Source organism: Escherichia sp. E2748 (genome assembly GCF_005781125.1).
In the GTDB taxonomy this organism is placed as follows: domain Bacteria; phylum Pseudomonadota; class Gammaproteobacteria; order Enterobacterales; family Enterobacteriaceae; genus Escherichia.
Genome location: NZ_VATP01000023.1, coordinates 1 through 97,551 on the forward strand (window position 1 = coordinate 1; position 97,551 = coordinate 97,551).

Annotated in this window: 104 protein-coding genes; 43 read left to right on the forward strand and 61 right to left on the reverse strand. The window is 50.5% G+C overall.

Annotation, left to right across the window (positions count from 1 at the left end):
• Positions 1-246 (forward strand): integrase core domain-containing protein (locus FEK42_RS18085; RefSeq protein ID WP_138211910.1); only part of this gene is annotated, 246 nt, incomplete at its 5' end.
• Positions 247-312: 66 nt separating this feature from the next.
• On the opposite strand, the gene FEK42_RS18090 is transcribed toward FEK42_RS18085, so the two are convergent.
• Positions 313-1,158, reverse strand: a complete 846-nt coding sequence (locus tag FEK42_RS18090; protein ID WP_000892216.1) for a hypothetical protein — start codon at positions 1,156-1,158, stop codon at positions 313-315.
• Positions 1,159-1,288: 130 nt separating this feature from the next.
• Positions 1,289-2,539 carry an NADP-dependent isocitrate dehydrogenase gene (gene icd, locus FEK42_RS18095; protein ID WP_000444485.1) on the reverse strand — a complete coding sequence of 417 codons (1,251 nt, stop codon included), beginning with the start codon at positions 2,537-2,539 and terminating at the stop codon, positions 1,289-1,291.
• A gap of 171 nt (positions 2,540-2,710) precedes the next feature.
• On the opposite strand from icd, the gene rluE reads away from it, so the two are divergent.
• The 8 genes from rluE to roxA all read left to right on the forward strand — a co-directional run bounded on the left by rluE (position 2,711) and on the right by roxA (position 10,537).
• Complete coding sequence (rluE, locus tag FEK42_RS18100) at positions 2,711-3,364, forward strand: 23S rRNA pseudouridine(2457) synthase RluE (protein ID WP_130205595.1); 654 nt, start codon at positions 2,711-2,713, stop codon at positions 3,362-3,364.
• A 9-nt stretch (positions 3,365-3,373) separates the two neighbouring features.
• The gene (gene nudJ / locus FEK42_RS18105) at positions 3,374-3,835 is read left to right on the forward strand and encodes a phosphatase NudJ (protein WP_130205593.1); all 462 of its coding nucleotides are present in this window, start codon (positions 3,374-3,376) and stop codon (positions 3,833-3,835) included.
• A 53-nt stretch (positions 3,836-3,888) separates the two neighbouring features.
• Complete coding sequence (gene mnmA / locus FEK42_RS18110) at positions 3,889-4,995, forward strand: tRNA 2-thiouridine(34) synthase MnmA (protein ID WP_001353282.1); 1,107 nt, start codon at positions 3,889-3,891, stop codon at positions 4,993-4,995.
• 35 nt (positions 4,996-5,030) lie between these two features.
• Positions 5,031-5,672 (forward strand): high frequency lysogenization protein HflD, encoded by a 642-nt coding sequence (hflD, locus tag FEK42_RS18115; RefSeq protein ID WP_001297479.1) that lies wholly within the window; start codon positions 5,031-5,033, stop codon positions 5,670-5,672.
• Positions 5,673-5,675: 3 nt separating this feature from the next.
• Entirely contained in the window at positions 5,676-7,046 is a 1,371-nt protein-coding gene (gene purB / locus FEK42_RS18120; protein ID WP_130259683.1) for an adenylosuccinate lyase, read from the forward strand.
• Between the two features lie 162 nt (positions 7,047-7,208).
• Positions 7,209-7,880 carry a two-component system response regulator PhoP gene (gene phoP, locus FEK42_RS18125; RefSeq protein WP_130205589.1) on the forward strand — a complete coding sequence of 224 codons (672 nt, stop codon included), beginning with the start codon at positions 7,209-7,211 and terminating at the stop codon, positions 7,878-7,880.
• The gene (phoQ, locus tag FEK42_RS18130) at positions 7,880-9,340 is read left to right on the forward strand and encodes a two-component system sensor histidine kinase PhoQ (RefSeq protein ID WP_135492231.1); all 1,461 of its coding nucleotides are present in this window, start codon (positions 7,880-7,882) and stop codon (positions 9,338-9,340) included. Before phoP ends, phoQ begins: the two co-directional genes overlap by 1 nt.
• Positions 9,341-9,415: 75 nt before the next feature.
• Positions 9,416-10,537, forward strand: coding sequence for a [50S ribosomal protein L16]-arginine 3-hydroxylase (roxA, locus tag FEK42_RS18135; protein WP_135492230.1), 1,122 nt, complete (start codon positions 9,416-9,418; stop codon positions 10,535-10,537).
• A 48-nt stretch (positions 10,538-10,585) separates the two neighbouring features.
• Here the strand turns inward: roxA and pepT are convergent, their stop codons facing one another.
• Complete coding sequence (gene pepT, locus FEK42_RS18140; RefSeq protein ID WP_135491158.1) at positions 10,586-11,812, reverse strand: peptidase T; 1,227 nt, start codon at positions 11,810-11,812, stop codon at positions 10,586-10,588.
• A gap of 249 nt (positions 11,813-12,061) precedes the next feature.
• On the opposite strand from pepT, the gene potA reads away from it, so the two are divergent.
• The 4 genes from potA to potD are packed head-to-tail and all read left to right on the forward strand — an operon-like array spanning position 12,062 to position 15,873.
• Positions 12,062-13,198 (forward strand): spermidine/putrescine ABC transporter ATP-binding protein PotA, encoded by a 1,137-nt coding sequence (gene potA / locus FEK42_RS18145; protein ID WP_130205581.1) that lies wholly within the window; start codon positions 12,062-12,064, stop codon positions 13,196-13,198.
• On the forward strand, positions 13,182-14,039 hold the full coding sequence (gene potB, locus FEK42_RS18150; protein ID WP_135492228.1) for a spermidine/putrescine ABC transporter permease PotB: 858 nt from the start codon (positions 13,182-13,184) through the stop codon (positions 14,037-14,039). Before potA ends, potB begins: the two co-directional genes overlap by 17 nt.
• Positions 14,036-14,830 carry a spermidine/putrescine ABC transporter permease PotC gene (potC, locus tag FEK42_RS18155; RefSeq protein ID WP_000580316.1) on the forward strand — a complete coding sequence of 265 codons (795 nt, stop codon included), beginning with the start codon at positions 14,036-14,038 and terminating at the stop codon, positions 14,828-14,830. Before potB ends, potC begins: the two co-directional genes overlap by 4 nt.
• Positions 14,827-15,873: a spermidine/putrescine ABC transporter substrate-binding protein PotD gene (potD, locus tag FEK42_RS18160; protein ID WP_130205579.1), complete on the forward strand. Its 1,047-nt coding sequence runs from the start codon at positions 14,827-14,829 to the stop codon at positions 15,871-15,873. Before potC ends, potD begins: the two co-directional genes overlap by 4 nt.
• Positions 15,874-16,114: 241 nt before the next feature.
• Here the strand turns inward: potD and cobB are convergent, their stop codons facing one another.
• The 5 genes from cobB to lolC are packed head-to-tail and all read right to left on the reverse strand — an operon-like array spanning position 16,115 to position 21,029.
• Positions 16,115-16,936, reverse strand: coding sequence for a Sir2 family NAD+-dependent deacetylase (cobB, locus tag FEK42_RS18165; protein WP_135492226.1), 822 nt, complete (start codon positions 16,934-16,936; stop codon positions 16,115-16,117).
• 15 nt (positions 16,937-16,951) lie between these two features.
• The gene (gene nagK / locus FEK42_RS18170; protein ID WP_130259681.1) at positions 16,952-17,863 is read right to left on the reverse strand and encodes an N-acetylglucosamine kinase; all 912 of its coding nucleotides are present in this window, start codon (positions 17,861-17,863) and stop codon (positions 16,952-16,954) included.
• A 28-nt stretch (positions 17,864-17,891) separates the two neighbouring features.
• Positions 17,892-19,136, reverse strand: a complete 1,245-nt coding sequence (lolE, locus tag FEK42_RS18175; RefSeq protein WP_135489413.1) for a lipoprotein-releasing ABC transporter permease subunit LolE — start codon at positions 19,134-19,136, stop codon at positions 17,892-17,894.
• The gene (lolD, locus tag FEK42_RS18180) at positions 19,136-19,837 is read right to left on the reverse strand and encodes a lipoprotein-releasing ABC transporter ATP-binding protein LolD (protein ID WP_001033695.1); all 702 of its coding nucleotides are present in this window, start codon (positions 19,835-19,837) and stop codon (positions 19,136-19,138) included. Before lolD ends, lolE begins: the two co-directional genes overlap by 1 nt.
• Positions 19,830-21,029 carry a lipoprotein-releasing ABC transporter permease subunit LolC gene (gene lolC, locus FEK42_RS18185; RefSeq protein WP_000284714.1) on the reverse strand — a complete coding sequence of 400 codons (1,200 nt, stop codon included), beginning with the start codon at positions 21,027-21,029 and terminating at the stop codon, positions 19,830-19,832. Before lolC ends, lolD begins: the two co-directional genes overlap by 8 nt.
• A 261-nt stretch (positions 21,030-21,290) precedes the next feature.
• Here lolC and FEK42_RS18190 point away from each other — a divergent pair, with 261 nt between their 5' ends.
• From FEK42_RS18190 to ldtC, 3 genes are all read left to right on the forward strand, one after another.
• The gene (locus tag FEK42_RS18190) at positions 21,291-22,361 is read left to right on the forward strand and encodes an acyltransferase family protein (RefSeq protein WP_135492224.1); all 1,071 of its coding nucleotides are present in this window, start codon (positions 21,291-21,293) and stop codon (positions 22,359-22,361) included.
• A 127-nt stretch (positions 22,362-22,488) separates the two neighbouring features.
• The gene (mfd, locus tag FEK42_RS18195; RefSeq protein WP_135492222.1) at positions 22,489-25,935 is read left to right on the forward strand and encodes a transcription-repair coupling factor; all 3,447 of its coding nucleotides are present in this window, start codon (positions 22,489-22,491) and stop codon (positions 25,933-25,935) included.
• Between the two features lie 144 nt (positions 25,936-26,079).
• On the forward strand, positions 26,080-27,042 hold the full coding sequence (gene ldtC, locus FEK42_RS18200) for a L,D-transpeptidase LdtC (RefSeq protein ID WP_171022639.1): 963 nt from the start codon (positions 26,080-26,082) through the stop codon (positions 27,040-27,042).
• An 81-nt stretch (positions 27,043-27,123) separates the two neighbouring features.
• Here the strand turns inward: ldtC and bhsA are convergent, their stop codons facing one another.
• Entirely contained in the window at positions 27,124-27,381 is a 258-nt protein-coding gene (gene bhsA / locus FEK42_RS18205) for a multiple stress resistance protein BhsA (RefSeq protein ID WP_000800147.1), read from the reverse strand.
• Positions 27,382-27,621: 240 nt separating this feature from the next.
• Here bhsA and comR point away from each other — a divergent pair, with 240 nt between their 5' ends.
• Complete coding sequence (comR, locus tag FEK42_RS18210; protein WP_135492220.1) at positions 27,622-28,254, forward strand: TetR family copper-responsive transcriptional repressor ComR; 633 nt, start codon at positions 27,622-27,624, stop codon at positions 28,252-28,254.
• Between the two features lie 62 nt (positions 28,255-28,316).
• On the opposite strand, the gene FEK42_RS18215 is transcribed toward comR, so the two are convergent.
• The 8 genes from FEK42_RS18215 to hinT all read right to left on the reverse strand — a co-directional run bounded on the left by FEK42_RS18215 (position 28,317) and on the right by hinT (position 34,595).
• A complete protein-coding gene (locus FEK42_RS18215; RefSeq protein ID WP_064528599.1) occupies positions 28,317-28,856 on the reverse strand; it encodes a glycine zipper 2TM domain-containing protein in 540 nt (179 codons plus the stop codon).
• Positions 28,857-29,082: 226 nt separating this feature from the next.
• Positions 29,083-30,387 (reverse strand): NADH-quinone dehydrogenase, encoded by a 1,305-nt coding sequence (ndh, locus tag FEK42_RS18220; protein ID WP_064528597.1) that lies wholly within the window; start codon positions 30,385-30,387, stop codon positions 29,083-29,085.
• Between the two features lie 407 nt (positions 30,388-30,794).
• Entirely contained in the window at positions 30,795-31,337 is a 543-nt protein-coding gene (gene ycfP, locus FEK42_RS18225; protein WP_075331716.1) for an alpha/beta hydrolase YcfP, read from the reverse strand.
• A gap of 22 nt (positions 31,338-31,359) precedes the next feature.
• Positions 31,360-32,385, reverse strand: coding sequence for a beta-N-acetylhexosaminidase (nagZ, locus tag FEK42_RS18230; RefSeq protein WP_130205563.1), 1,026 nt, complete (start codon positions 32,383-32,385; stop codon positions 31,360-31,362).
• A 10-nt stretch (positions 32,386-32,395) separates the two neighbouring features.
• Positions 32,396-33,220: a thiamine kinase gene (gene thiK, locus FEK42_RS18235; RefSeq protein ID WP_135409840.1), complete on the reverse strand. Its 825-nt coding sequence runs from the start codon at positions 33,218-33,220 to the stop codon at positions 32,396-32,398.
• Entirely contained in the window at positions 33,201-33,842 is a 642-nt protein-coding gene (gene lpoB / locus FEK42_RS18240; protein ID WP_130205559.1) for a penicillin-binding protein activator LpoB, read from the reverse strand. The genes thiK and lpoB overlap by 20 nt, the downstream gene beginning before the upstream one ends.
• Positions 33,843-33,855: 13 nt before the next feature.
• A complete protein-coding gene (locus FEK42_RS18245) occupies positions 33,856-34,233 on the reverse strand; it encodes a YcfL family protein (RefSeq protein ID WP_130205557.1) in 378 nt (125 codons plus the stop codon).
• Between the two features lie 2 nt (positions 34,234-34,235).
• Positions 34,236-34,595 carry a purine nucleoside phosphoramidase gene (gene hinT, locus FEK42_RS18250; RefSeq protein WP_054445830.1) on the reverse strand — a complete coding sequence of 120 codons (360 nt, stop codon included), beginning with the start codon at positions 34,593-34,595 and terminating at the stop codon, positions 34,236-34,238.
• A 168-nt stretch (positions 34,596-34,763) separates the two neighbouring features.
• Here hinT and FEK42_RS18255 point away from each other — a divergent pair, with 168 nt between their 5' ends.
• Complete coding sequence (locus FEK42_RS18255; RefSeq protein WP_135492218.1) at positions 34,764-35,018, forward strand: hypothetical protein; 255 nt, start codon at positions 34,764-34,766, stop codon at positions 35,016-35,018.
• 74 nt (positions 35,019-35,092) lie between these two features.
• Here FEK42_RS18255 and ptsG read toward each other — a convergent pair whose 3' ends face one another.
• The 14 genes from ptsG to yceD form a co-directional block, all read right to left on the reverse strand.
• Positions 35,093-36,526, reverse strand: coding sequence for a PTS glucose transporter subunit IIBC (gene ptsG, locus FEK42_RS18260; RefSeq protein WP_000475698.1), 1,434 nt, complete (start codon positions 36,524-36,526; stop codon positions 35,093-35,095).
• A 294-nt stretch (positions 36,527-36,820) separates the two neighbouring features.
• Complete coding sequence (locus FEK42_RS18265) at positions 36,821-37,618, reverse strand: metal-dependent hydrolase (protein ID WP_130205555.1); 798 nt, start codon at positions 37,616-37,618, stop codon at positions 36,821-36,823.
• Between the two features lie 10 nt (positions 37,619-37,628).
• A complete protein-coding gene (holB, locus tag FEK42_RS18270; protein ID WP_135492216.1) occupies positions 37,629-38,633 on the reverse strand; it encodes a DNA polymerase III subunit delta' in 1,005 nt (334 codons plus the stop codon).
• A complete protein-coding gene (tmk, locus tag FEK42_RS18275; RefSeq protein ID WP_130205551.1) occupies positions 38,630-39,271 on the reverse strand; it encodes a dTMP kinase in 642 nt (213 codons plus the stop codon). Before tmk ends, holB begins: the two co-directional genes overlap by 4 nt.
• Entirely contained in the window at positions 39,261-40,283 is a 1,023-nt protein-coding gene (gene yceG / locus FEK42_RS18280; protein WP_130205549.1) for a cell division protein YceG, read from the reverse strand. The genes tmk and yceG overlap by 11 nt, the downstream gene beginning before the upstream one ends.
• Positions 40,284-40,285: 2 nt before the next feature.
• Positions 40,286-41,095: an aminodeoxychorismate lyase gene (gene pabC / locus FEK42_RS18285; protein WP_135492214.1), complete on the reverse strand. Its 810-nt coding sequence runs from the start codon at positions 41,093-41,095 to the stop codon at positions 40,286-40,288.
• Positions 41,096-41,214: 119 nt separating this feature from the next.
• Positions 41,215-42,456, reverse strand: a complete 1,242-nt coding sequence (gene fabF, locus FEK42_RS18290) for a beta-ketoacyl-ACP synthase II (protein WP_130205545.1) — start codon at positions 42,454-42,456, stop codon at positions 41,215-41,217.
• Between the two features lie 89 nt (positions 42,457-42,545).
• A complete protein-coding gene (acpP, locus tag FEK42_RS18295; RefSeq protein ID WP_000103754.1) occupies positions 42,546-42,782 on the reverse strand; it encodes an acyl carrier protein in 237 nt (78 codons plus the stop codon).
• 210 nt (positions 42,783-42,992) lie between these two features.
• The gene (gene fabG / locus FEK42_RS18300; RefSeq protein WP_001008542.1) at positions 42,993-43,727 is read right to left on the reverse strand and encodes a 3-oxoacyl-ACP reductase FabG; all 735 of its coding nucleotides are present in this window, start codon (positions 43,725-43,727) and stop codon (positions 42,993-42,995) included.
• 12 nt (positions 43,728-43,739) lie between these two features.
• Entirely contained in the window at positions 43,740-44,669 is a 930-nt protein-coding gene (gene fabD, locus FEK42_RS18305) for an ACP S-malonyltransferase (protein WP_135492212.1), read from the reverse strand.
• A 15-nt stretch (positions 44,670-44,684) separates the two neighbouring features.
• Positions 44,685-45,638 (reverse strand): beta-ketoacyl-ACP synthase III, encoded by a 954-nt coding sequence (gene fabH, locus FEK42_RS18310; RefSeq protein ID WP_130205541.1) that lies wholly within the window; start codon positions 45,636-45,638, stop codon positions 44,685-44,687.
• Positions 45,639-45,705: 67 nt separating this feature from the next.
• A complete protein-coding gene (gene plsX, locus FEK42_RS18315) occupies positions 45,706-46,776 on the reverse strand; it encodes a phosphate acyltransferase PlsX (RefSeq protein WP_074399521.1) in 1,071 nt (356 codons plus the stop codon).
• Between the two features lie 80 nt (positions 46,777-46,856).
• Complete coding sequence (gene rpmF / locus FEK42_RS18320) at positions 46,857-47,030, reverse strand: 50S ribosomal protein L32 (protein ID WP_000290727.1); 174 nt, start codon at positions 47,028-47,030, stop codon at positions 46,857-46,859.
• A 51-nt stretch (positions 47,031-47,081) separates the two neighbouring features.
• Entirely contained in the window at positions 47,082-47,603 is a 522-nt protein-coding gene (gene yceD / locus FEK42_RS18325; protein WP_001174481.1) for a 23S rRNA accumulation protein YceD, read from the reverse strand.
• A 198-nt stretch (positions 47,604-47,801) separates the two neighbouring features.
• Here yceD and yceF point away from each other — a divergent pair, with 198 nt between their 5' ends.
• Entirely contained in the window at positions 47,802-48,386 is a 585-nt protein-coding gene (gene yceF / locus FEK42_RS18330; RefSeq protein ID WP_064528833.1) for a 7-methyl-GTP pyrophosphatase, read from the forward strand.
• A gap of 111 nt (positions 48,387-48,497) precedes the next feature.
• On the opposite strand, the gene rluC is transcribed toward yceF, so the two are convergent.
• Entirely contained in the window at positions 48,498-49,457 is a 960-nt protein-coding gene (rluC, locus tag FEK42_RS18335; protein ID WP_135492211.1) for a 23S rRNA pseudouridine(955/2504/2580) synthase RluC, read from the reverse strand.
• 572 nt (positions 49,458-50,029) lie between these two features.
• Between rluC and rne the strand changes: the two genes are divergently transcribed.
• The 3 genes from rne (at position 50,030) to FEK42_RS18350 (ending at position 54,130) form a co-directional block, all read left to right on the forward strand.
• A complete protein-coding gene (gene rne / locus FEK42_RS18340) occupies positions 50,030-53,215 on the forward strand; it encodes a ribonuclease E (RefSeq protein WP_135492209.1) in 3,186 nt (1,061 codons plus the stop codon).
• Between the two features lie 133 nt (positions 53,216-53,348).
• Positions 53,349-53,642, forward strand: a complete 294-nt coding sequence (locus FEK42_RS18345; RefSeq protein WP_130205535.1) for a DUF1778 domain-containing protein — start codon at positions 53,349-53,351, stop codon at positions 53,640-53,642.
• On the forward strand, positions 53,639-54,130 hold the full coding sequence (locus FEK42_RS18350; RefSeq protein ID WP_135492207.1) for a GNAT family N-acetyltransferase: 492 nt from the start codon (positions 53,639-53,641) through the stop codon (positions 54,128-54,130). Before FEK42_RS18345 ends, FEK42_RS18350 begins: the two co-directional genes overlap by 4 nt.
• Before the next feature lie 98 nt (positions 54,131-54,228).
• Here the strand turns inward: FEK42_RS18350 and flgL are convergent, their stop codons facing one another.
• The 11 genes from flgL to flgB all read right to left on the reverse strand — a co-directional run bounded on the left by flgL (position 54,229) and on the right by flgB (position 64,182).
• Positions 54,229-55,182, reverse strand: a complete 954-nt coding sequence (flgL, locus tag FEK42_RS18355; RefSeq protein WP_135492205.1) for a flagellar hook-associated protein FlgL — start codon at positions 55,180-55,182, stop codon at positions 54,229-54,231.
• A gap of 11 nt (positions 55,183-55,193) precedes the next feature.
• Positions 55,194-56,837, reverse strand: a complete 1,644-nt coding sequence (gene flgK / locus FEK42_RS18360) for a flagellar hook-associated protein FlgK (protein WP_135409833.1) — start codon at positions 56,835-56,837, stop codon at positions 55,194-55,196.
• A 65-nt stretch (positions 56,838-56,902) separates the two neighbouring features.
• Positions 56,903-57,844 (reverse strand): flagellar assembly peptidoglycan hydrolase FlgJ, encoded by a 942-nt coding sequence (gene flgJ / locus FEK42_RS18365; RefSeq protein WP_135492203.1) that lies wholly within the window; start codon positions 57,842-57,844, stop codon positions 56,903-56,905.
• A complete protein-coding gene (flgI, locus tag FEK42_RS18370; protein ID WP_130205525.1) occupies positions 57,844-58,941 on the reverse strand; it encodes a flagellar basal body P-ring protein FlgI in 1,098 nt (365 codons plus the stop codon). The genes flgJ and flgI overlap by 1 nt, the downstream gene beginning before the upstream one ends.
• A gap of 11 nt (positions 58,942-58,952) precedes the next feature.
• Positions 58,953-59,648, reverse strand: a complete 696-nt coding sequence (gene flgH, locus FEK42_RS18375) for a flagellar basal body L-ring protein FlgH (RefSeq protein WP_130222889.1) — start codon at positions 59,646-59,648, stop codon at positions 58,953-58,955.
• Positions 59,649-59,691: 43 nt separating this feature from the next.
• Positions 59,692-60,474 carry a flagellar basal-body rod protein FlgG gene (gene flgG / locus FEK42_RS18380; protein WP_138211911.1) on the reverse strand — a complete coding sequence of 261 codons (783 nt, stop codon included), beginning with the start codon at positions 60,472-60,474 and terminating at the stop codon, positions 59,692-59,694.
• A 171-nt stretch (positions 60,475-60,645) separates the two neighbouring features.
• Entirely contained in the window at positions 60,646-61,401 is a 756-nt protein-coding gene (flgF, locus tag FEK42_RS18385; protein ID WP_135492201.1) for a flagellar basal-body rod protein FlgF, read from the reverse strand.
• 19 nt (positions 61,402-61,420) lie between these two features.
• Positions 61,421-62,626 carry a flagellar hook protein FlgE gene (flgE, locus tag FEK42_RS18390; RefSeq protein ID WP_138211912.1) on the reverse strand — a complete coding sequence of 402 codons (1,206 nt, stop codon included), beginning with the start codon at positions 62,624-62,626 and terminating at the stop codon, positions 61,421-61,423.
• A gap of 24 nt (positions 62,627-62,650) precedes the next feature.
• Positions 62,651-63,346, reverse strand: a complete 696-nt coding sequence (flgD, locus tag FEK42_RS18395) for a flagellar hook assembly protein FlgD (RefSeq protein WP_064528545.1) — start codon at positions 63,344-63,346, stop codon at positions 62,651-62,653.
• A gap of 11 nt (positions 63,347-63,357) precedes the next feature.
• Complete coding sequence (gene flgC, locus FEK42_RS18400) at positions 63,358-63,762, reverse strand: flagellar basal body rod protein FlgC (RefSeq protein ID WP_001196460.1); 405 nt, start codon at positions 63,760-63,762, stop codon at positions 63,358-63,360.
• A 3-nt stretch (positions 63,763-63,765) separates the two neighbouring features.
• The gene (gene flgB / locus FEK42_RS18405) at positions 63,766-64,182 is read right to left on the reverse strand and encodes a flagellar basal body rod protein FlgB (RefSeq protein WP_130216143.1); all 417 of its coding nucleotides are present in this window, start codon (positions 64,180-64,182) and stop codon (positions 63,766-63,768) included.
• 153 nt (positions 64,183-64,335) lie between these two features.
• On the opposite strand from flgB, the gene flgA reads away from it, so the two are divergent.
• From flgA to flgN, 3 genes are all read left to right on the forward strand, one after another.
• On the forward strand, positions 64,336-64,995 hold the full coding sequence (gene flgA, locus FEK42_RS18410; RefSeq protein ID WP_135492199.1) for a flagellar basal body P-ring formation chaperone FlgA: 660 nt from the start codon (positions 64,336-64,338) through the stop codon (positions 64,993-64,995).
• Positions 64,996-65,069: 74 nt separating this feature from the next.
• Positions 65,070-65,363: a flagellar biosynthesis anti-sigma factor FlgM gene (gene flgM / locus FEK42_RS18415; RefSeq protein ID WP_130205511.1), complete on the forward strand. Its 294-nt coding sequence runs from the start codon at positions 65,070-65,072 to the stop codon at positions 65,361-65,363.
• Positions 65,364-65,367: 4 nt separating this feature from the next.
• Positions 65,368-65,784 carry a flagella biosynthesis chaperone FlgN gene (flgN, locus tag FEK42_RS18420; RefSeq protein WP_130205509.1) on the forward strand — a complete coding sequence of 139 codons (417 nt, stop codon included), beginning with the start codon at positions 65,368-65,370 and terminating at the stop codon, positions 65,782-65,784.
• Between the two features lie 39 nt (positions 65,785-65,823).
• Here the strand turns inward: flgN and murJ are convergent, their stop codons facing one another.
• From murJ to rimJ, 4 genes are all read right to left on the reverse strand, one after another.
• Positions 65,824-67,359 (reverse strand): murein biosynthesis integral membrane protein MurJ, encoded by a 1,536-nt coding sequence (gene murJ / locus FEK42_RS18425; protein WP_130205507.1) that lies wholly within the window; start codon positions 67,357-67,359, stop codon positions 65,824-65,826.
• A 108-nt stretch (positions 67,360-67,467) separates the two neighbouring features.
• A complete protein-coding gene (locus FEK42_RS18430; protein ID WP_135492197.1) occupies positions 67,468-68,391 on the reverse strand; it encodes a Gfo/Idh/MocA family oxidoreductase in 924 nt (307 codons plus the stop codon).
• A 1-nt stretch (position 68,392) separates the two neighbouring features.
• Positions 68,393-69,040, reverse strand: coding sequence for a YceH family protein (locus FEK42_RS18435; protein WP_135492195.1), 648 nt, complete (start codon positions 69,038-69,040; stop codon positions 68,393-68,395).
• 10 nt (positions 69,041-69,050) lie between these two features.
• A complete protein-coding gene (gene rimJ / locus FEK42_RS18440; RefSeq protein WP_130205501.1) occupies positions 69,051-69,635 on the reverse strand; it encodes a ribosomal protein S5-alanine N-acetyltransferase in 585 nt (194 codons plus the stop codon).
• A 235-nt stretch (positions 69,636-69,870) separates the two neighbouring features.
• Here rimJ and mdtH point away from each other — a divergent pair, with 235 nt between their 5' ends.
• The 10 genes from mdtH to FEK42_RS18490 all read left to right on the forward strand — a co-directional run bounded on the left by mdtH (position 69,871) and on the right by FEK42_RS18490 (position 77,295).
• A complete protein-coding gene (gene mdtH / locus FEK42_RS18445; protein WP_131162252.1) occupies positions 69,871-71,079 on the forward strand; it encodes a multidrug efflux MFS transporter MdtH in 1,209 nt (402 codons plus the stop codon).
• A 63-nt stretch (positions 71,080-71,142) separates the two neighbouring features.
• Complete coding sequence (gene grxB / locus FEK42_RS18450; protein ID WP_135492193.1) at positions 71,143-71,790, forward strand: glutaredoxin 2; 648 nt, start codon at positions 71,143-71,145, stop codon at positions 71,788-71,790.
• 133 nt (positions 71,791-71,923) lie between these two features.
• Positions 71,924-72,484 (forward strand): lipoprotein, encoded by a 561-nt coding sequence (locus FEK42_RS18455; protein ID WP_032183927.1) that lies wholly within the window; start codon positions 71,924-71,926, stop codon positions 72,482-72,484.
• Between the two features lie 105 nt (positions 72,485-72,589).
• Positions 72,590-73,636, forward strand: coding sequence for a dihydroorotase (gene pyrC / locus FEK42_RS18460; RefSeq protein WP_131162253.1), 1,047 nt, complete (start codon positions 72,590-72,592; stop codon positions 73,634-73,636).
• 73 nt (positions 73,637-73,709) lie between these two features.
• Complete coding sequence (gene dinI / locus FEK42_RS18465; protein ID WP_001217771.1) at positions 73,710-73,955, forward strand: DNA damage-inducible protein I; 246 nt, start codon at positions 73,710-73,712, stop codon at positions 73,953-73,955.
• A 284-nt stretch (positions 73,956-74,239) separates the two neighbouring features.
• On the forward strand, positions 74,240-74,494 hold the full coding sequence (bssS, locus tag FEK42_RS18470; RefSeq protein WP_000414435.1) for a biofilm formation regulator BssS: 255 nt from the start codon (positions 74,240-74,242) through the stop codon (positions 74,492-74,494).
• 114 nt (positions 74,495-74,608) lie between these two features.
• Positions 74,609-75,727: an N-methyl-L-tryptophan oxidase gene (gene solA, locus FEK42_RS18475; protein ID WP_135409826.1), complete on the forward strand. Its 1,119-nt coding sequence runs from the start codon at positions 74,609-74,611 to the stop codon at positions 75,725-75,727.
• Between the two features lie 47 nt (positions 75,728-75,774).
• Entirely contained in the window at positions 75,775-75,888 is a 114-nt protein-coding gene (locus tag FEK42_RS18480) for a YceO family protein (protein WP_001253741.1), read from the forward strand.
• Between the two features lie 261 nt (positions 75,889-76,149).
• Positions 76,150-76,716: a cytochrome b gene (locus tag FEK42_RS18485; protein ID WP_130205491.1), complete on the forward strand. Its 567-nt coding sequence runs from the start codon at positions 76,150-76,152 to the stop codon at positions 76,714-76,716.
• Between the two features lie 3 nt (positions 76,717-76,719).
• On the forward strand, positions 76,720-77,295 hold the full coding sequence (locus FEK42_RS18490; RefSeq protein ID WP_064528519.1) for a YceI family protein: 576 nt from the start codon (positions 76,720-76,722) through the stop codon (positions 77,293-77,295).
• 41 nt (positions 77,296-77,336) lie between these two features.
• On the opposite strand, the gene FEK42_RS18495 is transcribed toward FEK42_RS18490, so the two are convergent.
• Positions 77,337-78,389, reverse strand: coding sequence for a rhodanese-related sulfurtransferase (locus FEK42_RS18495; RefSeq protein WP_130205489.1), 1,053 nt, complete (start codon positions 78,387-78,389; stop codon positions 77,337-77,339).
• Positions 78,390-78,612: 223 nt separating this feature from the next.
• Between FEK42_RS18495 and lpxL the strand changes: the two genes are divergently transcribed.
• The 3 genes from lpxL (at position 78,613) to FEK42_RS18510 (ending at position 81,388) form a co-directional block, all read left to right on the forward strand.
• Positions 78,613-79,533, forward strand: a complete 921-nt coding sequence (gene lpxL / locus FEK42_RS18500; protein WP_130205487.1) for a kdo(2)-lipid IV(A) lauroyltransferase — start codon at positions 78,613-78,615, stop codon at positions 79,531-79,533.
• Positions 79,534-79,704: 171 nt separating this feature from the next.
• Positions 79,705-80,931, forward strand: a complete 1,227-nt coding sequence (gene mdtG, locus FEK42_RS18505; protein ID WP_130215860.1) for a multidrug efflux MFS transporter MdtG — start codon at positions 79,705-79,707, stop codon at positions 80,929-80,931.
• A gap of 82 nt (positions 80,932-81,013) precedes the next feature.
• Complete coding sequence (locus FEK42_RS18510) at positions 81,014-81,388, forward strand: MysB family protein (RefSeq protein WP_130205483.1); 375 nt, start codon at positions 81,014-81,016, stop codon at positions 81,386-81,388.
• On the opposite strand, the gene FEK42_RS18515 is transcribed toward FEK42_RS18510, so the two are convergent.
• From FEK42_RS18515 to mdoG, 3 genes are all read right to left on the reverse strand, one after another.
• Positions 81,389-81,616 (reverse strand): YceK/YidQ family lipoprotein, encoded by a 228-nt coding sequence (locus FEK42_RS18515; protein ID WP_130205481.1) that lies wholly within the window; start codon positions 81,614-81,616, stop codon positions 81,389-81,391.
• A gap of 172 nt (positions 81,617-81,788) precedes the next feature.
• Positions 81,789-84,332, reverse strand: a complete 2,544-nt coding sequence (gene mdoH / locus FEK42_RS18520) for a glucans biosynthesis glucosyltransferase MdoH (protein ID WP_130205479.1) — start codon at positions 84,330-84,332, stop codon at positions 81,789-81,791.
• Positions 84,325-85,860 (reverse strand): glucans biosynthesis protein MdoG, encoded by a 1,536-nt coding sequence (mdoG, locus tag FEK42_RS18525; RefSeq protein WP_130258319.1) that lies wholly within the window; start codon positions 85,858-85,860, stop codon positions 84,325-84,327. The genes mdoH and mdoG overlap by 8 nt, the downstream gene beginning before the upstream one ends.
• 393 nt (positions 85,861-86,253) lie before the next feature.
• Between mdoG and mdoC the strand changes: the two genes are divergently transcribed.
• Positions 86,254-87,411, forward strand: coding sequence for a glucans biosynthesis protein MdoC (mdoC, locus tag FEK42_RS18530; RefSeq protein WP_138211913.1), 1,158 nt, complete (start codon positions 86,254-86,256; stop codon positions 87,409-87,411).
• Positions 87,412-87,418: 7 nt separating this feature from the next.
• Here the strand turns inward: mdoC and clsC are convergent, their stop codons facing one another.
• The 6 genes from clsC to csgB form a co-directional block, all read right to left on the reverse strand.
• Positions 87,419-88,900 (reverse strand): cardiolipin synthase ClsC, encoded by a 1,482-nt coding sequence (clsC, locus tag FEK42_RS18535; protein WP_131162258.1) that lies wholly within the window; start codon positions 88,898-88,900, stop codon positions 87,419-87,421.
• Positions 88,842-89,375 (reverse strand): O-acetyl-ADP-ribose deacetylase, encoded by a 534-nt coding sequence (gene ymdB / locus FEK42_RS18540; protein ID WP_131162259.1) that lies wholly within the window; start codon positions 89,373-89,375, stop codon positions 88,842-88,844. The genes clsC and ymdB overlap by 59 nt, the downstream gene beginning before the upstream one ends.
• 94 nt (positions 89,376-89,469) lie before the next feature.
• Positions 89,470-89,781, reverse strand: a complete 312-nt coding sequence (locus FEK42_RS18545; RefSeq protein WP_135492191.1) for a type 1 fimbrial protein — start codon at positions 89,779-89,781, stop codon at positions 89,470-89,472.
• A 117-nt stretch (positions 89,782-89,898) separates the two neighbouring features.
• Complete coding sequence (csgC, locus tag FEK42_RS18550) at positions 89,899-90,231, reverse strand: curli assembly chaperone CsgC (RefSeq protein ID WP_000992819.1); 333 nt, start codon at positions 90,229-90,231, stop codon at positions 89,899-89,901.
• A 58-nt stretch (positions 90,232-90,289) separates the two neighbouring features.
• On the reverse strand, positions 90,290-90,748 hold the full coding sequence (gene csgA / locus FEK42_RS18555; RefSeq protein ID WP_000771421.1) for a curli major subunit CsgA: 459 nt from the start codon (positions 90,746-90,748) through the stop codon (positions 90,290-90,292).
• Positions 90,749-90,788: 40 nt separating this feature from the next.
• Complete coding sequence (gene csgB / locus FEK42_RS18560) at positions 90,789-91,244, reverse strand: curli minor subunit CsgB (RefSeq protein ID WP_135492190.1); 456 nt, start codon at positions 91,242-91,244, stop codon at positions 90,789-90,791.
• A 757-nt stretch (positions 91,245-92,001) separates the two neighbouring features.
• Here csgB and csgD point away from each other — a divergent pair.
• The 4 genes from csgD to csgG are packed head-to-tail and all read left to right on the forward strand — an operon-like array spanning position 92,002 to position 94,344.
• A complete protein-coding gene (csgD, locus tag FEK42_RS18565) occupies positions 92,002-92,652 on the forward strand; it encodes a biofilm master transcriptional regulator CsgD (protein ID WP_064528493.1) in 651 nt (216 codons plus the stop codon).
• Positions 92,653-92,656: 4 nt separating this feature from the next.
• Positions 92,657-93,046 (forward strand): curli production assembly/transport protein CsgE, encoded by a 390-nt coding sequence (gene csgE / locus FEK42_RS18570; RefSeq protein WP_130205465.1) that lies wholly within the window; start codon positions 92,657-92,659, stop codon positions 93,044-93,046.
• Positions 93,047-93,068: 22 nt separating this feature from the next.
• Positions 93,069-93,485, forward strand: a complete 417-nt coding sequence (gene csgF, locus FEK42_RS18575; RefSeq protein ID WP_130205464.1) for a curli production assembly/transport protein CsgF — start codon at positions 93,069-93,071, stop codon at positions 93,483-93,485.
• Positions 93,486-93,510: 25 nt separating this feature from the next.
• Positions 93,511-94,344 carry a curli production assembly/transport protein CsgG gene (csgG, locus tag FEK42_RS18580; RefSeq protein WP_130205462.1) on the forward strand — a complete coding sequence of 278 codons (834 nt, stop codon included), beginning with the start codon at positions 93,511-93,513 and terminating at the stop codon, positions 94,342-94,344.
• A gap of 61 nt (positions 94,345-94,405) precedes the next feature.
• On the opposite strand, the gene FEK42_RS18585 is transcribed toward csgG, so the two are convergent.
• From FEK42_RS18585 to ghrA, 4 genes are all read right to left on the reverse strand, one after another.
• The gene (locus tag FEK42_RS18585; RefSeq protein ID WP_130205460.1) at positions 94,406-94,897 is read right to left on the reverse strand and encodes a DUF1097 domain-containing protein; all 492 of its coding nucleotides are present in this window, start codon (positions 94,895-94,897) and stop codon (positions 94,406-94,408) included.
• 101 nt (positions 94,898-94,998) lie between these two features.
• Positions 94,999-95,553 (reverse strand): molecular chaperone YcdY, encoded by a 555-nt coding sequence (gene ycdY, locus FEK42_RS18590; RefSeq protein ID WP_130205458.1) that lies wholly within the window; start codon positions 95,551-95,553, stop codon positions 94,999-95,001.
• A 22-nt stretch (positions 95,554-95,575) separates the two neighbouring features.
• Positions 95,576-96,313 carry a zinc-binding phosphatase gene (ycdX, locus tag FEK42_RS18595; RefSeq protein ID WP_130205456.1) on the reverse strand — a complete coding sequence of 246 codons (738 nt, stop codon included), beginning with the start codon at positions 96,311-96,313 and terminating at the stop codon, positions 95,576-95,578.
• A 54-nt stretch (positions 96,314-96,367) separates the two neighbouring features.
• Positions 96,368-97,306 carry a glyoxylate/hydroxypyruvate reductase GhrA gene (gene ghrA / locus FEK42_RS18600; protein WP_135492188.1) on the reverse strand — a complete coding sequence of 313 codons (939 nt, stop codon included), beginning with the start codon at positions 97,304-97,306 and terminating at the stop codon, positions 96,368-96,370.
• Between the last annotated feature and the right edge of the window lie 245 nt (positions 97,307-97,551).

The window sequence follows — 97,551 nt, forward strand, 5'->3', positions numbered from 1 at the left end:
GATTATGCGGGATACTTACACTGCGAGCGGTTCCATAAAACAATCCTGAACGAATTTTATCAGGTAACGTTCCGTAAAAAACTGTACGGCGATCTTGATACATTACAGTCGGATCTTGATGAATGGCTGGCTCACTATAATAATGAGCGAACCCATCAGGGAAAAATGTGCAATGGGCGGACGCCAATGGAAACGTTACTTGATGGAAAGCGCATCTGGGCCGAGAAAAATTTAAGCCAGATGTAATCTGACAGATACCTGTATAAATAACCGGTAACTGTCAGATCAGGTCTGAGCTAATACAATTTACATTTAGTCTATCTTTCGCTCAATACTTTTAAGCGCATTTGGAATAAGTGTCTCGCTAAACCCAGAAAGTAAATATATTATAAACAACACATATTTATTGTCTTCTTTGTTTAGTAAATCAAGAACTAATCCGCTTTTTATTATAGCATAACAAATGACACCAGCCACTAAAGCAATTAAACATCTTTCTACACCATAAAAATAATAGATTCTTCTCTTTAAAGATTTTTCTCGATCTGTGTTTTTTATGGTTAGTGAAACAGAAAGATATCCCCCTAAAGAAGCCCAAAATAAACAAACAGGTAAGGTTAGAAACAGGGGGTTTTTTACAAAAAAAACAGCATCTCTAAACAGATAAATAAATAATAGAATTACTGACAATACTATAACAGGTGTAAACGCTCCGATTTGATAGCATAATCTAGCCCGGACAGATTCTTCATGATCTTTTATTATTTCACTGTTAATATCATTAAATTTCCTGATAGCCTCATCAGTATCCCCATAAATACCATGAGCTAAGGCTGTTGCGGCGCGTCTTTTATACTCCACTCCACATTTATACTTATAGCAATGAGATTTAAAACCATCTAAATATTTTTTAACTTTATTATAGTTATCTATTAAAGTTGTATCATCATCCTTTTTAGTTTTTATATAAATTCTAATCGATTCATGCGAAGGTAACTCTGCTGCATCGTAAACAATAAACTCATCACTTTTAGCAAATATATGACTTATTGTATAACCGGCCTCATCTTTGGCTCCAATCTGAAATGCCGCTATAGCTTCTTGTTGTGCTTTTTTATATTTTCTTTCTTCGAGCCTGCTCAAAAAATTTTCTAACATACTAATCCCAGAATGTTACAATTTAACGTTTTGATAACTTATTTTGATAAAATTTTGATAACCATTAGCCTGCTAACATAAAACAACGGGCGTATAATACGCCCGTTACAGTTTTTAACACATGCGGATACTACATGTTTTCGATGATCGCATCACCAAACTCTGAACATTTCAGCAGCTTAGCGCCTTCCATCAGACGTTCGAAGTCATAGGTTACGGTCTTGGCGTTGATTGCGCCTTCCATACCTTTAACAATCAGGTCTGCGGCTTCAGTCCAACCCATATGGCGCAGCATCATCTCCGCGGAGAGAATAATAGAGCCTGGGTTAACTTTGTCCTGACCGGCATATTTCGGCGCAGTACCGTGGGTGGCTTCAAACAGGGCGCATTCGTCACCGATGTTTGCGCCAGGGGCGATACCGATACCGCCAACCTGCGCTGCCAGAGCGTCAGAAATGTAGTCACCGTTCAGGTTCATACAGGCGATAACATCATATTCAGCCGGACGCAGCAGGATCTGTTGCAGGAATGCGTCAGCAATCACGTCTTTAATGACGATCTCTTTGCCGGTATTCGGGTTTTTAACTTTCAGCCACGGGCCACCGTCAATCAGTTCACCGCCAAACTCTTCACGCGCCAACTGGTAGCCCCAGTCTTTAAACGCGCCTTCGGTGAACTTCATGATGTTGCCTTTGTGCACCAGGGTCACAGAGTCACGATCGTTAGCAATTGCGTATTCGATCGCGGCACGAACCAGACGTTTGGTTCCTTCTTCAGAACATGGCTTAATACCGATACCGCAGTGTTCCGGGAAGCGAATTTTCTTCACGCCCATCTCTTCACGCAGGAATTTAATTACTTTCTCAGCGTCGGCAGAGTCTGCTTTCCATTCGATACCTGCATAAATGTCTTCCGAGTTTTCACGGAAGATAACCATATCGGTCAGTTCAGGGTGTTTAACCGGGCTTGGGGTGCCCTGATAGTAACGTACCGGACGCAGGCAGATGTAGAGATCAAGTTCCTGGCGCAGGGCAACGTTGAGAGAACGAATACCGCCACCAACCGGAGTGGTCAGCGGGCCTTTAATAGCAACGCGATATTCACGAATCAGATCAAGGGTTTCAGCAGGCAGCCAGACATCCTGACCATAAACCTGTGTGGATTTTTCACCGGTGTAAATTTCCATCCAGGAGATTTTACGCTCGCCTTTATAGGCTTTCTCGACTGCAGCGTCGACCACTTTCAGCATGGCTGGGGTTACATCTACACCGATTCCATCACCTTCAATGTAAGGGATAATCGGATTTTCAGGAACGTTGAGTTTGCCGTTTTGCAGGGTGATCTTCTTGCCTTGTGCCGGAACAACTACTTTACTTTCCATTCACCTCTCCTTCGAGCGCTACTGGTTTGCTCGTCTGCCACCACGTTGCATATGCGTTTGCGTCCTGCGATACGGATGCTTTAGAGCAATTTTTTGTTAATGATTTGTAATTTGCTTGTCAATACTACCCTATTGTTTGCCGTCATGAAAGATGCGCGTTATTAGGCTATAATGCGGCAATTCATAATCTCTGAAAATACCATGCAAAAAACTTCTTTTAGAAATCACCAGGTTAAGCGATTCAGCTCGCAACGCACTAACAAACGCAAACCAGAAAACCAGCCCACGCGTGTGATCCTGTTTAATAAACCTTACGATGTCCTGCCACAGTTCACCGATGAAGCTGGGCGCAAAACATTAAAAGAATTCATCCCGGTTCAGGGTGTTTATGCGGCGGGTCGTCTCGACCGCGATAGCGAAGGGTTATTGGTGCTGACCAATAATGGTGCACTACAGGCTCGTTTAACTCAGCCGGGCAAACGCACCGGGAAAATCTATTATGTGCAGGTGGAAGGCATTCCCACACAAGACGCTCTTGAAGCCTTGCGCAATGGCGTAACCTTAAATGATGGCCCTACCCTGCCCGCAGGCGTGGAGTTGGTTGAAGAACCAGAGTGGTTATGGCCACGTAATCCGCCAATTCGTGAACGTAAAAGTATTCCCACCAGCTGGCTGAAGATTACTTTATATGAAGGACGTAATCGCCAGGTGCGCCGCATGACCGCCCATGTCGGTTTCCCTACGCTGCGACTGATTCGCTATGCCATGGGCAATTACACACTGGATAATCTCGCTAACGGCGAATGGCGAGAAGCAACAGAATAAGGATGCACAATGTTTAAACCGCACGTTACCGTCGCCTGCGTGGTACACGCAGAGGACAAATTTTTAGTTGTTGAAGAGACGATTAACGGTAAAGCGTTATGGAACCAACCGGCGGGACATCTGGAGGCGGATGAGACGCTAGTAGAAGCAGCTGCGCGTGAGCTGTGGGAAGAAACCGGCATCAGCGCGCGACCGCAACACTTTATCCGCATGCATCAGTGGATTGCGCCAGATAAAACGCCGTTTTTGCGTTTCCTGTTTGCCATTGAACTTGAGCAAATATGCCCGACCCAGCCTCATGACAGCGATATCGACTGCTGCCGTTGGGTCAGCGCCGAAGAAATTTTACAGGCGTCAAATCTACGTTCGCCACTGGTGGCGGAAAGTATTCGTTGTTATCAAAGCGGGCAACGCTATCCGCTGGAGATGATTGGCGATTTTAACTGGCCTTTTACAAAGGGTGTCATCTAAAAGGCTGCGTGATAGAATACGCCGCCTTGAAGTTCAATGTCGTGAGTAATCCAATGTCTGAAACCGCAAAAAAAGTGATCGTCGGCATGTCCGGCGGTGTCGATTCCTCCGTTTCTGCCTGGCTGTTGCAACAACAGGGATATCAGGTCGAAGGCCTGTTTATGAAGAACTGGGAAGAAGACGACGGTGAGGAATATTGCACAGCGGCAGCGGATCTGGCTGATGCCCAGGCGGTCTGCGATAAGCTCGGCATTGAACTGCACACCGTCAACTTTGCTGCCGAATACTGGGACAACGTCTTCGAACTGTTCCTTGCCGAATATAAAGCCGGTCGCACGCCGAATCCGGATATTCTGTGCAACAAAGAGATCAAATTTAAAGCCTTCCTCGAATTTGCCGCCGAAGATTTAGGTGCCGATTATATCGCTACCGGTCATTACGTTCGTCGTGCAGATGTCGATGGCAAGAGCCGCCTGCTGCGTGGTCTGGACAGCAATAAAGACCAGAGCTACTTCCTTTATACGCTCAGCCATGAGCAAATTGCGCAAAGCCTGTTCCCGGTCGGCGAACTGGAAAAACCGCAGGTGCGTAAGATTGCTGAAGATCTTGGTCTGGTCACCGCGAAGAAAAAAGACTCTACCGGCATTTGCTTCATTGGCGAACGTAAATTCCGCGAGTTCCTGGGCCGTTATCTCCCGGCGCAACCGGGCAAAATCATTACCGTCGATGGCGATGAAATTGGTGAGCACCAGGGGCTGATGTATCACACCCTCGGTCAGCGTAAAGGTCTGGGTATCGGTGGCACTAAAGAAGGCACCGAAGAACCGTGGTATGTGGTCGATAAAGACGTCGAAAACAACATTCTGATTGTTGCGCAGGGCCATGAACACCCGCGTCTGATGTCTGTCGGTCTGATTGCCCAGCAGCTACACTGGGTCGATCGCGAACCGTTCACCGGCACTATGCGTTGCACGGTAAAAACCCGCTATCGCCAGACCGACATTCCGTGCACCGTCAAGGCGCTGGACGACGATCGCATTGAAGTGATTTTCGATGAGCCAGTTGCCGCCGTGACGCCGGGCCAGTCTGCCGTCTTCTATAACGGTGAAGTGTGCCTCGGTGGCGGTATCATTGAGCAGCGTCTACCGCTGCCGGTCTGATTATTGTCTTTAATTACAACAAGGAAGCAGTGAACGTGGCAAAGAATTACTATGACATCACACTCGCCCTGGCCGGTATTTGTCAGTCGGCACGCCTGGTGCAACAACTCGCTCACCAGGGGCATTGTGATGCCGATGCGCTACACGTCTCACTCAACAGTATTATTGATATGAACCCCAGCTCGACGCTGGCGGTTTTTGGCGGTAGCGAAGCCAACCTGCGCGTCGGGCTGGAAACCCTGCTCGGCGTGCTCAATGCCAGCAGTCGTCAGGGCTTAAACGCTGAGCTAACCCGCTACACGCTAAGCCTGATGGTGCTTGAGCGCAAACTTTCCTCAGCGAAAGGTGCGCTCGACACTCTGGGCAACCGGATCAACGGCCTGCAACGCCAACTCGAACACTTCGATTTACAGTCCGAAACGCTGATGAGCGCGATGGCCGCCATCTATGTTGATGTTATCAGCCCGCTTGGCCCGCGCATTCAGGTCACCGGCTCCCCTGCCGTACTGCAAAGCCCACAGGTGCAGGCGAAAGTTCGCGCAACCCTGCTGGCAGGCATTCGCGCCGCCGTGCTCTGGCACCAGGTTGGCGGCGGACGTCTGCAACTGATGTTTTCTCGTAATCGCCTGACCACTCAGGCAAAACAAATTCTTGCTCATTTAACCCCGGAGTTGTGATCTATGGAATTATCCTCACTGACCGCCGTTTCCCCTGTCGATGGACGCTACGGCGATAAAGTCAGCGCGCTGCGCGGGATTTTCAGCGAATATGGTTTGCTGAAATTCCGTGTACAAGTTGAAGTACGTTGGCTGCAAAAACTGGCCGCGCACGCAGCGATCAAGGAAGTTCCTGCTTTTGCTGCCGACGCAATCGGTTACCTTGATGCAATCGTCGCTAATTTCAGTGAAGAAGATGCATCGCGAATCAAAACCATCGAGCGTACCACTAACCACGACGTTAAAGCGGTTGAGTATTTCCTGAAAGAAAAAGTGGCGGAGATCCCGGAACTGCACGCGGTTTCTGAATTCATTCACTTTGCCTGTACTTCGGAAGATATCAATAACCTCTCCCACGCGTTGATGCTGAAAACTGCGCGTGATGAAGTGATCCTGCCATACTGGCGTCAACTGATTGACGGTATTAAAGATCTCGCCGTTCAGTATCGCGATATCCCGCTGCTGTCCCGTACCCACGGTCAGCCAGCCACGCCGTCAACCATCGGTAAAGAGATGGCTAACGTCGCCTACCGTATGGAGCGCCAGTACCGCCAGCTTAACCAGGTGGAGATCCTCGGCAAAATCAACGGCGCGGTCGGTAACTATAACGCCCACATCGCCGCTTACCCGGAAGTTGACTGGCATCAGTTCAGCGAAGAGTTCGTCACCTCGCTGGGTATTCAGTGGAACCCGTACACTACCCAAATCGAACCGCACGACTACATCGCCGAGCTGTTTGATTGCGTTGCGCGCTTCAACACCATTCTGATCGACTTTGACCGTGACGTCTGGGGTTATATCGCCCTTAACCACTTCAAACAGAAAACCATCGCTGGTGAGATTGGTTCTTCCACCATGCCGCATAAAGTTAACCCGATCGACTTCGAAAACTCCGAAGGCAATCTGGGGCTTTCCAACGCAGTATTGCAGCATCTGGCAAGCAAACTGCCGGTTTCCCGCTGGCAGCGTGACCTGACCGACTCCACCGTGCTGCGTAACCTCGGCGTGGGTATCGGTTATGCGCTGATTGCTTACCAGTCCACCCTGAAAGGTGTGAGCAAACTGGAAGTGAACCGTGATCATCTGCTGGATGAACTGGATCACAACTGGGAAGTGTTGGCTGAACCGATCCAGACGGTAATGCGCCGTTACGGGATTGAGAAGCCATACGAGAAGCTGAAAGAGCTGACTCGCGGTAAACGCGTTGACGCCGAAGGCATGAAGCAATTTATCGACGGTCTGGCGCTGCCAGAAGATGAAAAAGCACGCCTGAAAGCGATGACGCCGGCTAACTATATTGGTCGTGCCATCACTATGGTTGATGAGCTGAAATAAGCCTCGTATCAGTGCCGGATGGTGATGCCGTCCGGCCTGTTTATTAAGATAATCCGCTTTTCTATTTACACCTCCCTTCCCCACTGGTTTATTTAATGTTTACCCCCACAACCACATAATCGCGTTACACTATTTTTATAATTAAGACAGGGAGAAATAAAAATGCGCGTACTGGTTGTCGAAGACAATGCGTTGTTACGTCACCATCTTAAAGTTCAGATTCAGGACGCGGGTCATCAGGTCGATGACGCAGAAGATGCCAAAGAAGCCGATTATTATCTCAACGAACATTTACCGGATATTGCGATTGTCGATCTCGGTTTGCCTGACGAAGATGGTTTGTCGCTGATCCGTCGCTGGCGTAGTAATGATGTTTCACTGCCAATTCTGGTTTTAACCGCCCGTGAAAGCTGGCAGGACAAAGTTGAAGTATTAAGCGCCGGTGCTGATGATTACGTGACTAAACCCTTTCATATTGAAGAAGTGATGGCACGAATGCAGGCATTAATGCGGCGTAATAGCGGCCTGGCTTCACAGGTTATTTCGCTGCCGCCGTTTCAGGTTGATCTCTCCCGTCGCGAATTATCCATTAGTGACGAAGTCATCAAACTGACCGCATTTGAATACACCATTATGGAAACCTTGATCCGTAACAACGGCAAAGTGGTCAGTAAAGATTCATTGATGCTACAGCTCTACCCGGATGCCGAACTGCGGGAAAGTCATACCATTGATGTTCTGATGGGCAGGCTGCGCAAAAAAATTCAGGCGCAATACCCGCACGAGGTGATTACCACCGTTCGCGGCCAGGGTTATCTTTTCGAATTGCGCTGATGAAAAAATTACTGCGTGTTTTTTCCCCGCTCTCGCTGCGGGTACGTTTTCTGTTGGCGACGGCCGCGGTAGTACTAGTGCTTTCACTTTCCTACGGTATGGTTGCCCTGATCGGTTATAGCGTTAGTTTCGATAAAACGACGTTTCGTCTGTTACGCGGCGAGAGTAATTTATTCTATACACTGGCGAAATGGGAAAACAATAAGCTACACGTTGAACTGCCGGAAAATATCGACAAGCAAAGTCCCACGATGTCTCTGATTTATGACGAGAACGGCAAACTATTGTGGGCGCAGCGTGACGTTCCCTGGCTGATGAAAATGATCCAGCCTGACTGGCTGAAATCCAATGGTTTTCACGAAATAGAGGCTGACGTGAACGATACCAGCCTGCTACTGAGTAACGATCTCTCTATTCAGCAGCAGTTGCAGGAAGTTCGGGAAGACGACGACGATGCAGAAATGACCCACTCGGTAGCCGTTAATGTCTATCCGGCAACGGCGCGAATGCCAAAACTCACCATTGTGGTGGTCGATACCATTCCCGTAGAGCTTAAAAGTTCCTATACGGTATGGAGCTGGTTTCTCTATGTACTCCTGGCCAACCTGTTGTTAGTGATCCCGTTACTGTGGATCGCCGCCTGGTGGAGCTTACGCCCTATTGAAGCCCTGGCGCGAGAAGTCCGCGAACTGGAAGAACACCACCGTGAACTGCTCAACCCTACAACAACGAGAGAACTGACCAGCCTGGTGGGTAACCTGAACCGACTTTTAAAAAGCGAGCGTGAGCGTTACGACAAATACCGCACTACGCTCACTGACCTGACTCACAGCCTGAAAACGCCTCTGGCGGTGCTACAAAGTACGCTACGTTCTTTGCGAAGTGAAAAGATGAACGTCAGTGAGGCGGAACCGGTGATGCTGGAACAAATTAGCCGTATCTCGCAACAAATTGGTTACTACCTACACCGAGCCAGTATGCGTGGCGGGACATTACTTAGCCGCGAACTACATCCAGTGGCCCCGTTGTTGGACAATCTCACATCGGCACTGAATAAAGTTTATCAGCGTAAAGGCGTCAATATTTCCCTCGATATCTCGCCAGAAATTAGCTTTGTCGGTGAGCAGAACGATTTTGTTGAGGTAATGGGCAATGTACTGGATAACGCCTGTAAGTATTGTCTCGAGTTTGTCGAAATCTCCGCAAGGCAAACTGACAAACATCTCTACATCGTGGTCGAAGATGATGGACCGGGGATCCCGCAAAGCAAGCGTGAGGTGATTTTCGACCGTGGTCAGCGTGTTGATACCTTACGCCCCGGGCAAGGCGTGGGGCTGGCGGTCGCTCGTGAAATTACTGAACAGTACGACGGAAGAATCATCGCCGGAGAGAGCATGCTCGGCGGTGCGCGAATGGAGGTGATTTTTGGTCGCCAGCATTCCTTGTCGAAAGATGAATAAATATGTCCTTTGTTCGCGCATTACAGTATGCATCCGTTATAATCGGTTGCAGATACCCGCCTATGGACGCTTAACATGGAATACCAACTCACCCTTAATTGGCCCGATTTTCTTGAACGCCACTGGCAGAAACGTCCCGTGGTGTTAAAACGCGGCTTTAATAATTTTATTGACCCTATTTCTCCCGACGAGCTGGCGGGCCTGGCGATGGAAAGTGAAGTCGACAGTCGGCTGGTCAGTCATCAGGATGGCAAATGGCAGGTCAGTCACGGGCCATTCGAAAGCTACGACCATCTGGGCGAAACCAACTGGTCATTGCTGGTCCAGGCGGTTGATCACTGGCATGAACCGGCCGCCGCGCTGATGCGTCCGTTCCGTGAATTACCGGACTGGCGCATTGACGATCTGATGATCTCGTTTTCCGTGCCTGGCGGCGGCGTCGGTCCGCATCTCGATCAGTACGATGTATTTATTATTCAGGGTACAGGTCGCCGTCGCTGGCGGGTAGGTGAAAAACTGCACATGAGGCAGCACTGCCCTCACCCGGATCTGTTACAGGTTGATCCGTTTGAAGCGATTATTGATGAAGAGCTGGAGCCAGGCGATATTCTTTATATTCCGCCTGGGTTCCCGCACGAAGGCTACGCGCTGGAAAATGCGATGAACTATTCCGTTGGTTTTCGTGCGCCGAATACGCGGGAACTGATCAGCGGATTTGCCGATTACGTGCTGCAACGTGAGCTGGGCGGTAATTACTACAGCGATCCGGATGTCCCTCCTCGCGATCATCCGGCAGACGTTCTGCCGCAGGAGATGGATAAACTGCGTGAGATGATGCTTGAGTTGATCAACCAGCCAGAACACTTTAAACAGTGGTTTGGCGAGTTTATTTCGCAGTCGCGTCATGAACTGGATATCGCTCCGCCAGAGCCACCGTATCAACCGGATGAAATCTACGACGCGCTGAAACAAGGTGATGTACTGGTGCGTCTGGGTGGTCTGCGCGTCTTGCGCATTGGCGACGATGTTTATGCTAATGGTGAGAAAATTGATTCCCCGCACCGTCCAGCGCTGGGGGCACTCGCCAGCAACATTGCACTGACCGCCGAGAATTTTGGCGACGCACTGGAAGATCCGTCATTCCTCGCGATGCTCGCGGCGCTGGTCAATAGCGGGTATTGGTTCTTCGAAGGGTAAATTTGAATTGAAGCCGGATGCGGCATCATATGCCGCATCCAATTTCGCTTACTTCCGTTTCGCCGTTAACTCGGCAATACGCACAATCACTTGCACCGCTTTTTCCATTCCTTCCAGAGTGACAAACTCATGTTTACCATGATAGTTATAACCGCCGGTAAACAGATTTGGACATGGTAATCCCATAAACGACAACTGCGCACCGTCAGTACCACCACGGATCGGTTTCAGGTCTGGTTCAATATCGCAATCGCGCATCGCCTGCTGGGCAATATCAAGAATATGCGGATGCTCAACGACTTTCTCGCGCATGTTGTAGTAACTGTCTTCAATCACCAGTTCAATGTAGCAATCCGGGTGTAACCCTTTGCCCACTTTCTTGGCAATTTCCATCATTTTACGTTTACGCGCTTCAAACTGTTTACGGTCGAAATCACGGATGATGTAGTGCATATCGGCGCGCTCAACAGTGCCTTTCATGCTTGTCAGGTGATAGAAGCCTTCATAACCTTCCGTGGCTTCCGGGCTTTCATCTGCCGGTACTTCCGCATGAATGCGTGCCGCCAGCGACAGCGCATTCACCATCACACCTTTTGCCGTACCTGGGTGAACATTGTTGCCGACGATTTTGATATTCACCGAAGCAGCGTTGAAGTTTTCAAACTCCAGTTCACCTACGCCACCACCATCTACGGTGTAAGCCCAGCGGGCATCAAAGGCTTCAACATCAAAATGTTTCGCCCCTTTGCCCACTTCTTCATCTGGCGTAAAGGCAACACGAATATCGCCATGCGGAATATTTTTCTGCTGCAATACCGCCAGCGCGGTCATGATTTCTGCAATACCTGCTTTGTCGTCAGCACCCAACAATGTTTTACCGTCAGTGGTGATCAGCGTATGTCCCAGCAGTTGATGCAGTACCGGGAACATGACCGGTGACAGGACTTCGTCGCCGACGCCCAACGCAATGTCGCCGCCACGATAGTTTTCAACAATCTGCGGGTTCACATTTTTACCGCTGCAATCCGGTGAGGTATCCACATGAGAAATAAAGCCAATCGCCGGAATATCGCCAGGAACGTTAGCCGGTAGCGTCGCCATCAACGTTCCTTTCTCACTTAAGGTCACATTGATAAGACCCATTTCTTCCAGCTGATCTTTCAGCAGATGCAATAATTTCCACTGGCCTTCCGTGCTGGGAACTTGTCTCACCCCCGCTTTTGATTGGGTATCGAGAGACACGTAGTTCAAAAAACGCTCAAGTAGTTTATCCATGTAGTCACCCTCACTTTTCGTGACAACATTATTAAGAAGCAGGAAAAGACAAATATTGCGTCAGGTCACTTTTACCCCTGCAATCGGGAATATTTATCAACATTACCTTAATGAATATAAAGCTAAGCCAGTAATTCACAACAAGGATTGGCGATCCAAGTAGTTTGCCGTAGAATTACGGCCCTCTTTAAGAGTCACCAAGGTGGTTAACCACAAACCCCGCTTCGGTAAGCCATCCGTTGCGTTTACATGGGACAGAGTAAAAAATTGAATAAACAACCGAGTTCGCTTTCACCGCTGGTGCAATTGGCGGGAATTCGCAAATGCTTTGATGGTAAAGAGGTCATTCCCCAGCTGGATCTGACTATCAACAATGGCGAGTTCCTCACGCTGCTTGGCCCTTCTGGCTGCGGTAAAACAACCGTTCTTCGCCTGATTGCGGGTCTGGAAACTGTTGATTCTGGACGCATCATGCTGGATAACGAGGACATCACCCACGTTCCGGCGGAAAACCGCTATGTGAACACCGTTTTCCAAAGCTACGCGCTATTCCCCCACATGACCGTATTCGAAAATGTGGCCTTTGGTTTGCGTATGCAAAAAACCCCTGCTGCTGAAATTACGCCTCGCGTGATGGAAGCTTTGCGGATGGTGCAACTGGAAAGCTTCGCTCAACGCAAACCGCATCAACTCTCAGGCGGTCAACAGCAACGCGTCGCCATTGCCCGCGCGGTGGTTAACAAGCCTCGCCTGCTGCTGCTTGATGAGTCGCTCTCTGCGCTGGATTACAAACTGCGCAAGCAAATGCAGAACGAGCTGAAAGCGTTACAGCGTAAGCTTGGCATTACCTTCGTCTTTGTCACTCACGATCAGGAAGAAGCACTCACCATGTCAGACAGGATTGTGGTGATGCGCGAGGGTCGTATTGAGCAAGATGGTACACCGCGCGAAATTTACGAAGAGCCGAAGAATTTATTTGTTGCCGGATTCATTGGCGAAATCAATATGTTCAACGCTACTGTCATCGAACGTCTCGACGAGCAGCGCGTGCGGGCTAACGTTGAAGGTCGCGAGTGTAATATCTACGTTAACTTCGCCGTTGAACCGGGGCAAAAACTGCATGTTCTGCTGCGCCCGGAAGACTTACGTGTTGAAGAGATTAACGACGACAACCATGCTGAAGGTCTGATTGGTTACGTTCGTGAGCGTAACTACAAAGGCATGACGCTGGAGTCGGTTGTTGAACTGGAAAATGGCAAGATGGTGATGGTCAGCGAATTCTTCAATGAAGACGATCCTGACTTTGACCACTCTCTCGACCAAAAAATGGCCATTAATTGGGTAGAAAGCTGGGAGGTCGTACTGGCTGATGAAGAACACAAGTAAGTTCCAGAATGTAGTGATTGTCACTATTGTCGGTTGGCTTGTGTTGTTTGTCTTTCTGCCCAACCTGATGATCATTGGCACCAGCTTTTTGACCCGCGACGACGCCAGTTTCGTCAAAATGGTCTTTACGCTGGAAAACTACGCACGTCTGCTCGATCCGCTCTATTTTGAAGTGCTATTGCACTCGCTGAATATGGCGCTGATCGCCACCCTCGCCTGCCTGGTTCTGGGCTATCCGTTTGCCTGGTTTCTGGCGAAGCTGCCGCACAAGGTGCGTCCGCTGCTACTTTTTCTGCTGATTGTTCCCTTCTGGACCAACTCACTGATTCGCATCTACGGGCTGAAAATTTTCCTCAGCACCAAAGGCTATCTCAACGAGTTTTTGCTCTGGCTGGGCGTTATCGACACACCAATTCGTATCATGTTCACGCCCAGTGCGGTGATTATCGGTCTGGTTTACATTCTGCTGCCGTTTATGGTGATGCCGCTGTACTCCAGTATCGAAAAACTGGATAAGCCGTTGCTGGAGGCGGCGCGCGATCTCGGTGCCAGCAAGTTGCAGACTTTTATCCGCATCATTATTCCACTGACGATGCCGGGGATTATTGCCGGATGTCTGCTGGTGATGCTGCCAGCGATGGGCCTGTTCTATGTGTCCGACCTGATGGGCGGTGCGAAAAACCTGCTGATCGGTAACGTCATCAAGGTCCAGTTCCTTAATATTCGTGACTGGCCGTTTGGTGCAGCCACCAGCATTACGCTGACTATCGTAATGGGCCTGATGTTGCTGGTTTACTGGCGCGCTTCTCGTTTGCTGAATAAGAAGGAGGAACTCGAATGATCGGTCGACTGCTTCGCGGCGGTTTTATGACCGCTATCTACGCGTACCTGTATATCCCAATCATTATTTTGATTGTGAACTCCTTCAACAGCTCACGCTTTGGCATCAACTGGCAGGGTTTTACCACCAAATGGTATAGCCTGCTGATGAACAACGACAGTCTGTTACAGGCAGCGCAGCATTCACTGACGATGGCGGTGTTTTCGGCGACGTTTGCCACGCTTATCGGTTCACTGACGGCAGTTGCGCTGTACCGCTATCGCTTTCGCGGTAAGCCGTTCGTTAGCGGAATGCTGTTTGTGGTGATGATGTCGCCAGATATCGTGATGGCGATTTCTCTGCTGGTGCTGTTTATGCTGCTGGGTATTCAGCTTGGCTTCTGGTCGCTGCTGTTCTCGCATATCACCTTCTGCCTGCCGTTTGTGGTGGTGACGGTGTATTCGCGCCTGAAAGGTTTTGACGTGCGAATGCTGGAAGCGGCGAAAGATCTCGGTGCCAGTGAATTTACCATTCTGCGAAAAATCATCCTGCCACTGGCAATGCCAGCGGTGGCGGCGGGCTGGGTGTTAAGCTTTACCCTGTCGATGGACGATGTGGTAGTTTCTTCGTTCGTCACCGGCCCAAGCTATGAAATTCTGCCGTTAAAAATTTATTCGATGGTCAAAGTCGGCGTATCGCCGGAAGTTAACGCGCTGGCAACCATATTACTGGTGCTGTCGCTGGTGATGGTAATTGCCAGCCAGCTTATTGCTCGTGATAAAACGAAAGGTAACACAGGGGACGTTAAATGAAAAAATGGTCACGCCACCTGCTCGCGGCGGGTGCTCTGGCACTGGGCATGAGCGCCGCTCACGCTGATGACAACAACACACTGTATTTCTACAACTGGACCGAGTACGTGCCGCCTGGACTGCTCGAACAGTTCACCAAAGAAACCGGTATTAAGGTTATCTATTCGACTTACGAGTCGAACGAAACCATGTACGCCAAGCTGAAAACGTACAAAGACGGTGCCTATGACCTGGTGGTTCCTTCAACCTATTACGTTGATAAAATGCGTAAAGAAGGGATGATCCAGAAGATCGACAAGTCGAAGTTAACAAACTTTGGCAACCTCGATCCAGAAATGCTCAACAAGCCGTTTGATCCGAATAACGACTACTCCATTCCGTATATCTGGGGTGCGACGGCGATTGGCGTTAACGGTGATGCAGTGGATCCGAAATCTGTCACCAGCTGGGCCGATCTGTGGAAGCCTGAGTACAAAGGCAGCCTGCTGCTGACCGACGATGCCCGTGAAGTGTTCCAGATGGCGCTGCGTAAGCTGGGCTACTCCGGTAACACCACCGATCCGAAAGAGATTGAAGCTGCGTATAACGAGCTGAAAAAACTGATGCCAAACGTCGCGGCGTTTAACTCCGATAACCCGGCAAACCCGTACATGGAAGGCGAAGTTAACCTCGGCATGATCTGGAACGGCTCTGCTTTCGTTGCTCGCCAGGCGGGTACGCCAATTGACGTGGTGTGGCCGAAAGAAGGCGGCATTTTCTGGATGGACAGCCTGGCGATTCCGGCAAATGCCAAAAACAAAGAAGGCGCGCTGAAACTGATCAACTTCCTGCTGCGCCCGGATGTGGCAAAACAGGTTGCCGAAACTATCGGTTATCCAACACCAAACCTCGCCGCGCGCAAACTGTTAAGCCCGGAAATAGCGAACGACAAGACGCTCTACCCGGATGCTGAAACCATTAAAAATGGCGAATGGCAGAGTGACGTTGGCCCAGCCAGCAGCATTTATGAAGAGTATTATCAGAAGCTGAAAGCAGGACGTTAATTCAGCAAGCGGGCGGTGGTATTACCGCCCGTTTTTTATTTAGCAAGGAAGTGACTAATGAGTCAGGAATAATGTATCGCTGCTATAGACGAGTTAAAGGAAAAGAGGCCGGAAAAGTGCGCGTGTATTGTGCCGAATGCGGTGAGAACGCCTTATCCGGCCTACAAACCCCACAAATTCAATTAATTGTAGTCCGCTCGTAGGCCGGATAAGCGTAGCGCATCAGGCAATTACTCCTGATTTATAATCCCTTCAGCAACTTCTCAACAAATTCAGGCACCACCTGACTTGCCGGGCCGTAATATTTCTCGGCAAATTCATTACCGACCTGACTCGGTTCGAGATTGAGTTCAACCGTATGCGCGCCATGCAGCTTCGCTTCGTGAACAAACCCAGCCGCCGGATAAACATGCCCGGATGTGCCAATAGCAATGAAAATGTCGGCCATCGACAACGCCATATAAATTTCATCCATGCCGAGTGGCATTTCGCCAAACCACACTACGTGTGGGCGCAGCGGAGCCGGGAACTGGCAGCAATGACATTTGTCTTCTGGCGTGACGTCTCCGGTCCAGTCGAGAACCTGACCGCTTTGCGAACAACGTACTTTCAGCAATTCCCCATGCATATGAATCACATTGGTATTACCTGCGCGTTCATGCAGATTATCGATATTCTGCGTCACCAGTAAAAAGCGATCGCCGAGGGCTTCTTGCAGTTTAGCCAGAGCAAGATGCGCAGCGTTAGGCTGAATTTCTGGCTGCTGTAGTTGGCGGCGACGGGCGTTATAAAACGCTTGCACCAGTTCAGGATCGCGATCAAAACCTTCCGGTGTAGCCACATCTTCAACCCGATGTTCTTCCCACAGGCCATCTGCTGCGCGAAAGGTACGAATACCTGATTCCGCAGAAATTCCTGCCCCTGTCAGTACGAGTACTCTTGGTTTTTCCATTGCTTCCGGCACCACTTTATCTCTGAAAAAAATACGCTGACGCAAACGCTCATGCAGGCGGCGTTTATTTTTACGAAAACGACTTAACCGATGACCCCGACGCGACAACATAGTAACCTCTGTTGATTAATCGGTTAGATGTAGGAAGGCCGCACCACGCATTCCTCCTGCATCCCCGTGACGCGCGCGTTCAATGCGCGGAACACGAGCTACAGGTAAGAGATGACGAGGCAGCCTGTCCGCCAGTTGCGTTGTGATTGCCGGGAAATTCGATAAGCCACCGCCAATGACCAGCAAATCAGGGTCAACAATGGTCAGGATATTTCCCAGACAAACCGCTAATAAATCCAGATAACGCTCAACGTGCGCCCTTGCCTGCTCATCGCCTTGCTCATAAAGCGCAATAATTTCGGGAGCCTGCAACGGTTGATGATAATAGTGTTGCCAGAGCCACGCAAAGCCCCGACCTGATAGATAATTTTCGATACAACCAATTTGACCACAGCCACAGCGACGTAATGGGAAATCCAGCCCCATCATGGTTAATGCATCGACGGGAAGGCGCATATGCCCAAATTCACCCGTAATATAGCTTTTACCCGTTACCGGTTTACCGTTGAATACCAGTCCACCGCCAACGCCAGTCCCCAGGATCAGTCCCATCACCAGTGGATATTGGGTAAATTCATCGTCCCAGGCTTCAGAAAGGGCAAAGCAGTTGGCGTCGTTATTAAGGCGCACATCGCGTTCAAGGCGGGCGCTCAGATCGGCACGCAGCGGTTTACCACTGGCGGCGGGGACATTGGCGGCATACAGCGTGCCATCTTCTGTTTCCGGCATTCCCGGAATACCGATGCCGACAGAACCTTTACAGCCAAAACGCTGATCGGCTTCGGCCACCAGTTCGCACACTGCATCTAAAAATGCGTCATAGCTATCACGCGGTGTCGGCACCCGCTTTTCCCACTGCAACTGCCGACCGCTATCAAACACGCCTAGCGCAATTTTCGTTCCACCAATATCAAACCCGTAATACATTGCCGCTCCTTGTTTTAATGTACTGCCTTTACTGGCCGCTAAGGACTCGCGCAGGGTCAATATTACTGGCGCGTCGCGCCGGATACCAACTTGCCAAAAGACTCAGCAACAATGCTGTGACCAGTACGTAGAAGACGTCCTGCCAGTGCAATTCCGATGGCAGGAAGTCAATAAAATAGATATCGCTGGAGAGGAACTGATGACCAATCAGCTTTTCAATCCACTCAATAATCGGGGTAAGTTGCAGTGAAACCACTACGCCGATAATCACACCACAGAGGCTGCCGAACAGACCTGCCAGCAATCCATACCAGACAAAGATGGCGCGAATTAAACCGTCTTTCGCCCCCAGCGTTCTTAATACTGCGATATCGCCACTCTTATCTTTCACCGCCATCACTAACGTGGAGACGATGTTGAAACAGGCCACGCCAATCACCAGTACCATCGCCAGATACATAATGGCGCGGATCATCTGGATATCGCGATACATATAGCCGTAAGTACCAATCCAGCTTTTAATATAAACATAGCTGTTGGTCACTTCACCCGCATCGCGTACCAGTTTGTTAGCGTTAAAAACATCCGTCATTTTAAGGGCAATACCTGACACGCTGGAACCCATATCAAGATATTGTTGGGCATCCGCCAGCGGGATCATGGCAAAACTGTGATCGAGTTGGCCACTCAACTGCAAAATACCCGCAACGTGCAAACGCACACGTTTCGGCTGCATCAGCTTATGCTCGGGATTCGAGTTTGGGATCATAATCGACACCCAATCGCCCTGCTTCACTTTCAGCGCATCCGCCACGCCTTTGCCGATGATAATTTGCTGTTCGCCCGCTTTAAAATTGTTCCAGGCATCGCCCTGGACAAATGATGGCAGCGCGCTCAGACGCTGTTCCTGTTGCGGATCAACGCCTTTAACCTGCAGAGCGCGCAGATTCGCGCCACTCTCCACCAGCCCGGTGAAATTGATATACGGCGCAGCGGCGGCAATACCCGGCACTTTCTGCACTTTATCCAGTGCTTCCTGCCAGTTAGTCCACGGCTGATCTACCGCCTCAATTTCACCGTGCGGTACCACAGCAAGAATGCGGTTGTTCAGTTCGCGTTCAAAGCCATTCATCGCGCTTAAGCCGACGATCAATACCGCCACGCCAAGTGCAATGCCAATGGTAGAAATGACGGAGATCAGCGACACCATGCCGCCGCGCCGCCGTCCGCGACTAAAACGCAGGCCAATTAATAACGATAAAGGCATCGCCATTACTCCGCCCCCATCAGGCTTAGTTCCGCCGTCAGACGACCATCACGCATCTCCAGTTGGCGGCTCATGCGTTTCGCCAGTTGCAGGTCGTGAGTAACCACCAGGAACGCGGTGCCCTGCAAGCGATTCAACTCCCCAAGCAGCTGGAAGATGCTGTCTGCGTTACGCGCGTCAAGGTTACCGGTAGGTTCATCCGCCAGCACCAGGCGCGGGTTATTGACCAGCGCACGGGCAATCGCCACACGCTGGCGCTCACCGCCGGAAAGCTCTGACGGGCGGTGATTCGCACGATGCTCCAGCCCCACCGCTTTTAACATTTCCAACGCTCGACTGTTGATTTCAGCGGGCTTTTTCTTGCCAATCAGCAGCGGCATAGCCACGTTTTCCAGGGCGGTAAAATCCGGCAGCAAGTGGTGAAACTGATAAATAAAGCCCAGCTTCTGGTTGCGCAGTTCCGCTTTCGCTGCCGAAGACAGTTTGCTCATCGGCTGACCATTAAAAATCACATCGCCGGAGGTTGGCGTGTCCAGCCCGCCTAACAGGTGCAGCAAGGTACTTTTACCAGAACCAGAGCTACCGACGATCGCCATCATTTCACCTTCGCCCACGCTGAAACTGACATTGTGCAGCACATCGGTTTGCACACTGCCTTCCTGATAGCGTTTGCACAGGTTGTCGCATTGCAACAGGATCTTATTCATAACGTAAAGCCTCAGCGGGTTGAGTGGCGGCAGCGCGCCAGGAAGGGTAAAGCGTAGACAACAGCGCGATAGCCATCGCCACCAGCGCAATAACAATGACCTGTAAAGGTTCGATAGCCACCGGCAGCGCTGCGCCATCAAGCAGGACGCCGATTATCGGCATCAGATTATTCAACTGGCTGGCAAGCAGTGCGCCAAGCGCTGCTCCGAGGATTGCGCCGATAATCCCGGCGCTGGCCCCTTGCACCATAAAGACCATCATGATTTGTCGCGGAGTTAAGCCTTGCGTTTGCAGGATCGCTACTTCGCCCTGCTTCTCCATCACCATTAGCCCCAGCGAGGTAATAATGTTAAACGCCGCAACGGCGACAATCAGGCTCAGCAGCAAGCCCATCATATTTTTTTCCATGCGTACGGCCTGGAAAAGCTCGCCTTTACGGTCACGCCAGTCCTGCCATTTGCTGCCTTCTGGCAGTTTTTGCTGGCTTAATGAGTCGACTTTCAGCGGCTCATCCAGCCACAAACGCCAGCCGGTAATATTGCCTGCCGGATAACGCATCAGACGCGAGGCATCCTCAATGTTCACCAGCATTTCATAGCCATCGACTTCACTGTTGGCGGCGAAAGTGCCGATCACATTGAACAGGCGCTGACTTGGAATACGCCCCATTGGCGTGAACTGACTGGCAGATGGCACCATCACGCGAATTTGATCACCGCGATTAACGCCCAACTGTGAGGCCAGCTGTTCACCGAGGATGACATTATATTTCCCCGGCTCGAGGTCAGTTTGTTTCACATTGACCAGATACGGCGTTAGTGGATCTTTTTGCGCCGGGTCGATACCCAGCATCACCCCGACCGCCACGCTGCGCGCGCTTTGCAGTACCACATCACCGGTAGTGATAGGTGCGACGCGATTAACGCCGTCCAGTTTGACTGCCGTTTCCGGGAGTTGCTGCGGGTTAAGAGAGCCATGCTCAGAAGAGAGAATTGCCTGTGGCATCAGGCCAAGGATGTTGTTTTGCAGCTCGCGCTCAAAGCCGTTCATCACTGACAATACTGTGACCAGCGCCATCACCCCGAGGGTAATGCCGATGGTAGAAAGCCAGGAGACGAAACGACCGAAGCGATCCGCTGCACGCCCACGCATGTAACGCAGGCCAATAAATAGAGCGACAGGTTGGTACATGAAATCCGTCTGGTTGCTGTTAGCAAAGACACGAGTATATAAGCGAAAGCGAGATGGGTAAACGTCTGAACTGTAAGTGATCGTCAGGGCTAATCTGAAAAGTACCAGCAAATCAATCGGCTAAAGGGCCTCATTTTCTCATCGGCCTTGTGGCCTGATCTTTATCTGAAAAATAACCAAATACAGACAGATACGCATTACACCAAGCGACTCGCCCCGCAGGATCAACAGCATGTTAAATAAAAAGAGCGTGTTGTCCTGATGAAACAAAAAGAGCTATGGATTAACCAGATCAAAGGGTTATGTATTTGTCTGGTGGTAATTTATCACTCGGTCATTACCTTTTATCCGCATCTGACCACTTTCCAGCATCCGTTATCGGAAGTCCTGAGCAAATGCTGGATCTATTTCAATCTTTACCTTGCCCCCTTTCGTATGCCGGTTTTTTTCTTTATTTCCGGCTATTTGATTCGCCGCTATATCGACAGCGTACCCTGGGGAAATTGTCTCGATAAACGCATCTGGAACATCTTCTGGGTGTTGGCGCTTTGGGGCGTGGTGCAGTGGCTGGCGTTAAGTGCGCTGAACCCGTGGCTGGCGCCTGAGCGCGATTTAAGCAATGCCTCCAATGCCGCGTATGCCGATTCCACCGACGAGTTCCTGCACGGGATGATCACCGCCAGCACCAGCTTGTGGTATCTGTACGCTTTAATTGTCTATTTCGTGATATGTAAACTTTTTAGCCGTCTGGCGCTGCCGTTATTCGTTCTGTTTGTGCTGATGAGTGTGGCGGTTAATTTCGTTCCCACGCCATGGTGGGGAATGAACAGTGTGATCCGCAATTTGCCTTATTACAGCCTTGGTGCATGGTTTGGCGCAACATTAATGACCTGTGTTAAAGAGGTGCCGTTGCGCCGCCATCTGCTGATGGCTTCTTTGCTGGCTGTTCTGGCGGTTGCTGCCTGGTTGTTTAATATCTCGCTGCTGTTGTCGCTGGTATCGATTGTAGTGATCATGAAACTGTTTTATCAGTACGAGCAGCGTTTCGGTATGCGTTCCTCCAGCCTACTGAATGTGATTGGTTCTAACACCATTGCCATCTACACCACCCATCGCATTCTGGTAGAGATATTCAGCTTAAGTCTGATTCCGCAAATGAATGCAGCCCGCAGGTCGCCGCAACTCGAACTGACGCTCCTGCTGGTTTATCCCTTTGTCAGTTTGTTGATTTGTACTGTTGCTGGATTACTGGTGCGAAAATTTTCACAACGCGCATTCAGCGACCTGTTGTTCTCCCCGCCTTCTCTGCCTGCCACCAGTTACTCTCGTTAAGCCATCGCCCCAGCCGGGGCGATTCAATTTGCTAAACCATCTCGATTACGGATAATGAACAGCATTGCTTATCAGAGATAGGCCCCCATATGTTGGGGCATATCCTAACGAGACTCTGACAACCGTTATGCCTGAACAATATCGTTATACGCTGCCCGTCAAAGCGGGTGAGCAGCGTCTGCTGGGCGAGTTAACTGGCGCTGCCTGCGCGACGCTGGTGGCGGAAATTGCCGAACGTCACGCCGGTCCGGTGGTACTCATTGCACCAGATATGCAAAATGCTCTGCGTTTGCATGATGAAATCAGCCAGTTCACCGATCAGATGGTGATGAATCTGGCGGACTGGGAAACACTCCCTTACGACAGTTTTTCGCCTCATCAGGACATCATCTCCTCGCGCCTTTCCACCCTTTACCAGCTACCGACGATGCAGCGTGGCGTACTGATTGTTCCGGTGAATACGCTTATGCAGCGCGTTTGCCCGCACAGTTTTCTCCACGGTCATGCGCTGGTGATGAAAAAAGGTCAGCGCCTGTCACGAGATGCATTACGAACCCAACTGGACAGCGCAGGTTATCGCCATGTTGATCAGGTGATGGAGCACGGCGAATACGCCACGCGCGGCGCGTTGTTGGATCTCTTCCCGATGGGCAGCGAACTGCCTTATCGTCTTGATTTCTTTGATGATGAAATCGACAGCCTGCGTGTATTTGACGTCGATAGCCAGCGCACGCTGGAAGAAGTTGAAGCCATCAACCTGCTGCCCGCACACGAATTCCCGACCGATAAAGCGGCGATTGAACTGTTCCGCAGCCAGTGGCGCGATACCTTCGAAGTGAAGCGCGATCCGGAACATATTTACCAGCAAGTGAGTAAAGGCACATTGCCTGCCGGGATCGAGTACTGGCAGCCGCTATTCTTCAGCGAACCGCTGCCGCCACTGTTCAGTTATTTCCCTGCCAATACATTGCTGGTGAATACTGGCGATCTGGAAAACAGTGCCGAACGTTTCCAGGCTGACACGCTGGCGCGTTTTGAAAGCCGTGGCGTCGATCCAATGCGACCGCTGTTGCCGCCACAATCGCTCTGGCTGCGGGTGGACGAGCTCTTCTCAGAGCTGAAAAACTGGCCCCGCGTGCAGCTAAAAACTGAACATTTACCGACAAAAGCAGCGAATGCCAATTTAGGCTTCGAGAAGCTGCCAGACCTGGCCGTTCAGGCGCAACAAAAAGCGCCGCTGGATGCGCTGCGTAAGTTCCTCGAGTCTTTCGACGGTCCGGTGGTGTTCTCGGTAGAAAGTGAAGGTCGCCGTGAAGCGCTGGGTGAACTGCTCGCGCGAATTAAAATTGCCCCGCAACGCATTATGCGTCTTGATGAAGCCAGCGACCGTGGGCGTTATTTGATGATTGGCGCTGCCGAACATGGTTTTGTCGATACGGTGCGTAATCTGGCGCTGATCTGCGAAAGTGATCTGCTCGGTGAACGTGTTGCCCGCCGTCGTCAGGATTCTCGTCGCGCCATCAACCCCGATACACTGATCCGTAACCTCGCGGAGCTGCATATTGGTCAGCCGGTGGTCCATCTGGAGCACGGCGTCGGGCGCTATGCCGGAATGACCACGCTGGAAGCCGGCGGCATTACTGGCGAGTATCTGATGCTCACCTACGCCAACGACGCCAAACTGTATGTTCCGGTGTCGTCACTGCATCTGATTAGCCGTTACGCAGGTGGCGCGGAAGAAAACGCCCCGCTGCATAAACTTGGCGGCGATGCGTGGTCACGCGCGCGGCAGAAAGCAGCGGAAAAAGTGCGTGATGTGGCGGCAGAATTGCTGGATATCTACGCGCAACGCGCCGCCAAAGAGGGCTTCGCGTTTAAACACGATCGTGAGCAGTATCAGTTGTTCTGCGACAGCTTCCCGTTTGAAACCACGCCGGATCAGGCGCAGGCCATTAATGCAGTACTTAGCGACATGTGTCAGCCGCTGGCAATGGATCGTCTGGTGTGCGGCGATGTTGGCTTTGGTAAAACAGAAGTGGCGATGCGCGCCGCTTTCCTGGCGGTAGATAACCACAAGCAGGTGGCGGTGCTGGTGCCTACCACCCTTCTCGCGCAGCAGCATTACGACAACTTCCGCGACCGTTTCGCCAACTGGCCGGTACGTATCGAAATGATCTCCCGTTTCCGCAGCGCCAAAGAGCAGACGCAAATTCTTGCGGAAGTGGCGGAAGGGAAAATCGATATTCTGATCGGTACGCACAAACTGCTGCAAAATGACGTCAAGTTTAAAGATTTAGGTCTGCTGATTGTCGATGAAGAACACCGCTTCGGGGTGCGTCATAAAGAGCGCATTAAAGCGATGCGGGCGAACGTAGATATTCTGACGCTTACCGCTACGCCAATACCACGTACGCTGAATATGGCGATGAGCGGAATGCGTGACCTGTCGATTATCGCCACGCCACCCGCCCGTCGTCTGGCTGTTAAAACGTTTGTCCGCGAGTATGACAGTCTGGTGGTCAGAGAGGCGATCCTGCGCGAAGTTCTGCGTGGCGGTCAGGTTTACTATCTCTACAATGATGTGGAAAACATCCAGAAAGCCGCCGAACGGCTGGCGGAACTGGTGCCTGAAGCGCGGATTGCCATCGGTCACGGGCAGATGCGTGAGCGCGAACTGGAACGGGTGATGAATGATTTCCATCATCAACGTTTCAACGTGCTGGTTTGTACCACCATTATCGAAACCGGAATCGACATCCCGACTGCCAACACCATTATCATTGAACGCGCGGATCACTTCGGTCTGGCGCAGCTGCACCAGTTGCGCGGTCGCGTCGGACGTTCGCATCATCAGGCATATGCATGGCTGCTGACGCCGCATCCGAAAGCGATGACTACCGATGCGCAAAAACGTCTTGAAGCGATTGCCTCGCTGGAAGATCTCGGGGCCGGCTTTGCGCTGGCAACGCACGATCTGGAGATCCGCGGCGCGGGTGAATTGCTTGGCGAAGAACAGAGCGGCTCGATGGAAACCATCGGTTTCTCGCTGTATATGGAGTTGCTGGAAAACGCCGTCGATGCACTGAAAGCCGGACGCGAGCCGTCGCTGGAAGATCTCACCAGCCAGCAAACAGAAGTCGAGCTGCGGATGCCGTCGCTATTGCCAGATGATTTCATCCCTGACGTGAATACGCGTTTGTCGTTCTATAAACGTATTGCCAGCGCCAAAACGGAAAACGAGCTGGAAGAGATCAAAGTCGAGCTTATCGATCGCTTCGGCCTGCTGCCGGATCCGGCGCGTACCCTGCTGGATATTGCCCGTCTGCGCCAGCAAGCGCAGAAACTGGGGATCAGGAAGCTGGAAGGTAATGAGAAAGGCGGCGTGATCGAATTTGCCGAGAAGAATCACGTGAATCCAGCCTGGCTGATTGGTTTGCTGCAAAAACAGCCGCAGCATTATCGCCTTGATGGCCCGACGCGCCTGAAGTTTATTCAGGATTTGAGCGAGCGGAAAACGCGTATCGAGTGGGTTCGCCAGTTTATGCGTGAACTGGAAGAGAACGCGATCGCTTAATGGTGATATCGGGGGCGTTTCTGCGCCCCCATCTGTAACATTTACAAATTCTTTGCACTTCCCTGCACTATCCGACACTGTCACCATCCATAATTCAGGCTTATCTTTTTATTACAATAACCTTATATTTATTATGGATTTTTGGTGATGATCAAAACGCGTTTTTCTCGCTGGCTAACGTTTTTTACGTTCGCCGCAGCCGTGGCGCTGACGCTACCGGCAAAAGCCAATACCTGGCCGCTGCCGCCAGCGGGCAGTCGTCTGGTTGGCGAAAATAAATTTCATGTGGTGGAAAATGACGGTGGTTCGCTGGAAGCCATCGCCAAAAAATATAACGTCGGCTTTCTCGCTCTGTTACAGGCTAACCCCGGCGTTGATCCTTACGTGCCACGCGCGGGTAGCGTGTTAACGATCCCATTGCAAACCCTACTTCCAGACGCGCCGCGCGAAGGCATTGTGATCAACATTGCGGAGCTGCGTCTCTATTACTACCCGCCGGGTAAAAATTCGGTAACCGTGTATCCAATAGGCATTGGTCAGTTGGGTGGTGACACGCTGACACCGACAATGGTGACCACCGTTTCTGACAAGCGTGCAAACCCAACCTGGACGCCAACCGCAAACATCCGCGCCCGTTATAAAGCACAGGGAATTGAGTTGCCTGCGGTAGTTCCTGCTGGACCAGATAACCCAATGGGCCATCATGCGATTCGCCTGGCGGCCTATGGCGGCGTTTATTTGCTTCACGGTACGAATGCCGATTTCGGCATTGGCATGCGGGTAAGTTCTGGCTGTATTCGTCTGCGTGATGACGATATCAAAACACTCTTTAGCCAGGTCACCCCAGGCACCAAAGTGAATATCATCAACACGCCGATTAAAGTCTCTGCCGAACCAAGCGGTGCGCGTCTGGTTGAAGTGCATCAGCCGCTATCAGAGAAGATTGATGATGATCCGCAGCTATTGCCTATTACGCTGAATAGCGCAATGCAATCATTTAAAGATGCAGCACAAACTGACGCTGAAGTGATGCAGCATGTGATGGATGTCCGTTCCGGGATGCCGGTAGATGTGCGCCGCCATCAACTGAGCCCACAATCGCTGTAACTCCCGGATAAAAAAATCCCCGCGGCACAGTATGTCGCGGGGAAAAAAGCAGCAATAGCGGGCATTAATGAGGGTTAATGCTTATTTATAAATGACTGCCGTTCCGTGGAGGGTATTCGGACCGGTTACTGAAGTAATACGGAAAGATTTTGCGCCCATCTCATCCGCTTTTTGTGCCAGCTGTTCTTCCAGCGATCCCAGATTTGTCCCCGCGTTAGCACTAATTGTACCCACTTTTTGTTGGCCTTCTGGTGTTGCCTGAACTTCGACAGCAGCAAAGCTGGCAAATGACATGGAACTTAAAATCGCCGCAGCGATGAGGGTTTTTACGTTTTTCATAATAGTGGCCTTATGCAGGTGAATGGCGTCGCAAGAAATTACTTAACGATCGATAACTAAATGATAGATGTGATCTGGATCACATACAAGAAGTTTTTTATAACAATCATTAATTAAATTAAAAAACTTTAAATTTCAGTTAAATAGAGAGTTTTTATTTTTCTATTTTCTGGACTGGTGAAGGGAGGTGATTATTTTTATAATAACCATTCATTCACAGCCACCAGGTACAATGGCATCATGGCAATAGACTCAACACATTGTGTAAAAAAAAGCCGTGGCCGCCCAAAAGTGTTCGACAGGGACGCCGCGCTTGATAAGGCCATGAAATTGTTCTGGCAGCACGGTTATGAAGCGACTTCCCTTGCGGACCTCGTTGAAGCGACCGGAGCCAAAGCGCCAACGCTCTACGCGGAATTTACCAACAAAGAGGGGTTATTTCGCGCCGTACTCGACCGTTATATCGATCGCTTTGCCGCTAAGCATGAAGCGCAGTTGTTTTGTGAAGAAAAAAGCGTGGAGTCTGCACTGGCGGACTATTTCGCTGCCGTCGCCAGCTGCTTTACCAGCAAAGACACCCCCGCGGGTTGCTTTATGATTAACAACTGCACCACGCTTTCAGCGGATTCGGGCGATATTGCTCATACGGTGAAATCACGTCACGCAATGCAAGAACGCACCTTGCAGCAGTTTTTAAGTCAACGCCAGGCACGCGGGGAAATTCCCGCCCACTGTGACGTAACGCATCTTGCGGAATTTCTTAATTGTATTATTCAGGGGATGTCGATAAGCGCCCGTGAAGGCGCATCGCTGGAAAAACTGATGCTGATTGCCCGGACAACGCTGCGTTTATGGCCTGAACTGGTGAAGTAAGACGCAAAAAAAAGCCCCTCAGCCTGAGCGAATGAGGGGCTAAATTGCAGAGTACAGCCTTGTTATACTTTGTTATTCAGAACCAGTTGCCCATTGTTATCTAATGGGATTTGCGTACCCGGATCGCTGTTCATCCGAATTTTGCCCTGCTGATCGCCAATCTTATAGGTCACATCATAACCGAGCATTTTTTCTGACTTGTCATACACCGTTTTACAACGCTGCTGCGTGGTAGTGTAAGTATCGCTTTCCTGGAGAGAGCCCTGGATCTGGTTACCGGCATATCCACCGCCCAGCGCCCCCACAACAGTGGCGACATCTTTACCGCGACCACCACCAAACTGATGCCCTATCACCCCGCCAGCGACGGCCCCGAGGACCGAACCAGCAATGCGGTTTTCATCCTGTACCGGTCGGCGATGGGTCACCGTGACATTGCGGCACTCCTGGCGCGGTGTTTTAACCGTTTCCTTGATTGGGGTTGCAGAAACAACCTGAGCGTATTGCGGGCCACGTTCAAACACGTTCAGACTGGCCACTGCCGCTACGCCAAGCGCAGCCGCTACACCAATCCCGATACCCGCCAACATTGATTTATTCACGGGAACACCTCCTTCTTTGCAGTTATGACAATCATGCAAGCGAAGGGGAAAAGCAGCTATCAGACAGAAGATGAAAAGCGTGGGAATAGCTGGAAATACTTAAGGATTCGGAGGAGTCTGAAGGAATGCCTGATGCGACGCTTAACGCGTCTTATCAGGCCTACCGCTCGTACCATTTGTCCAGGGCGGATGAGGCGTTTACGCCACATCCGCCGGTGTACGCCGATTAATGCAACTTCAAACGCGGACGGATAACGCGGTTGATACTGCCCACCAGCATCATTAATCCGGTTTTAAAGTAGCCATGCAGCGCAATCTGATGCATTCGGTATAGAGAGATGTACACAAAGCGCGCAATTCGTCCTTCAATCATCATTGAACCGCGCGTCAGGTTACCCATCAGGCTACCGACGGTGGAGAAGTTGGACAGCGATACCAGCGAACCGTGATCCTTATACTGATAATTTTTCAGCGGTTTACCGTTCATCTGCGCCAGAATATTGTTCATTGCGCAGGTCGCCATCTGATGTGCGGCCTGAGCGCGCGGCGGTACAAAGCCCCCTTCCGGACGCGGGCATGACGCACAGTCGCCAATAGCGTAAATGTCTGGATCGCGCGTGGTTTGCAGCGTCGGTTCCACCACCAGTTGGTTGATACGGTTGGTTTCAAGACCACCAATATCTTTCAGGAAATCAGGTGCTTTTATCCCGGCAGCCCACACCATCAGGTCGGCCTGAATATATTCACCATCTTTAGTGTGCAAACCGCCTTCATCGGCACTGGTAACCATAGTTTGCGTCAGCACGCGAACGCCCAGTTTCGTTAACTCATTGTGAGCCGCAGCAGAGATACGCGGCGGTAACGCTGGCAAAATTCGCTCTCCCGCTTCCACCAGAGTAACGTTCAGGGCTTCGTTGGTCAGCCCTTTGTAACCGTAACTGTGCAGCTGTTTCACGGCATTGTGCAATTCGGCAGAGAGCTCTACGCCGGTCGCGCCGCCGCCAACAATCGCAATATTCACTTTGCCATTGGCGCCCAGGTTAGCAGAAAACTTCAGGAACAGATTCAGCATCTCCTGATGGAAACGACGTGCCTGATGCGGGTTATCAAGGAAAATGCAGTTCTCTTTTACGCCCGGCGTGTTGAAATCGTTAGAGGTGCTACCCAGCGCCATCACCAGCGTGTCGTAAGCAATTTTCCGCTCTGGAACTAACAATTCACCTTTTTCGTCGCGCAGTTCAGCAATGGTGATTGTTTTCGCTTCACGATCGATATCAACCACAGATCCCAGCTGAAACTGGAAACCATGATTACGCGCATGGGCCAGATAGCTCAGCGCATCAACGCCTTCATCGAGCGATCCGGTCGCCACTTCGTGCAGCAACGGTTTCCACAGGTGGCTGTGGTTACGATCGACCAACGTAATTTTGGCTTTTTTCTTGCGCCCCAGCTTATCTCCAAGCTGTGTTGCCATTTCCAGCCCACCAGCACCGCCGCCGACAATCACAATTTTTTTCAATGGCGTAGTCAACGTGACCCCCTTAAATTTATTAACCAATTGTTAACTAATGGTTATTAACATAGCTCTTAATTAACAACAGGTTACAGCAATGAAAATGTTCTTCGCTATTGAGAATAACATGAATGGTGCATTGGTCATACCAAAATTGATGTTAATCAAGTTTTGTTGCTGAAAAGATAGGCATTTTTACCTGTTGAGATCAAAAAACAGAGTTTATTGTTTATTATTCGAGCTAATTCGGAAGGGTTATATAGAGTGAGGCGTGTATGGAGGGCGTTTGGTAGGCCTGATAAGATGCGAACGGCGTCGCATCAGGCACATTGCCAGTGTCGGATGCGGCGTGAACGCCTTATCCGACCTACAGAATCCGGGGCCGCATCAGGTACCGACAAGGTTACCTGATGCGACGATGCCAATTAACCGAGGGTTTTGAATGCTTTAATGCGCTGCAAATGCGGAGAGATATTTTTGAATTTGTGTGTCTGCTCTTCGTCCCAGACAATCTCGTAATAATGATGCAACTCTTCAGATGTCCGCTGACTGTTAAGCGCTTCATCGTGACGCGACAAAATCACCAGGCAACGATCGCGATTCTTCTCACGGAAGTTGGTCACACACTTGGTGGCAATATCGGCATACTCTTCCGGGCGATCAATCTTCCCTTCCATGTTCTCATAAGGGAACAAATTGGGATTGAAGATCACCTGGCGAATATCACAGAGAAAACCAATCCGCTCTGCCCAATAACCGCCCAGACCAACACCACAAATGAGCGGGCGCTCGTCGACGTTCAGTTGCAGCATTTTGTCCACTTCTTTGAGCAAATGCTGCATATCATGTTTCGGATGCCGCGTACTGTAGCTTATTAGCCGTACATCCGGGTCAATAAACTGCAATTGTAAGACTTTCTCGTGGTTACCCGGACTGTTAGAGTCAAAACCGTGCAAATAGATAATCATCGCTTCCTCACATAAGCCAGGGTTAATGACCTGCCTTCTCTTCCTGCCAGCGTTCATGTAACTGATTCAGACGGGCGCTGATCTCTTTCCAGCGAGCCGAGTCCATCAGTTCCTGTCGCGAAAATGAACCTTTATGATACAAACGTGTAACACGTTCTGCCTTGATCGGTGACAGATTATCTAACACGCTGACGGCCCCTTTACGATTATTGCAGACCAGGATCATATCGCAACCTGCATCCAGTGATGCCTGTCCACGCTCGGCATAACTGCCCATAATCGCGGCACCTTCCATCGATAAATCGTCAGAGAAAATCACGCCGTCAAACCCCAGCTCCTGACGTAAAACAGTTTTCAGCCAGTGGGGAGAACCGCTCGCCGGACGCGGATCAACATCGCTGTAGATCACATGCGCGGGCATAATGGCATCGAGTTTATTTTCGCAAATTAACGTACTGAAAACCGACATATCTTTGGCACGAATTTCCGCTTGCGGGCGTGGGTCGCACGGCGTCTCTTTGTGTGAATCTGCAGTTACGGCACCGTGACCAGGAAAATGTTTACCGGTGGTTTTCATTCCGGCTTCATGCATCCCATCAATAAACCGACTGGCGATTGCCAGGGCTTTTTCTGGGTCGGCATGATAAGAACGTTCACCAATCGCCGCGCTGATATGTCCTACGTCCAGCACTGGCGCAAAGCTGATATCAATATCCATAGCGATCATTTCGCTGGCCATCAGCCAACCTGCCTCTTGCGCCAGTTTGCCCCCCTCTTCCATTCCTAACAGCGCAGCGAATGATTGCGCTGCCGGTAAGCGGGTAAAACCGTCACGAAAACGCTGCACACGTCCACCTTCCTGATCCACCGCCACCACCAGGTGATTGCGTGAAGCTGCGCGGATCTGGCGTACCAGTTCGCGCAACTGTGCTGGATCATGATAGTTACGTGTAAAGAGAATCAGCCCTCCCACCAGCGGATGCGCAAGTATTTCGCGCTCTTCCGCGTCCAGTTCATAACCTTCAACATCCAACATTACTGGACCCACACTGCTCTCCTTATTGTTTTATTGATAGCTGCCGCCAGGTGTCATTGGCCAGCCTGATAAATTGTTGATCGCCGGTTTGTTGCCAGCGGTACTCAAACCACCCTGCTTTCAGCATCAGTAACCAGGGAAACCAGCGTCTGACCTGATGCCACAAATGCGCCGGATTAATATTCGCCCGCACGGCATAGTCATTAACTAATTGCCGGTGCTGCTCACTATTTTCCACCCACACCGCCGCCAGTTCCAGAGCGATATCGCCATCACCGGCATACTCCCAGTCGATGAGTTTTAGCCCTGACGAGGTATAGACTAAGTTCCCTGCATGAACATCCATATGCAACGGACTTAATCGTAACGGTTGTGGTTCGCGCGCTTTACGCAGACGTTTTAACAGTCGCAACCATCCCGCTGTTCGCCGCGCCGGATCGCTTCGCTGCCAGTACCGTTCCAGTAACGGCAGCAGGGTTATTCGCCAGCCAAAACGCGGTTGTTGATGCAGATAATACAGCAAGCCTGCCAGTTCGTCGGTATCCGGCAATTGCGTTTTTACCTCGCCGGGCAAATAGTCGACCGCCATCCAGCCACGGAGATAGAGACGTGGCTTCGGTGCAAGGTATGCCGGTAATCTTGATAACGCCCGGTACTGGCGCAGAAACACGGACTGCGGCGCATCAGGATCGTGAGTCTGACGCACAACAAAACGCTGATCCTGATGTTCAATGAGAAAACTCCCGCCGCTAAGTCCACTGTTAAACGTCGCGACGGGGTGATACTGCGGGAAATAGCGCGACAATAACTCGTCGCGCGTGATGGGATTATTGTTGCTGAACGGCACCTTTACCTGACCAGATAATTTCGCCCGTCTGCACCAGCATCAACTGCATTTGCAGGGTCGGAGCGTTAACGTTGCCAGAGGCGCTGGAGTACAGCACGTAATGAGCCCCCACGTTGCGAGCAATACCAATGGCTTTACTACGAGTGCCTAAGCTATCCTGCGGCGACAAACCTAACTGCTGCTTGGCCATCGAAAGCTGCTGGGCGGAAACGAGGGTAAATTTACCGTTATTAGCCAGTGCATTGCGCAGCGTTTCTGTCGCTTCCCCGGTATTCAAAGAACCATTGGTGCGGTTATTGACGCTATCAACCAGCAAGACGCTGCCTGCGGTCACGCCATCGGCCCCAAGCATCTTACCGACCATCGGCTGCATTGCGCCATTCCAGTCATAATGACGAATATGCGGCGCAGGCGGTGCGGTTTGGTCTTCGTGCTCAATTGGCCCTGGCTGCTCCGGGATCGTCGGCACTGATGGCACTGTGGGTACTGGCTGTTGCGGCTCAGCCGGTTGCTCCGGCGCAGGTTTTACCTCTTCTACCGGTGCGGGTTCACGTGGCCCCACACACCCGGCAAGAAACATCGCCAGCGCGGTGATTAAAGCGTAGCGACTCATTTTTGTCATCAAGATTCACCCCTTACAAATAAAGATAAAGTCTGACTTTGTGCGCTCCAAGAAAATTGGCGCTGCCGTACAGAGTCACCGCTGAACGTGCGGGAATGGTGACGCTGCGCGGCGTTTCCAGAGGGTGCATCTCAAGCCCCCTGGCGTCATACCAGTAAAAACGATAATGAACGGTAACGGGTTCTTGCCTTTCGTTATAAAGCGTCGAGGATGCTGAAGGCTGAATATCAGACGTTGAAAGAACGGGCTTTTCTGCGCTAATGCCCGCTGCCAGCAAAGATGACTCCATCACCAGTGACTGTTCATCATTCACCGGGATTTCCGGATGTGAACGACAACCGACCAGCAATAGCAACGCCAAAGACGCCAGTCCAAAGCATCCTTTTCTCATCGTTACAGGCCTTTATGCGCCAGCATTGGTCCCAACGGACGGCCACCCAGCAGGTGCATATGAATGTGATAGACCTCTTGTCCGCCATGACGGTTGGTATTCATGATCAAACGATAGCCGTCTTCGGCAATGCCTTCTTGCTCTGCGATTTTTGCCGCTACGGTGATCATACGCCCCAACGCCTGCTCATGCTCGGCAGACACGTCGTTCACGGTAGGGATAAGGATATTTGGAATGATCAGAATATGCGTTGGCGCTTGCGGCGAAATATCGCGAAACGCCGTTACCAGCTCATCCTGGTAGACGATATCGGAGGGGATCTCACGACGAATAATTTTGCTGAAAATAGTTTCTTCTGCCACGACATTTTCCTTTTTCAAATTGCCATGCGTTGCGCCATGCTACGCCGCGCTACACTGCGAGTATAGAGTATGGTCGAGTTAAACCTGCTCTTTCAACCTTAAGCCACGATTTATAAGCAAAAAATCGTTTTACTGCCGTATACATCGCCATTATTCCCATTTTTGCCTATGAATGGGCCGAAAACACCTTTTCTCTTTGGTTTAGATAATAACAGGGATATCGGCGACAAGGCCCTTCCTGCTACCACCAGCATTGCTTTGACAGTTTCCTTCCACTGCCGGGCAAAATTGCTATGCGCAGGTGGAACTGTTCGCCTGTTATCAGGCAACCCCAAACGTCTCATTGCTGGAAATAATCTGCTCGACAAAACCTACGATATCAACGTGAAAGGAACTATCGTCCCGGCGCAACACGCAATTTAATGATGACCGGTCTGATTAGCGGCTGTAAAAAAGGCAGCCATTCGGCTGCCTCAGTCTCCCCAACGTCTTACGGATTAATTGTTGCGGATGTACTCATCCATTTCGGTTTTCAGGTTATCGGATTTCGTACCGAAAATCGCCTGAACACCGGAACCAGCAACCACTACGCCCGCTGCGCCCAGTTTCTTCAGGCCAGCCTGATCCACTTTGGACACATCAGCGACGCTAACACGCAGACGGGTAATACATGCGTCAAGGTTAGTGATGTTTTCTTTACCACCAAATGCAGCAACCAGAGCCGGTGCCATTTCGCTGGTGCCGGTAGCTTTCGCATCTTCAGTTGCGTCTTCACGGCCCGGGGTTTTCAGATCCAGAGCTTTAATCAGCACGCGGAAGATGGTGTAGTAAACAATCGCATAACCGATACCGACAATCGGGAACAGCCACAGCTTGCTGCTGTTACCAGACAGGACGATGAAGTCGATCAGACCGTGCGAGAACGATGTACCATCGCGCATACCCAGCAGGATACAGATCGGGAATGCCAGACCTGCCAGAATCGCGTGGATGATGTACAGGATCGGCGCAACGAACATGAAGGAGAACTCGATTGGCTCGGTAATACCGGTCAGGAACGAGGTCAACGCCGCGGAGATCATGATACCGCCCACTTTAGCGCGGTTTTCTGGTTTAGCAGAGTGCCAGATAGCAATCGCGGCAGCCGGCAGACCGTACATTTTGAACAGGAAGCCGCCAGACAGTTTACCCGCAGTCGGGTCACCCGCCATATAACGCGGAATGTCACCGTGGAATACCTGACCTGCGGCGTTGGTGTATTCACCAATCTGCATCTGGAAAGGTACGTTCCAGATGTGGTGCAGACCAAACGGTACCAGGCAGCGTTCGATGAAGCCGTAGATACCAAACGCAACTACCGGGTTCTGGTAAGCAGCCCACTGGGAGAAGGTCTGAATGGCGGAACCAATTGGCGGCCAAATAAAGGACAGCACAACGCCAGTAAAGATGGCAGCCAGGCCAGAAATGATCGGCACAAAGCGTTTACCGGCAAAGAAGCCAAGATACTCAGGCAGCTTAATACGGTAGAAACGGTTAAACATGTACGCTGCGATCGCACCGGAGATGATCCCCCCGAGTACGCCCGTATCCGCCAGGTGTTTAGCGGCAATTTCTTCAGCAGGTAAATGCAGTACCAGCGGCGCAACCACGGCCATGGTTTTTACCATGATGCCATAGGCAACAACTGCGGCCAGCGCGGATACGCCATCGTTATTGGTAAAGCCGAGGGCGACACCAATTGCAAAAATCAGTGGCATGTTTGCAAAGACGGAACCGCCCGCTTCTGCCATAACATGCGATACAACGGCGGGCAGCCAGCTGAAGTTCGCGGAACCGACGCCCAGCAGAATACCTGCGATAGGCAGTACGGATACCGGCAGCATCAGCGATTTACCGACCTTTTGCAGGTTAGCAAATGCATTCTTAAACATAATTGAGAGTGCTCCTGAGTATGGGTGCTTTTAACGTTCTCACGCGTGGCAAGGGGGGGAGAACCTTGCCGTGTACAGGGCGTCTAAGCGCCCTTTATTTATTACACAGAGTAAAATAATTCATTATCGATTTGTTTGACGGCTATCACGTTTCAACTTCGGACCTTTAGCGAAGTTGCACATATTGACAAAATAAATGCCATAATGCATCAAACATGGTTATTCACCGCCCAATTTGCGGCGGTGAACTTTACTCGTTTTAGTAATTAATTACGAGCCTTAAAATAAATTCATTTAACGGATGGATTGAAGGCGGGAAGCGTCGATGTGAAACAGGCGGGCGAAGTTATCGGTGGTTACCTGCGCCAGCTCTTCAACGGCAACACCTTTCAACACAGCCATGTATTCAGCAACATCACGAACCATTGCAGGTTGATTCTCTTTTCCTCGATGCGGCACAGGTGCCAGATAAGGCGCGTCAGTTTCGACCAGTAACCGGTCGAGCGGCACATAACGCGCGGCATCACGTAGTTGTTCTGCATTACGGAAAGTCACAATGCCGGAGAAGGAGATGTAAAATCCAAGATCCAGTAATTTGCCTGCCGTTTCTCTGTCCTCTGTAAAACAGTGTAGTACGCCACCGCAATCCGTCACCTTTTCTTCGCGCAGAATTGCCAGCGTATCGGCGCGGGCGTCACGCGTATGGACAATAACCGGCTTGTTCAGTTCACGACCAATCTGGATATGGTGGATGAAAGACTCTTGCTGACGCACTTTAGTTTCCGGCGTGTAATAATAATCCAGCCCGGTTTCCCCGAGAGCAACAACGCCCTCTTCCGCCGCCAGGCGGCGCAAATCTTCCACATCATAGGGATCGTTCTGGTTGAGCGGATGCACGCCGCAAGAAAATACGACATTGTCTCGTTCGCCTACCAGATCCCGCATATGCAGATAACCCGGTAATGTCGTGGCGACCGCCAGACAAAATTTCACATCGCGCGCAGCGGCTTTCGCCAGAACGTCATCCACGTCCTTATGCAAAGATTCATAATCCAGACCATCGAGATGGCAGTGTGAGTCGACTAAAAACATGATGTCTCTCTTAAAGATGAGGAACCGGTAGCACAACGCCCGGTTGCAGGTAATGCTCAATACGCAGTAAAAGATCGGTGATGAGAAGCTCGCGGTTTACGCCAGTGACAGAAATTAACTGCTCACGAGTGTGACAAACATCCCCCAGTATAGCCTGCAGGCGCGCGGGAGAAAGCTGGTTTGCCAGCGCAGCAACAACGCCCGGCACATCAACATTGGTAACCTGCGAAGCGCCATACTTGCGCTTGAGCGCGTCCATCATCAGGGTTGCCAGCCAGTGCAGACGCGCCGGAGCTTGTTCATGATTAAGTGTCGGCAACAGGGAATACCAGTCGCCAGATTGCACACTGTGAGCCAACGCCTGGCAAAGTGTTTCGCGGGCCTGCCAGGTATCTCCCTGAAACAACGCCAACGCCGCTCCTGGCGAACCGGCGCTTAAGCGCAGTGCGGCAAGTAACGCGTCCTGTGACATTGTCACTTCACGTGAAAGCCAGGTCACGGTGTACTGTTCTGGCGGTGGTGCGAGGTAATGTAGCCGACAACGACTACGTAATGTCGCCAGTAAACGTTCAAGCTCCCGGGTAGCAAGGAAAAACCAGGTTTCTGCCGGCGGCTCTTCCAGTGTTTTTAGCAAAGCGTTCGCCGCAGCATCGGTCAGCAAGGCGGCATCGGTTATCCAGACAACCTTAGCACCGCCTAAACGCGCGTGCTCATTCAGTTTTTCGGTGACTTCACGCACCGCATCAATGCCCAGCGCGTTCTTCCCTTTTTCGGGAGCAAGGGTGTAATAGTCGGGATGCGTTCCCGCCTGCATCAACTGACATCCACGACAGTGGCCGCAGCTTTTATGCCCCTCTGGTTGTTGGCACAGGAGGTAACGGCTTAAAGCGTAGATTAAGGCGTCATCGCCCATGCCAGGTAACGCCTGAATGAGTAGCGCATGGTGACCCCTTCCGGCCTGATAGCTGGCTACCAGTTTCTCGAAATCGGGTCTTAACCACGGATACCATCTCATGCGTTATGTTCCTTAACCCAGTGAGTCACGGTGGTGCGAATCGCCTCCATTACTGATTCCAGTGGCTGAGTGGCATCTATGGTGTAAATGCTTTTATCCTGTGCCGCCAGTTCAAGATAGCGAGCGCGAGTACGATTAAAGAAATCGAATGACTCTTGCTCAATGCGATCCAGTTCGCCACGCGCACGGGCGCGTTTTAGCCCCACTTCTGGGGTCACATCAAGATAAAGCGTCAAGTCAGGGCGAAAATCCCCCAGAACAGCATCACGCAGCGTTGCCAGCATATGCTGGTCAATCCCACGACCGCCGCCCTGATACGCCTGAGTGGAAAGATCGTGCCGATCGCCAATCACCCAGGTGCCTTTCGCCAGCGCCGGTTTGATGACAGTTTCCACCAGCTGAACGCGCGCGGCATAAAACATCAGTACTTCGGCTTTATCGGTAATGACTTCATCGCCTACCGATTTGATATCCAGCACCAGGCTTCTTAATTTTTCCGCCAGCTGCGTACCGCCGGGTTCTCGAGTGAAAACCATGTCGCGGATCCCCAGTTGCTCAAGCGTCTCAACCACCACGTTTCGCGCGGTGGTTTTGCCTGCGCCTTCCAGCCCTTCAATGACGATATACTTACTGCGCATTTTTTTCCTTAAGCACTTTCAGGTAATCCTGCACAGACTTGTTATGACTGGCAAGATTGGTATTAAACGTGTGACCGCCTTTACCATCGGCCACAAAATAGAGATACGGCGTTTTCGCCGGATGCGCAGCAGCCTTCAGCGAATCCGCCCCCGGCGTAGCAATCGCGCCTGGCGGCAGACCAGTAATGGTGTAGGTGTTATACGCTGTCGGCGTTTCCAGATCTGCACGAGAAAGTTTGCCATTATAACGCTCTCCCATCCCGTAAATCACCGTCGGGTCGGTTTGCAGGCGCATGCCGATACGTAAACGGTTGATAAATACTGAGGCAACCTGATCGCGCTCACTGGCAACGGCGGTTTCTTTTTCGATTATCGACGCCATCGTTACCAACTGGTTTTTATCTTTATACGGCAGACCATCCGCTCGTCCATCCCAGGCGCTATCGACCGCTTTCACCATTTTCTTGTGCGCTCGTTTGAGTAACGCGACATCAGTGGTATTAGCGGTATACATCCAGGTGTCTGGCCAAAACCAGCCTTCAATCCACTCTGGATTTTCAAGTTCCAGGGCCTGCGCCACGGTAGCGTATTTATCGTCGCTTAACGTGTGCGTGATATAGGGTGCCTCACGCAATTGTTTGAGGTAGTCGCTCAGACGCATCCCTTCTACCAGGCGTAGCGGAAACTGCGCTTCTTTCCCGCTTTTCAGCAATTGCAGCATTTCGCGCACGGTCATCTGCGGCGTAAAGCGATAAGTCCCGGCTTTGAAATGGGAAAGGTCCGGCTCAATACGCAGCAACCACTGAAAGACGCGGGGGCGATTGATGATTTTATCGGCATACAATTGTTCACCGAGAGCCATTCTTCCGGTTCCAGGTTTCAGGGTGAATATCGTCTCTTCTTTAATAAGTAATTTGCTGTCGGCAAGATGGTGAACCTTCCAGACGCCCACACCAGCGGCGATACCCAGTACCATCAGCAATAACAGGATAATCAAAAACACTTTTTTCATGACTAATTCGGGTGCTCACAAAGTGGGGCTAAATATTCATATAGCGTTGTTGACGCAAAGAAGACATCATCACAGGCACGTACAGGCATAACTGGCATCAGCGCATTACAAACCATCACTTCATCTGCCTGCATCACGTCTTCCAACGAGGCTTGCACTTCGGCAATCTGATAGGAGGATTGTGCCAGTAAACGGATACAGAATTGTCGCATAATACCGTTAACTCCAGCCTGATCCAGACGCGGCGTGTAGACCACGTTGCCTTTACGCCAGAACAAATTAGCTGCACAGCATTCCGTAACCCACCCTTCACTGTCAAGAACCAGCGCCTCGTCGGCGTTTGTCTGCTCAAGATGAGAGCGAATCAACACTTGCTCAAGACGATTAAGATGTTTAATTCCCGCAAGATGAGGATTGCGTCCCAGGCGTACCGGGCTTAGTGCCAGCAGCATTCCCTCTTTGCGTAAGCGGTCGTAATGCGTTGGGTAAGCCATAACTGAGAGCATGCGCGTTGCCGGTCCGCTGTTTAACGTACTGTAACCTCGCCCACCACTGCCACGACTGATCACCACTTTCAGCACGCCATTTTGCTGCTCTGCCGCCAGAGTCGCCATCTCGTGCTCAAGCTGCGTCCAGAAGTCACAAACGATCATTAATCGCTGACAGGCTTCCTGTAGTCGCGTCATGTGCGCGGATAATAAGCTGACTTTACCGTCGATAATTCTGGCTGTCGTGAAACAGCCATCGCCAAACTGTATGGCCCGATCGTTTGCTGCCAGCGAATCCTGTTTATGACCGTTAATTAAGAACATACCGGCTCCTTATAATAGGATTGTAAGTGTGGCAGCATGTTCACTGCGGAACAAGTCTGAATAAAATCTAAGAAAAAAGGCCCGCAAGCGGACCTTTTATGTAGGTGGGAAATGGCGACTTAGATCTTTTTGAAGATCAAAGAACCATTGGTGCCACCAAAGCCGAAGGAGTTACACAGAGTGTATTCCATTCCGCTGACCTGACGCGCTTCATGCGGCACAAAATCCAGATCGCAACCTTCATCCGGGTTATCCAGGTTGATGGTCGGCGGAACAGCCTGATCGCGCAGCGCCAGGATGGAGTAGATGGACTCTACTGCACCTGCTGCACCTAACAGGTGACCGGTCATGGATTTCGTGGAGCTTACCAGCACACGGCTTGCAGCTTCACCGAAGATAGTTTTCACGGCCTGCGCTTCAGCTTTATCGCCAGCTGGCGTAGAAGTACCGTGCGCGTTCACGTAGCCAATCTGGCCAGGCTCAATTCCTGCGTCACGCAGAGCATTTGCCATCGCCAGAGCTGCACCTGCGCCGTTTTCCGGCGGCGACGTCATATGGTAGGCATCGCTGCTCATACCAAAGCCGACGAGTTCAGCGTAAATTTTCGCACCGCGTTTTTTCGCGTGTTCGTACTCTTCAAGTACCAGCATACCGGCGCCATCGCCCAGTACGAAACCATCACGCTCTTTATCCCACGGACGGCTAGCCGCTTGCGGGTTATCATTGCGGGTAGATAATGCACGTGCTGCGCCAAAACCACCAACGCCCAGCGGCGTACTGGCTTTCTCTGCGCCACCTGCAACCATCACGTCAGCATCGCCATACGCGATAATACGCGCAGCTTGACCGATGTTGTGCACGCCAGAAGTACAGGCGGTCGCGATAGAGATGCTTGGGCCACGCAGGCCATACATGATAGTCAGGTGACCTGCCACCATGTTCACAATCGTTGACGGAACGAAGAATGGGCTGATCTTACGCGGACCACCGTTCATCAGAGATGTGTGGTTTTCTTCGATCAGTCCGAGGCCGCCAATCCCGGAGCCAATTGCGGCACCAATGCGGGTTGCGTTCTCTTCCGTTATTTCAAGGCCAGAATCCTGCATGGCCTGAACGCCAGCGACAATTCCATATTGAATGAAGGCATCCATCTTGCGCTGTTCTTTGCGCGAGATAATGTCCTCACAGTTAAAATCCTTTACTAAGCCAGCAAATTTCGTTGCATAGGCGCTAGTATCGAAATGGTCGATTAGGCTGATGCCACTCTGACCGGCAAGCAGAGCTTTCCAGGTAGACTCTACGGTATTGCCGACAGGAGACAACATGCCCAGTCCGGTCACAACTACACGACGCTTAGACACGTTTGTCCTCCAGGGAGGGAAAAAAATGATTCTAGTGGGACAAAAAAGAAAAAACTCAGGCGGTCGAACGACCGCCTGGAGATGTTCACTTACGCCTGGTGGCCGTTGATGTAATCAATGGCAGCCTGAACGGTGGTGATTTTCTCAGCTTCTTCGTCCGGAATCTCAGTATCAAACTCTTCTTCCAGAGCCATTACCAGCTCAACGGTGTCAAGAGAATCCGCGCCCAGGTCTTCAACGAAAGAAGCATTGTTGGTAACTTCTTCCTGCTTAACGCCCAGCTGTTCGCCGATAATTTTCTTAACGCGTTCTTCGATAGTGCTCATACTCTTAAATTTCCTATCAAAACTCGCTTTCGCGATGGTTTTCGTAGTGTATAAAATGTTGAAAAATTTGCAACTAAATCCCGGCAGGTCTTACCACGATTTTACGTTATTTTGAGGCCATACCCCCCAACAACGCAAATCATTTTGCACTTATTATTACTCATAACCACGCAGACTGCGCGCAACATGAGCATTTTGTGCAAATCGCGGTCAGACCATGTACATCCCGCCGTTCACATGCAAAGTTTCACCCGTGATGTAAGCTGCTTCGTCGGATGCCAGGAATGCAACCGCGTTGGCGATTTCCTGTGCGCCGCCGAGGCGACCCGCAGGAACCTGCGCCAGGATACCCGCACGCTGGTCATCGCTCAGCGCACGTGTCATGTCCGTTTCAATAAAGCCCGGAGCAACAACGTTTACAGTAATACCGCGTGACGCAACTTCGCGCGCCAGTGATTTACTGAAGCCGATCAAACCCGCTTTCGCCGCAGCGTAGTTGGCCTGACCGCCATTTCCCATGGTACCAACCACAGAACCGATAGTGATAATACGACCATGACGCTTTTTCATCATAGCGCGCATTACCGCTTTTGACAGACGGAAAACAGATGAAAGGTTGGTTTCGATAATATCGTTCCACTCATCATCTTTCATTCGCATTAACAGGTTATCACGAGTGATACCGGCATTATTGACCAGGATATCGACTTCACCAAATTCTGCGCGAATTTTTTCCAGAACAGATTCGATAGATGCCGGGTCGGTCACATTCAACATCAGACCTTTACCGTTGGCGCCTAAATAATCACTGATCGCCTGAGCGCCGCTTTCACTGGTCGCAGTACCGATAACTTTCGCGCCACGAGCCGCGAGCGTTTCAGCGATTGCACGGCCAATCCCGCGGCTAGCACCGGTTACCAGTGCGATTTTTCCTTCAAAATTCATGTTGTTCCTCTTTTAAAGCTCGAGCGCCGCTGCCATCGCTGAAGGTTCGTTCAGCGCCGAGGCGGTCAGGGTGTCGACAATACGTTTCGTCAGGCCAGTAAGCACTTTGCCCGGTCCCACTTCATAAAGATGCTCAACGCCTTGCGCTGCCATATATTCAACGGATTTCGTCCACTGAACAGGGTTATACAGCTGACGTACCAGTGCATCACGAATGGCATCGCCATCGGTTTCGCACTTGACATCAACGTTATTCACAACCGGAACGGTCGGCGCGTTAAAGGTGATTTTCGCTAATTCAACCGCCAGTTTGTCGGCAGCGGGTTTCATCAGCGTACAATGAGAAGGTACGCTCACCGGCAACGGCAGCGCACGTTTTGCGCCCGCAGCTTTACAGGCAGCGCCAGCGCGTTCAACCGCTTCTTTGTGACCGGCGATAACCACCTGGCCCGGAGAGTTGAAGTTTACCGGAGAAACGACCTGACCTTCTGCTGCATCTTCACAAGCTTTCGCAATAGACGCATCATCCAGACCGATGATTGCCGCCATTGCGCCAGTCCCTTCCGGCACAGCTTCCTGCATAAACTTGCCGCGCATCTCAACCAGACGCACCGCATCAGCAAAATCAATCACACCAGCGCAAACCAGCGCGGAGTATTCACCCAAGCTGTGACCGGCCATCATCGCCGGTGCTTTACCGCCCTGCTGCTGCCATACACGGTACAGTGCAACAGAGGCAGTTAACAGTGCTGGCTGAGTTTGCCAGGTTTTATTCAGTTCTTCGGCTGGCCCCTGCTGGGTCAGCGCCCACAGGTCATAGCCCAGCGCCGCAGAAGCTTCAGCAAAGGTTTCTTCGACAATTGGATAGCTCGCCGCCATATCAGCCAGCATGCCAACGGTTTGAGAACCCTGACCAGGGAACACAAATGCAAATTGCGTCATGTTTAAATCCTTATCCTAGAAACGAACCAGCGCGGAGCCCCAGGTGAATCCACCGCCAAAGGCTTCAAGCAGAACCAACTGCCCCGGCTTAATACGCCCGTCGCGTACGGCTTCATCCAGCGCGCACGGTACAGAAGCGGCAGAGGTATTACCATGGCGGTCCAACGTCACGACGACATTGTCCATTGACATGCCGAGTTTTTTCGCCGTTGCGCTGATAATACGCAGGTTCGCCTGATGTGGAACCAGCCAGTCCAGTTGGGAACGGTCAAGATTATTTGCTTCCAGCGTCTCATCAACGATGTGCGCCAGCTCCGTTACCGCAACCTTGAAGACTTCGTTGCCCGCCATGGTCAGATGAATTGAATTCTCTGGATTCACGCGGTCGGCGTTTGGCAGCGTCAGCAATTCACCATAACTACCGTCGGCATGCAGATGGGTAGATATGATTCCCGGCTCTTCAGAGGCAGCCAACACCGCAGCGCCCGCGCCATCGCCAAAAATGATAATGGTCCCGCGATCGGTGGGATCGCAGGTGCGCGCCAGTACATCGGAACCGACGACCAGAGCATACTTCACCGCGCCAGATTTCACGTATTGATCGGCCACGCTCAATGCATAGGTGAAACCTGCGCAGGCTGCGGCAACGTCAAACGCCGGGCAGCCTTTGATGCCCAGCATGCTTTGGATCTGACATGCTGCGCTCGGGAAGGCGTGGGTGGCAGAAGTCGTTGCCACAACAATCAGGCCAATCTGGTCTTTATCGATGCCTGCCATTTCAATTGCACGCGTTGCCGCTTCAAAACCCATGGTTGAAACGGTTTCGTTTGGCGCAGCAATATGGCGTTCGCGAATACCGGTACGAGTAACAATCCACTCGTCAGAAGTATCCACCATTTTTTCCAGATCGGCGTTTGTCCGCACTTGTTCGGGCAGATAGCTGCCTGTACCAATAATCTTCGTATACATGTACGCTCAGTCACTTTTCGGTTATATACCGTCACTTGCAAACTGCGAGTTCGCTGGCAGCGCCCTGCTACCGCAGAGTTCCGCTTTTGCCATCGTCCAGCAGCTCAAAACCAGCTGGGTATACAGATTTCAGGCGAGCGGCAATTCGCTGAGGAACTTGTCGCTGCACCGCCTGCACTGCCTGTTCAATCGCGACCGCAAAAGCTCGCTGATTGGCCGCACCATGACTTTTTATCACCGTGCCGCGCAATCCTAACAGACAGGCGCCGTTATACTGGTCGGGGTTGAGGTGACTGAATCGCCTCGTCAGGCTCTTTTGTAGCCAACGCTTTAATAACAGTAGCCACCACGACCGTTTTTTTCCTTCACCCTGAGATTTCAGCAGAGAAAGGAACATCCTGACAACACCTTCCATCGTCTTTAATGTGACATTTCCTGTAAAGCCGTCACAGACCAGCACATCTGTCTTGCCAGTTAATAACTCATTGGCTTCAAGATAGCCGATGTAATTGATAGAAGGGATTGTTTTCAGCACAGCTGAGGCATCCTGAATGCTGTCAAGACCCTTCACTTCTTCTTCACCAATATTGAGCAACGCCACGCGAGGATTGGGAATTTCCACCACCTCTTCAGCCAAAACAGAGCCCATAATGGCGAATTGCACCAACATTGTGCTATCACAATCGACGTTGGCCCCTAAATCAAGGACCACCGTTTTGCCCTTTTGTTGATGCGGCAGCACCGTCACCAACGCCGGACGCTCAATCCCCTCAAGGGGCTTGAGTAATAATTTTGCCAGTCCCATCAACGCTCCGGTATTACCAGCGCTGACGCAGGCTTGTGCTCTACCTTCTTTAACCAACTCCAGCGCCACGCGCATTGAGCTACCACGACTGGCGCGAATAGCTTGCGAAGGCCGGGCATCACTGGCGATAACTGACTGCGCAGGGATAATCTGCAGACGCGAACGTTGTTCAAAGTCAGCTTTAGCAAGTAATGGCGTGATGGCGTCGGGATTACCGACTAAAAGAAGAGTGAGTTGCGAATTAGAATTCAGTGCCTGCAAAGCTGCAGGCACTGTCACGGAAGGACCGAAATCCCCTCCCATGACATCTAACGCCAGGGTTAGACGTGTCAAGGTATCGTCGCCGCCCGGTTTGGTCTTTCCCCAGTTGCCTGGGGAAAATCCTCACTAAGCTTCATCACGCAGACGCGTGATTACTTAGCGATGACCTTGCGGCCGCGGTAGTAACCGTCGGCAGTGATGTGGTGACGCAGGTGTTTTTCACCAGAAGTTTTGTCTACAGACAGGCTGGTGACTGCGGTCAGCGCGTCATGGGAACGACGCATGCCACGTTTGGAACGGGTTGGTTTATTCTGTTGTACGGCCATGGACCTTACTCCTCAATTACGGTTTATCCCCGATCCAACGGGGAGCACCAATTACTTACGCTTTAAGCTGGCTAATACGGCAAATGGGTTTGGCTTTTGCGCTTCTTCAGGCAGTTCACCAAAGACCATGTCCGCTTCGGACACTTCACAGTGTTCAGAATCATGCACCGGAACTACCGGCAAGGCGAGGATGATTTCATCTTCAACCATTGCAAGCAGATCGATTTCACCGAATTCGTTAACCTCAATCGGTTCATACGCTTCCGGCAGTGCTTCAGCCTGTTCGTCTGAACGCACAGGACTAAAACAATACGTTGTGTAGACCTGATGAGTAAACGGCTTCCCGCAACGCTGACACTCGAGCGTTACCGTCACCTTCGCATCGCCGTTTAACACTGCGAGACGTTGGTTATCGATAGCGAACGACATGGAGCATTCCACATCACTGTCCACACTGACCACAGATTCGGCGACGCGCTCAACCTGATCAGGAGTATAAATACCCTGGTAATCAAGGCGTTTTTGAGCCGTACGAACCGGATCGAGAGTCAGGGGTAATTTTACCTTTTGCATAGGGCGCGCATATTAACTTTGTAACGTCATAGAGTCAAAGAAAAAGGCAGCCTGTGGTTGCCTTTTGCCAATAATTCGCACACATTGCGGGTTACTGCTTTATTTTCGTTCAGTGCTGACCACGAACATCAACCTGCAAAACGAAGCGCATAGTTTAAAATGGCTATCATCAATACGCTATATCTGATGGAAAAAAATATGCCTAAACTTATTTTAGCCTCCACATCGCCCTGGCGCCGCGTCCTACTGGAAAAACTGCAAATCTCTTTCGAATGTGCCGCGCCGGAGGTCGACGAAACTCCGCGCAGCGATGAATCACCGCGCCAGTTGGTGCTTCGACTGGCGCAGGAAAAAGCACAATCCCTGGCGTCACGTTATCCGGATCATTTAATTATTGGTTCTGATCAAGTGTGTGTACTGGACGGTGAAATCACTGGCAAACCGTTAACGGAAGAAAATGCACGTCTGCAATTACGTAAAGCCAGTGGCAATATTGTCACCTTCTATACCGGGCTTGCGCTGTTTAATTCGGCGAATGGGCATCTGCAAACAGAAGTTGAACCTTTTGACGTCCATTTCCGTCACCTGAGCGAGGCGGAGATTGATAATTACGTGCGTAAAGAGCATCCCCTGCACTGCGCAGGCAGCTTTAAGAGTGAAGGGTTTGGTATTACGCTGTTTGAGCGCTTAGAGGGGCGTGACCCTAACACGCTGGTTGGTTTGCCGCTTATCGCGCTCTGTCAGATGTTGCGCCGGGAAGGGCAAAACCCGCTGATGGGATAATTTTATGGGCCGGACGCGTTTACGCCGCATCCGGCAATTGGTGCTGACTGCCTGATGCGGCGTAAACGCCTTATCAGGCCAACCGTCTACTAGCAGGTTTATATGCTCGCATTAACGCGTGTTACGCAGTTTCTGCAAACAACGCTTCAAACCATCATCCATTGGCGCTTCGATACGCATCACCTCACCGGTCCCCGGATGGGTAAACTTCAGCGCCGCCGCATGCAGGAACAAGCGAGTTAACCCCGTTCCCGCTTCAGTCAGTTGTTTATCGAATTCACGGTCGCCGTAACGATCGTCAAACGCTATAGGATGACCGGCATACTGAGTATGCACACGGATCTGATGAGTACGTCCGGTAACCGGGCTACAACGCACCAGAGTGGCAAACGCATAGCGTTCCTCCACTTTAAAACGCGTTTCGGATGGTTTACCTTCCTGGCTCACACGTACAATACGCTCACCGCTTTGCAAAATATTCTTCAGCAACGGCGCTTGTACACTCTTCACGTGTGACTGCCACTGACCACGCACCAGCGCCAGGTAATCTTTCTGCATGCCTTTTTCACGTAACTGCTCATGCAGCGAACGTAACGCCGAGCGTTTTTTCGCCACCAGCAGCACGCCTGAAGTGTCCCTGTCGAGTCGATGCACCAATTCGAGGAACCGCGCTTCAGGGCGCAACGCCCGCAAACCTTCAATAACGCCGAAACTTAAACCACTGCCGCCATGTACCGCCGTGCCGGACGGTTTATTCAGCACCAGAATATGATCATCTTCATATAAGATGACATCCGCCAGCGCCGCCACTTTTTGCAGATGTGGCGACACCGCATCTTCTTCCCGTTCGGCAACGCGAACTGGCGGAATACGCACTTCGTCGCCAGCTTCGAGTTTATATTCAGGTTTAATACGTTTTTTGTTCACCCGTACTTCACCTTTACGCAAAATACGGTAGATCATACTTTTTGGTACGCCTTTCAGTTGGGTACGCAAAAAATTATCGATACGTTGCCCTGCTTCGTCAGCAGTGATAGCAACGATTTTTACGGATGGAGTCTCTGTTTTCATGGTGGGCGATTCTAAATAGCCAGCAGGATTCGCGCCACTCATTTTTCTATGCTTATATTTAGTTTTGCACCTTATTACTTCGCAGGGTGATCACCTAATTGGTGGTTATTAAACCAATCGCCAGCAAGAAGTGAAAAAACTGTGAGTAAGTGGGTGATAAATGGTAAAAGTCATCTTGCTATAACAAGGCTTGCAATGGAATAATGAGAACGTTTCCGTGTCCAACCTTGTTAAAACAAGAAATTTTACGGAATAACCCATTTTGCCCGACCGATCATCAACGCAGCAATGGCGTAAGACGTATTGATCTTTCAGGCAGTTAGCGGGCTGCGGGTTGCAGTCCTTACCGGTAGATGGAAATATTTCTGGAGAGTAATACCCAGTCTGTTTCTCTGATAATTGCGCTGTTTTTCCGCATGAAAAACGGGCAACCGACACTCTGCGCCTCTTTGAGCTGACGATAACCGTGAGGTTGGCGACGCGACTAGACACGAGGCCATCGGTTCACACCCGGCAAGGCGTTACTTTGCCCGCAGCTTAGTCGTCAATGTAAGAATAATGAGTAAGTTACGATGAAAAGAATGTTAATTAACGCAACTCAGCAGGAAGAGTTGCGCGTTGCCCTTGTAGATGGGCAGCGTCTGTATGACCTGGATATCGAAAGCCCGGGGCATGAGCAGAAAAAAGCTAACATCTACAAAGGTAAAATCACCCGCATTGAACCGAGTCTGGAAGCTGCTTTTGTTGATTACGGCGCTGAACGTCACGGTTTCCTCCCTCTAAAAGAAATTGCCCGCGAATATTTCCCAGCTAACTACAGTGCTCATGGTCGCCCCAACATTAAAGATGTGTTGCGTGAAGGCCAGGAAGTTATTGTTCAGATTGATAAAGAAGAGCGCGGCAACAAAGGCGCGGCATTAACTACCTTTATCAGCCTGGCGGGTAGCTATCTGGTTCTGATGCCGAACAACCCGCGCGCGGGTGGCATTTCTCGCCGTATCGAAGGCGACGACCGTACCGAATTAAAAGAAGCACTGGCAAGCCTGGAACTGCCGGAAGGCATGGGGCTTATCGTGCGCACCGCAGGCGTCGGTAAATCTGCTGAGGCGCTGCAATGGGATTTAAGCTTCCGTCTGAAGCACTGGGAAGCCATCAAAAAAGCGGCTGAAAGTCGCCCTGCTCCGTTCCTGATTCACCAGGAGAGCAACGTAATCGTTCGCGCATTCCGCGATTACTTGCGCCAGGACATCGGCGAAATTCTTATCGATAATCCGAAAGTGCTCGAACTGGCACGTCAGCATATCGCTGCATTAGGTCGCCCGGATTTCAGTAGCAAAATCAAACTGTACACTGGTGAAATTCCGCTGTTCAGCCACTACCAGATTGAATCGCAGATTGAGTCCGCCTTCCAGCGTGAAGTCCGTCTGCCGTCTGGTGGCTCTATTGTTATCGACAGCACCGAAGCGTTAACCGCCATCGACATCAACTCCGCACGTGCAACTCGCGGCGGCGATATCGAAGAAACTGCGTTTAACACCAACCTGGAAGCTGCTGATGAAATTGCTCGTCAGCTGCGTTTGCGTGACCTCGGTGGTCTGATTGTTATCGACTTCATCGACATGACGCCAGTACGCCACCAGCGTGCGGTAGAAAACCGTCTGCGCGAAGCGGTGCGTCAGGACCGTGCTCGTATTCAAATCAGCCATATTTCTCGCTTCGGCCTTCTGGAGATGTCCCGTCAGCGCCTGAGCCCGTCGCTGGGTGAATCCAGTCATCACGTTTGTCCGCGTTGTTCTGGTACTGGCACCGTGCGTGACAATGAATCCCTGTCACTCTCTATTTTGCGTCTGATTGAAGAAGAAGCGCTGAAAGAGAACACTCAGGAAGTTCACGCCATTGTTCCTGTACCAATCGCTTCTTACCTGCTGAACGAAAAACGTTCTGCGGTAAATGCCATTGAAACTCGTCAGGACGGCGTGCGCTGTGTGATTGTACCAAACGATCAGATGGAAACTCCGCACTACCACGTGCTGCGCGTGCGTAAAGGGGAAGAAACGCCGACCTTAAGCTACATGCTGCCGAAACTGCATGAAGAAGCGATGGCGTTGCCGTCTGAAGAAGAGTTCGCGGAACGTAAGCGTCCTGAACAACCTGCACTGGCAACCTTTGCTATGCCAGATGTGCCACCAGCGCCAGCTCCGGCTGAACCTGTAGCGCCTGCAGCAGCCCCGGCACCTAAAGCGGCACCAGCAACGCCTGCAGCTCCGGCACAACCGGGTCTGTTGAGCCGCCTTTTCAGTGTACTGAAATCGCTGTTCAGTGGCGGTGAAGAAACCAAATCGGTCGAGCAACCTGCACCAAAAGAGGAAGCGAAACCGGAACGTCAACAGGATCGCCGTAAGCCTCGTCAGAACAACCGCCGTGACCGTAATGAACGCCGCGACACGCGTAGCGAACGTACGGAGGGTAGCGATAATCGCGAAGAAAACCGTCGTAATCGTCGCCAGGCGCAGCAGCAAACGGCTGAGACGCGTGATAGCCGTCAGCAGGCTGATGTAACGGAAAAAGCGCGTACCACTGACGAACAGCAAGCGCCGCGTCGTGAGCGTAGCCGCCGCCGTAACGATGATAAACGTCAGGCGCAACAAGAAGTGAAGGCGCTGAATGTTGAAGAGCAATCTGTTCAGGAAACCGAACAGGAAGAACGTGTACGTCCGGTTCAGCCGCGTCGTAAACAACGTCAGCTGAATCAGAAAGTGCGCTATGAACAAAGCGTTGCAGAAGAAGTGGTAGCCGCACCGGTGGTTGAAGAAACTGTCGCTGCCGAGCCTGTTACTCAGGAAGCACAAGCCCCGAGCACTGAACTGGTGAAAGTACCGCTGCCAGTCGTAGCGCAAACTGCGCCGGAACAGCAAGAAGAGAACAACGCCGATAACCGTGACAACGGTGGCATGCCGCGTCGTTCTCGCCGTTCGCCTCGTCACCTGCGCGTGAGTGGTCAGCGTCGTCGTCGCTATCGTGACGAGCGTTATCCGTCCCAGTCACCGATGCCGTTAACCGTAGCGTGCGCATCTCCGGAACTGGCCTCTGGCAAAGTATGGATCCGTTATCCGGTTGTACGTCCGCAAGATGTACAGGTTGAGGAGCAACGCGAACAGGAAGAAGTGCAGGTGCAGCCGATGGTGACAGAAGTCCCTGTTGCTGCCTCTGTCGAACCGGTTGTTGCTGCGCCGGTTGTTGAAGAGGTGGCTGAAGTTGTAGAAACACCTGTTCAGGTTGCAGAACCGCAACCAGAAGTTGTTGAAACAACGCATCCTGAAGTGATTACCGCAGCGGTAACAGAACAGCCTCAGGTGATTGCCGAGGCCGATGTTGCCGTAGCGCAGGACGTTGCAGAGCACGCAGAACCGGTAGTTGAACCGCAGGAAGAGACGGCAGACATTGAAGAAGTTGCCGAAACTGCCGAGGTTGTGGTTGCCGAACCTGAAGTTGTCGCTCAACCTGCCGCCCCGGTCGTCGCTGAAGTCGCAGCAGAGGTTGAAACGGTAGCTCCTGTTGTATCCGAGGTAATCGTTGAACATAACCACGCCACTGCGCCGATGACACGCGCTCCGGCACCGGAATATGTTCCGGAAGCACCGCGTCACAGTGACTGGCAGCGCCCAAGCTTTGCCTTTGAAGGTAAAGGTGCGGCAGGTGGTCATGCAGCAACACATCATGCATCTGCTGGCCCTGCGCGTCCGCAACCTGTTGAGTAAAACTTAACTCAAAGTGATCAAGCCCTGGCAACCGCCGGGGCTTTTTATTTCAGGGGCAGTGCCTTTGCTGTAATGACATTAGCGTTACATATGTTGTATAATTATTATCCATATAAAGCTGAAGGATTTTTTTATGCCAGCCGCCAACAACATTCCAGCCAGGCGCGAATCTTTAAATCTGCGCATAAAACCCGCAGAACGCGATCTTATCGACCGGGCCGCTAAAGCCCGAGGAAAAAATCGCACCGAATTTGTCCTTGAGGCCGCCAGAGCCGCCGCTGAAGAGGCGCTCATTGAGCAGCGAATTTTCAGGATGGATTCTGATGATTATCAGCTATTTTTGAATCGGCTGGATCAGCCACCCGCGCCCAATTCTGCATTACGCAAAACCATGCAAACACCCGCGCCGTGGGAACAGAAAAAATGATTCAGGCCCCCGAACCACTCCAGGCAAAGCATCAATTCACCTCTTTTTGCTCGGGGGTAGAAACGATGGATAACTGGCTAAAGCAGAGGGCCCTAAAAAATCAGCTTGCAGGTGCATCACGTACATTTGTTGGCTGTGATACTCATAGCAACGTTTTGGCTTATTATTCGCTTGCCTCAAGCGCCGTCGAAATGCATGTCGCAACAGGACGATTTCGCCGTAATATGCCAGAACCGATCCCTGTTGTAGTACTTGGTCGTTTGGCAATAGATAAATCATTACAGGGTCAGGGTATCGGTCGCGCGATGGTCAGAGATGCCGGTCTACGAGTACTACAGGCAGCTGAAGTCATTGGTATTCGCGGAATGTTGGTCCATGCGTTATCAGACCAGGCCCGCGAGTTTTATCTGCGAGTGGGTTTTGAGCCGTCACCTGTCGATTCTATGATACTGATGGCAACATTGGCTGATTTGCAGGCATGTCAGTAATAGTTCTTTATGCCTCATAGCAAAAAAATGCCCGCCCCGGCGATCCCAGAGCAGGCAGACAAAACATACCCAGTTTCATGATATGTTTTAAAGCGAGCTTATTTGTTGAGTTGGAAGAGCGACAATCCCTGCATATCGGTAAATGCTTTATACGATGCCTGCAATGCCGTTTGCTGCATGATGTAAGAGGAAATAGTTGCATTCCAGTCCACATCAACCAGATCACTCATCTGCTGCGTTTGCCCTAAAGCGCGATCGCTACCTAATGAATCCAGCGACTCCAGTTCATTCAGTTGCGTGCCGAGTTCGGCGCGTACGGTCAGGACATTATTCAGTGAGTTTTTCAGGCCACGGTTGGTTTTATCCAATGCCGCAGCGGCAGTTTCTTTATCCGCTTCGCTATCCGCGACTGGCGTTTTTAGCGCCGCGATGGCGCTATCCAGCATAGCAAACAGGTTAGTTTCAGAACCGCTACCGTCAGGTTCCGCTACCGCATTGCTGGTGATACTATTGAAAATTTTGTCACCGGTATGCCCTATCACCATTGAGCGAGAGGCATCGACCTGCTGCTTAATACTTTCTGTTCCGCCGACATAATCACCGTCAGCCTCACTAAACGGCGCGGATTCTGTTTTATAACCGGCAAAAATGTAACGCCCGTTCCCATCCGTGGTATTCGCCAGATTTAACAACTGGTCGCGGATCCCCTGAATATCCGTTGCCAACGATGCCCGGTCATCATCACTTAACGTGCCGTTGCTGGCATAAACAATTTTTTCCTGGGCATTCTGGATTGCAGTCGTCACCTGGCCAAGCACGCTTTCTTCCAGCGACACCTTTTGGGTCGCGAAAGTCCGCGCCAGTGTGTACTGGCTGTTTTGCGCCTGCGCCTGGGAGAGAACCACGGCTTGTGATGCTGCAATGGGATCGTCAGAAGGGTTAACGACTCGCTTACCCGTCGACATCTGTTCGCCGTACTTCATCCATTCCGCCTGAGAATTGGTGATACCGCGCATATTTTGCTGGTACATCATCTGGGTACTGAAACGCATCTTATCTCCCCTTAGCGAATGTTAATCAGCGCATCAAAAATGGCATTCGCCGTCTGCAGAACCTGGGCATTGGCCAGATAATACTGCTGAAAACGTTGCAGATTGCCGTACTCTTCGTCGAGATTGACGCCAGAGATAGACTGCTGCTGATTAGAAAGTTGCGTCACCACATTACTTTGAGTAGTGCTGCTGGTTTTCAACGTAGCGGTTTTATTCCCGATATCGCTAACCAACGAGGCATAGGCATCGTTAAAGGATTTCCCCCCGCCGACCGTTTTGCCATTAGTTTGCAAATCCAGCAGCGCCTGACCATTGCGGTTGTCGCTTTCACCAGCCGTTTCATCGCTGGCCATGGCGATTTTCGCTTCGTCAGTGATTAATACGTCCATATTGACGATGGCATCGCTTACCGGTTTCAAGGTGAAGCTGTCGTTTGGTTTTGGCGTTCCGGTGAAGGTCAGTTCCAGACCATCAAATGAGACTTTACCGTCGGCATCCGGCACCACCGTAAAAGTGGTATTGCTGGCCAGACGGGTGACCTGCCACTGATTATCTTTGAACGAGATTTTGTAATCTGTCGCCAGCACAGCGGAACTATCGGTTACCGTAGCACCGATCGCGGAGCTACCTTTGTTTTTGCTATTTTCCAGAACAGCGGGCTTACCAATAGCAAAGAAATCCTCCCCTTCTTTACCATTGGCATCATACCCCTTGTTATGTTGGGCATTGAAAGCCTCAGCAAATGCCAGCGCCAGTTGCCCGAGCGTATTGCGCGTCTGGTCCAGGTCCTGAGAACGAAATGTCAGAATGCCGCCCAGCGACCCCGTATTCAGCAATTTCTCTGGGATCTCAATATTTTCCGCCGTCCCATCAACATAAGCGACTGCCGTACGAGAAGGATCGGCACTGGATGGGACTGCTGCAAGCTGACGTGCCGAACTGCCTTGAACCAGCGAGTAACCATTGGCCATGGTGATATTGTAAGTACCGCCATCCTGAACACTGACCTCAACACCAACGATCTGGTTTAATTCACTCACCAGTTGATCGCGTTGATCAAGGAGATCGTTGGGTGAAGCCCCCGCTCCCACGCCTGTTAAACGGGAGATCTGATCGTTCAGGCTGGCGATTTGTTTGGCATAATTATTGATCTGGTCGACGCTGGCACCTATCGCGATATTGACCTGTTTGTCCTGGTCGCGCAGATACTGGTCGGTGGTTTTAAACTGATTTACCAGACCTTCCGCCTTGCCAATCAGCGCCTGCCGCGCAGCCGGATCCTCTGCGTTACTGACCAGCGTTTGCAAACTGGTAAAGAAGTCCTGCATTTGCGTTGCCAGCGACGTGGTGCTGCCAGAGAGCATATTGTCGATTTTCGACATTTGCTCATAACGGGAAGTCAGGCCACTACTCTGGGTCTGGGCCGCACGTAACTGATTGGTAATAAACGCATCGTATTCACGTTGCACGCCAGAAACATAAACGCCATTGCCTCCCCAACCGCCCGCACCTAAGGTACTGTTAGCCTGCGCCATAATGGTGGTTTGTCGGGTATATCCGGCAACGTTATAGCTGGAAATATTATTACTCGCCGTATTTAACGCCGCCTGGGCAGCGTTAAGTCCGCTCATGGCGTTATTAATCAAGCTGGACATGGAGGTTCCTTATAAGCCTTCAATTACCAAGCATTATCGGCAGACACCCGCCGGACTTGAATTATTCAGAACAGATTATCGATACTCATACTGTAGGTTTTGCTCACCTTGTCGCTTACCGATTTCAATTGCTGAATCATATTGGTGAGTTTGCGGGCATATTCAGGATCGGTGGCATAACCTGCATCCTGTAATGCCTGCGCCCCCAACTCGGCGCTGGCAGCGCGAGTCACGGCGGCGTAGCGTGGATTACGGGTTAACAGCCCAACGTAATCTGACAATGCTTCGAAATAAGAACTGTAAACACGAAACTTCGCCTTAACTTTCTTCGCTTCGCCGTTTTCATATTCGGTAGTAGTGATTTCAGTAACAGGCCCTTTCCAGTTACCTGACGCTTTTACGCCAAACACGTTGTAGCTCGGCTCGCCATTTTCGCGACGAATTTGTCGTTGTCCCCATCCTGATTCCAGTGCAGCCTGGGCGAGAATCAGGTGATGTGGCACACCGCTTTGCTGACTTGCCAATTGAGCTGGCTGCGAGAGCTGTGCAAGGAACGCTTTGCTGTCACCAGGCAACAAAGCATCGAAATTGTGCGGTAAAGCTTTTTGCACCATCTGCTTGAGTGCTTTATTTTGAAAACTCATCACCGTTTCAAGTGGGAATTTCATCGGTCCGGCAGGCATTTCTTCTGCTGGCAATGGCTGCTCTGGCGCCATCTGTTTTACCATCATCTCCGCAAGTCCCAGACCTTTGCCTGCTGTCATCTGTTGGGCTATCTGCTGGTCATACATGCTGGTGTAGAGCCGGGTATTCTCGCTGCTGAACAGGCCATCTTTCGGTAAGGCTTCACGCATGCTTTTTAGCATCATCTGCACAAACATCCCTTCCACCTGGCGAGCTACCGGGCGAATATTTGCAGCTGGATCTTCGCCCGCTTTCGCTTTCAGATCGTTAAGTGATTGAGCATCCCAGGCGGCGCTCGCCAGCAGCTTGCTGTCGCTAATCATCAGATGATTTCCAGTTTTGCCCGCAGACATCCCGCGCTTTGCATAGATTGCAGTATGGACATTAAATCCATCGGGGTGGCTCCCAAGGCGTTGAGCGCGCGCACCACGTTATTGAGGCTGGCGCTGGAACGCACGCTTTGCAGCGAACCGCCGCTCTGGCGTAAGTCGATCTGCGTTTGTGGCGTTACCACGGTCTGTCCGCCGCCAAACGGTGTATCTGGTTGGCTGACATTGGCCTGACGATTTACCGTAACCGAGAGATTGCCCTGCGCCACCGCGCAGCTGTCGAGGGTCACTTCACGATTCATCACCACCGAACCAGTGCGCGAGTTAATCACGACTTTGGCGTCCTGCGGGGTGACATTGACCTGCATATTCTGGATATCGGCAAGGAAACGCACCTGGGAACTATTACCGCTCGGCACGCGAACCTGAATAGTTCGGGCATCTAACGCCGTGGCACTGCCGAATCCTCGGGTGCGGTTTATGGTATCGGCGATCTGCTGCGCCATCGCGAAGTCTTCGTCATTTAGCTGCAAATTGAGGGTATTGCCAGTGCCGAATTGGCTGGGCAATTCGCGCTCAATAATCGCACCGTTGGTGATCCGCCCGCCATTCAGTTGGTTAACCTGAACGCTGCTACCTCCCGCTGATGCCCCCGCGCCACCGACCAGAATATTGCCCTGCGCCAGCGCATAAACCTGGCTGTCGACGCCCTTAAGCGGTGTCATCAACAACGTACCGCCACGTAAGCTTTTGGCATTACCCATGGAAGAAACCACCACATCGATGGTTTGCCCCTGGCGTCCAAACGGCGGAAGTGACGCCGTCACCATTACCGCAGCGACGTTTTTTAGCTGCATATTGGTGCCAGTCGGAACGGTAATTCCCAACTGTGAGAGCATGTTATTAAGCGTTTGAGTGGTAAACGGCGTCTGGGTCGTCTGGTCGCCCGTACCGTCAAGGCCAACAACAAGGCCATAACCAATCAGCGAGTTTTGCCGTACGCCCTGTACGCTGGTGAGATCGCGAATGCGGTCAGCCTGTGCAACGGTCGCCACCAGCAGAAGAATGAATACAGAGAGAAATTTAATCACCACAGCCTCACTTACATTGGAGACAGGTTAAGGAAGAAACGCTGTAACCAGCCCATGTTTTGTGCTTCGTTAATGTAGCCATTGCCAACGTACTCAATGCGCGCGTCTGCCACCTGGGTTGACGGTACAGTGTTGCTGCCACTGATGGTGCGTGGATTGACCACGCCGGAGAAACGAATAAATTCCGTACCCTGATTAATGGCGATCTGTTTTTCGCCCACCACATGCAGGTTGCCGTTGACCAGCACCTGATCAACCGTCACGGTCAAGGTGCCGCTAAAGGTATTGCTGGCATTTGCCCCGCCTTTGCCATTGAAGCTATTACCGCCAGAGGCATCAACGTCGGCACGGGCATTACCAAACAGCCCCTGCAAATAGCGCGGTACAGTATCAAACCCGAAGTTGGTTTTTCCGTCGCGGCTGGCATTAGCAGACGAACTCTTGCTGGCGCTGACATTTTCCTGCAACACAATAGTCAGCGTATCGCCGATATTGCGTGGTCGGCGATCTTCAAATAACGGCTGATAGCCATAATTAATCGGCTGGGCAGACTGAAAAATGGAACCATTGGCGACGGGCGTCGGGCCGGGTACAGGTTGTGCCGTGGTCACCCCCTGCACCAGCGGGGTAGACGGGATCCAGGCGCAGCCGGTCAGTGAAAGCACCAACAAGGTGGAAATGCCGTATTTTTTTCGCATGGCTATCATCTTCAAAAATCAATAAACCGGTAAGTTGCCCTACCGGTATGCTTTAGAGTTGCGTCAGTTTTTGCAGCATCTGGTCGGTGGTGGATACCGCTTTACTGTTGATTTCGTAGGCGCGCTGTACCTGAATCATGTTGACCAGTTCCTCCGCCACGTTGACGTTAGACGTTTCAACATATCCTTGATACAACAGCCCAGCGCCGTTCAGACCTGGCGTGCTTTCGTTCGGTGCGCCGGAGGATTGTGTTTCGGTGTAGAGGTTTTCGCCAATGCTCTCCAGGCCAGTGTCGTTCATAAACGTGGTCAGATTGAGTTGTCCAACCTGAACCGAAGCAGCCTGGCCTTGCTGGGTAACGCTGACCACGCCATCACGACCAATGGTAATACTTAACGCATTCGCCGGAATGGTGATTGCTGGCTGCACCTGAAAACCGCCCGCCGTCACCAGTTGCCCGTTCTGATCCACCTGAAAAGAGCCGTCGCGGGTATACGCTGATGAGCCATCCGGCAGCATGACCTGGAAAAAGCCCTGCCCTTTAATCGCCACATCTTTGCTGTTATTGGTTTGCGACAGGTTGCCCTGGCTGTGTAAGCGTTCAGTGGCGACCGGACGCACCCCCGTACCGATTTGTAACCCGGATGGCAAGGTAGTTTGTTCGGAAGACTGTGCGCCAGGCTGGCGAATGGTTTGATAAAGTAAATCTTCAAACACCGCCCGCTGGCGCTTGAAACCATTGGTACTGACGTTTGCCAGGTTGTTGGCAATGACGTCCATATTGGTTTGCTGGGCGTCAAGGCCCGTTTTGGCGATCCATAATGAACTGATCATAAAATGTCCTGTAGTGGATTGCTGACAAATCGCATATGTCTTCTTGCCGGATGCGGCGTAAACGCTTTATCCGGCCTACAAGAGCTCGCAAAATCAATAAATTGCGATTTATCCCGTAGGCCCGATAAGCTTGCGCTTCGGGCAACTTATGCTTGTCATTTATCCTTTCAATTAACTCATCGACAGCAGTTGGTTGGCGCGACCAGCGTTATCATCGACGCTGCTTATTACCTTCATCTGCATTTCAAAACGCCGCGCACTGGCAATCATGTCGCTCATTGCCGAAATGGCATTGACGTTGCTACCTTCCAGCACGCCCGACATCACCCGTAACGTTGGGTCAGCCTGTAACACCGGACCACGCGAGGCCTGACTTTCCGCACTCAAACGAAAGATCCCGTCATCACCACGCTGCACTTCACTGCCCATGGCTTTCACCAGTTTCAACCGTCCTACTGGCGCAATGATATTTGCCGGATCGCCCGGATTGAGCGCCGAAATGGTGCCATCGGCGGCGATAGTAATTTCCGCCCCTTCCGGCACGGCAATCGGCCCCGCCTCGCCAATCACCGGATACCCCTGAATCGTCAGTTGTCCACCGGGATCAACCTGAATGCTGCCATTACGCGTATACCCTTCGCTGCCGTCAGCGGTTTGCACGGCCAGCCAGCCATCCTGCTGCAACGCAACATCCAGCGGGCGCGAGGTGTAATCCATCTTGCCGGACGTCATATCTGCGCCTGGCGTAGAGGCCGTCACCAGAGTGCGTGTGGGCAGAGAAAGCCCTTCCACCGGCACTGCGCGCAAGGCGTTTAACTGCGCGCGAAAACCGGGCGTGGAGGCATTCGCAAGATTGCTGGCAGTCACCGCCTGTTGATTCAGCGTCTGGCTGGCGGCGCCCATCGCGGTATAGATTGCGTGATCCATCGAGCTATCCCGTCAGCAATTAGCGTAAGTTAACCAGCGTGTTGAGGATCTGGTCCTGAGTTTTGATGGTCTGGGCGTTAGACTGATAGTTACGCTGGGCGACAATCATATTGACCAGTTCTTTGCTGAGATCGACGTTGGACGCTTCCAGGGCGCCGTTGGTCAGTGCGCCAAAATTGCCGGTCCCGGCGGTTCCCAGCAGCGCGACACCAGAAGATTGCGTTGCAGACCAGACGTTGTCCCCCTCTGATGCCAGCCCTTCGTTGTTGGCAAAGTTGGCCAGCACAATCTGCCCCAGCAATTGGGTTTGTTCGTTCGAATAGTTCCCGACTACCGTGCCGTCATCGTTGATTTGATAACTCACCAGATCGCCCGGTTTGTAACCGTTCTGGGTGGTTGCCACAATATTGTTAGCGCCGGTGTTTTGCTGCATAGAGTTGAGGAAGCTGAGAGAGAATGTTGCAGGTTCCGCGCCGTTAATCGCGCCAGTGGTAATATCCTTTGTTGGATCCGACGTCAGAACACCATTGGCATCAAATTCCAGTGTTGTCGCTATCGTTGCAATGCTGTTTGGAGCACTACTATCCTGGGTGTAGAGATCCCAGGTATTATCTTGCGTCTTCACAAAGTAGACGCTCATGTCATGGGCATTACCCTGACTGTCATACACCGTTACCGAACCTTTTTTGTTATAGCTATCGGCATCACTGGCGCTGAATGGCGTAACGGTAGGAAGCGTATCACTGGAGTTAAGGTTAATCTGCATAGACGCCGTGGTCGTGGACTTCGCCGCCATCAAGGTATTTGGAATCGAAATACTGCCTGGATTCGCCCCTTGCTGGATGGTCGGAGGCGTACCGGTTGCCGGATACCCGGTCAACTGTAAACCTTGCATATTCACAAGATTACGGTTTTCATCCAGTTTGAATTGCCCGTTACGGCTGTAAAACACCGAACCGTTACTGTCTACCAGACGGAAAAAACCGTTCTGGCTGATAGCGACGTCCAGGCCACGGCCAGTATTTGTGGTCGTGCCATCGGTAAAATCCTGAGTGATGCCAGCAACTTTTACCCCCAGTCCCACTTTCGAACCAGCAAACATATCAGCAAAAGAAGCCGTGCCGGATTTAAAGCCATAGGTGGCGGAGTTGGCGATATTGTTGCCAATGACATCGAGATTGGTGGCGGCAGCGTTTAATCCGCTAACCGCTTGAGAAAAGGCCATGACTGACTCCTGAAATGTGAAGGCTTAAATTATCTGCCGTACTTCGTCGAGGGTGGTGGTGCCGTAAGTGCCGAGATCCAGCGTGTTACCGTTATTGCCGCGAATCACGCCCTGTACCAGCGCAAACTGCAATGGCTGGGCAACCAACTGCGTACCGCCGTTGCTGGCACTAATTGCCACGTTATAAGAACCGTTCGGCGCGGTCGTACCATCAGTCAACGTGCCGTCCCAGGTGAAACTGTGGACTCCGGCGCTGAGCTCACCAATATCAATGGTGCGCACAACTGCGCCATTTTTATCGGTTATGGTTGCGGTCACTTTGTCTGCGGCCTGTTGCAGTTCAACACCAAACGGCGTGGTGGTGGTCACCGCCCCTTCTTCACTGCCAGTACCGGCAAGAATGGTGGTGCCGGGGATCATCACGCCGTGACCAATCAGGTTGCTGGCCTGTAGCGACTGGCTGTTATCAATCTGCCCGGAAATCGAACCGAGTGTGGTGTTGAGCTTTTCAATCCCGCTGACCGTGCTGATTTGCGCCAGTTGTGACGTCAGCTCGTTGTTTTCCATTGGATTGGTCGGATCCTGGTTTTTCAGTTGCGCCACCAGCAACGTCAGAAAGCTGCTCTGTAAATCGGCGGCGTTACTGCCCGTAATCGAACTACTGCTGGTAGTGCTGACGCCGGTATTTGTCGGATCGGTGGTGGTTACCGCAATGGACATGACTTTCTCCTTTATTGACCGAGCGTGAGGGTTTTCAGCATCATGCTTTTCACCGTATTGAGTACTTCAACGTTGGCCTGATAGCTGCGCGACGCCGACATGGTGTTAACCATCTCGCCTACCACATCGACGTTTGGCATTTTCACGTAGCCCTTCGCGTCCGCCAGCGGATTACCCGGTTCATAGACCAGTTTGTCCGGGGCCTGGCTTTCAATCACGTCAGCCACTTTGACTCCGCCCGTCGCTGCCCCTGGCGCGGCGTTCACCTGGAACACCACCTGTTTTGCCCGATACGGCTGGCCATCTGGCCCCGTCACGCTGTCGGCGTTGGCCAGGTTGCTGGCAGCCACGTTCAGACGCTGAGACTGAGCGGTTAACGCCGATCCGGCGATATCAAAAATATTCAGCAGTGCCATCCGTTAATTTCCGCTTTGTAATACGTTCATCATGCCTTTGATTTGTCCGCTCAACGCGCTAAGGCTCATCTGGTATTGCAGGCTGTTATCGGCAAACTGGGTGCGTTCGCGATCCATATCCACGGTATTGCCGTCCAGTGAAGGCTGGTCCGGAATACGGTATTGCAATTCTGTGGCAGGAGGTGACAACGCCTGTGCTGGAATATGCTGCGACGAGGTCAACGTCAGCGCGACCACGCTGGTTTCATCTCTCCCGCGCTGCATCACTTTTTTAAGTTCACTGGCAAAATCCATATCGCGCGCCTGATAACCAGGGGTATCGGCATTGGCGATATTTGCCGCCAGCACTTCCTGACGCTGGGCGCGCAGATTGAGTGCCTCTTGTTGAAAACGTAAGGCGGCGTCGAGCTTATCGAGCATATCTCCTCCGCAGATATCAAAATTCTGCCGTCAGCTTAAAGACTTTACGCGCGCGTTATCGGCGGAATAAAAGCAAAATGGGTTGCTATTTATGCCGTTGATGGTCATTGCGTACGGGTACAATTCAGGCTGTGAAAATGGCCGGGGGCAAAAATGCTGACAATAATGCGCTGTGTGGCGATCATCACGATGTTGTTCAGTCCACTTAGTGCGGCTGGCGATTTCCCCTCACAATTGCAAACCTATTTCGTTGCACAACTGGCAGGGCTAAGTGATGAGGTCCACGTTTCTATTCGTACTGCACCCAATTTATTGCCGCCATGCGAACAGCCGCTGCTTTCCATGACTAATAACGCCCGCCTGTGGGGCAATGTGAATGTGCTGGCACGTTGTGGCAACGATAAGCATTACGTGCAAGTGAATGTACAGGCGACAGGGAATTATGTTGTTGCAGCAATGCCAGTTGTGCGTGGGGGAAAGCTTGACGCAGGCAGTGTAAAACTTAAACGCGGTAGACTGGATACACTACCGCCGCGTACCGTGCTGGATGCTAATCAACTGGTTGATGCGGTTAGCCTGCGCGATTTGGTCCCCGAACAACCTATACAGCTGACTATGCTGCGTCAGGCCTGGCGGGTAAAAGCAGGACAACGCGTTAACGTGATTGCCAGTGGCGATGGGTTCAGTGCAAATGCTGAAGGTCTGGCGCTGAATAACGCTTCCGTCGCGCAAAAAGCCCGCGTGAGAATGATATCGGGTCAGGTAGTCAGTGGCGTAGTGGATGCCGATGGGAATATTCTTATAAACCTGTAAGCTATTAAAGATTGCCCGTCCATTGCCGATAAATAAGCAACAAATGATAAAGCGCCCTCAATGAGGAATAAACCATGAGTATTGACCGCACTTCCCCCCTGAAGCCTGTAAGCACCGTTCAGCCACGTGAAACCAGTGACGCTCCGGTAGCCAATACCCGCGCAGCAAAAACGACGGCTACCGCCAGTACTAACGTCAAGTTAAGCGATGCGCAGGCAACACTGATGCAACCGGGCAGCAGTGATATCAATCTTGAACGCGTTGAAGCATTAAAATTGGCGATTCGTAATGGTGAACTAAAAATGGATGTCGGCAAAATTGCCGATGCGCTGATCAACGAAGTGCAACAAGATTTAATGAGTAAATAATCAGATGCCGCGTCTTGCTGAGATTCTCAACCAGATGTCTGTGGTGCTTAACGAGCTTAATATAGTGATGGTCCAGGAGCAGCAACATCTCTCTATGGGGCAGTTCACCGGTAGCCAGCTGCAACATATTACAGAACAAAAAAGCTCAATGCTGGCGACTCTGGATTACCTGGAACAGCTGCGTCGACAGGCACCGGATACAGAAATAAGTGAAGATATTGCGCAATGCTGGCAGGAAATCACCGAGAAAACGCAGCAATTGCGCCAGTTAAATCAGCATAACGGCTGGCTACTGGAAGGGCAGATTGAGCGCAATCAACAGGCACTGGAAATGCTGAAACCGCATCAGGAGCCGACACTGTACGGGGCGAACGGTCAGACCTCAACACCCTGGCGCGGTGGTAAAAAGATTTCTATTTGAAGATTTTCTCCGGCCTGCGATGCAGGCCGGAATTCTACGTTAAGCAGTACGACGAGCAAATTCTTTTACTTTGAAGCCCAACACCGCCAGTGCGGCAAAGTATGCTGCAATTCCCGCGACAACGACCGCCATCAAACGCAGTAAACGCCAGGGCATAGTGCCCAACGACCAGTCCGGCATAATATGCAACATGCCTAAAAGCACACCAGACATCACCAGTACCGCCACGAGTAAACGCAGCAGAAACGCAGTCCAGCCGGGTTGTGGGGTAAAGATTTTCTGCTTACGCAGCTGCCAGTAAAGCAGCGAAGCATTCAGACACGCCGCCAGACCAATGGAAAGCGACAGTCCGGCATGTTTCAACGGGCCGATAAATGCAAGGTTCATCAATTGCGTCAAAATCAGCGTGACGATGGCAATTTTCACCGGCGTTTTAATGTCCTGCCGTGAATAAAAGCCCGGAGCCAGCACTTTCACCACAATCAGGCCAATCAAACCTACCGAGTAGGCAATTAACGCCCGCTGGGTCATCAACGCATCAAAGGCGGTAAATTTACCGTACTGGAACAGCGAAACAGTTAACGGACCGGAGAGGATGCCCAGCGCCACCGCGCTTGGCAGCGCCAGCAGGAAACAAAGACGCAGCCCCCAGTCCATCAGACGGTTGTATTCATCGTGATTACCGCTGGCAAAACTTTTCGACAACGACGGCAGCAAAATGGTCCCCAGTGCCACGCCCAGTACACCGGACGGAAACTCCATCAAACGGTCGGCATAATACATCCATGACACCGAGCCGGAGGCAAGAAATGAGGCAAAAATAGTGTTGATGATTAAGGAAATCTGGCTAACAGAGACGCCAAGAATCGCCGGCCCCATCTGTTTCACTACGCGCATCGCCCCGGCATCGTGGAAGTTAATGCGCGGCAATACCAACATGCCAATCTTCTTCAGATGCGGTAGCTGATAAACCAGTTGCAGGATGCCGCCCACCGTAACTGCCCACGCCAGCGCCAGCACGGGTGGATTAAAGTACGGCGCTGCAAACAGCGCAAAGCCAATCATGCTGATGTTGAGTAATGTTGGGGCAAATGCCGGAATCGAGAAACGGTTCCAGGTATTCAGAATTGCCCCCACCAGCGATGCCAGTGAAATCAATAAGATATAAGGAAAAGTAATCTGTAATAACTGGCTGGTAAGTGCGAATTTGTCGGCAGTATCCGCAAAGCCCGGCGCGGTTACCATGATCACCCACGGCGCGGCGAGCATGCCGGCGACCGTCACAACCGCCAGCGCCAGTGTCAGCAGACCAGAGACATAAGAGACAAAGACCCGCGTGGCATCTTCACCCTGCTTGCTTTTATATTCCGCCAGAATCGGCACGAAAGCCTGGGAGAATGCCCCTTCAGCAAAGATACGGCGTAACAAGTTAGGAAGTTTGAACGCGACAAAAAAGGCGTCGGTTGCCATCCCTGCGCCAAAGATTCTGGCGACAATAGCGTCGCGTGCGAAGCCAAGCACACGCGAAAACATGGTCATCGAGCTGACGGCGGCCAGCGATTTTAATAAATTCATCTGTGTTCTAATCCAGACCCACGGCAAAACGCCTGCAAGGCAGGCGCTGAAAGAGGCGAATAGTCTACCTGGATTATGGTGAATTGCTACCGCCAGATGTTACAGGGTTTATTCACTCATCGCATCGCGCCAGATCTTATCAACGATGCGCTGCGCCAGCACCGCCTGTTCACCCGCGGTTTGCGGAACTGTCTGATTTTGCACGCATTCAATGAAATGGCGCGCACAACCGACAAATCCACGCTGCTCGAGGGTACTTTGCCAGCCAGGAATCGGTTTATGTACCACGCCCTGCCCACGCTCCTCACGCCATTCACGCATATCGGTGATGTCGATTAATGCCCCTTCAGTCACTGCCAGCACCGCTTCACGCTGACTTCCGGCACGACGATGCATAGAGGTGGTGATTTGTAACTGACCTGCCGAAAAATGGTGCTCGGCAAACAGCATTTCGCCGGACTCATTGGTCAGCAACGTACCGCTTTCGAGAGTTGCATTGCCGCCAGACAACCACAGCGCGGTATCAACCACATGCAGATAATCATCCAGCAAGGTGAAATAAAGATCGTGTGGCCCGACGCTATTGGTACGATGTTTATCCATTCTTAGCGAGGCTGCGCTGGCAAGCTGCGTTTTTAACTCACAGTACAGCGGCGCGAAACGACGGTTAAAGCCGACCATCAGTGTCAGTTTTTTGCGCGCTGCAAGTTCAACCAGTCGCTCGGCATCGCGCAGATTTTCCGCCAGCGGTTTATCGACACAGACATGTACACCTGCATTTAATAACGCACTGACCACCTCAAAATGACTGGCGGTGCTGGAGTGGACAAATACCGCATCGCAACTGGCGGCAAGGTTAGATAACGAATCGGCGTAAGGAATGCGCCAGCTTTCACAAATTGAGATGGCTTTCTCACGCGTTGGCGACCACGCCCCCTGTAGCGTCCAGTCAGACGCTGCTGCCAGCACTGGCAGCCACGCTTTTTGCGCGATGCCGCCTAAACCCACTACGCCGATACGTAATTTTTTCACGTTAATCTCCCAGATGGGCCAGCAACGAATCAAGACGCTGTTTCAGTTCTGCCACCTCGATTTCCAGGGCTTCGACGCGGGATTGTAAATCACCACCAACCGCGTCCGACGTTTCTGTAAGCACAGGCTGATCATCCACCTCGCCACTGAAAAGATGCATATAGCGGCTTTCGCGTTTACCTGGTTCGCGAGCCAGACGAACAACAAAAGGCCCATCTTCGCGATTAGCCAGTTGTTCCAGCGTTGTTTCTACTTCCGTCATATCGCTGAATTCATACATCCGCGCCGCGCGACTGCGCAGTTCACCTGGCGTCTGAGCGCCTCGCAACAACAAGGTGGTAATTAATGCGACTTCCGCGGCGCTAAGTTTCAGGTCACCAAACTCAGAGTTGCAGAAACGTTGTTCATATTTGGTGACTCGATTACCAAAGCCACCCACCGTGCGCAGATAATGGCGTTTTACCAGATTATCCAGTTGCTCCTGTACCTCGGATTCGCTCAGATTCATTACCGGTTCACGGTTTGTTTTCTGGTTACAGGCCGTTACCACGCCATTCACGGAAAGCGGGTATTGCTCTGGCGTCGTCACCTGTTTTTCCAGCAAACAGCCAATCACACGGGCTTCCAGTGCGGTAAGTTGATACTTCATGAAATTCTCCTTAGCGGCCGGGCGTCCAGTCCGGGGTGGTTAATGCCGTCAGTACGTGATCGCGCCATTTTCCATCAATCAACAAATAATCTTTCGCATAGCCTTCTTTTTCAAACCCCAACCGCGCCAGCAAATCACCGCTGCGTTTATTGTGCGGCATATAGTTGGCCATAATGCGATGAATATGTTGGGTACGTTGCATATAGCGAATGGCGGCGGTCAGAGCTTCAAACATCAGTCCTTTACCCTGCCATTTTTGTCCGATCGAATAACCGAGATAACAGGCGTGAAAAGAGCCGCGTACCACATTGGAAAAATTTGCTACGCCAATAATCTCTTTCTCATCTGGATCAAATAATCCAAAGTAAAAGGCTGAGCCCTGTTTATGAAATTCGTTAATCATGCTTAACCTGGCCTGCCAGCCTGAAGGATAGCAGTGGCTTTCATCGCGCACCGGCTCCCAGGGCTTCAGGAAATGGCGATTCTCTGCGTAATAATCCGCCAGTCGCCAGGCATCACGTTCATGCACCAGACGCACGACCAGTCGGTCGGTGGTTAAGCGCACTTTTGGCACGTTACTGCGATAGCCAAACATTCTATACCTACTCCTTCCCGTAACGTCTTTAATACGCTGTAAGTATTACTATACCTGCGCAACCAGAGCCTGTGAAAAGTCCAAAATACCATTTTCTGCATTATTCACATATTTGATAAAAACTCTCTATCAAAGCGACGTTTTGATAAAAAAATATTGTCCCCGATATGATGGGAAAAATCTTAGCAGCAATGCAGAATAGAAAGTGCTCATCTTTTATTTCCCGGGAGGGGAAATGTCGCGCGTATCGCAGGCGAGGAACCTGGGTAAATATTTCCTTCTCGTCGATAATATGCTGGTCGTGCTGGGGTTCTTTGTTGTCTTCCCGCTGATCTCTATCCGCTTCGTTGATCAAATGGGCTGGGCCGCCGTAATGGTCGGTATTGCCCTCGGTCTGCGTCAGTTCATTCAGCAAGGATTAGGCATTTTCGGCGGTGCTATTGCCGACCGTTTTGGCGCTAAACCGATGATCGTTACCGGTATGCTGATGCGCGCCGCCGGATTCGCCACCATGGGCATCGCCCATGAACCCTGGATGCTGTGGTTTTCTTGTTTGCTCTCGGGCCTCGGCGGTACGTTATTTGATCCGCCGCGTTCGGCGCTGGTGGTGAAATTAATTCGTCCGGAACAACGGGGCCGTTTTTTCTCCCTGTTGATGATGCAGGACAGTGCCGGTGCGGTCATTGGCGCGCTGTTGGGGAGTTGGTTATTGCAATACGATTTTCGCCTGGTCTGCGCCACGGGGGCAATTCTGTTTGTATTGTGTGCAGCGTTTAACGCCTGGTTGTTGCCCGCATGGAAACTCTCTACCGTGCGTACACCAGTCCGCGAAGGCATGACCCGCGTGATGCGCGATAAACGTTTTGTCACCTATGTCCTGACACTCGCGGGCTACTACATGCTGGCTGTGCAGGTGATGTTGATGCTGCCGATTATGGTCAACGACGTAGCCGGAGCGCCCTCTGCCGTTAAATGGATGTATGCCATCGAAGCGTGTCTGTCGTTAACGTTGCTCTACCCTATCGCCCGCTGGAGCGAAAAGCGTTTTCGTCTGGAACACCGGTTGATGGCGGGGCTACTGGTGATGTCATTAAGCATGATACCCGTGGGCATGGTCAGTGGCCTGCAACAACTTTTCACCCTGATTTGTCTGTTTTATATTGGCTCGATCATTGCCGAACCTGCGCGTGAAACTCTTAGCGCCTCGTTAGCGGATGCACGAGCGCGCGGCAGTTATATGGGGTTTAGTCGGCTGGGCCTGGCGATAGGCGGCGCTATTGGCTATATCGGCGGAGGCTGGCTGTTTGACCTGGGTAAATCCACGCAACAACCGGAGTTGCCGTGGATGATGTTGGGCGTTATTGGCCTCATCACCTTCCTTGCATTGGGCTGGCAATTTAGCCATAAACGTGCCGCGCGTCGGTTGCTGGAACACGACGCCTGATTTGATACTCCCCCCTGACTCCTCCATACTGAAAGTGAACTGACAGCCAAATGGAGGAGTCACGTGAAGCTATATATTTACGATCACTGCCCTTACTGCCTCAAAGCCCGCATGATTTTCGGCCTGAAAAATATCCCCGTCGAATTACACGTTCTGCTCAACGACGATGCAGAAACACCCACCCGGATGGTCGGTCAAAAACAGGTTCCCATTCTGCAAAAAGATGACAGCCGCTATATGCCAGAAAGCATGGACATTGTTCACTATGTGGATAAGCTCGACGGCAAACCGTTACTGACGGGTAAACGCTCCCCTGCCATTAAAGAGTGGCTGCGCAAGGTCAACGGCTATGCCAATAAACTGCTGTTGCCGCGTTTTGCCAAATCGGCGTTTGATGAGTTTTCTACTCCCGCCGCACGCAAATACTTCATCGACAAGAAAGAGGTCAGCGCGGGTAATTTTGCCGAGCTTCTCTCACATTCTGATGGGTTAATTAAAAATATCAGCGATGATTTACGTGCACTGGATAAACTCATCGTCAAGCCAAACGCCGTGAATGGCGAGCTTTCGGAAGATGACATTCAACTTTTTCCGCTGCTGCGTAATCTGACGCTGGTTGCCGGAATAAACTGGCCAAGCCGCGTCGCTGATTACCGCGATAACATGGCCAAACAGACGCAAATCAATTTGCTATCATCAATGGCGATTTAATCCTGGCCTGCCGCGGCAGCCTGTATTCGCGGGTTGCCGCTGTTTTCAGTTTTTTCTGCTGGCGAGTTTATCGCTGGTGACACATGCTGCGTTGTGTCAGGATATTGACGCAGATTTCATGTCGAGGACTACCATGAACAAGTTTTTATTTGCCGCTGCATTAATCGTCAGTGGCCTGCTCGTTGGCTGTAATCAACTCACCCAATACACCATCACCGAACAAGAGATTAACCAGTCGCTTGCGAAACATAATAATTTCTCAAAAGATATCGGTTTGCCCGGCGTGGCTGACGCCCATATAGTTCTGACAAACCTGACCAGCCAAATTGGTCGTGAAGAACCTAATAAGGTTACCCTAACCGGGGACGCCAATCTGGATATGAACTCTCTGTTCGGTAGCCAAAAAGCAACCATGAAACTGAAGCTGAAAGCGCTGCCTGTGTTTGATAAAGAGAAAGGCGCCATCTTCCTGAAAGAGATGGAAGTGGTCGACGCGACCGTGCAGCCGGAAAAAATGCAAACCGTGATGCAAACGTTACTTCCCTATTTGAATCAGGCATTACGCAATTACTTTAACCAGCAGCCGGCTTACGTCCTGCGCGAAGATGGCAGCAAAGGCGAAGCAATGGCTAAAAAACTGGCAAAAGGCATTGAAGTGAAACCAGGTGAAATAGTCATTCCGTTCACTGATTAATTACGAGGGCGTATTTGCGCCCTTTATTTTTCGTGCAAAGGAAAACGTTTCCGCTTATCCTTTGTGTCCGGCAAAAACATCCCTTCAGCCGGAGCATAGAAATTAATGACTGCACCATCCCAGGTATTAAAGATCCGCCGCCCAGACGACTGGCACCTTCACCTCCGCGATGGCGACATGTTAAAAACTGTCGTGCCGTATACCAGCGAAACCTATGGTCGGGCCATCGTTATGCCCAATCTGGCACCGCCTGTAACAACAGTTGAGGCTGCTGTGGCTTATCGCCAACGTATCCTTGACGCCGTACCGGACGGACACGATTTCACCCCGCTGATGACCTGTTATTTAACAGACTCGCTGGACCCCAATGAGCTGGAGCGTGGATTCAACGAAGGCGTGTTCACCGCCGCAAAACTTTACCCCGCGAACGCCACCACCAACTCCAGCCACGGTGTGACGTCGGTTGACGCAATCATGCCAGTACTTGAGCGCATGGAAAAAATCGGTATGCCGCTGCTGGTGCATGGTGAAGTGACCCATGCTGACATCGACATTTTTGACCGTGAAGCGCGTTTTATTGAGACGGTCATGGAGCCACTACGCCAGCGCCTGACCGCGCTGAAAGTCGTTTTCGAGCACATCACCACCAAAGATGCGGCCGACTATGTTCGTGACGGAAATGAACTATTGGCCGCCACCATTACTCCCCAGCATCTGATGTTTAACCGTAACCATATGCTGGTTGGCGGTGTGCGTCCGCATCTCTACTGTCTGCCGATCCTCAAACGCAATATTCACCAACAGGCGCTGCGTGAGCTGGTCGCCAGTGGTTTTGATCGCGTTTTTCTGGGTACCGATTCCGCACCACATGCCCGTCATCGTAAAGAGAGTAGCTGCGGCTGTGCAGGTTGCTTTAATGCGCCATCGGCGCTGGGTAGTTACGCCACCGTATTTGAAGAGATGAATGCACTACAGCATTTTGAAGCATTCTGTTCTTTAAACGGGCCGAAATTCTATGGATTGCCGGTCAATGAATCGTTTATTGAACTAATACGTGAAGAGCAGCAAATTGCTGAAAGCATCGCTCTGACAGACGACACGCTTGTTCCTTTCCTGGCTGGGGAAACTGTACGTTGGTCTTTTAAGCAATAAAAAACGTAGCCACCTGTTGTCTTTAGCTTATTTTACCTGTATAAATAACCAGTATATTCAACAGGGGGCTATTATGCGAATTGAAGTCACCATAGCGAAAACTTCTCCACTACCCACTGGGGCCATTGACGCTCTGGCGGGTGAACTTTCTCGTCGTATTCAGTATGCGTTTCCGGACAATGAAGGTCACGTATCGGTACGATATGCTGCGGCAAATAATTTATCGGTTATTGGCGCAACAAAAGAAGATAAACAGCGCATTAGCGAAATTCTACAAGAAACGTGGGAAAGCGCCGATGACTGGTTTGTTAGCGAATAATATGCAGTGATGTTTGTTTTTGCCGGGTCGCCCCGGCTTTTTTATATTTTAAGATTGTTCGTACAAATTTTACACTCCCTCAAAATAATTGCACAATATGCTAAAAAAATATGAACGACATGCTGTTTTATTGTTCATATAAATCTTAAAAGCAAAAAAATATCTCACTACCCCTTTAAAATTTCGGTGAATACCCATATTTATTGATATACTGAAGTTGCTTCAGATAAAAACGCATTGAACCTCGAATAACGTTGTCTAGTAACACGAATTAGGGGGCCATGATGGAAAAAAACAATGAAGTCATTCAGACTCATCCGCTCGTAGGGTGGGACATCAGCACCGTTGATAGCTATGATGCGCTGATGTTGCGTTTGCACTACCAGACCCCAAATAAGTCCGAGCAGGAAGGGACTGAAGTTGGTCAGACACTCTGGTTAACTACTGATGTTGCCAGACAATTTATTTCGATATTAGAAGCAGGAATCGCCAAAATTGAATCTGGTGATTTCCATGTCAATGAGTATCGGCGTCATTAACATGACATGACCATCCACCAAAAAGGCACCTTAACGGTGCCTTTACCATTTCTGGGTTGTATATCGTTTGTTACTTATTTACTCTGCTTAAACCATGAGAGCAGAGAGAAAAAAATGAAATACGATCTCATCATTATTGGCAGCGGTTCCGTAGGCGCTGCAGCCGGGTATTATGCCACCCAGGCCGGTTTGAAAGTGCTGATGACCGACAGCCATATGCCGCCACATCAACACGGCAGCCACCACGGAGATACGCGATTAATTCGCCATGCTTATGGCGAAGGCGAAAAGTATGTCCCGCTAGTACTCCGTGCGCAAACCCTGTGGGAAGAACTCTCCCGTCACAACGAAGAAGACCCCGTTTTTGTGCGCTCCGGCGTCATCAACCTCGGCCCTGCTGACTCCGAGTTTCTCGCCAATGTCGCCCACAGCGCGGAACAATGGCAACTCAACGTCGAAAAACTGGATGCACAGACAATTATGGCCCGCTGGCCGGAAATACGCGTCCCTGACAACTATATCGGGCTATTTGAGGCCGATTCCGGTTTTTTACGCAGCGAACTGGCGATTAAAACCTGGATCAAACTGGCGAATGAAGCTGGCTGCGCACAACTGTTTAACTGTCCGGTCACCGCAATTCGTCATGACGATAACGGCGTAACTATTGAAACGGCGGACGGCGAGTACCAGGCGAAGAAAGCGATCGTCTGTGCAGGTACCTGGGTAAAAGAGCTGCTACCAGAACTGCCCATCCAGCCCGTACGTAAAGTATTCGCCTGGTATCAGGCCGATGGCCGCTATAGCGTGAAGAATAAATTCCCGGCCTTTACCGGTGAATTGCCCAATGGCGATCAATACTACGGTTTTCCGGCAGAAAACGATGCCCTGAAGATTGGGAAACATAACGGTGGTCAGGTCATTCATTCAGCGGATGAACGTGTTCCGTTTGCGGAAATCGACAGTGACGGTTCCGAAGCTTTCCCATTCTTACGTAGTGTGTTGCCAGGTATCGGCTGCTGCCTGTATGGTGCTGCTTGCACCTATGATAATTCGCCTGACGAAGATTTTATTATCGATACCCTACCAGGACACGCTAATACGCTACTGATTACCGGCCTGAGTGGGCATGGCTTTAAATTTGCTTCGGTATTAGGGGAAATAGCCGCTGATTTTGCGCAAGACAAAAAAATCGATTTTGATTTAACGCCATTCCGGCTTTCCCGCTTCCAATAATCATCATCACGGCCTCTAAGTTGAGGCCGTTTTTACAGGAGCTTTTAATGCGTCGCCTGGTGAACTATCTCATCAATAATATTCGCGAACATCTCATGCTTTATCTTTTTCTCTGGGGGGTATTGGCGATTATGGATCTGATCTATGTGTTTTATTTTTAATCGCCAGGCGCTGACACAAACTGACAAAAATTTAATTTCCCTTTCATTTGGCGTGAAAATTTGAATAAGCTTATTCCAGTCGCAACAGCATTCACCAGACATCCCTCAGCCTGGAACCACTAAACTTATGAAGATTCTTTCATTATTAAATCAAAATTATTGAAATAAAAATAAATATCATTCGGATTGTTGTTTTTAAGTTGCAATTCATCTCGTGACAGGCCATTTTCATTACCTCGTGAATATGTTCTGGATGCAGTTATGCAATTCATAAATTCCCCTCAACGCTATGGTGTTATTTCTGCCGCTTTACATTGGCTAACGGCAATTATTGTCTATGGCATGTTTGCTTTAGGTTTGTGGATGGTAACGTTAAGTTATTACGACGGTTGGTATCATAAGGCGCCAGAGTTGCATAAAAGCATCGGTATTCTATTAATGATGGGGCTGGTTATTCGCGTTCTCTGGCGTTTAATTTCTCCTCCGCCTGGCCCACTGAAAAGCTATTCCCCCGGTATACGTTACGGAGCGAAAGCAGGCCATCTGGCACTTTATCTTTTGCTCTTTGCTATTGGCTTGAGCGGCTACCTTATTTCGACCGCCGATGGCAAACCCATCAGCATCTTTGGTTGGTTTGAAATCCCCGCAACGCTTGCCGACGCAGGCACGCAAGCTGACTTAGCAGGCGCTCTACATTTCTGGTTTGCCTGGAGTGTCGTCGTCCTGTCAGTTATGCACGGATTTATGGCGCTGAAACATCATTTCATCGATAAAGACGACACCCTGAAGCGCATTCTGGGAAAGTCGTCATCTGACTATGGAGTATAAAAAATGAAAAAAAGCCTGCTTGGTTTAACCTTCGCTTCCCTGTTGTTCTCTGCCGGTTCAGCTATCGCTGCCGATTACAAAATTGACAAAGAAGGCCAGCACGCCTTTGTCAATTTCCGCATTCAACATCTGGGCTACAGCTGGGTTTACGGCACTTTTAAAGATTTCGACGGTACTTTTACATTTGATGAAAAGAATCCGGCTGCCGATAAAGTCAATGTCACCATTAACACCACCAGCGTAGATACCAACCATGCCGAGCGCGATAAACATCTGCGCAGCGCGGATTTCCTCAACACAGCAAAATATCCGCAGGCAACCTTTACGTCCACTAGCGTAAAGAAAGACGGTGACGAGCTGGATATCACAGGTGATCTGACACTGAATGGCGTAACTAAACCAGTAACGCTGGAAGCGAAGTTGATTGGTCAGGGCGACGACCCATGGGGTGGTAAACGTGCAGGCTTCGAAGCTGAAGGTAAAATTAAGCTGAAAGACTTCAATATCAAGTCAGATTTAGGTCCGGCCTCTCAGGAAGTTGATCTGATTATTTCGGTGGAAGGTGTACAGCAGAAATAATGCTGAAATGTTGCCGGATGACGCGCATCCGGCAATGATGTTTATTCCGCAGGATCAGGTATGCCCAGTGTCGTATTCAGGCGTCCCCGCGACTTATTGAAGATTTTATTGCCATTTTCTCGCCCGGCTCGACGGCGTCGTTGTTCTTCTGGCGGTAATGCGCTCTCTTCGCAGCAAATCTCACTACAACACCCCTTGAATTTCTCAGCACACGTAGGACACTGGATAAACAGCAAGTGACAGCCATCATTTTTACAGTTGGTATGGCTGTCGCATGGCGTGCCGCACTGATGGCAATGTGCAATAATTTCATCAGAGATGCGCTCGCCCATCCGTTCGTCAAAAACGAAATTTTTGCCAACAAAACGCACTGGTAAGCCTTGTTCACGCGCCTTACGGGCGTATTCAATAATGCCGCCTTCAATATGCCAGACTTTATTAAAGCCGTTATGCTTCATCCAGGCACTGGCCTTTTCGCAACGAATGCCACCAGTGCAGTACATGACGATTTTTTTATCTTTATGCGTCTGCATCATCTCAACCGCCTTCGGCAGTTGTTCACGAAAGGTATCAGCCGGAATTTCCAACGCATTTTCGAAATGACCGACTTCATATTCATAGTGGTTGCGCATGTCGATAAACAGCGTATCGGGATCATCAAGCATGGCATTCACTTCCGCCGCTTGCAGATATTCCCCGACATTGGTGGCATCAAATTGAGGATCGTCAATCCCGTCGGCGACAATCCGCTCGCGGACCTTCATGCGCAGCACCCAGAAGGATTTCCCATCATCATCCAACGCGATATTCAGGCGTAAACCATCTAACGCAGGATCAAAAGCATAAAGCTGTGCACGAAATGTCTCGACGTTGCTCGCTGGTACACTAATTTGCGCGTTGATCCCCTCATGTGCCAGATAGACCCGGCCAAAAACATTCAACGAAGCAAATAGCTGATATAAAGCATCGCGGGTCACTTTAGGATCGGCAATATGGAAATATTTATAAAACGAAATGGTGGTGCGCGGTTCACTCTCGGCCAGCATTTTGGCTTTCAGTGCGTCGTTGGAAATTCGGTTGTGTAACACTGGCATGGTGTACGGTTCCTGCGAGGTGGGAAAGTAAAATCCGGCGCATGATATAGCAATAATCGCAAATTAACATCCACACATTTTACGCTACATTTGCGCATTAAAAATTATTAATAGTTTACATGCGCGGCATTTTCGCCCAGTCTTCAGCCTCAAATTTTGGTTGAGGGCGAAAAAATGCGACAATACATACAATTGCCCGTATAGGTTGAAAGACAGGATTGATATGACGAATCTACCCAAGTTCTCCACCGCACTGCTTCATCCGCGTTATTGGTTAACCTGGTTGGGTATTGGCGTACTTTGGTTAGTCGTTCAGTTACCCTACCCAATCATCTACCGCCTTGGCATTGCGACGGGGCGACTGGCGTTACGTTTAATGAAACGACGCGCCAAAATTGTGCATCGCAACCTGGAACTGTGCTTCCCGGAAATGAGCGAACAAGAGCGCCAGCAGATGGTGATTAAGAATTTTGAATCCGTTGGCATGGGACTGATGGAAACCGGCATGGCATGGTTCTGGCCAGAAAGTCGGGTTGCCCGCTGGACGGAAGTTATCGGCATGGAGCATGTCCGTGACGTGCAGGCGCAAAAGCGTGGCATCCTGTTAGTTGGCATCCATTTTCTGACGCTGGAACTCGGTGCACGACAATTTGGAATGCAGGAGCCGGGGATCGGGGTTTATCGCCCGAATGACAATCCATTGATCGACTGGCTGCAAACCTGGGGCCGCCTGCGTTCGAATAAATCGATGCTCGATCGCAAAGATTTAAAAGGGATGATTAAAGCCCTGAAAAAAGGTGAAGTCGTCTGGTATGCGCCGGATCACGATTACGGTCCGCGCTCGAGCGTTTTTGTGCCGTTGTTCGCCGTTGAGCAGGCGGCAACCACTAGCGGCACCTGGATGTTGGCACGAATGTCCGGCGCATGTCTGGTGCCATTTGTCCCTCGTCGTAAGCCGGACGGCAAAGGTTATCAATTGATCATGCTGCCGCCAGAGTGTTCACCGCCTCTGGATAACGCTGAAACCACCGCCGCATGGATGAACAAAGTGGTTGAAAAATGCATCATGATGGCGCCAGAACAATACATGTGGTTGCATCGCCGCTTCAAAACGCGCCCGGAAGGCGTTCCTTCACGTTACTAGCCTTCTTTATGCCGGATGCGCAGCATCGCATCCGGCACATCAGCATCAAATCCCCTGATTTAGCGATAAAAGCTCTCTGCATTGCGTCACTTATAAGTCAGGCGCATAATTAGTGTGCTTATCTTTTATTCTCTTGTTCACCGCGCCCTGGCGCACCAACAGCGGATTGCTATGTCACCCTGTGAAAATGACACTCCCATAAACTGGAAACGAAACCTGCTCGTTGCCTGGCTTGGCTGTTTTCTTACCGGCGCCGCCTTCAGTCTGGTAATGCCGTTCTTACCCCTCTACGTTGAGCAACTTGGCGTTACGGGCCACTCGGCGCTAAATATGTGGTCAGGGATTGTCTTCAGTATTACCTTTCTATTTTCCGCCATTGCTTCTCCGTTCTGGGGAGGATTAGCTGACCGAAAAGGTCGAAAAATTATGCTCCTGCGCTCTGCCCTCGGGATGGGTATCGTGATGGTGCTGATGGGGGTAGTGCAAAATATCTGGCAATTTCTGATCCTGCGAGCATTGCTGGGTCTGCTCGGTGGATTTGTCCCTAATGCCAACGCACTAATCGCCACTCAGGTCCCACGCAATAAAAGCGGCTGGGCGCTGGGTACGCTCTCTACCGGTGGGGTTAGCGGCGCGCTGCTCGGCCCCATGGCTGGCGGCTTGCTCGCCGATAACTACGGCTTACGCCCGGTATTTTTTATTACCGCCAGTGTGCTAATACTCTGCTTTTTCGTCACCCTATTTTGTATCAAAGAGAAATTCCAGCCAGTCAGCAAAAAAGAGATGCTGCACATGCGGGATGTCGTGACATCGCTTAAAAACCCGAAGCTGGTACTTAGCCTGTTTGTCACAACATTAATCATCCAGGTCGCCACCGGTTCAATCGCGCCAATCCTGACACTCTATGTCCGCGAACTGGCGGGGAATGTCAGTAATGTTGCTTTTATCAGTGGCATGATTGCCTCGGTCCCCGGTGTGGCTGCGCTACTTAGCGCGCCACGACTTGGCAAACTGGGGGATCGTATCGGGCCAGAGAAGATCCTGATAACGGCGCTGCTCTTTTCTGTGCTGCTGTTAATCCCTATGTCTTACGTCCAGACACCATTCCAACTGGGGGTTTTACGCTTTTTACTCGGGGCCGCCGATGGTGCGTTACTCCCCGCAGTACAAACGCTACTGGTCTATAACTCAACAAACCAAATCGCCGGACGAATTTTCAGCTACAACCAGTCATTTCGTGATATTGGCAACGTTACGGGACCATTGATGGGCGCGGCCATCTCGGCAAACTATGGTTTCCGCGCAGTGTTTCTGGTCACCGCAGGAGTTGTGTTGTTTAACGCGGTTTATTCCTGGAACAGTTTGCGTCGCCGCCGATTGCCCCAAGTGACAGGCTGATTTTTCGCCTTTCATACTTGCAAAAGCGCATAATCAGCTATTCTTTCCCTGAATACATCATCAAATCAAAGGGAGAATCGTGATGACTATGTACGCAACACTTGAAGAAGCCATTGATGCCGCACGGGAAGAATTTCTTGCTGACAACCCCGGAATTGATGCAGATGAAGCAAATGTGCAACAGTTCAATGTCCAGAAATATATTCTGCAAGATGGCGACATTATGTGGCAGGTTGAGTTTTTTGCTGATGAAGGCGAAGAAGGTGAATGTCTGCCAATGTTCAGCGGTGAAGCTGCACAAAGCGTCTTTGACGGCGATTATGATGAAATTGAAATCCGCCAGGAATGGCAGGATGAAAATACGCTGCATGAATGGGACGAAGGCGAATTTCAGCTTGAGCCGCCTCTGGATACTGAAGAAGGACGCGCTGCCGCCGATGAATGGGATGAGCGTTAATTACTCATATGGCCCATGTTGAATATCAATGGGCAGCAGTAAGGTATCAAAGACGAGGGAGAACGGCAGATCGAGGATCGTAACATAGCGCCATGCGGAGTCACGAACATCCCATTGCACTCCGGGATAATATTGGTTGCCATGCCCCTGCCCCGGTAAAGTGCGGCTAATGATGCTGCCACAGCCACTCAGTAAGGTAACCATGATGCCTACCACAATGAAACGCATTTGATACCTCTTTCCTAAAAAAATACCGACATTACGCCGGTATTTTTATTGGCTCGTTGTTTTTGCCGGATGTGGCGTGAACGCCTTATCCGACCTACAAAATCTTGCAAACTCAATATATTGCAGGAACGATGTAGGCCAGATAAACATAGCGCATCAGGCAACTACGTTTTTATTGCGAAGCCGCATCCGGGTTACGCAATGCCTGTGGATTCAGCTTTATCCCTTCATAGTAACTCACCCATGAAGAATATTTCTCCGGAGAGTTCCATACGCGGAAATGCAAACGTGCCATCGTTACCGGGTCGCTCAAAAGCACCAGACGACGATCGCGGTTCAGCTTCTCTGGCGTCTCGTTCAGCGCCTGTTCAACGTGGCGGTCACGGGCGATTTCCAGCACCTTACTGGCGCGGTGACGAGCGGTCGCCATTGCCGTTGCCAGGGCGTTAAACGACGGGTTAAATACCGCGTGCATAAAGCCATCGTCGAGAGAACGTTGACGGTTCATCTCAAGGAAACGATCGGTATCTACCAGCACCTGCGGCGGTGAATACTCTTCCGGGATCAGGAACAGTTTCCAGCGTTTAGCACGCAGCCCCACAGTCGCACGGCTGGAGATCACCGAAACAAACGGTGACAGGATCAGCGAGAAGACAATCGGCGCCAGCCAGAACAGGAATCTCAGATCCAGCCATGCCATGCCAACCGCCCACACAAGACCCAGTAACAGTTGCGAACCGTGACGTTTAAACGCTTCTCCCCAGGAAGTGGAGTCATCATCACGTTGCGGTGAATTCCACACTACCTCCCAGCCGAGGAAGGCACTGACCACAAATACCGTATGAAACAGCATGCGCACCGGCGCCAGCAGTACGGAGAATAGCACTTCCAGTAGCAACGACAAGGTGACGCGCCAGAAGCCACCATACTCTTTAGTCCCTTTGCACCAGATGAGCAAAATACTCAACAATTTTGGCAGGAACAGCAGCACCATTGTTGAGGCAAACAGTGCAATCGCCAGTTCAGGACGCCATTGCGGCCACACCGGAAACAACTGCCGTGGTTGCAGGAAGTATTGCGGTTCGGTCAACGCATGCACTACCTGTAATGCGGTCGAGAGCGCGAGGAACATAAACCACAGCGGCGCAGAGAGATAAGACATTACCCCCGTCAGGAACACCGCACGGTGTACCGGGTGCATCCCTTTGACCAGGAACAGGCGGAAGTTCATCAGGTTGCCGTGACACCAGCGACGGTCACGCTTTAGCTCGTCCAGCAAGTTTGGTGGCAACTCTTCATAAGAGCCCGGGAGATCGTACGCAATCCATACTCCCCAACCTGCACGGCGCATCAGTGCCGCTTCTACAAAGTCGTGCGACAGGATTGAACCGGCAAAAGAGCCTTCACCCGGCAACGGCGCCAGCGCGCAGTGCTCGATAAAGGGTTTCACGCGGATAATCGCGTTATGCCCCCAATAGTGCGACTCGCCAAGTTGCCAGAAGTGCAGACCGGCAGTGAACAATGGCCCATAAACACGGGTCGCAAACTGCTGGCAGCGCGCGTACAGCGTATCCATACCAGATGCTTTCGGCGAAGACTGGATAATCCCGGCGTTCGGGTTGGCTTCCATCAGGCGCACCAGGCCGCACAAGCAATCACCGGTCATCACTGAATCGGCATCCAGCACTACCATGTAGCTGTACTGACTGCCCCAGCGACGGCAGAAGTCATCGATATTACCGCTTTTACGCTTTACACGACGGCGGCGGCGGCGATAGAAAATCTGCCCTTCGCCGCCGACTTCAGCGATAAGCTCCATCCAGGCTTTTTGCTCTGCGACGCAGATATCCGGGTTGTAACTATCACTCAGAATGTAGACATCAAAGTGTTTAGCATTGCCGGTGGCTTTTACCGATTCCCACGTTGCGCGCAAGCCTGCAAAGACGCGATTCACGTCTTCATTACAGATGGGCATGATCAATGCCGTACGATGCTCAGGGTTTAGCGGTTCATCGCCAACGGTCGACGCAGAAATACTGTATTTATCGCGACCAATGAGCAGTTGCAGGAACCCCATCAACGCGGTCCAGAAACCGGCAGACACCCAGCAGAAAAGAACAGCAAAGAGGATCAGAATGCCGGTTTGCAGCATATAGGGCAGGAGCTGCATAAAGGAAACCCACAGATCCTGATCGACCATATCAACCGGATTAATAAACGCCCACCCCTGGTACGGCAGAATCGTCTTCATGTACCAGGTAGCGACAACGGTTTGCGCCAGTGTCAGGATAAGCAGGATATAACGACGGATTGTCCCGACGGTACGCCACTTTTGCTCGCTTTCCTGTTCTTCTTTGGTTAACCGAGCCAGATAGCGCGGTGTCACATCGCGTCCGCGCAGACGATCCCAGAATCGCCCTACCGGGTTAGTTCGCCACGGGTCGGGAAACATAGAAGAACGTTTTGCTTTCGGCATGGCCTGCAGCTGATCGCGTCCTTCGTCGTCTTTAATTAACTGCCCATCAGCCAGTGAATCCGGCCAGGCTTGTTCAAGACGCGCCTTCACCGACCCTTGCGGGGAGTCATCCTCCCGCGCATAGATGCGGTGTTCGGCATCCAGCGCCTGATGAACGGCGCGGATATCGGTCTTCGGCAATGCCGCTTTCTCACTGGCGGAGATGGGCATTGCGTCAATGTACTCAGTTGTTTTATTCATTGGCAGGTAACTGGTAGCTCCAGGTTTCACTCAACGTCTGATCGGCATTCACCAGCGCAGCACGCATTTCAGTGGTTTTCTTGGCATCTTTCACTTTCACGCGCATTACCAGCCGCCAGCCTTTGGTGACCGGGTTATAACGCACAGTACTCTCTACAATCTCACCATTATCGCCAATACTGGTTTGTGCGGTGACTGGCGTATCCGCTGGCAGTTTTTTCATTTCTGCACCAGTAAAATCGACCACAAAGGCGATAGTACCGTCAGGTTGACGAATCAGGTTTGATTGTTTCACATCCCCCGTTGAACGACGCGTCTGCTGTACCCAGGCGTTATCTGGCGCATGCAATTTGTCTTCGTCCCGGCTGAAGGTGATGGTGTATTTAAAGTTCATCTCTTTACCCGGTTCCGGCAGCTGGTCCGGCGTCCAGTAAGCGACGATGTTATCGTTAGTTTCATCGTTAGTCGGGATTTCTACCAACTCAACGCTACCTTTGCCCCACTCCCCTTTCGGTGTTACCCAGGCGCTTGGACGCAGATCGTAACGGTCGTCGAGATCTTCAAAACGAGAGAAGTTGCGGCCACGCTGTAACAGACCAAACCCTTGCGGATTCTCCATAGAGAAGCTGCTAACCGCCAGATGTTTCGGGTTATTCAGCGGACGCCAGATCCACTCGCCGTTACCGGCATGGATAGACAAGCCGTTTGAGTCGTGCAATTCCGGACGATAGTTATTCGCCGGAGACGGCTGGTTCGGTCCGAACAGGAACATACTGGTTAGCGGCGCAACACCCAGTTTGCCGACTTTGTCGCGCAGATAAATTTTAGACTGCACATCAACAACCGTGTCACGTCCTGGCATAACCACAAACTTGTAAGCGCCTGTCGCTCGCGGTGAGTCAAGCAATGCATAAATGGTTAAACGTTTATCAGTCGGTTTTGGACGCTCGATCCAAAACTCTTTAAAGCGCGGAAACTCTTCACCGGATGGCAACGCGGTATCAATTGCCAGGCCGCGGGCAGAAAGGCCATAAACCTGACCTGCACCAATCACGCGGAAATAGCTGGCCCCGAGCATGCTGACGATTTCATCGTTTTTATCTTTGCTGTTGATCGGGTAAAGCACTTTAAAACCGGCAAAACCAAGGTCTTTTACCGTGTCTTTGTCATGCTGAACATCGCCGAATGTAAAATAATCCGGACTGTATTTGATTCTTTTTACTGCCGTTGCAGTAACTTCATTGATTTTGACCGGCGTGTCGAAGTACATACCCTGATGGTAGAACTCGAGCTTGAATGGGGTCTTCAGATTGTTCCAGTAGGCTTTGTCATGATTAAACTGGATCTGCTGATAATCCGCGTATTTCATGTCGCGGAAAACGGAGGGCAAGTTGCTTTTAGGCGCCTCATAGCCTTTTCCGGCTAAGGATTGAGCTTGCTTTGCAACATCGTCAATGCTGAACGCCCAGCTTGAAGAGGTATACAGGGTTAACATTACTGCAGCACTCAACCAACGCATTTTCATCATTTGTAGTTTATGTTTCATAATAAGTAAGCACTTCCCCCTTTGTGTGCTTATATCGATCCGATCTATTTTAATGGATAACCAGCCATTACGACAACAGAATCCCGGCGTTATTCAGCATGCTGGCTCATGGATTAAGCACTTGATTGCGGCCGTTTTCACTTTCCGTGCTTCTCCTAAAGACAGAAGCAGCGAGTTCGTGTAGGGTTTGCCAGCAAATTTATTTATCAACAGTCTTACAGACGCTTCCATTTTGGTTAGTGGTAGTGACTATGCCGCGCAAAAACACCCGCGAAGCCTGTGCCAGATGCGGTCAGGTCGATGTTGTTATGGCAAAAGCCTAAAGGCATTCCCCGGCAGGGATAAGACGAAAAATCCGAGATTAGTTAACCATATATGAATCCAGTACCCGCGCAGCGTGAATATTTCCTCGACTCCATCCGCGCCTGGTTGATGTTGTTAGGGATCCCTTTTCATATTTCTTTAATCTATTCAAGCCACACCTGGCATGTGAATAGCGCAGAGCCGTCCTGGTGGCTGACACTTTTTAACGATTTCATCCACTCGTTCCGCATGCAGGTATTTTTCGTTATTTCTGGTTATTTTTCCTACATGCTTTTTTTGCGCTACCCATTGAAAAAATGGTGGAAAGTTCGTGTCGAACGCGTGGGGATCCCGATGTTAACGGCCATTCCCCTGCTGACCTTGCCGCAATTCATTATGCTGCAGTATGTCAAAGGCAAAGCAGAAAGCTGGGCTGGCCTGTCATTGTATGACAAATATAATACACTGGCCTGGGAATTAATTTCGCACCTGTGGTTTTTACTGGTATTGGTGGTCATGACGACACTTTGCATATGGATATTTAAGCGCATCAAAGATAATTTAGATAATTCCGATAACAAAAATAAAAAATTCTCAATGGCTAAACTATCGGTGATCTTCTTATGCCTCGGCATCGGCTATGCGGCAATAAGAAGAACGCTCTTTATCGTTTATCCGCCTATTTTAAGCGATGGCATGTTCAATTTTATTTTCATGCAGACGCTGTTTTATATGCCGTTTTTTATCCTTGGTGCATTAGCTTTTATTTTCCCTAATCTTAAAGCCTTGTTTACCACACCTTCTCGTGGTTGCACACTCGCTGCAGCAATGGCATTTGTCGCATATTTGCTCAATCAACGTTACGGTAGCGGCGATGCCTGGATGTATGAAACCGAGTCGGTGATCACGATGGTACTCGGCTTGTGGATGGTGAATGTGGTTTTCTCCTTTGGTCACCGTTTGCTCAATTTTCAGTCGGCGCGGGTGACCTATTTTGTAAACGCATCGCTGTTTATCTACCTGGTTCACCACCCGTTAACGCTGTTTTTCGGCGCATACATCACCCCGCATATCACCTCAAATTGGCTTGGTTTTCTCTGCGGTCTGATATTTGTGATAGGGATTGCGATAATTCTGTATGAAATTCATTTACGCATTCCGTTGTTGAAGTTTTTGTTCTCCGGAAAACCGGCCATTAAGCGCGAGAATGATAAAGCGCCAGCCCGCTGAGCCACACTTACAATAACCATTCAACGGGTAATATTGACGCCAGTCTGACCAAAACCCGCTTCCAGAAACTGGTTGCGGGTTCTTTTTTGAGAATAATTTCTTCCTTCCCGCGACGATCGACCCAGTTAATCCGCCCCCATCGATCCAGACGCAGCTGCCAGGCCGCATCATACTGACTCTGAATAAAGCGTTTATCGATCAGTTGCGCCAGCATTTTGCTCTCTATTACCAGGCCCATTTCAGTGTTGAGTAATGTTGAACGCGGGTCGAAATTGAATGAACCAATAAATACGGTTTTGCCATCGACACTGAAGGTCTTGGCATGCAGACTGGCACCGGAATTCCCGGTTATTCCGCGGTCGTGCAGTGTACCGGGTTGTTCCTGCGTCGGCTTTAGTTCATAGAGTTCCACGCCATAACGGAGCAATTTTTTGCGCCAGCGTGCGTAGCCAGCATGCACCACAGCGACATCATTGGCGGCAAGTGAGTTGGTTAAGATTGCTATCTTTACCCCTTTTCTTACCATCCGTAACAGTTGCGCTACACCTGCACGCGTCGGCACAAAATAGGAAGAGATAATATCAATCCGCTCGCCGGGTGACCCCATGATATCGAACAGACGCTGCGGCAGAAGGGAATGGCGTTTTGCTTTGCCCTCCCCTTTCGCAGGATCATCACTTAATAAACGCGTTTTTGCCCAAATAAGCGGTAACGCCCCCTCAACGAGTTGATTCATAAAAGGGCTTGATTCCAGTTTACGCAAATAGCGATGCGTGATGCTGTCATTATGCCAGGATGCGGGTAGTTCAATACGATCAGCCATTTCACCTTCTGGCACATCCAGAACATGCTGCAAGGGTGAAACTGATTTGCAATACCAGTAGCGGGCAAAATCATCAGCGACGTCCTCCACAACCGGCCCCATTGCCATCACATCTAAATCTGAAAAAAGCGGTTCTTCTCCTGCACCAAAATATGCATCGCCAATGTTTCTCCCCCCCACCAGCGTCACCACGCCATCGACGGTAAAACTCTTATTGTGCATACGTCGATTGAGACGGGAAAAATCGGTGATATAACCAAGCGGACGCAATAAGCGAAATGAGAAAGGATTGAAAAGTCGAACTTCAATCCGCGGGTGGCTATTGAGCAAGCGTAAAATGTCATCAAGTCCGGGGGTATTGTTGTCATCAAGCAACAAACGAACGCGAACGCCACGCTTCGCGGCGGCTAACAGAGCGGAAAACAGTAACCGCCCCGACATATCGTCCTGCCAGATGTAATACTGAACATCCAGCGTATGTTCCGCCATTTCTGCCAGGCGATAACGTGCGGCAAACGCATCCAGACCTTTATCAAGGGGGAAAATGCCGCACAGTCCTGGATGTTGCGAACACAAGTGCAACACTGCGCTCGCCAGCCGAGGCAAATCATTCATCTCCTTGTTGGGTAAGGAGTCTTTCGTAGAGATGGGCGTTTTCTTCATCATAACAGACAAAGTATACCTGCTCGGGTAAAGCGTGACGGATAATAAATTCCGAAACGGTTTTTACTGCTATTTCAGCTGCTGCTGCGCGTGGGTATCCATAAACACCAGTACTAATGGCAGGGAAAGCTACCGATGTATAACTGTTCGCCGCCACCAGTCGCAGACTATTGAGATAGGCATCCTGCAATAGCTGATCTTCATTTTGTTCTCCGCCGCGCCACACGGGTCCAACAGTGTGTACAACAGCTTTGGCGGGGAGATCGCCTGCGAGGGTAATTACTGCGTGTCCCGTAGGGCAATCGCCCTGTTGTTGTCTGACTTTTAAACAGGCATCCAGCAGCGCCGGACCGGCAGCGCGATGTATAGCGCCATCGACGCCGCCTCCCCCCATCAACGATGGATTTGCCGCATTAACAATCACATCAACGGCCAGTTTGGTAATATCGCCCTGTACAACATGAATACGCGATTTCATAACGCCTCCTTACACCATCTTGTTTCTTAAGTGTACAGCAGGGTTTTTAGAGAAATCGCATTTTTCTTGTCGGCGACGTGAGTGGTTCAGAAACTTAGTTATATTCGATATTCATCACAGCCAGCTTTTTCTGCTCATCAAGATACTGCACTTTTACTGAGGCAATTTGCGCATTTTTAACTTTGCCGCTCATTAGCTCTTTGCTGGAATACGTTTTGCTCTGTACAGGACCATTTTGCATACAGGTCATTTCAACTGGCGCTTGTAGGGAGCTCACGTCACACGCCGGTTCCACAATTTGACCATAAAAATGAATCACGCCACCTTGCGCATTGCTTTCCGCTGTTGCAAAGAAAGGAAGAACCAGGCTGCCGAGCATAAGGGAGTTTAATAACGGTCTGAACATCTCTTCTATTTCCTCAATGATTAATCATCCTTGAGGGTGTGTTATCCATGCTTTCAGGTGGTCGATTCGTATCAGACCATTCTCTTCCGGATCATTTTATGCTCAACTATCAATACATTAAGACTTTCCTGAAGAGGGCGGCCATTGTTGTGATAAATGAAGTGACTGTCCATCAGAAACAGTAACAACTATTTTCACCCGATCGTCCGGGGAAATATTTAAACTCAACTTCGTCAAGGCAATGGGTTGATTAGCGGGTAATGAAAGGGTCTTTTCTTGCTTCGTCTGACTTTGTCCCGAACTGCCTTCACGCAGAGATAATATTTGCACCCGGCACAAGCATGATTGCGTCAGAGTAACCTCAGGAATAATGGTGTACATGTCACCTTGCTGGGTTGTATTAAAGGTTATCTGGCTGGAAAGCGCCGCGAGAAGTAATAACGCGTTCATACTATTCTCCCGAAAAAAAACAGGGCTTGCGCCCTGTTTCTGTAATACAAATTCTATATTAGTACTGATGAGCGGTCGCGTTGTTACCAAAGCCAACCTGAGTTACGTTGACGCTGGAGTTAGATGCAGTCTGGTCAACTGCTGCACCGTTACCGCCACCGAACTGTTTAACAGTCATTTCAGAGTTTTTACCGTTCCACTGATCCAGTGTCGCGCTGTTACCAAAGCCACGTTGGGTCAGTTCAATTGAGCTGTCATCAGAACCTTGTCCCACGTCTGCGCCGTTACCGCCGCCGTGCTGGGTAATAGTCAGATCAGAGTTGCGGGCATCAGCCTGCAATGCAACAGCAGAGTTACCGCCACCGTATTGGTAAATATTCAGTTCAGAATTCGGGCCGCTGTTATTACCGCCACCACCGTGGTTGCCGCCGCCACCGCCGTACTGAGGAATAGAACCTGCCAGAGCGCTACCGGAGAATACGATTGCTGCAATTGCTGCTACTTTTAAAAGTTTCATGTAAAACCCCCATCGGATTGATTTAAAAGTCGAATGGAAATTAACGCTGTGTTACGCGAATAGCCATTTGCGACTGTCTCTGCACTACAATTGCCGTTTTTTGAGTACCATACTGCGTAATATTTGCTTTATTACCAGAACCTTTCTGGATAATCATTGCAGTATTACCATATGCGCCCTGCGAAATACTGGCATCGTTGGCATTGCCCGCCTGATCAATATACGCAAGGTTATAATCTCCTGTCTGGTCAATCTTTGCCCGGTTGTTATTACCCTCTTGCGAAACAACCGACAAAAGTTTAGAGCCTCCCTGCCGTAACTGTGCACTATTATTAGCACCAGCTTGACCAATTATGGCTGCCTGATTAAATGAAGACTTACTCAATTCATTTACCGCAAAGTTATACTCTGAATTAGCTAAATCATAACCTGCCGCGGCTGCAATCCCAGGCGCACCCAGTACTGTTAACATCATAAATAACAATCTGTTTTTCATGTTGTCACCCTGGACCTGGTCGTACATTTAAGAAATTTAAATCATTTCAACTTGGTTGTTAACGCAAACCGTTTTTTGTTAACGCTGCGTTACGATGGAAAGTATGTCTGCGGAAATATTTTTAATAACTCACCCGCGCGTTGTATTTTTCTTTTTTTACTCATGCCAAAGTATTAAAACTCGCGTAAATACGCTGTTATTTACGCAAAAATTATTTTGTTTACTTTTAAACCGTCGTTTTTTGACCGCGAAAATTCGACAAACTATCTCTCCTCATGATTCACGAAGATTCTGTCGATATGTTTGCCTGACAAGCCGTCACAAACATCGTTTTTTTGCAGCCAAAAATTGTCCATGAAGAGAATCTGAAAATGCAGACAATTTTAGCGCAACAAAAGGACCAGAGATAAATAACATTTATTAAAATAATCATGTAGTTACGTGTATTTGTATGACTTTTCAAAATTGTGCAATAAAAGCCATATGTACAACTTTTCTATCATTACCAAACTTAACAATCCCTTAATGTTAACAAATTTAATTACCAGATTACATTTTGTTACATGTTTAACACTTGATTTAAGATTTGTAATGGCTAGATTGAAATCAGATGTAATCCATTAGTTTTATTTTTTACCCATTTAGGGTTGATTTATTACTACACACAGCAGTGCAACATCTGTCAGTACTTCTGGTGCCTTTATTGAATAAAGGCAGCTGTCAGGTGTGCGATTAATAAAAAGAGCGGGGTTTCATCATGTTTAATGAAGTCCATAGTATTCATGGTCATACATTACTGTTAATCACTAAACCTTCCTTGCAAGCGACTGCGTTATTGCAGCATTTAAAACAATCGCTGGCAATCACAGGAAAACTACATAACATTCAACGTTCTCTGGACGATATATCTTCTGGCTGCATTATTTTGTTGGATATGATGGAAGCAGATAAAAAACTCATCCATTACTGGCAAGATACATTAAGCAGAAAACACAACAACATCAAAACACTGTTGTTAAATACTCCAGACGATTACCCGTACCGCGACATTGAAAACTGGCCTCATATCAACGGTGTTTTTTACGCCCTGGAGGATCAAGAACGCGTCATCAATGGGTTGCAAGGCGTCTTACGCGGGGAATGCTACTTTACGCAAAAACTTGCCAGCTATCTGATTACACATTCAGGTAACTATCGTTATAACAGCACGGAATCTGCCCTCCTTACTCATAGGGAAAAAGAGATCCTTAATAAACTGCGTATCGGCGCCTCCAATAACGAGATTGCTCGTTCGCTGTTCATCAGCGAAAATACGGTTAAAACGCATCTTTATAATCTTTTCAAGAAGATAGCAGTCAAAAACCGGACTCAAGCAGTCTCATGGGCAAACGATAACCTCAGGCGATAAAGCCATGAAACGTTATTTATGCTGGATTGTAGCAGCGAATATTTTCTTCGCTGCGGGGAATGTTCACGCCGTAGAGGTAGAAGTACCGGGATTGTTAACTGACCATACTGTTTCATCCATTGGACATGATTTTTATCGTGCCTTTAGTGATAAATGGGAAAGTAGCTATACCGGGAACTTGACGATTAATGAAAGGCCCAGTGCACGATGGGGAAGCTGGATCACCATAACGGTAAATCAGGACGTTATTTTCCAGACTTTTTTATTCCCATTGAAAAGAGACTTCGAGAAAACTGTTGTCTTTGCACTGGCACAAACTGAAGAAGCACTGAACCGTCGACAGATTAGTCAGGCTTTACTGAGTACGGGCGATTTAGCGCCTGATGAATTTTAAATTAAATTGTCCGGAGGCTGCAATGCGTGTCAAACATGCAGTAATTCTACTCATGCTAATTTCGCCAATAAGTTGGGCCGGGAATATGACCTTCCAGTTCCGCAATCCTAATTTTGGTGGCAACCCCAATAATGGTGCTTTTTTACTAAACAGCGCCCAGGCACAGAACTCGTATAAAGACCCTAGCTATAATGATGACTTTGGTATTGAAACACCCTCGGCGTTAGATAACTTCACCCAGGCCATTCAGTCACAAATATTAGGTGGGCTGCTGACAAATATTAATACAGGTCAGCCAGGACGAATGGTGACTAACGAATATATCGTCGATATTGCCAACCGGGATGGTCAGCTGCAACTGAACGTAACCGATCGTAAAACGGGTCAAACGTCCACGATTCAGGTTTCGGGATTACAAAATAACTCAACCGATTTTTAAGCCCCAGCTTTGTAAGGAAAATAATATGCAGCGCTTATTTGTTTTGGTTGCAGTCATGTTGCTGAGTGGATGCTTAACCGCACCACCAAAAGAAGCCGCCAAGCCGACATTAATGCCTCGAGCTCAAAGCTACAAAGATTTAACCCATTTGCCTTCGCCAACGGGCAAAATCTTTGTCTCGGTATACAACATCCAGGATGAAACTGGACAATTTAAACCCTATCCGGCAAGTAACTTCTCCACCGCAGTTCCGCAAAGCGCGACCGCTATGTTGGTCACCGCATTGAAAGATTCGCGTTGGTTTGTACCGCTGGAGCGTCAGGGCCTACAAAACTTACTGAACGAACGTAAGATTATTCGTGCGGCACAGGAAAATGGCACCGTTGCGCTCAATAACCGGATCCCGCTACAGTCGCTGACGGCAGCCAATATCATGGTTGAAGGGTCGATTATTGGTTATGAAAGTAACGTGAAATCGGGCGGTGCCGGGGCGAGATACTTCGGTATTGGCGCCGATACGCAGTACCAACTTGACCAAATCGCGGTGAACTTGCGTGTCGTTAATGTCAGCACCGGTGAAATCCTGTCATCAGTGAACACCAGTAAGACCATTCTTTCCTATGAAGTCCAGGCCGGCGTCTTCCGCTTTATCGACTACCAGCGGTTACTGGAAGGGGAAGTAGGATATACCTCAAACGAACCCGTTATGCTATGCCTGATGTCGGCGATTGAAACCGGTGTTATCTTCCTGATTAATGATGGTATCGACCGCGGTCTGTGGGATTTGCAGAATAAAGCAGATCTGCAGAATGACATTCTGGTGAAATACCGCCATCTGTCAGTACCGCCGGAATCCTGATCCATAAAAAAGCCGGAGTATTAATCCGGCCTTTACGTATTCAATATAAAGCGTGATTCTCTCACGCTTTATTTTTTACTTGTTGCTCATGGTTAGCGGTCTTAGCACTGCGCGCCGCCAACCAAAGCCCACTGTTTTTCATCGCGTAACCAAACACCAGCCCAAGCGCCAGAGATGGCAATACCAGTTTCCAGTTTCCCTGCGCGGCAAACGTCGCACACGCACCGATAAATGTACCCGGAACAAATGAAAGCAATAGCTGTTTGGCCTGAATACACATCAGGAAAGCGACAATGCCAGTCATGACATAGCCAACTATTTCCAGATGGGGTGCCAGCGCACTACCGTAAATAATGACCATTGCCCACACCACACCGCTAAGCAGCGTTGCAGCGGAGATCGCCAACCCTTTCAGGCCACCTTGCGGACAGGCAAAGTAGGCCGTGCAGCCAAGGAAACCCGCCCAGCTGAGTAAACCAAGGGAAACGGCCACCCATCCCCAGATACCGGAGAGAATGCCCGTTGTGATTGCAATAGAGAGAAGTATGTTCATGCCGCGAATGATAGCAGAAAACGCGGTCATGAATGAGATCGAGCACACATTTTATGCAACGTAGAGTTTGATGTTGCATTCATTAGTGACCACGATCACACTTATTCTTCTTTTTCTTCCTCAAGTTCATCCCACATTGCGCCGATAGCATCGCGGGTCAGTGGTGCCATAGTGCGCCAGAACGGCGTGGTTGCATGGGCCTCAATTTTACCGAGAAATGCGCCACACCACGGCAACAGATACTCGCTGAACAACGTTTCCAGAGCTTCGCTTTCATCTTCCGTTGACTGATCTTCCAGCCAGGAAGCCGCAAGCAGTAACGTGCCGATGTGATCGGCTGGCGTATCTGCTAACGGCATCCCGCGTTCTGAAAGAAAAGCACGCACTTCCGCTTCCGTCGCGCCCTCAACCCAGGCACTGCGGTAAGGCGGTACTGCACATTCATCGCCGATAAACAGCGCATTGTAATCGGCAGATACTTGCGCCATATCACAACTTTTCTGCAAGCGTGCCAGCAACTCATCCTGCTCCAGAGGCCAGCTCGCTGCCAATTTTCCCTCACGAATCAGGGTAAACAGCGGAACCAGTAAAGGGTCCTGCGGTTGGCGGTAATAAAGTGACCCCAGTACACGACACAGGATAGAAAACTCGTTCATTTATTTATTTCCATAAAAGCAATTAAAGTTCAGCAAATTCCGCAATCGGCGCCATACCGCGGGATTCCAGGAAGTTGAGTAAACGGCGCGGTGAAACATTCAAAATGCGTTCTTCTGGAAAATCAACCGCGTCAAGAATTTTACGACACTCTTCAAAATCACCCATAGTAAACGCGGTATGAGAATCCGAGCCTAATGCCACCCAACCGCCAGCATCGCGCACCGCAGCGGCAACTGCACGGCAGTTATCTTCACTGCCTTTGCGCGAGTGTAGGAAGGACGAATTATTGATTTCCAGCGCGACCTGGTGTTTCGCGGCTGCTTCCGCAACTGCTTTGAAATCAATGGAATATTTCGGATTGCCCGGATGGCTTATTATGTGCACATTGCCGCTGGCGATAGTCGCGATCATCGCTTGCGTATTGGTCGCTTCATCATGTGGTGCAAAAACCGGTTCATGAAAACCAGCAATGATTAAATCCAGCGACTCAAACATTTTGCCGCTACAGTCAATTTCACCGTCAACATTTTTAATGTTGGCTTCAATGCCGCGCAGGATCCCTACCCCATCAACCACTCGTGGCCAAATACGCATATTAATGAAATGCCAGTGATGCGGCGCATCTTCCATATCCGGGCCGTGATCGGTAATTGCAAAAAGCTTGATTCCCTTCTGTTTAGCCTGGGCAATGTAGTCACTTAATGTGCTGTATGCATGCGTGCTGGCAACGGTATGCATATGTAGGTCGACGGGATACATAACACTCTCCTGTATTCAATTCTTGCCAAGGATAGCAGGAATCCTGGCGCTTTATTAGTAGCCTCGAACTCGGTCGACTTGCCCGCTGACGGCCTCACCTCTTTCTAGCTGGGAAATGGTGCGTGAAATATACTCCACTGCTTCGACGGGGCGAGTAATAGCTGCCACATGTGGCGTTATCGTGACGCGTGGATGTTGCCAGAGCGGGCTTTTCGGCGGTAAAGGTTCACGATTAAAAACATCCAGCATTGCTCCTTTAATCTTGCCACTTTCCAGCGCCGCGAGCAGGTCATCTTCCACCACATGGACGCCACGCGCCAGATTGAGAAGATACGCGCCATCCGGTAATTGATTGAATAATTGTTGATTAATAATGCCGACGGTTTCGGGCGTATTCGGTAACAGATTAATCAGTACCCGGCATTGACTCAGAAATGCCTTCAGCTCTTCGCCTCCAGCAAAGCTTTGTACATCTGGCCAGGATTTACGACTGCGACTCCAGCAACGCAGCGGAAAGCGCCATGTTTGTAGACTCTGTGCGACTTTACTGCCCAACACGCCAGCGCCCAGGATGCCAATTGTAAAATCTTCCCGATGATATTCAGGCAGCGGTTGCCAGTGTGAAGCATTTTGCTGGATTCGATAATCGTCAAAACGTCGGAACCAATGTAACACCTGGCTGACAGCATATTCCTGCATTTGCTCGCCCATACCGGTATCTTCCAGGCGGAAAAGCGGAATGGAGGGTTTAAGCATTTCAGGGTGTGCCTGTAGTTTACTCAATATAGAATCCACACCGGCGCCTAATGCAAACACAGCTTTAAGATCGCGTCCTGCCAGCATTTCAACTGGAGGATGCCAGACTAACGCATAATCCGCGCCCTGGTTATCTCCGTTTTTCCAGGCTCTGACCCTGGCATGAGGTATCGCTTTACTCAGCGCCTCAATCCACCATGTTGAGTCAAAGGTTGGGTGATAAAAGATGATATCCATATTGGCTCCCGAAAAGAGTTGAGCGGAATTTATTCGCGCTTATTGTTATGATCTGCAAGGAACATCAGAATAGCAAATCTGCTGTCGGTGGCAAAAAAAGCAAAACTTGCTTATTTAAACCGCAAATTGATTGAAGTTTGAATAAACGCACTTTTTTTTTAAAAAGTTTGTTGACCCGAGGCGACTATTTCCCTAAATTAGCGCCCGTTCCAGCAAGACAGGAACAACAATTTGGTGAGGTGTCC

What these genes read in the sequence shown, in the direction of transcription:
- FEK42_RS18090 (WP_000892216.1), bottom strand. Translation starts at nt 1,158, where the DNA reads ATGTTAGAAAATTTTTTGAGCAGGCTCGAAGAAAGAAAATATAAAAAA.
- icd (WP_000444485.1), bottom strand. Translation starts at nt 2,539, where the DNA reads ATGGAAAGTAAAGTAGTTGTTCCGGCACAAGGCAAGAAGATCACCCTG.
- rluE (WP_130205595.1), top strand. Translation starts at nt 2,711, where the DNA reads ATGCGGCAATTCATAATCTCTGAAAATACCATGCAAAAAACTTCTTTT.
- nudJ (WP_130205593.1), top strand. Translation starts at nt 3,374, where the DNA reads ATGTTTAAACCGCACGTTACCGTCGCCTGCGTGGTACACGCAGAGGAC.
- mnmA (WP_001353282.1), top strand. Translation starts at nt 3,889, where the DNA reads ATGTCTGAAACCGCAAAAAAAGTGATCGTCGGCATGTCCGGCGGTGTC.
- purB (WP_130259683.1), top strand. Translation starts at nt 5,676, where the DNA reads ATGGAATTATCCTCACTGACCGCCGTTTCCCCTGTCGATGGACGCTAC.
- phoP (WP_130205589.1), top strand. Translation starts at nt 7,209, where the DNA reads ATGCGCGTACTGGTTGTCGAAGACAATGCGTTGTTACGTCACCATCTT.
- phoQ (WP_135492231.1), top strand. Translation starts at nt 7,880, where the DNA reads ATGAAAAAATTACTGCGTGTTTTTTCCCCGCTCTCGCTGCGGGTACGT.
- roxA (WP_135492230.1), top strand. Translation starts at nt 9,416, where the DNA reads ATGGAATACCAACTCACCCTTAATTGGCCCGATTTTCTTGAACGCCAC.
- pepT (WP_135491158.1), bottom strand. Translation starts at nt 11,812, where the DNA reads ATGGATAAACTACTTGAGCGTTTTTTGAACTACGTGTCTCTCGATACC.
- potA (WP_130205581.1), top strand. Translation starts at nt 12,062, where the DNA reads ATGGGACAGAGTAAAAAATTGAATAAACAACCGAGTTCGCTTTCACCG.
- potB (WP_135492228.1), top strand. Translation starts at nt 13,182, where the DNA reads ATGAAGAACACAAGTAAGTTCCAGAATGTAGTGATTGTCACTATTGTC.
- potC (WP_000580316.1), top strand. Translation starts at nt 14,036, where the DNA reads ATGATCGGTCGACTGCTTCGCGGCGGTTTTATGACCGCTATCTACGCG.
- potD (WP_130205579.1), top strand. Translation starts at nt 14,827, where the DNA reads ATGAAAAAATGGTCACGCCACCTGCTCGCGGCGGGTGCTCTGGCACTG.
- cobB (WP_135492226.1), bottom strand. Translation starts at nt 16,936, where the DNA reads ATGTTGTCGCGTCGGGGTCATCGGTTAAGTCGTTTTCGTAAAAATAAA.
- nagK (WP_130259681.1), bottom strand. Translation starts at nt 17,863, where the DNA reads ATGTATTACGGGTTTGATATTGGTGGAACGAAAATTGCGCTAGGCGTG.
- lolE (WP_135489413.1), bottom strand. Translation starts at nt 19,136, where the DNA reads ATGGCGATGCCTTTATCGTTATTAATTGGCCTGCGTTTTAGTCGCGGA.
- lolD (WP_001033695.1), bottom strand. Translation starts at nt 19,837, where the DNA reads ATGAATAAGATCCTGTTGCAATGCGACAACCTGTGCAAACGCTATCAG.
- lolC (WP_000284714.1), bottom strand. Translation starts at nt 21,029, where the DNA reads ATGTACCAACCTGTCGCTCTATTTATTGGCCTGCGTTACATGCGTGGG.
- FEK42_RS18190 (WP_135492224.1), top strand. Translation starts at nt 21,291, where the DNA reads ATGAAACAAAAAGAGCTATGGATTAACCAGATCAAAGGGTTATGTATT.
- mfd (WP_135492222.1), top strand. Translation starts at nt 22,489, where the DNA reads ATGCCTGAACAATATCGTTATACGCTGCCCGTCAAAGCGGGTGAGCAG.
- bhsA (WP_000800147.1), bottom strand. Translation starts at nt 27,381, where the DNA reads ATGAAAAACGTAAAAACCCTCATCGCTGCGGCGATTTTAAGTTCCATG.
- comR (WP_135492220.1), top strand. Translation starts at nt 27,622, where the DNA reads ATGGCAATAGACTCAACACATTGTGTAAAAAAAAGCCGTGGCCGCCCA.
- ycfP (WP_075331716.1), bottom strand. Translation starts at nt 31,337, where the DNA reads ATGATTATCTATTTGCACGGTTTTGACTCTAACAGTCCGGGTAACCAC.
- lpoB (WP_130205559.1), bottom strand. Translation starts at nt 33,842, where the DNA reads ATGACAAAAATGAGTCGCTACGCTTTAATCACCGCGCTGGCGATGTTT.
- FEK42_RS18245 (WP_130205557.1), bottom strand. Translation starts at nt 34,233, where the DNA reads ATGAGAAAAGGATGCTTTGGACTGGCGTCTTTGGCGTTGCTATTGCTG.
- FEK42_RS18255 (WP_135492218.1), top strand. Translation starts at nt 34,764, where the DNA reads ATGAATGGGCCGAAAACACCTTTTCTCTTTGGTTTAGATAATAACAGG.
- ptsG (WP_000475698.1), bottom strand. Translation starts at nt 36,526, where the DNA reads ATGTTTAAGAATGCATTTGCTAACCTGCAAAAGGTCGGTAAATCGCTG.
- FEK42_RS18265 (WP_130205555.1), bottom strand. Translation starts at nt 37,618, where the DNA reads ATGTTTTTAGTCGACTCACACTGCCATCTCGATGGTCTGGATTATGAA.
- holB (WP_135492216.1), bottom strand. Translation starts at nt 38,633, where the DNA reads ATGAGATGGTATCCGTGGTTAAGACCCGATTTCGAGAAACTGGTAGCC.
- tmk (WP_130205551.1), bottom strand. Translation starts at nt 39,271, where the DNA reads ATGCGCAGTAAGTATATCGTCATTGAAGGGCTGGAAGGCGCAGGCAAA.
- yceG (WP_130205549.1), bottom strand. Translation starts at nt 40,283, where the DNA reads ATGAAAAAAGTGTTTTTGATTATCCTGTTATTGCTGATGGTACTGGGT.
- pabC (WP_135492214.1), bottom strand. Translation starts at nt 41,095, where the DNA reads ATGTTCTTAATTAACGGTCATAAACAGGATTCGCTGGCAGCAAACGAT.
- acpP (WP_000103754.1), bottom strand. Translation starts at nt 42,782, where the DNA reads ATGAGCACTATCGAAGAACGCGTTAAGAAAATTATCGGCGAACAGCTG.
- fabG (WP_001008542.1), bottom strand. Translation starts at nt 43,727, where the DNA reads ATGAATTTTGAAGGAAAAATCGCACTGGTAACCGGTGCTAGCCGCGGG.
- fabD (WP_135492212.1), bottom strand. Translation starts at nt 44,669, where the DNA reads ATGACGCAATTTGCATTTGTGTTCCCTGGTCAGGGTTCTCAAACCGTT.
- fabH (WP_130205541.1), bottom strand. Translation starts at nt 45,638, where the DNA reads ATGTATACGAAGATTATTGGTACAGGCAGCTATCTGCCCGAACAAGTG.
- rpmF (WP_000290727.1), bottom strand. Translation starts at nt 47,030, where the DNA reads ATGGCCGTACAACAGAATAAACCAACCCGTTCCAAACGTGGCATGCGT.
- yceD (WP_001174481.1), bottom strand. Translation starts at nt 47,603, where the DNA reads ATGCAAAAGGTAAAATTACCCCTGACTCTCGATCCGGTTCGTACGGCT.
- yceF (WP_064528833.1), top strand. Translation starts at nt 47,802, where the DNA reads ATGCCTAAACTTATTTTAGCCTCCACATCGCCCTGGCGCCGCGTCCTA.
- rluC (WP_135492211.1), bottom strand. Translation starts at nt 49,457, where the DNA reads ATGAAAACAGAGACTCCATCCGTAAAAATCGTTGCTATCACTGCTGAC.
- rne (WP_135492209.1), top strand. Translation starts at nt 50,030, where the DNA reads ATGAAAAGAATGTTAATTAACGCAACTCAGCAGGAAGAGTTGCGCGTT.
- FEK42_RS18345 (WP_130205535.1), top strand. Translation starts at nt 53,349, where the DNA reads ATGCCAGCCGCCAACAACATTCCAGCCAGGCGCGAATCTTTAAATCTG.
- FEK42_RS18350 (WP_135492207.1), top strand. Translation starts at nt 53,639, where the DNA reads ATGATTCAGGCCCCCGAACCACTCCAGGCAAAGCATCAATTCACCTCT.
- flgL (WP_135492205.1), bottom strand. Translation starts at nt 55,182, where the DNA reads ATGCGTTTCAGTACCCAGATGATGTACCAGCAAAATATGCGCGGTATC.
- flgK (WP_135409833.1), bottom strand. Translation starts at nt 56,837, where the DNA reads ATGTCCAGCTTGATTAATAACGCCATGAGCGGACTTAACGCTGCCCAG.
- flgJ (WP_135492203.1), bottom strand. Translation starts at nt 57,844, where the DNA reads ATGATTAGCGACAGCAAGCTGCTGGCGAGCGCCGCCTGGGATGCTCAA.
- flgH (WP_130222889.1), bottom strand. Translation starts at nt 59,648, where the DNA reads ATGATAGCCATGCGAAAAAAATACGGCATTTCCACCTTGTTGGTGCTT.
- flgG (WP_138211911.1), bottom strand. Translation starts at nt 60,474, where the DNA reads ATGATCAGTTCATTATGGATCGCCAAAACGGGCCTTGACGCCCAGCAA.
- flgF (WP_135492201.1), bottom strand. Translation starts at nt 61,401, where the DNA reads ATGGATCACGCAATCTATACCGCGATGGGCGCCGCCAGCCAGACGCTG.
- flgE (WP_138211912.1), bottom strand. Translation starts at nt 62,626, where the DNA reads ATGGCCTTTTCTCAAGCGGTTAGCGGATTAAACGCTGCCGCCACCAAT.
- flgD (WP_064528545.1), bottom strand. Translation starts at nt 63,346, where the DNA reads ATGTCCATTGCGGTAACCACCACCGATCCGACAAATACCGGCGTCAGC.
- flgC (WP_001196460.1), bottom strand. Translation starts at nt 63,762, where the DNA reads ATGGCACTGCTGAATATTTTTGATATCGCCGGATCGGCGTTAACCGCT.
- flgB (WP_130216143.1), bottom strand. Translation starts at nt 64,182, where the DNA reads ATGCTCGATAAGCTCGACGCCGCCTTACGTTTTCAACAAGAGGCACTC.
- flgA (WP_135492199.1), top strand. Translation starts at nt 64,336, where the DNA reads ATGCTGACAATAATGCGCTGTGTGGCGATCATCACGATGTTGTTCAGT.
- flgM (WP_130205511.1), top strand. Translation starts at nt 65,070, where the DNA reads ATGAGTATTGACCGCACTTCCCCCCTGAAGCCTGTAAGCACCGTTCAG.
- flgN (WP_130205509.1), top strand. Translation starts at nt 65,368, where the DNA reads ATGCCGCGTCTTGCTGAGATTCTCAACCAGATGTCTGTGGTGCTTAAC.
- murJ (WP_130205507.1), bottom strand. Translation starts at nt 67,359, where the DNA reads ATGAATTTATTAAAATCGCTGGCCGCCGTCAGCTCGATGACCATGTTT.
- FEK42_RS18435 (WP_135492195.1), bottom strand. Translation starts at nt 69,040, where the DNA reads ATGAAGTATCAACTTACCGCACTGGAAGCCCGTGTGATTGGCTGTTTG.
- rimJ (WP_130205501.1), bottom strand. Translation starts at nt 69,635, where the DNA reads ATGTTTGGCTATCGCAGTAACGTGCCAAAAGTGCGCTTAACCACCGAC.
- mdtH (WP_131162252.1), top strand. Translation starts at nt 69,871, where the DNA reads ATGTCGCGCGTATCGCAGGCGAGGAACCTGGGTAAATATTTCCTTCTC.
- FEK42_RS18455 (WP_032183927.1), top strand. Translation starts at nt 71,924, where the DNA reads ATGAACAAGTTTTTATTTGCCGCTGCATTAATCGTCAGTGGCCTGCTC.
- pyrC (WP_131162253.1), top strand. Translation starts at nt 72,590, where the DNA reads ATGACTGCACCATCCCAGGTATTAAAGATCCGCCGCCCAGACGACTGG.
- dinI (WP_001217771.1), top strand. Translation starts at nt 73,710, where the DNA reads ATGCGAATTGAAGTCACCATAGCGAAAACTTCTCCACTACCCACTGGG.
- bssS (WP_000414435.1), top strand. Translation starts at nt 74,240, where the DNA reads ATGGAAAAAAACAATGAAGTCATTCAGACTCATCCGCTCGTAGGGTGG.
- solA (WP_135409826.1), top strand. Translation starts at nt 74,609, where the DNA reads ATGAAATACGATCTCATCATTATTGGCAGCGGTTCCGTAGGCGCTGCA.
- FEK42_RS18480 (WP_001253741.1), top strand. Translation starts at nt 75,775, where the DNA reads ATGCGTCGCCTGGTGAACTATCTCATCAATAATATTCGCGAACATCTC.
- FEK42_RS18485 (WP_130205491.1), top strand. Translation starts at nt 76,150, where the DNA reads ATGCAATTCATAAATTCCCCTCAACGCTATGGTGTTATTTCTGCCGCT.
- FEK42_RS18490 (WP_064528519.1), top strand. Translation starts at nt 76,720, where the DNA reads ATGAAAAAAAGCCTGCTTGGTTTAACCTTCGCTTCCCTGTTGTTCTCT.
- FEK42_RS18495 (WP_130205489.1), bottom strand. Translation starts at nt 78,389, where the DNA reads ATGCCAGTGTTACACAACCGAATTTCCAACGACGCACTGAAAGCCAAA.
- lpxL (WP_130205487.1), top strand. Translation starts at nt 78,613, where the DNA reads ATGACGAATCTACCCAAGTTCTCCACCGCACTGCTTCATCCGCGTTAT.
- mdtG (WP_130215860.1), top strand. Translation starts at nt 79,705, where the DNA reads ATGTCACCCTGTGAAAATGACACTCCCATAAACTGGAAACGAAACCTG.
- FEK42_RS18510 (WP_130205483.1), top strand. Translation starts at nt 81,014, where the DNA reads ATGACTATGTACGCAACACTTGAAGAAGCCATTGATGCCGCACGGGAA.
- FEK42_RS18515 (WP_130205481.1), bottom strand. Translation starts at nt 81,616, where the DNA reads ATGCGTTTCATTGTGGTAGGCATCATGGTTACCTTACTGAGTGGCTGT.
- mdoH (WP_130205479.1), bottom strand. Translation starts at nt 84,332, where the DNA reads ATGAATAAAACAACTGAGTACATTGACGCAATGCCCATCTCCGCCAGT.
- mdoG (WP_130258319.1), bottom strand. Translation starts at nt 85,860, where the DNA reads ATGATGAAAATGCGTTGGTTGAGTGCTGCAGTAATGTTAACCCTGTAT.
- mdoC (WP_138211913.1), top strand. Translation starts at nt 86,254, where the DNA reads ATGAATCCAGTACCCGCGCAGCGTGAATATTTCCTCGACTCCATCCGC.
- clsC (WP_131162258.1), bottom strand. Translation starts at nt 88,900, where the DNA reads ATGATGAAGAAAACGCCCATCTCTACGAAAGACTCCTTACCCAACAAG.
- ymdB (WP_131162259.1), bottom strand. Translation starts at nt 89,375, where the DNA reads ATGAAATCGCGTATTCATGTTGTACAGGGCGATATTACCAAACTGGCC.
- FEK42_RS18545 (WP_135492191.1), bottom strand. Translation starts at nt 89,781, where the DNA reads ATGTTCAGACCGTTATTAAACTCCCTTATGCTCGGCAGCCTGGTTCTT.
- csgC (WP_000992819.1), bottom strand. Translation starts at nt 90,231, where the DNA reads ATGAACGCGTTATTACTTCTCGCGGCGCTTTCCAGCCAGATAACCTTT.
- csgA (WP_000771421.1), bottom strand. Translation starts at nt 90,748, where the DNA reads ATGAAACTTTTAAAAGTAGCAGCAATTGCAGCAATCGTATTCTCCGGT.
- csgB (WP_135492190.1), bottom strand. Translation starts at nt 91,244, where the DNA reads ATGAAAAACAGATTGTTATTTATGATGTTAACAGTACTGGGTGCGCCT.
- csgD (WP_064528493.1), top strand. Translation starts at nt 92,002, where the DNA reads ATGTTTAATGAAGTCCATAGTATTCATGGTCATACATTACTGTTAATC.
- csgE (WP_130205465.1), top strand. Translation starts at nt 92,657, where the DNA reads ATGAAACGTTATTTATGCTGGATTGTAGCAGCGAATATTTTCTTCGCT.
- csgF (WP_130205464.1), top strand. Translation starts at nt 93,069, where the DNA reads ATGCGTGTCAAACATGCAGTAATTCTACTCATGCTAATTTCGCCAATA.
- csgG (WP_130205462.1), top strand. Translation starts at nt 93,511, where the DNA reads ATGCAGCGCTTATTTGTTTTGGTTGCAGTCATGTTGCTGAGTGGATGC.
- FEK42_RS18585 (WP_130205460.1), bottom strand. Translation starts at nt 94,897, where the DNA reads ATGAACATACTTCTCTCTATTGCAATCACAACGGGCATTCTCTCCGGT.
- ycdY (WP_130205458.1), bottom strand. Translation starts at nt 95,553, where the DNA reads ATGAACGAGTTTTCTATCCTGTGTCGTGTACTGGGGTCACTTTATTAC.
- ycdX (WP_130205456.1), bottom strand. Translation starts at nt 96,313, where the DNA reads ATGTATCCCGTCGACCTACATATGCATACCGTTGCCAGCACGCATGCA.
- ghrA (WP_135492188.1), bottom strand. Translation starts at nt 97,306, where the DNA reads ATGGATATCATCTTTTATCACCCAACCTTTGACTCAACATGGTGGATT.